At 48.1% G+C, this 99,061-nt stretch carries 87 protein-coding genes, 1 tRNA gene and 1 riboswitch; of the genes, 51 read left to right on the forward strand and 37 right to left on the reverse strand.

Features of this window, described 5'->3' with window-relative positions; genetic code table 11:
• Window positions 1-208 precede the first annotated feature (208 nt).
• The 3 genes from ADIS_RS02225 (at window position 209) to ADIS_RS23315 (ending at window position 6,025) form a co-directional block, all read left to right on the forward strand.
• Window positions 209-2,899 carry a hypothetical protein gene (locus tag ADIS_RS02225; RefSeq protein WP_010852650.1) on the forward strand — a complete coding sequence of 897 codons (2,691 nt, stop codon included), beginning with the start codon at window positions 209-211 and terminating at the stop codon, window positions 2,897-2,899.
• Between the two features lie 231 nt (window positions 2,900-3,130).
• Window positions 3,131-4,882, forward strand: coding sequence for a hypothetical protein (locus tag ADIS_RS02235; RefSeq protein WP_010852652.1), 1,752 nt, complete (start codon window positions 3,131-3,133; stop codon window positions 4,880-4,882).
• A 366-nt stretch (window positions 4,883-5,248) separates the two neighbouring features.
• Window positions 5,249-6,025 (forward strand): LuxR C-terminal-related transcriptional regulator, encoded by a 777-nt coding sequence (locus ADIS_RS23315; RefSeq protein ID WP_010852654.1) that lies wholly within the window; start codon window positions 5,249-5,251, stop codon window positions 6,023-6,025.
• A gap of 109 nt (window positions 6,026-6,134) precedes the next feature.
• Here the strand turns inward: ADIS_RS23315 and ADIS_RS22870 are convergent, their stop codons facing one another.
• Window positions 6,135-6,293 carry a hypothetical protein gene (locus tag ADIS_RS22870; protein ID WP_010852655.1) on the reverse strand — a complete coding sequence of 53 codons (159 nt, stop codon included), beginning with the start codon at window positions 6,291-6,293 and terminating at the stop codon, window positions 6,135-6,137.
• A gap of 342 nt (window positions 6,294-6,635) precedes the next feature.
• Here ADIS_RS22870 and ADIS_RS02250 point away from each other — a divergent pair, with 342 nt between their 5' ends.
• The 4 genes from ADIS_RS02250 to ADIS_RS02270 all read left to right on the forward strand — a co-directional run bounded on the left by ADIS_RS02250 (window position 6,636) and on the right by ADIS_RS02270 (window position 13,596).
• A complete protein-coding gene (locus ADIS_RS02250; RefSeq protein ID WP_010852658.1) occupies window positions 6,636-7,508 on the forward strand; it encodes an AraC family transcriptional regulator in 873 nt (290 codons plus the stop codon).
• 142 nt (window positions 7,509-7,650) lie between these two features.
• A complete protein-coding gene (locus ADIS_RS02255; protein ID WP_010852660.1) occupies window positions 7,651-8,310 on the forward strand; it encodes a response regulator in 660 nt (219 codons plus the stop codon).
• Window positions 8,311-8,579: 269 nt separating this feature from the next.
• The gene (locus ADIS_RS02260; protein ID WP_155907068.1) at window positions 8,580-9,605 is read left to right on the forward strand and encodes a right-handed parallel beta-helix repeat-containing protein; all 1,026 of its coding nucleotides are present in this window, start codon (window positions 8,580-8,582) and stop codon (window positions 9,603-9,605) included.
• A 10-nt stretch (window positions 9,606-9,615) separates the two neighbouring features.
• Complete coding sequence (locus tag ADIS_RS02270) at window positions 9,616-13,596, forward strand: HYR domain-containing protein (RefSeq protein ID WP_010852662.1); 3,981 nt, start codon at window positions 9,616-9,618, stop codon at window positions 13,594-13,596.
• A 95-nt stretch (window positions 13,597-13,691) separates the two neighbouring features.
• On the opposite strand, the gene ADIS_RS02275 is transcribed toward ADIS_RS02270, so the two are convergent.
• The gene (locus ADIS_RS02275) at window positions 13,692-14,114 is read right to left on the reverse strand and encodes a c-type cytochrome (protein WP_010852663.1); all 423 of its coding nucleotides are present in this window, start codon (window positions 14,112-14,114) and stop codon (window positions 13,692-13,694) included.
• Window positions 14,115-14,389: 275 nt separating this feature from the next.
• On the opposite strand from ADIS_RS02275, the gene ADIS_RS02280 reads away from it, so the two are divergent.
• Window positions 14,390-15,709 carry an amidohydrolase gene (locus ADIS_RS02280; RefSeq protein WP_010852664.1) on the forward strand — a complete coding sequence of 440 codons (1,320 nt, stop codon included), beginning with the start codon at window positions 14,390-14,392 and terminating at the stop codon, window positions 15,707-15,709.
• 210 nt (window positions 15,710-15,919) lie between these two features.
• On the opposite strand, the gene mtaB is transcribed toward ADIS_RS02280, so the two are convergent.
• Entirely contained in the window at window positions 15,920-17,233 is a 1,314-nt protein-coding gene (gene mtaB, locus ADIS_RS02285) for a tRNA (N(6)-L-threonylcarbamoyladenosine(37)-C(2))-methylthiotransferase MtaB (protein WP_010852665.1), read from the reverse strand.
• 232 nt (window positions 17,234-17,465) lie between these two features.
• On the opposite strand from mtaB, the gene ADIS_RS02295 reads away from it, so the two are divergent.
• From ADIS_RS02295 to ADIS_RS02340, 9 genes are all read left to right on the forward strand, one after another.
• Window positions 17,466-19,628, forward strand: coding sequence for a glutamine synthetase III family protein (locus tag ADIS_RS02295; protein WP_202900545.1), 2,163 nt, complete (start codon window positions 17,466-17,468; stop codon window positions 19,626-19,628).
• A gap of 187 nt (window positions 19,629-19,815) precedes the next feature.
• Window positions 19,816-20,685, forward strand: coding sequence for an alpha/beta hydrolase (locus tag ADIS_RS02300; protein WP_010852668.1), 870 nt, complete (start codon window positions 19,816-19,818; stop codon window positions 20,683-20,685).
• Between the two features lie 26 nt (window positions 20,686-20,711).
• Complete coding sequence (locus tag ADIS_RS02305) at window positions 20,712-21,179, forward strand: YciI family protein (RefSeq protein WP_010852669.1); 468 nt, start codon at window positions 20,712-20,714, stop codon at window positions 21,177-21,179.
• A gap of 27 nt (window positions 21,180-21,206) precedes the next feature.
• The gene (corA, locus tag ADIS_RS02310; RefSeq protein ID WP_010852670.1) at window positions 21,207-22,274 is read left to right on the forward strand and encodes a magnesium/cobalt transporter CorA; all 1,068 of its coding nucleotides are present in this window, start codon (window positions 21,207-21,209) and stop codon (window positions 22,272-22,274) included.
• Between the two features lie 315 nt (window positions 22,275-22,589).
• On the forward strand, window positions 22,590-23,318 hold the full coding sequence (locus tag ADIS_RS02315; RefSeq protein WP_155907070.1) for a hypothetical protein: 729 nt from the start codon (window positions 22,590-22,592) through the stop codon (window positions 23,316-23,318).
• 215 nt (window positions 23,319-23,533) lie between these two features.
• Window positions 23,534-23,914 (forward strand): hypothetical protein, encoded by a 381-nt coding sequence (locus tag ADIS_RS02320; RefSeq protein WP_035804411.1) that lies wholly within the window; start codon window positions 23,534-23,536, stop codon window positions 23,912-23,914.
• On the forward strand, window positions 23,899-24,282 hold the full coding sequence (locus ADIS_RS02325) for a DoxX family protein (protein ID WP_010852673.1): 384 nt from the start codon (window positions 23,899-23,901) through the stop codon (window positions 24,280-24,282). The genes ADIS_RS02320 and ADIS_RS02325 overlap by 16 nt, the downstream gene beginning before the upstream one ends.
• Before the next feature lie 6 nt (window positions 24,283-24,288).
• Window positions 24,289-24,654: a DUF2237 family protein gene (locus ADIS_RS02330; protein ID WP_010852674.1), complete on the forward strand. Its 366-nt coding sequence runs from the start codon at window positions 24,289-24,291 to the stop codon at window positions 24,652-24,654.
• A 267-nt stretch (window positions 24,655-24,921) separates the two neighbouring features.
• A riboswitch (SAM riboswitch) is annotated at window positions 24,922-25,021 on the forward strand.
• Between the two features lie 122 nt (window positions 25,022-25,143).
• Window positions 25,144-26,319: a trans-sulfuration enzyme family protein gene (locus ADIS_RS02340; RefSeq protein ID WP_010852676.1), complete on the forward strand. Its 1,176-nt coding sequence runs from the start codon at window positions 25,144-25,146 to the stop codon at window positions 26,317-26,319.
• A 51-nt stretch (window positions 26,320-26,370) separates the two neighbouring features.
• Here the strand turns inward: ADIS_RS02340 and ADIS_RS02345 are convergent, their stop codons facing one another.
• From ADIS_RS02345 to ADIS_RS02355, 3 genes are all read right to left on the reverse strand, one after another.
• Window positions 26,371-27,570, reverse strand: a complete 1,200-nt coding sequence (locus tag ADIS_RS02345) for a hypothetical protein (protein ID WP_010852677.1) — start codon at window positions 27,568-27,570, stop codon at window positions 26,371-26,373.
• Window positions 27,571-27,680: 110 nt separating this feature from the next.
• A complete protein-coding gene (locus tag ADIS_RS02350) occupies window positions 27,681-29,318 on the reverse strand; it encodes an amidase (RefSeq protein ID WP_010852678.1) in 1,638 nt (545 codons plus the stop codon).
• 155 nt (window positions 29,319-29,473) lie between these two features.
• Window positions 29,474-30,310, reverse strand: coding sequence for a sugar phosphate isomerase/epimerase family protein (locus tag ADIS_RS02355; protein ID WP_010852679.1), 837 nt, complete (start codon window positions 30,308-30,310; stop codon window positions 29,474-29,476).
• A 74-nt stretch (window positions 30,311-30,384) separates the two neighbouring features.
• Between ADIS_RS02355 and ADIS_RS02360 the strand changes: the two genes are divergently transcribed.
• The 4 genes from ADIS_RS02360 to ADIS_RS02375 all read left to right on the forward strand — a co-directional run bounded on the left by ADIS_RS02360 (window position 30,385) and on the right by ADIS_RS02375 (window position 35,015).
• Window positions 30,385-30,921 carry a DinB family protein gene (locus tag ADIS_RS02360; protein ID WP_010852680.1) on the forward strand — a complete coding sequence of 179 codons (537 nt, stop codon included), beginning with the start codon at window positions 30,385-30,387 and terminating at the stop codon, window positions 30,919-30,921.
• Entirely contained in the window at window positions 30,918-32,258 is a 1,341-nt protein-coding gene (locus ADIS_RS02365) for a serine hydrolase domain-containing protein (protein WP_081634851.1), read from the forward strand. Before ADIS_RS02360 ends, ADIS_RS02365 begins: the two co-directional genes overlap by 4 nt.
• A 60-nt stretch (window positions 32,259-32,318) precedes the next feature.
• Window positions 32,319-34,379 (forward strand): methionine--tRNA ligase, encoded by a 2,061-nt coding sequence (gene metG / locus ADIS_RS02370; RefSeq protein WP_010852682.1) that lies wholly within the window; start codon window positions 32,319-32,321, stop codon window positions 34,377-34,379.
• Between the two features lie 213 nt (window positions 34,380-34,592).
• Entirely contained in the window at window positions 34,593-35,015 is a 423-nt protein-coding gene (locus tag ADIS_RS02375) for a DUF4174 domain-containing protein (RefSeq protein WP_010852683.1), read from the forward strand.
• Here the strand turns inward: ADIS_RS02375 and ADIS_RS02380 are convergent.
• Both ADIS_RS02380 and ADIS_RS02385 read right to left on the reverse strand, forming a co-directional pair.
• Window positions 35,012-35,950: a tetratricopeptide repeat protein gene (locus tag ADIS_RS02380; RefSeq protein ID WP_010852684.1), complete on the reverse strand. Its 939-nt coding sequence runs from the start codon at window positions 35,948-35,950 to the stop codon at window positions 35,012-35,014. The genes ADIS_RS02375 and ADIS_RS02380 overlap by 4 nt on opposite strands.
• Before the next feature lies 1 nt (window position 35,951).
• Entirely contained in the window at window positions 35,952-37,013 is a 1,062-nt protein-coding gene (locus ADIS_RS02385) for an AI-2E family transporter (protein WP_010852685.1), read from the reverse strand.
• Window positions 37,014-37,273: 260 nt separating this feature from the next.
• Here ADIS_RS02385 and ADIS_RS02390 point away from each other — a divergent pair, with 260 nt between their 5' ends.
• On the forward strand, window positions 37,274-38,290 hold the full coding sequence (locus tag ADIS_RS02390; protein ID WP_035804421.1) for a cation diffusion facilitator family transporter: 1,017 nt from the start codon (window positions 37,274-37,276) through the stop codon (window positions 38,288-38,290).
• Window positions 38,291-38,898: 608 nt separating this feature from the next.
• On the opposite strand, the gene ADIS_RS02395 is transcribed toward ADIS_RS02390, so the two are convergent.
• Window positions 38,899-40,938 (reverse strand): M3 family metallopeptidase, encoded by a 2,040-nt coding sequence (locus ADIS_RS02395; protein WP_010852687.1) that lies wholly within the window; start codon window positions 40,936-40,938, stop codon window positions 38,899-38,901.
• A gap of 52 nt (window positions 40,939-40,990) precedes the next feature.
• Here ADIS_RS02395 and ADIS_RS02400 point away from each other — a divergent pair, with 52 nt between their 5' ends.
• The gene (locus ADIS_RS02400; protein ID WP_081634852.1) at window positions 40,991-41,515 is read left to right on the forward strand and encodes a DinB family protein; all 525 of its coding nucleotides are present in this window, start codon (window positions 40,991-40,993) and stop codon (window positions 41,513-41,515) included.
• Window positions 41,516-41,585: 70 nt separating this feature from the next.
• Window positions 41,586-41,903, forward strand: coding sequence for a thioredoxin (trxA, locus tag ADIS_RS02405; protein WP_010852689.1), 318 nt, complete (start codon window positions 41,586-41,588; stop codon window positions 41,901-41,903).
• Between the two features lie 10 nt (window positions 41,904-41,913).
• Here the strand turns inward: trxA and ADIS_RS02410 are convergent, their stop codons facing one another.
• Window positions 41,914-42,396: a DUF4442 domain-containing protein gene (locus ADIS_RS02410; protein ID WP_035804390.1), complete on the reverse strand. Its 483-nt coding sequence runs from the start codon at window positions 42,394-42,396 to the stop codon at window positions 41,914-41,916.
• Between the two features lie 202 nt (window positions 42,397-42,598).
• On the opposite strand from ADIS_RS02410, the gene ADIS_RS02420 reads away from it, so the two are divergent.
• Window positions 42,599-43,402 carry a M48 family metallopeptidase gene (locus ADIS_RS02420; protein ID WP_035804424.1) on the forward strand — a complete coding sequence of 268 codons (804 nt, stop codon included), beginning with the start codon at window positions 42,599-42,601 and terminating at the stop codon, window positions 43,400-43,402.
• Window positions 43,403-43,569: 167 nt separating this feature from the next.
• On the opposite strand, the gene ADIS_RS02425 is transcribed toward ADIS_RS02420, so the two are convergent.
• Window positions 43,570-44,379, reverse strand: coding sequence for a 3'-5' exonuclease (locus ADIS_RS02425; protein ID WP_010852692.1), 810 nt, complete (start codon window positions 44,377-44,379; stop codon window positions 43,570-43,572).
• A gap of 339 nt (window positions 44,380-44,718) precedes the next feature.
• On the opposite strand from ADIS_RS02425, the gene dnaB reads away from it, so the two are divergent.
• Window positions 44,719-46,326 carry a replicative DNA helicase gene (gene dnaB / locus ADIS_RS02430; RefSeq protein ID WP_010852694.1) on the forward strand — a complete coding sequence of 536 codons (1,608 nt, stop codon included), beginning with the start codon at window positions 44,719-44,721 and terminating at the stop codon, window positions 46,324-46,326.
• Between the two features lie 76 nt (window positions 46,327-46,402).
• Here dnaB and ADIS_RS02435 read toward each other — a convergent pair whose 3' ends face one another.
• The gene (locus ADIS_RS02435; protein WP_010852695.1) at window positions 46,403-46,732 is read right to left on the reverse strand and encodes a hypothetical protein; all 330 of its coding nucleotides are present in this window, start codon (window positions 46,730-46,732) and stop codon (window positions 46,403-46,405) included.
• Window positions 46,733-46,803: 71 nt separating this feature from the next.
• Here ADIS_RS02435 and ADIS_RS02440 point away from each other — a divergent pair, with 71 nt between their 5' ends.
• The 4 genes from ADIS_RS02440 (at window position 46,804) to ADIS_RS02455 (ending at window position 50,510) form a co-directional block, all read left to right on the forward strand.
• Window positions 46,804-47,541 (forward strand): electron transfer flavoprotein subunit beta/FixA family protein, encoded by a 738-nt coding sequence (locus ADIS_RS02440; RefSeq protein WP_010852696.1) that lies wholly within the window; start codon window positions 46,804-46,806, stop codon window positions 47,539-47,541.
• Window positions 47,542-47,554: 13 nt separating this feature from the next.
• On the forward strand, window positions 47,555-48,520 hold the full coding sequence (locus ADIS_RS02445) for an electron transfer flavoprotein subunit alpha/FixB family protein (protein WP_010852697.1): 966 nt from the start codon (window positions 47,555-47,557) through the stop codon (window positions 48,518-48,520).
• A 5-nt stretch (window positions 48,521-48,525) separates the two neighbouring features.
• The gene (locus tag ADIS_RS02450) at window positions 48,526-49,116 is read left to right on the forward strand and encodes a bifunctional nuclease family protein (protein WP_010852698.1); all 591 of its coding nucleotides are present in this window, start codon (window positions 48,526-48,528) and stop codon (window positions 49,114-49,116) included.
• Between the two features lie 110 nt (window positions 49,117-49,226).
• The gene (locus ADIS_RS02455; RefSeq protein ID WP_010852699.1) at window positions 49,227-50,510 is read left to right on the forward strand and encodes a NupC/NupG family nucleoside CNT transporter; all 1,284 of its coding nucleotides are present in this window, start codon (window positions 49,227-49,229) and stop codon (window positions 50,508-50,510) included.
• Between the two features lie 54 nt (window positions 50,511-50,564).
• On the opposite strand, the gene ADIS_RS02460 is transcribed toward ADIS_RS02455, so the two are convergent.
• Window positions 50,565-50,999: a peptidylprolyl isomerase gene (locus ADIS_RS02460; RefSeq protein WP_010852700.1), complete on the reverse strand. Its 435-nt coding sequence runs from the start codon at window positions 50,997-50,999 to the stop codon at window positions 50,565-50,567.
• A 470-nt stretch (window positions 51,000-51,469) separates the two neighbouring features.
• Between ADIS_RS02460 and ADIS_RS02465 the strand changes: the two genes are divergently transcribed.
• The gene (locus ADIS_RS02465) at window positions 51,470-53,065 is read left to right on the forward strand and encodes a peptide MFS transporter (RefSeq protein ID WP_010852702.1); all 1,596 of its coding nucleotides are present in this window, start codon (window positions 51,470-51,472) and stop codon (window positions 53,063-53,065) included.
• Between the two features lie 57 nt (window positions 53,066-53,122).
• Here ADIS_RS02465 and ADIS_RS23230 read toward each other — a convergent pair whose 3' ends face one another.
• From ADIS_RS23230 to ADIS_RS02480, 4 genes are all read right to left on the reverse strand, one after another.
• A complete protein-coding gene (locus tag ADIS_RS23230; RefSeq protein ID WP_202900546.1) occupies window positions 53,123-53,263 on the reverse strand; it encodes a hypothetical protein in 141 nt (46 codons plus the stop codon).
• A gap of 143 nt (window positions 53,264-53,406) precedes the next feature.
• Window positions 53,407-53,619 carry a hypothetical protein gene (locus ADIS_RS02470; RefSeq protein WP_010852703.1) on the reverse strand — a complete coding sequence of 71 codons (213 nt, stop codon included), beginning with the start codon at window positions 53,617-53,619 and terminating at the stop codon, window positions 53,407-53,409.
• 64 nt (window positions 53,620-53,683) lie between these two features.
• Window positions 53,684-54,169: a hypothetical protein gene (locus ADIS_RS02475; protein WP_010852704.1), complete on the reverse strand. Its 486-nt coding sequence runs from the start codon at window positions 54,167-54,169 to the stop codon at window positions 53,684-53,686.
• 74 nt (window positions 54,170-54,243) lie between these two features.
• Window positions 54,244-54,618, reverse strand: coding sequence for a response regulator (locus ADIS_RS02480; RefSeq protein WP_010852705.1), 375 nt, complete (start codon window positions 54,616-54,618; stop codon window positions 54,244-54,246).
• A 245-nt stretch (window positions 54,619-54,863) separates the two neighbouring features.
• Between ADIS_RS02480 and ADIS_RS02485 the strand changes: the two genes are divergently transcribed.
• Complete coding sequence (locus tag ADIS_RS02485; protein ID WP_010852706.1) at window positions 54,864-55,349, forward strand: deoxycytidylate deaminase; 486 nt, start codon at window positions 54,864-54,866, stop codon at window positions 55,347-55,349.
• On the opposite strand, the gene murB is transcribed toward ADIS_RS02485, so the two are convergent.
• Entirely contained in the window at window positions 55,350-56,393 is a 1,044-nt protein-coding gene (gene murB, locus ADIS_RS02490) for a UDP-N-acetylmuramate dehydrogenase (protein ID WP_262493028.1), read from the reverse strand.
• 190 nt (window positions 56,394-56,583) lie between these two features.
• Between murB and ADIS_RS02495 the strand changes: the two genes are divergently transcribed.
• Window positions 56,584-57,522: a succinylglutamate desuccinylase/aspartoacylase family protein gene (locus ADIS_RS02495; protein WP_010852708.1), complete on the forward strand. Its 939-nt coding sequence runs from the start codon at window positions 56,584-56,586 to the stop codon at window positions 57,520-57,522.
• A gap of 2 nt (window positions 57,523-57,524) precedes the next feature.
• Here the strand turns inward: ADIS_RS02495 and ADIS_RS02500 are convergent, their stop codons facing one another.
• The 7 genes from ADIS_RS02500 to ADIS_RS02530 all read right to left on the reverse strand — a co-directional run bounded on the left by ADIS_RS02500 (window position 57,525) and on the right by ADIS_RS02530 (window position 61,386).
• Complete coding sequence (locus ADIS_RS02500; protein WP_010852709.1) at window positions 57,525-57,815, reverse strand: thiamine-binding protein; 291 nt, start codon at window positions 57,813-57,815, stop codon at window positions 57,525-57,527.
• A gap of 6 nt (window positions 57,816-57,821) precedes the next feature.
• Window positions 57,822-58,382 (reverse strand): aminoacyl-tRNA hydrolase, encoded by a 561-nt coding sequence (gene pth / locus ADIS_RS02505; protein ID WP_035804428.1) that lies wholly within the window; start codon window positions 58,380-58,382, stop codon window positions 57,822-57,824.
• A gap of 80 nt (window positions 58,383-58,462) precedes the next feature.
• The gene (locus ADIS_RS02510) at window positions 58,463-59,044 is read right to left on the reverse strand and encodes a 50S ribosomal protein L25/general stress protein Ctc (RefSeq protein ID WP_010852711.1); all 582 of its coding nucleotides are present in this window, start codon (window positions 59,042-59,044) and stop codon (window positions 58,463-58,465) included.
• 141 nt (window positions 59,045-59,185) lie between these two features.
• Window positions 59,186-60,115, reverse strand: a complete 930-nt coding sequence (locus tag ADIS_RS02515) for a ribose-phosphate pyrophosphokinase (RefSeq protein WP_010852712.1) — start codon at window positions 60,113-60,115, stop codon at window positions 59,186-59,188.
• A gap of 89 nt (window positions 60,116-60,204) precedes the next feature.
• Window positions 60,205-60,286 (reverse strand) — tRNA-Leu (locus ADIS_RS02520).
• 68 nt (window positions 60,287-60,354) lie between these two features.
• On the reverse strand, window positions 60,355-60,816 hold the full coding sequence (locus tag ADIS_RS02525; protein ID WP_010852713.1) for a GNAT family N-acetyltransferase: 462 nt from the start codon (window positions 60,814-60,816) through the stop codon (window positions 60,355-60,357).
• 84 nt (window positions 60,817-60,900) lie between these two features.
• Complete coding sequence (locus ADIS_RS02530) at window positions 60,901-61,386, reverse strand: methylated-DNA--[protein]-cysteine S-methyltransferase (RefSeq protein ID WP_010852714.1); 486 nt, start codon at window positions 61,384-61,386, stop codon at window positions 60,901-60,903.
• 352 nt (window positions 61,387-61,738) lie between these two features.
• Between ADIS_RS02530 and ADIS_RS02535 the strand changes: the two genes are divergently transcribed.
• The 14 genes from ADIS_RS02535 to ADIS_RS23320 all read left to right on the forward strand — a co-directional run bounded on the left by ADIS_RS02535 (window position 61,739) and on the right by ADIS_RS23320 (window position 81,884).
• Complete coding sequence (locus ADIS_RS02535) at window positions 61,739-62,584, forward strand: hypothetical protein (RefSeq protein ID WP_155907072.1); 846 nt, start codon at window positions 61,739-61,741, stop codon at window positions 62,582-62,584.
• Entirely contained in the window at window positions 62,574-63,488 is a 915-nt protein-coding gene (locus ADIS_RS02540; RefSeq protein WP_010852716.1) for a sulfotransferase domain-containing protein, read from the forward strand. Before ADIS_RS02535 ends, ADIS_RS02540 begins: the two co-directional genes overlap by 11 nt.
• 4 nt (window positions 63,489-63,492) lie before the next feature.
• Entirely contained in the window at window positions 63,493-63,780 is a 288-nt protein-coding gene (locus ADIS_RS02545) for a PqqD family protein (RefSeq protein WP_010852717.1), read from the forward strand.
• Entirely contained in the window at window positions 63,755-64,201 is a 447-nt protein-coding gene (locus ADIS_RS22150) for a lasso peptide biosynthesis B2 protein (protein ID WP_010852718.1), read from the forward strand. Before ADIS_RS02545 ends, ADIS_RS22150 begins: the two co-directional genes overlap by 26 nt.
• Before the next feature lie 14 nt (window positions 64,202-64,215).
• Complete coding sequence (locus tag ADIS_RS02555; protein WP_010852719.1) at window positions 64,216-66,051, forward strand: asparagine synthase-related protein; 1,836 nt, start codon at window positions 64,216-64,218, stop codon at window positions 66,049-66,051.
• A 294-nt stretch (window positions 66,052-66,345) separates the two neighbouring features.
• Window positions 66,346-67,080, forward strand: coding sequence for a YdcF family protein (locus ADIS_RS02560; protein ID WP_010852721.1), 735 nt, complete (start codon window positions 66,346-66,348; stop codon window positions 67,078-67,080).
• An 86-nt stretch (window positions 67,081-67,166) separates the two neighbouring features.
• Window positions 67,167-68,078 carry a phosphoenolpyruvate carboxykinase (ATP) gene (locus tag ADIS_RS02565; protein WP_010852722.1) on the forward strand — a complete coding sequence of 304 codons (912 nt, stop codon included), beginning with the start codon at window positions 67,167-67,169 and terminating at the stop codon, window positions 68,076-68,078.
• Window positions 68,079-68,458: 380 nt separating this feature from the next.
• Window positions 68,459-70,399 (forward strand): nucleoside-diphosphate sugar epimerase/dehydratase, encoded by a 1,941-nt coding sequence (locus ADIS_RS02570; RefSeq protein WP_010852723.1) that lies wholly within the window; start codon window positions 68,459-68,461, stop codon window positions 70,397-70,399.
• Between the two features lie 202 nt (window positions 70,400-70,601).
• A complete protein-coding gene (locus ADIS_RS02580; protein WP_035804399.1) occupies window positions 70,602-72,743 on the forward strand; it encodes a hypothetical protein in 2,142 nt (713 codons plus the stop codon).
• A gap of 10 nt (window positions 72,744-72,753) precedes the next feature.
• Window positions 72,754-74,478 carry an FAD-dependent oxidoreductase gene (locus ADIS_RS02585; protein WP_010852725.1) on the forward strand — a complete coding sequence of 575 codons (1,725 nt, stop codon included), beginning with the start codon at window positions 72,754-72,756 and terminating at the stop codon, window positions 74,476-74,478.
• A gap of 284 nt (window positions 74,479-74,762) precedes the next feature.
• Window positions 74,763-76,013 (forward strand): serpin family protein, encoded by a 1,251-nt coding sequence (locus tag ADIS_RS02590; protein WP_035804401.1) that lies wholly within the window; start codon window positions 74,763-74,765, stop codon window positions 76,011-76,013.
• Between the two features lie 86 nt (window positions 76,014-76,099).
• The gene (locus ADIS_RS22875) at window positions 76,100-76,324 is read left to right on the forward strand and encodes a hypothetical protein (protein WP_010852727.1); all 225 of its coding nucleotides are present in this window, start codon (window positions 76,100-76,102) and stop codon (window positions 76,322-76,324) included.
• Between the two features lie 765 nt (window positions 76,325-77,089).
• Entirely contained in the window at window positions 77,090-78,355 is a 1,266-nt protein-coding gene (locus tag ADIS_RS02600; RefSeq protein WP_010852729.1) for a Gfo/Idh/MocA family oxidoreductase, read from the forward strand.
• A gap of 127 nt (window positions 78,356-78,482) precedes the next feature.
• The gene (locus ADIS_RS23320; protein ID WP_010852730.1) at window positions 78,483-81,884 is read left to right on the forward strand and encodes a DUF1080 domain-containing protein; all 3,402 of its coding nucleotides are present in this window, start codon (window positions 78,483-78,485) and stop codon (window positions 81,882-81,884) included.
• 162 nt (window positions 81,885-82,046) lie between these two features.
• Here ADIS_RS23320 and ADIS_RS02610 read toward each other — a convergent pair whose 3' ends face one another.
• Complete coding sequence (locus ADIS_RS02610) at window positions 82,047-82,970, reverse strand: DUF3078 domain-containing protein (protein WP_081634853.1); 924 nt, start codon at window positions 82,968-82,970, stop codon at window positions 82,047-82,049.
• Between the two features lie 147 nt (window positions 82,971-83,117).
• Between ADIS_RS02610 and ADIS_RS02615 the strand changes: the two genes are divergently transcribed.
• From ADIS_RS02615 to ADIS_RS02625, 3 genes are all read left to right on the forward strand, one after another.
• On the forward strand, window positions 83,118-83,393 hold the full coding sequence (locus tag ADIS_RS02615) for a YidH family protein (protein WP_010852733.1): 276 nt from the start codon (window positions 83,118-83,120) through the stop codon (window positions 83,391-83,393).
• 69 nt (window positions 83,394-83,462) lie between these two features.
• The gene (locus ADIS_RS02620) at window positions 83,463-83,672 is read left to right on the forward strand and encodes a hypothetical protein (RefSeq protein ID WP_010852734.1); all 210 of its coding nucleotides are present in this window, start codon (window positions 83,463-83,465) and stop codon (window positions 83,670-83,672) included.
• Between the two features lie 97 nt (window positions 83,673-83,769).
• On the forward strand, window positions 83,770-84,669 hold the full coding sequence (locus tag ADIS_RS02625; protein ID WP_010852735.1) for a Ppx/GppA phosphatase family protein: 900 nt from the start codon (window positions 83,770-83,772) through the stop codon (window positions 84,667-84,669).
• Here the strand turns inward: ADIS_RS02625 and ppk1 are convergent.
• From ppk1 to ADIS_RS02670, 9 genes are all read right to left on the reverse strand, one after another.
• Window positions 84,659-86,776, reverse strand: a complete 2,118-nt coding sequence (ppk1, locus tag ADIS_RS02630; RefSeq protein WP_010852736.1) for a polyphosphate kinase 1 — start codon at window positions 86,774-86,776, stop codon at window positions 84,659-84,661. The genes ADIS_RS02625 and ppk1 overlap by 11 nt on opposite strands.
• A 159-nt stretch (window positions 86,777-86,935) precedes the next feature.
• Window positions 86,936-88,894 (reverse strand): DNA topoisomerase (ATP-hydrolyzing) subunit B, encoded by a 1,959-nt coding sequence (gene gyrB / locus ADIS_RS02635; protein ID WP_035804405.1) that lies wholly within the window; start codon window positions 88,892-88,894, stop codon window positions 86,936-86,938.
• 177 nt (window positions 88,895-89,071) lie between these two features.
• Window positions 89,072-89,443, reverse strand: a complete 372-nt coding sequence (locus ADIS_RS02640; RefSeq protein ID WP_010852738.1) for a CoA-binding protein — start codon at window positions 89,441-89,443, stop codon at window positions 89,072-89,074.
• Window positions 89,433-91,037: an NAD(P)/FAD-dependent oxidoreductase gene (locus ADIS_RS02645; protein WP_010852739.1), complete on the reverse strand. Its 1,605-nt coding sequence runs from the start codon at window positions 91,035-91,037 to the stop codon at window positions 89,433-89,435. Before ADIS_RS02645 ends, ADIS_RS02640 begins: the two co-directional genes overlap by 11 nt.
• Before the next feature lie 118 nt (window positions 91,038-91,155).
• Window positions 91,156-92,118: a tryptophan 2,3-dioxygenase family protein gene (locus ADIS_RS02650; protein WP_010852740.1), complete on the reverse strand. Its 963-nt coding sequence runs from the start codon at window positions 92,116-92,118 to the stop codon at window positions 91,156-91,158.
• A 161-nt stretch (window positions 92,119-92,279) separates the two neighbouring features.
• Window positions 92,280-93,629 carry a Gfo/Idh/MocA family protein gene (locus tag ADIS_RS02655; RefSeq protein WP_010852741.1) on the reverse strand — a complete coding sequence of 450 codons (1,350 nt, stop codon included), beginning with the start codon at window positions 93,627-93,629 and terminating at the stop codon, window positions 92,280-92,282.
• A 24-nt stretch (window positions 93,630-93,653) separates the two neighbouring features.
• The gene (locus ADIS_RS02660) at window positions 93,654-94,322 is read right to left on the reverse strand and encodes a 3-keto-disaccharide hydrolase (protein ID WP_155907078.1); all 669 of its coding nucleotides are present in this window, start codon (window positions 94,320-94,322) and stop codon (window positions 93,654-93,656) included.
• 290 nt (window positions 94,323-94,612) lie between these two features.
• Window positions 94,613-95,140: a YfiT family bacillithiol transferase gene (locus tag ADIS_RS02665; RefSeq protein WP_010852743.1), complete on the reverse strand. Its 528-nt coding sequence runs from the start codon at window positions 95,138-95,140 to the stop codon at window positions 94,613-94,615.
• A gap of 76 nt (window positions 95,141-95,216) precedes the next feature.
• The gene (locus ADIS_RS02670) at window positions 95,217-96,362 is read right to left on the reverse strand and encodes an FAD-dependent monooxygenase (RefSeq protein WP_010852744.1); all 1,146 of its coding nucleotides are present in this window, start codon (window positions 96,360-96,362) and stop codon (window positions 95,217-95,219) included.
• A gap of 210 nt (window positions 96,363-96,572) precedes the next feature.
• On the opposite strand from ADIS_RS02670, the gene ADIS_RS02675 reads away from it, so the two are divergent.
• Window positions 96,573-97,169, forward strand: a complete 597-nt coding sequence (locus ADIS_RS02675) for a TetR/AcrR family transcriptional regulator (protein WP_010852745.1) — start codon at window positions 96,573-96,575, stop codon at window positions 97,167-97,169.
• Window position 97,170: 1 nt separating this feature from the next.
• Here the strand turns inward: ADIS_RS02675 and ADIS_RS02680 are convergent, their stop codons facing one another.
• The gene (locus ADIS_RS02680; protein WP_035804407.1) at window positions 97,171-97,587 is read right to left on the reverse strand and encodes a hypothetical protein; all 417 of its coding nucleotides are present in this window, start codon (window positions 97,585-97,587) and stop codon (window positions 97,171-97,173) included.
• 102 nt (window positions 97,588-97,689) lie between these two features.
• Window positions 97,690-98,604, reverse strand: a complete 915-nt coding sequence (locus tag ADIS_RS02685) for an NAD-dependent epimerase/dehydratase family protein (protein ID WP_010852747.1) — start codon at window positions 98,602-98,604, stop codon at window positions 97,690-97,692.
• Between the last annotated feature and the right edge of the window lie 457 nt (window positions 98,605-99,061).

The following is a 99,061-nucleotide window of genomic DNA, read 5'->3' on the forward strand; positions in this document are numbered from 1 at the left end:
AGACTGGCGGCATTCTGGAAAATGTTTTCCCATTTTCAGAGGCCAAATGAGGAGCTAAAAAGAGTTTGTGAAATTAATTATTAGACTTTATATAAATGGCGGCATCTACCAACGTGCCCGCGGCACGAGAATGTTTTTTGCAGCCGACAGGCGCATGAATCGCCTTTAGGTATGGAATTTGTTCATGCTGTGAAAATTTCACGTTTACATGCAATCAGGATTTTCGTTTAGCCTTCTCTCGTTGGTGCTTTGGATAGGGGCAGTGGTGTCCATCCACGCGGGGTGGAACTATTACACGGCGAACCATTCGCTGCTTGGGCAACTAGAGGATCAGGATCCGGAGTTGATAGGTCCTACCACCGCCTGCCTGACCAGTTCGGTGGTTTTCGGGACATTTTTTGGTGCCGGAGACCCTTCGGTAGATCGTTATGTATGGACGATTACCGATGCGGCAGGAGAGGAGCTGTATTATCAGACAGGTGGCTCGGATGCCCAGGAAATAGAGTTTCCCTTTACCTCGGCCGGTACCTATACGGTGTCCCTTCAGGTAATCCGAAATGGGAACCAGAATTTTTTCCGGGCTTCCCAGCAGGTGGTGGTGGAGCGGGGCCCCCGTTTTGTGATGCCCCCTGATATTGTTTTCTGTGGGAACGATCCGGTACAGATTACCGCCATTGATCCCAACGACCCCACCATTGGAAATTTCAGTTTTGAGTGGTATCGCGTAGCCGGACAGGTACTGGGCACGGAAAACACCTTTACCGCCACCCAGCCGGGCAGGCACTATGTACGGGTCATTTCAGCTGCCTGTGAAGTCGTGGCAAGTACCTTTGTAGGTCCGGCGATCGAAGTAGAGGTACGCGCCTCGGCTAACCGCGTATGTGAGGGTCAGCATGTAACCTATACCCCGGATACCCCGGTACTGGCCCGCTGGGCCTATCAACGGCAGGGGTCAAACGAACTCCGATCCCTGGGAAGTTCCTTTGCGTTGGATTTGCACACCAGTGAGCTGGATGGGGTGGGACAGTATACCGTCTTTTTTTACGTGGATGATCCCGATCGGCCCGGATGTGCGTTGGAAAGGCGCATTAATCTGGAGGTCGTAGCCGGTGCCGGCGAATTTACGCTGGCCAAACTACAGGACGCAGATGGATGCGAGCTCCCTACCGGTGCTTTTGAAATTCGAACCCAGGATGGTTTTGATGCCATCACTGTGTCGGATGGGGCGGGAAACTTCGCCAACCTGGCCGCAGGAAGCGTCCGCACCGTCAATGGGTTGGTGCCTGGAATTTACACGGTAACCGGGAGGTCTGGTACCTGTACGGTGTCTCGAACCATCCGCATAGAAAATGAAAATCCAAACGAAGCCATTCCATTTACAGTAGAAGCCATAGACCAAAGCTGTTCGGAAACCGGCGTAAGGGTGGGGGCACTGCGGATAGATTTTGGAGGGGTTTCCCAATCGGGTAGTTATCGCGTGGTACGCTCCAATGGAGCAGTGGTTGCGGGTACCTTTGACAACGAGACAGAAGTGGCAGTAAACGTGCCGCCGGGCAGTTATGAGGTGGAGATCAGGGATGCGGCCAACTGTGCACAGCCGGGATCGGTGATGTATGAGGTAGAGGGAAACAGGCAGGTAAACTTCTCGGTTCCGGCATCGCTTCAGGTCTGCGAATCCTTTGAGCTATTTCCGTCCAGTACGGAAGAGTTAACCTATACCGTTGTTCGTCCGGATGGCAGTTCCGTAGCAGGTTCCTCGGGAGTTGGTTTCGTGGTAGACCAAACGGGCACCTATCAGTTTACCGCCATTTCCACTGACCCAAATCTTTGTCCCCGCACCCGGGAAGTGGAGGTGGTGGTGAATGAGCCGGTTCGTTTTGAGCCGGTTTTCCAACAGATTGATTGTTCGGGAAGGCAAATGTACACCACAGAGTTGTTTGGACGGGATCCGAATTCGGTGATTATACGTTGGTATTCTGAAAATGGAACCATTGTAGGCAGGAATCCCCAGTTTTTTCCGCCGCTTACCGGCAATTACCTCCTGGAAGTTCAGCCTAGGGCCAGCAGTGCCTGTGAAGTATCGCCAATCCCCTTTGAGGTAGTGGTGCCCCTGAGATCCACGGAGGTGGAGATTCAAGGCAGCCCCTTTTGCAATGAGGATGCGTTCACCACGCTGACCCTTGACGTCGGAAACCCGGAGGCAGTCCGGGCCATAGAATGGTTTCAGCGAAACGAGGAGGGGGAATGGGTTTGGCTACTGGAATTTAACGACCAGCAATCGATCGATGTGGTCGACGAGGGCGAGTACCAGGTGGTGGTTCGAAACCAAATCGGTTGTAGGCTGGGCACAGCGACCTTGGAAGTAGGACGTACGGAAGTCGAACCGCTTGGCTTGGAGGATTCGTACGAGATTTGCAGCGAGGAGGGGATTTTCCCCACCCTCCAAGCGGCAGGATATGCGGAGGTAGTATGGTTCCTGGACGGACAGCCCATTTCCGATCAACCCAGTTACCGGGTAATGTCTCCTGGAAATTATGAGGTAAGGGTGGTTTCAGAGGAAGGCTGTGAGATGGTTTCCGCCTTTGAGGTGCTGGAAGGTTGTGCATTGATGATCCGGATGCCGGATGCGATGGTGGTGGGCGACCCACAGCGGGATTTCCGGATATATGCCCACCCCGACATAGACGAGGTGGAGGTATTTATCTATCAGCGGACCGGAGAGCTGATTTTCCATGCTACGAGTAGGGTGGGAAGCGGTACGGAGCCTGTTTGCAGCTGGGATGGGCAGATGAATGGAAGACCCATCACGGTGGGAACCTATCCGGTGGTCGTTCGGTACCGAAGCGGAAGGTTGGGTCTTGATGAGGTAATGAGGCGGTTCTTGGTGGTGGTTCAGTGATTTTTTCTATTGGCTCCTGATATAGGGGCTTTTTTTATGTTCTGTGGCAATCGTAAAATCCCCCAATTGGGGGATTGATACAATGAACGGTCGCCCATACTTTTGGGAGGTGATTTTCAGAGGGGCAAGGCGTATCGTTTTTGTACGGTTATTTGCCGGAAGTTTTTTCACTTTTCGTCCATATTCTCTGGGTTTCACAGGTGTCATTTGGGTAAACAGATCAAATTTCCAATGAAAGTAGTTTGTTATGTGTTGATTCTTGGGATGGCTTTAGGTTGTATTAAAGGAGAAGAGGAGCTGATGCCGGACCCTCCTTTGCAGCGGGTGGATTTGTACGCCGAAACGACCACGGTAAAGCCCTTTGAGTTTGTGCCGGTTACCACTTCGGAGTTGGTTTTTTCCGAGGAGTCTTATAAGGCTACTTTCAAGGGAATGGAGGTTGATCTCATAAATATCATGGAAGATAACCAGTTGCTGTTTGTTGTTCCCGATGTCGCTCCGGGTGCGGGCGAATTGGAAATGGTCGTTGGAAATAAACGAGCGTTACTCTCTTTCGTGGTCGTTGAAAATAGCGTTTCCAATCCCTCCGAGGTGATTGACAAAGAGCTCATGGCTCCATTATTGGGATTGCAAAGTATGATCACTGCAATGGTGTCCGATCCCTCCCTACCCCCCTCGATGAAAATGCAGGCTTTGTCATCGGTGGAAATGATTTCTGGTTTGCTCGAAGAATTCGAATCCTTGTCCAGTGTTGAGCTAGCGGAGGTAGCCAAGATTTTTCAAGCCAATCCATTGGGTTTGTCCGGGGTTTTCGCACCCTCTGCTAGGATCAGCATGGATCAGGAACAGGATTGTTTTCAGATGAATGTGGGTATTATCACTGCTTCGGTCGGTGTGGTTTCCATGTTGGTAGCTGCGCTTCCAAAGATATTGGCGTCCGGTGCGAAAGCTGGTGTACTAGCGGCTTTCAGGGTTAAATCTATGCTGGCTGCCTTGGGGGCCATGATTGTGGTTTCCTATACTACAAAGGCACTGGTCGGAGAGGCTCAACGCAAACTGTTGAATGAATGTTTCTTTCCTTTTGAAACCATGATTCAGGGTGCAAATGGATCCAGAAACGACTTTTCTTTCCAAAACCAATCCGAGCAGCGATTTACCGTTATCAATCGTGTCAAATTGCTTAGCCTAGCGGATATCGATAGCCCCAATCCCTATCTATCCAATGCAGCAAACAACTTTCGATTGATCGGAATAAAACTCAAGTCGATTATTGTCGGGGTCAATTCCGTACTCAATCGTACCACCAGTTGGTTTTACAGTTGGTTTTCAAAGCCAAAATCGGAGTTTGATCTATTGACCGACGATTTCGAAGATTTGCCATCTTCCCCCACCGTAAAAGAAGATGTTGGGAAGAGCGAATATATTTCATTCGTGGATTTCCCCGCCGATGTGGAGGTGGTGGCGGTCGTTGAGTCAGACCATACGGTCAAGCTGCAAGTCCGTGCGGAGGAAGAAACACTTCCAAGGAAGGTCACCGGAAAAGTAAGGTACGATGATGGAGTTTTTTTCCATGAGAGGGAAGTGTCAATTGATATCGAAGCGGCAACGGACATACCACTCCTTGAGGGGTATTATCTGGTCGATTATGCGTGGGGAGAGCAAATTATTTTGCGTATCAATGTACCTTATTTTAACTATTCGCTTGGGGATGTGCTATATTTTGACCCTGGGAAAAACGAATGGAATGACCCCGTAGGTTTTAGGGCGACCGTTTTTGCATCGTACATGGACGGGGAGGACGGTGCAACTGAAATCAATGTTTCAATATCAACCGGTGGATGCTTGTCGGAGAGTTTCCGAATTTATCGGTTAGATCCTAGCAAGAAGTCGTTTACCGGTAAATATGAACATGGTAGATGCAACCATGACGCTTATTTGGGTTCGGAGGTTAGTTTGATATATCTTGGGGAAAGTTTTCCTTAATATTGAGCGGTGCAGTAGTATATCCAAGTCGTAAATGCCTTGGAGGGGAGAAAATTGCCAAGGCATTTTTTTGAACATAGGTCATGCGATAGATTTCTGAATAAATTGGTTTTATTTTTGACGGTTCATGTGTCAAAAAAAAGCACTTTTTTTAGACTCATGAATTTGTTTTTTGAACGTCATATTTAGTTTTTAACGAATGATTTTCCTTTTTTTTGCTTTTTTGTGTATCAGTTTCAGTAGGAGCAAGTTTTGGTAAATAGCCTGGATTCTATTTTTTTGTCCTTTGGTTCATTGAAAGACGCCTGAAACAGTGCCTTTCCTGGATTTGGCGGAGACGTTGCGCGCTGGGAAAATAATTAACACATGAGAGATGGAATTGAGAAAATGCACCAGGTTTGGGAAAGCTTGGTGTTAGAGGAGCAGGTTCAGACGGAGTTGCCGGAAATTGACTTTAATCAGATAGTAAGTGCGGTATTTGCGACTGGACCGTTTTATTATTACCTAATCGATTTTTTTGATTTCAGCGTTTCCCACATAAGCAGTGGTTTTGCCCAAGCACATGGTGTCAATCCCCAGGAAATCTATACGGTAAACGATATCTTGGCATTGGTGCACCCGGACGATTTGCCCTTGGTGGCCAAGGCCGAGGAGGGAGCATTTGGATACATGCAAAATCACGTCGGTATTTCCAGCATCAAGTCCTATAAATTCTCCTACAATTTTCGGTTTAGAAATGCAACTGGAGCCTACGACATGTACAATCACCAGTCGTTGGTGTTGACTACCGATGAGCACAATAATTTTGTCAAGGCACTGAATATCCATACCAATATCTCCCACTTGACCAGCAAAAACAGTTATACCTTTTCAATTATTGGGCTTAACGGGCTGCCTTCTTTTTTGAATTTGCCAATTTTTGAAGCAGGCGAAAATGAATCATTAGGGGTCAATAATTTTTCCCGACGGGAGATAGAGATCATCAAATTGATTGCGGCGGGAACCAGCTCGAAGCATATAGCGGACCGGCTTTTTATCAGTCCCGAAACCGTCAAGTCACACCGAAAGAACATATTTCGGAAAGCAGGCTGCACCACAGCCGCCGAATTGGTTGCCAGAAGTATCAGCGAGGGGTGGATATAACCTTCATCATCGGATAGATTCCCCGTCGTTCCCCTTTGGTTTTTGGATTAACCGAAGCGGTGGTTTGAGAGGCTAGAAGGTGTAGCCGATATGGATCACCATGCCATAATCAAAGTTTTCGCCCTTGAAATGGAGGGTTCCGTACCGGATTCTTTTTAGCTTCCCGACAATAGGGGCCTGCCCGGCCAAAAAAAACCGTATCCATGGTCTGTGCCAGTCCATCTCCGAGCAGCAGGGCAAACAACAAGGTTCCAAGCCATCCCTTCATGGTAAGTATAAATAATTTTTATAAAGCATAGGGGCTTAAATACTAAAATGACGAAAGGCCGGATTTGCACCCATTTGCGGCAATGGGTTAGATAGGTCCCGATTTACAATAATCAATAGGTTTGTCATTGTTTTTGGGTGGATGGTTATCAATATTTAGGCCAGTTGTTTTGGCGGGAATGGCTAACGGCTCGTTTAGTGATCAGGGTAAACTCAGTTTTTATAGGCTGTTGGATTTGCAAAAACCGGATCAGTTAAAGGTATCTGTTATTTTTTTGATTGGATTTGTTTCGTTGTTTCTTTATTTTCATTTAATCGATAATCTATTTAATGCCTACTGACGATGCATAACCTAACCTTTTTTCCCGTACACCCCTCCCTTCGCCCCTATGTGAGCGGTTACATGCTCTTCGAACACGATTTCCTTGTTCCTGATCGTCCGATTTTTTCTCCAAAGGGTACGGCAGCCCTGACGATCCCCATCGATGTATCCGAAGGTAACTTCCTTGCCTACCCCACACCCTTGGACAGGCATTATTTTGAAGCGGGCGTTCCGCTCCTTTTTGGCCAGATGAGCCGGGTGGGCTATGCTTCCACCTTGGGTCGGTTTAAGTTATTTATTATCGTGTTAACCCCCACGGGTCTTTTTCATTTCTTAGGAAGGCCGGTCGACAAGCTGACGGACAAAATCGTGGATTTGGAACAGCTTGGGTTGTCCGGGGTGAAGGAGCAACTTCGGACCCTGTTTGCCTCTTCCCAGTGCCCTAAGGGTTGGGCAATGGGACTGGATGCCCTGTTGTCAGATTGGTTTTTGCGGAGAGGTGCACAAAAGCAGCACTTGGATGTATCTTCGATATGCGATGAAATAATCCGCCTTAAAGGGAATCTATCCCTCGATGGGCAGCTTTGTGGAGGTCGTGTGTCAAAGCGTACCTTTCAGATTCATTTCAAACAGCAAGTGGGCATCTCGCCAAAACTTTTTTGCCGCATCGTACGCTTCAATGCGCTGATAGACGCCATGCATGCCGCAGAAAAGTTTGACCTGCTCGAATTGGTGGTTGCCCACGGCTATACGGACAGGTCCCACCTGCACAAGGATTTTAAGGATTTCTCCGCCCTAACTCCCAGGCAGTACCTGAGAACCCATTTCGAGATTAACCAACGGGTGGAGCGGGTTTTGGTAAAAAACCGAGGTCGGTTCAGCAATGATAGCTAGCTATTCCATCTTGTAGGCGTTAGGAGAATTTTTTTGAATATAATGCCGGATGCTGCGCTTTTTTACAATTTTTTGGGTAGGTGATTGTGTATTTTACCAGCGTATTGTTTAACAAGCCGTTTTTTCCCAAAATTAAATTGGTATGGGTGTATCCGTCTTGCTGGCCGATGATCATAAATTGACGGCTTTTGGTATTCGAAAACTAATGGAGCAATTGCCCGGACACGACTTGGTAGGGCATGTGGAAAACGGGCAGGAGGCCATCATTTACTTAGAGCGAAACCAAGCTGTCGATGTGCTGGTGCTGGACTTGCATATGCCCGTAATGGATGGGATGCAGCTGCTTCCCCACCTTAACCGGAAATTCCCCGCGCTTAAAAAAATGGTGCTGACCGGTTACCACGACCGAGGAACCATGCAGATCTGCCGAAATCTTGGGGTGAATGGTTTTGTGGGAAAGGGTGCCTGCCTGGACACTTTTAAGGAAGCCCTTCAGGTGGTGGCTGCGGGAGGGGAGTATTTTCAGCCGGTAAATTTGATGGAAAGTAATGGGAATGCCCGGCAGTATAGCCTGTGTCGTAGTCTTCGGGATACCTACGGGCTGTCGGATCGGGAAACGGAGGTTCTGCAGATGATACTGCACCAATCCCCCACCTGTGAGATCGCCGAAGCACTGAGGCTTAGCCCCCTTACGGTAAAGACCCACAGAAGGAATATATTCTACAAGCTGAAAGTACACAATCTCTCCGGGCTATTGGCGCTGATTCGGACGTCTCCCGTTCCAAGGGCCTCATCGTGGTAGCATTCGTATACCCTATCGGTACATTTGAGGCGTATAGCAGTGCACCTTCTCCGCCTGTTGGACGAGGGTCCTGTTCTTAGATCGTTTTGGAGGGCTGTTTTGGATCATTCGGTTCCAGGGCTACGTTTCGAGTGGGTGGATTTAGTTGATAATACTACTTTTGGGGTATTTTTTTATTGCCGCAGGTAGGGGAAATTTAGCAGCTGACTTTTGGGTTCAGCCATGTGCTCGTCGCAGTTTATGATTTTAGGATACCTACTAGATGTTTTATGAAGAATATGTACAGATTTTTGGTTTTAGGATGCCTGCTGGCCGTCTGGCAGGTTGAGGCCAAGGTGATCACCGTAAATAATCGGGAGGGCGCCACCGCCGACCACAGCACCATGGCAGGAGCCCTTGATGCGGCAGAAAATGGGGATGTCATCTACGTGAGTGGATCGCCGATCCTATACGATGATTTTACAATAAGAAAAAAAGTTGTCTTGATTGGAACGGGGCATAACCCCTCGGGTGCAGGGGGGCTTGTCAGCCAGTTGAATAAGGTTGTTTTGGACATGGGGTCATCGGGAACGGAGATCATCGGGTTCAGCATCAATTTGATCGATATCGGGATAGTTTCCGAAATAGAGGACGTTAAAATATCTCGTAATTATTTGATTAATAACACACTATATCTTTCTAGTCTTGCGAAACGCTGGTTTATCGAGGAAAATATTATTGGCAATATATTTAAGTTTATCGACCCAACCGATCTCTCTCTTGAACAAAAGCACGTAATCCGAAACAACATCATCACAGGTGTTGTAAACAATATCTTTTTTTCGGATTTTATAAACAATGTTTTCACCTATCCTGTAGTCGGCGCGTTCGAAAGCGTTCGTAACTGTCAGTTTTTAAACAATATCTTTTTCCAAAATGATTTGAGCGCAGATTTTGACCTCCCGCGGATTACCTTTAGCAGTTTTCTCAACAATATCTTTTATGGCCCGAGTAACCCCAATTCCCTGCCGATGGAACACGGCATTGAAGGAGAGGGGAATATTTTTGCAAATCCCCAATTTGTAAATGTGCAGGAAAATTCATTTAGGTATACCTTCGATTACAGCTTACAGCCAAGCTCTCCGGGGGTCAATGCGGGTACCGACGGTACGGATATAGGAATATTCGGGGGCATTGGGTTTTCGATTACCGGAGAACCGGACGATTTGCCTGTGGTGACCCGTTTTGATATACTCAATCCCATGGTGCCCCAAAACGGCAGCCTGAGAGTCCGGATTGAAGGGCGTGCCAACTAGCGGATCGGATATGAGGACAGTTCGATTTTTGGGAAGTATTCTTCTGATGCTTTTTTGGCTGGCAGGGGAAGCCCGTGCGCAGCAGTCGCCCTTGGTTGCGGCAGAGTATTTTATCAATACGGATCCGGGTTTTGGGAACGGAACGGCCCTACCGGTTACCCCCGGTCTTCGGCCCCGTATAGAAGCCGATATCAGTGTGGAGGGTCTGCCGAGAGGATTTCACCTGCTGTTTGTCCGCTTCCGCAATCAGGAGGGTATTTGGGGATTGGCTTCAGCCAGGGTTTTTTTGGTGGAAGGCGAACGCCGCGGACAGCCCCTGATGGTCGAGTACCTGGAGTACTTCTTTGATGACCAGGATCCCGGGCAGGGGCGGGCGCTGGAGATACCCCTGGAGGAGGCCGCCGCGATCGATCTCGAAGCGCTGATCGCCGTGTCCGGGCTTGAACTAGGCGCGCATACCCTTTCGGTGCGGATCCGGGATACGGGCGGGAAGTGGAGCGTGGTAGAGACCCGGGAGTTTACCGTCACCGCCCCCGAATCGGAGGATCCTCCCCTTCCCGATCTGGAAGCCCTTCCTGATCTGGTTGCCGAGTGTGCCGTAGAATTCGAGTCCCTGACTCCGCCGACCGCGACGGCAAGTGATGGCAGTAGCCTAACCGGAACCCTAGACGAGAGCCTATTTCCCATCACGCAGCAGGGCGCCACGGTACTGGTATGGACCTACACGGATGCCAACGGCCTGGAGATTACCCAAGAGCAGCGGGTGGTTCTAGAAGACCTTACCCCACCGGTGCTGACTGCACCCGCTGACCTGTCGCTGACCATACAGTTAGGAAGCGCCGGTGCAGAAAACGTGGATTTGGGCATACCGGAGGTGTCCGACAACTGTCTCCTCGGGGAAGTCTCCAACAACGCACCGGAGGTTTTTGCCCCCGGACTGACGGTGGTGCTTTGGACGGCCGAGGACGCTGCGGGCAACCGGTCTACGGCGGAGCAGCGGATCACGGTGACGGAGGAGCAGGCACCCGTTCTCCCCACCATTCAGGCACCCGCCACCATCCTGGCAACAACAGATCCGGGAAGCTGCGGAGCGTCGGGCCTTGATCTGGGGATGCCGGAGGTGACCGGCGACCTTGGTGCCGATGCCGTCACGAACGACGCACCGGAAGCCTTTCCCCAGGGAACGACGACCGTTACCTGGACACTTCGGGACAGGGCGGGCAATACGGTCACCGCACAGCAGGAGGTGGTAGTGCAGGACACGGAAAAGCCGTTTTTTCTGCCAACCGAGAACCTACAGGTAGAAACCCCCATGGGGGTATGTACTACGACCGTTCAGATCGTACCGCCACAGGCTGTGGATAATTGCGCCATTGGTGAGGTAAGGGGCACCCGTGCCGATGGGTTGGGGATGGAGGATCCCTTCCCGGTAGGTACTACCTCGGTCACCTGGGTTGCCGTCGACGCCGCGGGCAACGAATCGGATCCACTGGTGCAGGAAGTGGACGTGGTGGAGGATTATGGCATAGATGCCAGTCCGGGTAAATTGGATTTGAGTTTTGACACGAACCATTTGGGTTTTGGTTCCGGTAGTTTCTTTAGCTTCGGTAGAGAGATCTTCCCAAATGACTATCAGGTAAATACTATGGTTGTTCAGCCTGATGGAAAAATATTGATTGGAGGAGACTTTACAATCTCAGATGTAGGACGAACGTGGAGACGTATCGCAAGGTTTAATTCAGATGGGAGCTTGGATCAGGGGTTCGATATTGGTTTAGGTATAAACGGGGTAGTTAATACCATTGCCTTGCAACCCGACGGAAAAATCGTAGTAGGTGGCGATTTTACACATTTTAACGGTTTAAGAGCCACTTCGATAGTTAGATTAGAATCATCGGGTAGTCGTGACAGAACTTTTAATTTAGAGAACGATATCATTGGTTTTTTTGGTAGTAGAGCTCAGATTAACTCGATTATTCTCTTAAGAAGTGGTAAGATTATGCTGGGCGGGTATTATTCAACCAATAGGGATTTGACTGGAAGATTGTCTCTTTTGAATGCGGATGGTTCGACTGATGCACTATTTAAAGTACGTATCTTATCGGGTACAATACACACAATCGAACAGGATTTTAAAGGAAATATCTATGTTGGCGGCTCTTTTGAATACGAAGGAATCAGAAACTTGGTAAGAATTCAAGAAGACGGAACATTGGATATCGAATTTTTACAGAGAATCTCAGCGCAAAGAATACAGGATTTTACATCGCATGCGATTACAAATATTTCTGTCCTACCAAATGATGAAATTTTTGTTTCAGGGATAAGACAAGGAAGTGTATTTGGGAACGTGCCAGCTTCAAATTTCGCTTTAAAATTCAATGCTGAATCTGGCTTGATTGTTCCAACATTCAAAGTTGAGGTTTTGGAAGGAGGCGGGATACATTCAGTTGCCGCCCAAAGTGATGGAAGAATTATAGTTGGAGGTAGTTTTCAAAGTATCAATGGAGTGCCATTAGAAGGGATTGCTCGATTAAACGCAAATGGCACGGTGGACGGAAGCTTCATCTCACCGGTGGGTAGAACAGTAAGGGCACTATCGCTTCAGCCAGATAGGAAAATTCTGGTTGGAGGGTTTAGCTTTTCACAGTATGGCCTTTCAAAGAAAGCAATCGCCAGACTTTATTCAGATCCCTGCATTCAAAAGGAATGTAGCGTTGACCTTAGTCCGGAGGATAGGGTACTCAGGCTGGGCGACAACGGTCGGGCCACCCTGCGGATTGAGGATGTGGTGTCGGCTGCGGCCGCCCATTGCCAAAACGATCAGATGGAGTTTGACCTAAGCCAAACGCTGTTTACCTGTAGTGAACTGGGCGACAACCTGGTGACCCTGCGGGTGGTGGATGCGGACGGCCGCGAGCACAAGGCCACCTTCAACGTCCGGGTGATCGACGATATACCCCCCGTCATCGAGGGGATGCGGCCCATGGTGACCCTACTCCGGGAAGACAGGGGCTACCTGGTTCCTGATTTTACGCCCCTATTCGCCGTCTCGGACAACTGCGGGGTGCATAGCTATGAGCAGCATCCCGCACCCGGCACCCTAATCAAAGAGCAGGGAGACTACCGCATAGCCCTGGTGGCGACCGACGCAAGTGACAACAAAGTAAGCGAAACGGTGATGCTGCACCTGCGTACCAAGCAAGGGGGACTCTGGAAGGAGATAGAACGCCTGGCGGATAGGCCGTCCATCGTTGTCCCCTGGGATACGTCTTTTGCCGATCTGGAGGATTATGACCTGCAGTTGCGTTCGGCGGGCGAAGTGTTTGGCAAGCTCGATGTGGCCTGGGACGCGACGGGGTACACGCCCTGGATTCCGGGTGCCTACACCCTGCGGGGCTCGCTGCGGGACGGTTCAGCCCCTCCGGGGCCCGATCCGCTCCTGCTACAGGTACTGGTGGAAAACAAGCCACCGGCGCAGGACATCCTGTTGAGCAATGACCGCTTGCCCCAGGCCATTAAGGCAGGAGCCGTCATCGGACAGCTGAGTACGGTAGATCCCGTGGATGCAGTCCATAGGTACTCCATGGATGAGCACCCACAGGTGTATCTTCAGGAGGGTGAATTGCGCTGGCGGGGAACCGCTGCGGTTCCTGAACAGACGCAGGTCAGGGTACATAGTACCGACCGGGCCGGACAGACCATCAGCCGGGTGCTTTCCCTGTACCGGGATCGGGATCTGCCGGTAGACCTGAGGGTTTATCCGAATCCCGCCAGGATGGAGACCAACCTCTTTGTGCAGTTTGTCGACCCCGCAGAGGTATCGATCCGGGTGTTTGACGCAGGCGGCAGGCTGCTCTACGAAGAGCACAGCAGACAGGAGGGAAGCTTTACCCGCGTGCTGGACCTTCGTGGCTACAGTCAGGGCATGTACCAAGTGCTGGTGCAGGTAGACAGCCGCCTGCTGGTACGCAAGTTTGTCAAGCAGTAGTCCGGGTAGTCTGCACACGCATCCTAGCGACAGTCAGTGCCCTTATTCCAAACCACCCACCGGATCAACAGGCTAAGGATCCGATGGGTGGTTTTTTAGTGTTTATCGGTGGATAGTACATAGGTGGCCATGGCCTGTGCATCCTCAAAGGAGACCTGGGGGTGGGGCAGCATCACCGGGTAGCCCCAGGAACCGGTACCGCCCGAGATGATTTTACGCGCCAGTAAGTCGATATATACCTGCCTGCGGGGGTATCTTTTGGCAATATCCGCAAAGGCCGGCCCCTTCGCCCGACTGTCCCTTCTGTGGCACTCGTAGCAGTTGGTATACGCTACCAATACCTCCCCCCGATGGATAATCTCTTCGGGCACATCCTCGTCCTCACCGGGAATGGCCCGGATATAGTCTTTCACCGGCGCGTCCACTATTTTCCCATCGGCTTCCCTTTGCCCCCCACATCCAGAGGCCACGGTAACGAAAAACAGAAAAAAACAGAAGGGAATGCGAAAAGGGGTCATGCGGTTTTAAGGAATCTGCGTAGTTACAACCGCTAATCTACTTATAAAAAGATTAAAACATCCTTTAATTTGGAAAAAAAGTTGGAGGAATTTTTGGGATCAATGCGTACCTTTCCTATTCGCGCATGAAGGGTCGGCTTAACGCGAACCTGTCGGATGCTTATTGGTTAGGATAGGCGATTGGAAATCTGATAATCAACTGCCCTGTTCAGTCATATGCGGCACATTCCCGATCCGGAAGCGGTTGTGACCATTGAAAAAACAAGTATAGACATATGCAAACTAGGACTAAATCATTTGCCTTTTTATTGCTTCTACTGGTAGTGGTGGGTATGGATTGGATCCGGCCGGCTGCAGCACAGCAGGCCCTGAAGACCGCCATCGACCAAAAGGCGGAGGCTTTGGAAGCCCAGGTAATTGCCTGGCGCAGGGATTTCCACCAGCACCCGGAGTTGGGGAATCAGGAGACCCGTACGGCGGCCATTGTGGCGGGGCATTTGCGGTCTCTCGGCATGGAGGTTACCGAACAGGTGGCTGTCACCGGTGTGGTTGGCGTATTGAAGGGCGGAAAGCCCGGGCCTACCGTTGCCCTGCGGGCGGATATGGATGCCCTTCCCGTGACCGAGCGGGCGGATGTGCCCTTCAGATCCACCCAGACGGCGATCTACAACGGACAGGAAGTGGGGGTATCCCATGCCTGCGGCCACGATTCCCATGTGGCCATATTGATGGGTGTGGCGGAAACACTTGCTTCCCTGCGGGCTGAACTGCCCGGCACGGTCAAGTTTATTTTTCAGCCTGCCGAGGAAGGAATGGATGGCCTCGACACCTGGGGTGCAAAACAGATGGTAGAGGAGGGTGTCATGAACGACGTGGACGCGATCTTTGGCCTGCATATCAACTCCCAGACGCCGGTAGGTACCATCAAGTACCGTTCGGGTCCGGCCATGGCGGCCGTGGACAACCTTGAGATAAAGGTAATCGGCAAGCAGGCCCATGGGGCCTATCCCTGGTCTTCGGTAGACCCCATCGTTACCGCGTCGCAGGTGGTGCTTGCTCTTCAGACGGTGGTCAGCCGCAGCGTTAATGTCACCGAAATCCCAGCGATAGTGACCGTGGGTTCCATCCATGGGGGCGTACGGCACAACATCATTCCCGAGGAGGTGGAGATGATCGGTACCATCCGCACGTACAGCGCGGCGCAACAGGACTTGGTTCACCGAAGGATTTTTGAGATAGCCGCGGGCATAGCGCAAAGCGCAGGGGCGCAGGCAGAAGTCAACATCCGAAAAATGTATCCGGTCACGTTCAACGACCCTGGTCTCACGGCAAAGATGTTGCCCACCTTGGAGCGCGTTACCGGGCCGGGAAAGCTGGTCGAGCATGAACTGATCACCGGGGCAGAGGATTTCAGCTTTTACCAGCAGGCCAAGCCGGGGCTGTTTGTGTTTTTGGGCGGCATGCCGGCAGCGGGAGATCCGCTAAAAGCACCCGCTCACCACACGCCGGATTTTTACCTGGATGAAAGTGGGTTTGTGCTGGGTGTGCGTGCATTGAGCCACCTTGCCGTTGATTTCCTGAATAGCGCAATTTGATCCCAGATCGATTGGTGTGGAGTGTCTTTGTTTTGCTGACTTGTCCCCCCTAAATCAATTCGCTCCTGAATATGTCCGCTGCGCGGTACCGCAAGGATCCCTGTATACAATGAACATACAGGTTGATAATTTGGGGAATTGAACATCACTAGCCTTGGGCAACGCCCAAGGAAGAAAGCGAATTGCCACCCAAGCGCCAAGGGTGCGAAATCATTCGAACACGACTTCGGGTTCCGCCACTTCCACCACGCCCCGTTCGTTGATGCCGGTAAGGGTCACCGTTTTCATCTCGTTGATCAGCAGGGGATCGTATTTGGCCGCGACGCGTACGTAGTTTTCGGTAAATCCGTGCATCATGCCTTCTTCGATGTCTTCCTCAAAAAGCACCTGCCAGGTTTTACCCAGGTTTTCTTCGTAAAACTGCCGCCGCTTCTTTTCGGAAAGTATCCGAAGCATTTTCGAACGCTCGTTTCGTTTTTTCATGGGCACCACGCCCTCCATTTCTACTGCGCGGGTATTTGCCCGCTCCGAGTAGGTAAACACATGCAGGTAAGACACCGGTAGTTCGTTCAGGAACCGGTAGGTTTCCAGAAACAGCTCGTCCGTCTCGCCGGGGAAGCCTACGATCACATCCACGCCGATGCAGCAGTGGGGCATTAGGGTCTTGATTTTGGACACCCGGTCTTCGTACAGTTCCCGGAGGTAGCGCCGTCCCATGGCACGCAGGATCGTATTGCTGCCGGATTGCAGCGGAATATGGAAATGGGGTACAAAATTTTTGGAACCGGCCACAAACCCGATGATCTCGTTGGTGAGCAGGTTGGGTTCGATGGAGGATATCCGAAAGCGCGGAATCCCGTTGATTTCGTCCAGCGCTTTCAGCAGGTCTAGCAGGCGTTCTTTTCGTTTCCCGTCCTGAATGCCGAAATCACCGATGTTCACGCCGGTTAGGACTACCTCTTTTACCGGGGATTCGGCGATCCGGAGCGCGGCTGCCACGATGTGTTCTATGCTGTCGCTGCGACTTTTGCCACGTGCCAAGGGGATGGTGCAGAATGCGCAGCCGTAGTTGCAGCCGTCCTGCACCTTTAAGAAGGTACGGGTACGGTCATGCATGCTGTGGGAGGCATGGAACACGTTGGCCTCCTGGATTTCGGAAGCAAGCACTTTGGTTTCCTGCACACTGGCAAAGTCGTCGAGCAACTCGATCAGCCGGAATTTCTCGGCAGCACCCAGTACAGCGTCCACGCCTTCGATTTCGGCGATTTCCTTAGGCTTGAGCTGGGCATAGCAGCCTATAATGGTCACAAAGGAGTGTGGGGAAATCTTTTTAGCTTCCCGCACGATTTTCTTACACTTTTTGTCGGCATTTTCGGTAACCGAGCAGGTGTTGATGATAAAAATGTCGGGATTTTCCTCAAACCCCACCTTTAAATAGCCCTTTTGTTCAAACATCCGACTGATGGTGGAGGTCTCCGCGTAGTTAAGCTTACAGCCCAGGGTGTAGAAGGCGACTTTTTTCAAAACAAATGGATGGATAGAACGGGTGCAAAGGTACGCATAATATGGAAGTTTTCAATTTTCGGGCATTTTTCAGAAAAACCACTTGAACAGGGTCTTTCGCTGCTAATTTTGCGCTATTTTCCGTCATATGGTGCGTATTTTGCGAAAAATAGATCGATTTTTCACCAAAAATGTTGTTTTGTGAGATAATTTTCTAATTTTGTGTATCAAATTTAAACCACAAAAATCTACGATGGCAACATTAAGACAATTAGCGTTAATGAAGGTGCAGGAAAGATCCTACGTGACTTCCGAGGCTCCCTCTCTTAAGGTTTCTGATTACTTTGGGTCTCAGGTATTTGGTCTGAAGGAAATGCAGGAAGCGTTAGCTCCCTCCGTTTACCAGCGAGTTGCCGGTGCCATAGAAAAGGGATCTAAAATAGACATGTCCACTGCGGAGGAGGTAGCGACTGCGGTAAAGAGCTGGGCGTTGGCCAAAGGTGCCACCCACTACACCCACTGGTTTCAGCCGCTGACCGGTTCCACGGCCGAAAAGCACGACACCTTCTTTGATGCACTATCCAAGATGGAGAAGTTCAAAGGTTCCGCCCTGGTGCAACAGGAACCAGATGCCTCCTCTTTCCCAAGTGGGGGTATCCGTACCACGTTTGAGGCAAGAGGGTATACCGCTTGGGATCCAAGTTCGCCCATCTTTATCTACGACAAAACACTTTGCATTCCTACCATTTTCGTCTCCTACACCGGCGAGGCGCTTGACTTCAAAACCCCGTTGATCCGTTCCACGGAAGCCGTAAACCAAGCCGCAGTGGATATATGCCAGTACTTTGACCGCAATGTGCGCAAGGTATACCCTTCTTTGGGTGTGGAACAGGAGTATTTCCTTATCGACAAAGCTCTTTACTCTACCAGACCTGATTTGGTCATGTCGGGACGTTCGGTTTTTGGACATAACCCTGCCCGTGGTCAGCAGTTGGATGACCACTACTTCGGATCCATTGCACAGCGTGTGAAGGAATACATGAAGGACTTCGAGATCGAAGCCTGGAAATTGGGCATTCCGGTTTCTACCCGTCACAATGAAGTAGCTCCAGGTCAGTACGAAGTAGCGCCACTGTTTGAAGAAATCAACAAGGCCTGCGATCACAACCTGCTCCTTATGGACCTGATGGAAAAGGTGGCCGACCGACACGGCTTCAAGGTGCTTTTCCACGAGAAGCCATTTGCCGGACTGAACGGTAGCGGTAAGCACAACAACTGGTCATTGATCACCGACACAGGGGTCAACCTGTTCCAGCCAAGCAACTCTGCCAGGGAAAACCTTCAGTTTCTATGTTTCTTGGTCGGCACCATCAAGGCGGTATATGTGTATGCAGACCTGCTGAGGGCCAGCATTGCATCCGCCAGCAACGACTACCGATTGGGTGCCAACGAAGCACCGCCCGCGATCATCTCCGTATTCCTCGGTTCTACGCTGAGCTCTGTGCTTGACGAGTTGGAGCACAATGGAAACGTGAAGATCGAAAAAGGCGACAACATGTATATGAAGCTGGGTCTTACCAAAATCCCGGAAATCATACTGGACAACACCGACCGTAACCGTACCTCTCCCTTTGCCTTCACCGGCAACAAGTTTGAGTTCCGTGCGGTAGGATCAAGTGCCAACTCTGCCGGCCCAATGACCGCGCTGAACGTGATCGTTGCAGACGTCTTGAAGGAGATGAAAGTGGACATCGACAAGGAGATGGAAGCAGGCAAGGAAAAGAAAATCGCCATCGTTGACGTTTTGCGCAGATACATCACAGAGAGCAAGGATATTCGCTTCGAGGCCGACGGTTACTCTGATGAGTGGGCGGAGGAAGCAGCGCGAAGAGGCCTTTCCAACCTGAAGAGCACGCCATTTGCCTTGGATACCTTGGTGACCAAGAAGACGGCAGACCTTTACAAGCGCCACAAAGTACTTAGCGAAAAGGAGCTACATGCTAGGCATGAGATCCGCTTGGAAAACTACATCATGCGGGTGCAGATCGAGTCCAGGGTAATGGGTGACTTGGCATTGAACCATATCATTCCTACCGCGATCCAGTATCAGAACAAGCTTATCGAAAACGCAAACGGACTGAAAGGCCTGGGATTGGATCACCGTGCGGCCATCGAAACCATCGAGCAGGTGAGCAAGCACATTGAATCCTTGAAGCTGAACGTAGGGGAGATGATCGAAGCCAGAAAGCGAATCAACAAAGAAGAGGATATCGCGAAGAAGGCAAAACTTTACAGCACCGATGTGAAGGATGCCTACTTTGATAAAATCCGCTATGCAGTTGACAAGCTCGAGTTATTGGTGGACAACGAATCTTGGCCACTGGTGAAATACAGAGAGATGTTATTTATCAAATAGAACCATTCGAAAACCGGCTGCTAACCCAGCCGGTTTTTTTTTTGCCAATTCTGATCCTTAGGTGTGCCAACACGGGCAGGTGGGTTTGTTGTCATTTTCTGAACAAGGGGCTTTCTTAACAGGGTATTTTTGTATCTTGTTGGCGTAAATTTAAACCGTATGTTATCCAAACCCAGCCAATACCCCTATGAAATCGAGCCATTACGTAGCCTTAGGTTTTTTTCTTTTTTCCGCCACGATAGCCCATGCCCAAGATAGCCGGGTATTTGACAACCTAACGCTGAAGAGCGAGCTGTTGGACATGGAGCGTCACTACGCCATCTATCTACCTCCGGGTTATGACCATTCCGAACGAAGCTACCCTGTGCTGTATCTCCTGCACGGCGGCGGGGATGACCATACCGGATGGGTACAGTTTGGCGAGGTGCAGCACATAGCGGACAAAGCGATCAAAGAGGGCACGGCAACCCCGATGATTATCGTGATGCCTGACGCCAATACGGGTAGACGGGGCTATTTCAACGATATAAACGGCGTGTGGCGGTACGAGGATTTTTTCTTCGAAGAATTCATCCCATTTATTGAAGGTAAGTACCGGATCAAGGCGGAGAAGCGATACCGCGCCGTAGCCGGATTGTCCATGGGTGGGGGAGGTTCTTTTTTTTATGCCATGCACCGGCCGGACATGTTCTCGTCTGCTGCACCACTGAGTGCTGCGCTGCGTAGTCAGACAAAAGAAGAATTCCGGCAGGCCCTGGAAAACAGCGGTACCAAGGTGAAGAATTCGACCTCGCTGGATGCTTACTACGATAGGCACCAAGCGCTGCGGCAGATCGAGGTAAGTTCCTTGGAAGACATGAAGTCCGTCCGCTGGTATTTTGACTGTGGAGACGACGATTTCCTCTACGAAGGCAACAGCCTCGTACACATAGCCCTGCGGAAAAAAGAGGTTCCCCATGAGTTCCGTATCCGGGATGGTGGCCATACTTGGGGGTATTGGCGTACCTCCTTGCCCGATGTACTGGGGTTTGTGTCGGAGGCTTTTCACCAACGATAAGGAAATGCTTTGAAAGTCCATTATATATGAAAAACACGGTCCATTTACTGTTATTTCTGGTGGTAGCACTGTTTCCCCTTTTTGGAAAGGCACAGCAGCAGAACAGCGTCTACGATGAGTCCCTTGCCAACGCCCTCGGCGCGGACGATTATGGCATGAAGATGTACACCTTTGTGCTGTTGACCTCCGGTGAGCATACTCCGGAGGATCAGGCGGTGGTAGCAGCTGCCTTTGCCGGCCACATGGCCAACATTAACCGGCTGGCTAAGGAAGGGAAGCTGTTGCTGGCCGGCCCCTTTGGGCCAAATAGCGATGCGATGCGGGGCCTGTTTGTTTTTGACAGTGCGGATGTGGAGCAGGTAAAGGGCTGGCTGGCCGGCGATCCTGCCATTGAAGAGGGTTTTTTGAAAGCCTCGCTGTATCCTTGGTACGGCTCAGCGGCGCTGCCCCTGTATCTGGAGGCATCCGAAAAGATCTGGAAAGTTAAGCCCTGAGAGATCGTTGGTGTAAGCGAGGACTGAATGGCAAGGAAACGACAAAAGCGAAAACTGAAGGCAGGGCTGGCTCCGGGCACGGCACTCTTCACCGGGGAGCAGAAGATGGAGCGCTTGGAAATGTCCGTACTGAGGTACGACGCGGATTTGTACGAAGAATCGTTTCCCGGCAGCCTCGAGGAGGTGCTATCGGAGCTGCGACCGGGCGGGCCGGTGACCTGGGTCAATCTGGACGGGCTGCACGAAGAGCATGCCGTGGAGCGGATCTGTCAACGGTTGGATATCCACAAGCTCACCATGGAGGATATCTTGAGCGTGGGGCAGCGACCCAAGGTGGAAGAACATGCCGACTACCTGCATGTGGTGTTGCGCATGTTTATGATGGATGGGACAATCCGGGAAACCACAGACGAACAGCTCAGCTTTATTCTGAAGGGCAATCTGTTGCTTACCTTTCAGGAGCGCAAGGGTGACGTGTTTGATGGGGTGCGGAAGCGCTTGCGGGAAAGCAAGGGGCAGATACGCCGGCGCCCCGCCGACTACCTCCTATATGCGCTTATGGATGCGGTGGTGGATAACTATTACCCTATACTGGAAACCCTCGGGGAGCAGTACGAGGAGTTGGAAATGGAGCTGCTGGACAATCCCACGCGGGCCGCGCTGGGCCGACTCCATATCCTGCGCAGGGAGACCATTCTGCTGCGCAGGTCGGTGTATCCGCTGCGGGAAGTAGTGGGACGCTTCGAGAAAATGGAAGAACCCGTTGTGAGCGAGGGCACGCGGGTTTTTATCCGGGACCTGTATGACCATACCATACAGGTCATAGAAAACATCGAGGTGCTACGGGATATCGCCACGAGCCTGCTGGACCTCTATATGAACAGCGTATCGAACAAGATGAACGAGGTGATGAAAGTGCTTACGATCATCGCGACGCTGTTTATTCCGCTCACCTTTATTGTAGGGGTCTATGGGATGAACTTCGACTATATGCCGGAGCTGAAGTGGCGTTACGGATACTTTGTGGTATTGGGGCTGATGTTTGTGGCGGTGCTGGGCATGATGTACTTTTTTAGGCGTAGGAGGTGGCTGTAGCCTGATTTAATGTGCACAAGCCGTCGAAATAGGTAAGAAATACCCGGAACAGGGTGTTTTTTGCGTGGTAGTTTAGGGCTATCTTTAGCAGTAAATCGTGGCCCAAAGCCCATAAGCTGAAAAAGTGGGCGAGCAAGCTGGTTATGGCTTGTGGCGAAGCGGGAAGGAATCTGCCTAGTCGCAAGCTATAAGCAATCGCGGGTTAAATCGTAAATTCAAGGTCTGTGCAGAGTTAATAGACATTTGTGGTGGAGGTCAGGAAATCGCCTCGAATAGCCCCACATCTCTTAGCAGCCGATTTTTGCCACCGTTGGAATGAAACAGTTCATACTTATGGTTACTTTAATTCTGTCGGTACTCTGCTCCTGCTCTCAAACAGATAGTAGTGGAGTAACTGCGGAAGAGAAAATGGAAGTTTCATGCAACTGTGTAGATGGCGTATTTTCTTCCAGAAATGCCTTACCAATAGCCCATTCTCGAATTGGGAAAATTCTCGTCATATTTTGCGGCTACAAAGGTGATTATTATGAGCTTGACAGTATAGATAACACTCAAAATAACTTCGGTTTCAAACGCACAGCGTTTGAAATTATTCAATGCTCGAATGACAGTGTTTTGGTTGTCGTGGAAGAATACTACACTGATTCGATTCGTGTTTCGGACGAAGGATTCAAACATTTTCGACTTTCTCATTTTCCCAAAGCGGAAAATTTAGAATACGAACCAACTACATTACTCGAATACCAATACAAAGAAACACAGGACGGAATCGGGATTGACACCTTAATAGCTTTACCACCCAAATTTTTTCAACAAAAATACCTTAATGAACTTGTTGGTTTGGTAGAGTTCTATAAGAATGATACTACTGACACCTCAAAATATTACGACTTGAAGCTACACTATCTTTTTTTGAGAGCTTTATCAGACGAAAAATTTATGGGGGAATTTATATCATCCGGGCCATATGACGGCTACATGGGGCCAGTATTTAGAGATTTTAAATCGTATCTTGGACATGAAAGAAGGAAGAACGGTAGCTAGTATACCTATGAAATCGAGCATGACGTTGCCGTCGCACACTGGGTTGCCCCGATAGCTATCCGGGGCAACCATGCGACCTGCCACGAATATCGGGATATAGTGCGTCCGCCCTTTAAAACATGAGCTCATTGGGTAATGTATTTTTAGGTGTTCTACAACAAAACGGAGCGAACCGAAAAACAGCAGCGAGGGTTTCCTTGTTACTTGTTCAAAAAATGCTAACACTACGACTTGCAGCGGTATACAATGTACTATGGGGTGCGTGGGTGGTTTTGTTCCCCCAGCAGTTCTTCCACCTAACTGGCATGGAACCCATCAACCATCCGATGGTATGGCAGGGCATGGGTATGGTGATAGGGGTGTACGGACTTGGCTATTGGTGGGCAAGCTATAACCCCTACAGGCATTGGCCTATCGTTGCGGTAGGCTTTTTGGGTAAGCTATTTGGGCCAATTGGCTTTTTGGTTAACTACCTTACCGGGGAGGCACCAGCCAGCTTTGGCTATACGTTGATAACCAATGATTTGATATGGTGGATTCCGTTTTTTCTTATTTTGAAAAAGGTACATACAGAGTATAGATGGGCCCTACATTGATGCGAAAGGCCACCATATGGCTTTTGGGATTGTTCTACATGGTGGCTGGTGCTAACCACTTTGTCAATCCCGGTTTCTACCTGCCGTTAATCCCGGACTATTTTCCATTCCCCGGCCTCATCAACTATGTTTCCGGTGTGCTGGAAGTTTTGGTCGGGCTTGGCGTATTGTTTCGTAAAACCCGCAAACGGGCAGCGTTGGGCATCGTCTTTCTTCTGGTATTGTTCATTCCTTCCCACGTGTACCTTATTCAGCTTGGGGGCTGTGTTGCCGATGGACTGTGCGTTCCCCTGTGGGTAGCGTGGGTTCGTTTGATAATTATTCATCCCCTGTTGATGTATTGGGCGTATTATGTCTCAAAAAAATAGTATCTCATGGCTAAGAATGTATTTGGAGAACCCCTGAAGACCTGTTGCAAGGATCCGTTGACCGGGTTTTATCGAGATGGTTTTTGCAGAACCGATCAATTTGACCAGGGCAGTCATACAGTCTGCGCGATACTCACCGAGGAGTTTTTGCAATTTTCGCGTAGCCGTGGCAATGATTTGATTACGCCCAGGCCCGAGTACCTTTTCCCCGGGCTAAAGCCAGGAGATAAATGGTGTCTTTGTGCCCTACGTTGGAAGGAAGCCTTCGAAGCAGGTGTTGCACCATTTGTGGTTTTGGAAGCTACTAATGAAAGGACGTTGGATTACATCGATATCAGCGAGTTGATTTCCCATGCGTATAAGCAGGAATAGTTTTTGGCTGTGCACTGATGGAATCCAATGCCTGCTCGCTTCGGTACTACCTTATGGGCATCCTACTTCCCGCATTGAGCAGACCTAGGAATGCGATAGGGCCGCGACGATTGACTGTCAGTCTATGATTCGAAAAGTCCAGCGAATCAGTTGGCTTCCGGTTTTGGCATTCCAACCGAAAACCTGGCCTAATTGCGCGCTATTTAACCCTTAATATTTGGATATGCAGTCCGGCTGCATTTATTTTGCGGTACACTTCAGGCAACTGATTTATTTAGAAGAGGGGAGAGAACAGGCTCTGAGAACCTCTGGCAACCTTCCTCCGGCGGAAAGGTGCCAATACCTGCCCGAGAGGGAACGATAAATTGGCAAGTATGACTCCTTCCATTCCGTATAATCTTCTTTTGTGCAGCACCACGTCCGGGATTTATCCAGCGTTTGGGTGTGTCTGCATGTATCCATTTTCCACCGTATCTAATCAGAGTATTCATGTCCTATAAAAATTTCGAGACACAGGCCGTTCGAATCGCCGAATCTGCTTCAGATCAGCGTGAGCATTCTTCGCCCATCTACCTAAGTTCCAGTTTTGTGTTTGACTCGGCTGAACAGGCCAGACAAATGTTTGCGGATGAAATCCCTGGAAATATCTATTCCCGCTATGCCAACCCGAATACCAGTGACTTGATCGCCAAGGTATGCGCCGCTGAGGGTACCGAAGCGGGGCTCACAACCGCCTCCGGAATGGCAGCGATGTTTGGCAGCATGGCATCCCTTTTGTCGCAGGGCGATCATATTCTGGCATCTCGGTCCCTGTTTGGGTCTACCCACCAATTACTGACCCGGGTTTTTCCCAAGTGGGGGATTTCGCATACCTATGGCGACATCAAGGATATAGACCGGTGGGAGGAGTTGATACAGCCCACTACCAAGATGATTTTTATCGAAACCCCCTCCAATCCGGGCCTGGAGATCATTGACCTCGAGTACATTGCTGCCCTGGCGAATGCGCACAACCTACTATTGGTGGTCGACAACTGCTTTGCTACGCCTTACCTACAGCAGCCGGCAAAGTGGGGTGCACACTTGGTGAGCCACAGTGCGACGAAGTTTATTGATGGACAGGGGCGCGTTTTGGGGGGCTTGATCCTGGGGCAAAAGAAGTACGTTGATGAGGTGCAGTTTTTTATGCGCCACACCGGCCCATCCCTGTCCCCCTTCAACGCTTGGGTACTGGCAAAGAGCATGGAAACCTTGGCGGTTCGCATGGACAGGCATTGCAGCAACGCACTGAAGATCGCCGAGTATTTTCAGGAAAGTAGGGACATCGAGTTTGTCAAATATCCGTTTTTGCCCTCCCATCCCCAGTACCACTTGGCCAAAAAGCAAATGAAGCAGGGCGGTGGTATTATAACCCTTACCCTAAAGGGAGGATTGGAGCGGGCCAAGCGCTTTATTGATCAGCTCCAGATGATTACCGTCACGGCCAACCTCGGGGATAGCCGCAGCATCGTCACACATCCGGCCTCCACGACCCATAGCAAGCTAACCGAAGAAGAGCGTGAGCGGGTAGGAATACTAAATGGTCTGGTACGCCTTTCTGTGGGCCTGGAACATGTGGACGACATTATTGCAGATATCGAGCGGGCACTGGAGAAGTCGAGGTAGCGGAGATTGGCCCCGTTCTCTCCAAGCACCATTTTCGTTACTGGAGAGAGGTCAGTAGACTTTTTTTACCCGTCGGCCTGTGCCGCCTACACCTACCGTAAGGTTGTGCAGGGATCCGGCATACGCATTGTATTTGCGTTCGTACTGCGGGGTTTGGTAGGCATAGCGAAGGCGGATAAACCAGAAACTTTGCTCCTGCCCGGGCGATACCAGACCATTTACGCTGCCCATCTTAATGTCAAGGTTTAGGCCGACGGTTGGTGTTCGCCTGAAGGTCAGGGCAGCCTCTTGCAAGTATTGGTTTTGCTGCATGTCGTGTATGGTGGGGCCCAAGTCCATCCAGGCAAATCCTGCAAAGGGAGTGACCCCAAATGTAGGCGTGTCTGCGACCCGATACCCAATGCTGAGCTCAGGAAGAAACATTCTGGCCTGAGAACGGGCCGGCCATACCCCTCCGGTAATGGGCACGTCGTTCTTGTTGCGGGTGATGCCTATATAATTGCGGAGAAACAAGACCCAATTGGAATAGATGACGTCGAATGCTATGCCGAAGGGGATGCTGTTTTTGAATTCGCTCTCCAGCTGCCCTGTGTACACACCATATCCTGTAAAGAACTCCGCGCTCAACCCCCACTTGGAGGCCTCAAATCGCTGCCGGATATATTCCCGGGTATAGGCTTCGTAGTCGTTTGCAGGGTAAGAGGCGAGAAATTTATCGGCCAAGAAATTCAGCTCTTCCTGGCTGATTTCGGGATAGTCGGGCCCTTCCAGCAAATACAATAAGTTTAGGGCTAGGAATTCCTTCTCCAAGCTGCTCAGATCTGGCGTGTTTTTCAGTTTGTTGGTCAGTACAGGCTGCTCTCTTCGCGATTCCGTGATCAAGGTTTTGGCTAGGAAATCACCTGTGGGTTTTATTTTTTGTGCTATCCGAATGTAATCTTCCGTTTCCATGACGTGGGAGTGGCTAAGTACATCGGTATAATCGCCGATCCAATAGCTGACCAGTATCCGTTCGATGAGAAACAGGACCAGGTGGTTTTGGTCTTCTACTTCGTTGACCAAAAAGGATTTCACTTCGGCCATTTTCGCTAGATCCCGGCTTTCGAATCGCTCCAATAGGAGGCGTCTTCCCCGGCTGATCAACTCGGGTTTGGATTCTTCCATTTCCAATAGTTCTCGTTTGAGGTCGGACTGCTGGGCAAAGAGTGGCATAGCGGCCAACAGCAGTAAAAGTGTAAAATAAAGTCGCATATGTATAAAGTTGTTTCTAACTGGTTAAAAGCATTTTAAAGTGTCAGATCCGCCTCATCAGTTGGTCGAAAAAGGAGTAGTAAAAATTGGTTTTCTGCGTGGCTGGTTTGTCAATAGTGTTGGTTGAGGAATTTAGGGGCTCGCCTGGCTTTGGTGCCCTGCTCGAAGGCATAGGCCAGCTCAATGAGTGTGGGCTCTGACCATGCGGTGCCAAAAAAGGAGATCCCCACTGGAAGGTCATCGATCATGCCCATGGGCACGGAGATACTTGGGTATCCGGCGTGTGCCGCAGGGGATGAACTGCCCAAATGATAATAGTCCCCATTGGTCCAGTCTGTCTTCCAGGCAGGACTGCCGGTAGGGGCAATGATCGCATCTAGCTTATGCTCCTTCAGTACACGGTCTATTCCCTTATCCTGGCTGTTGATTCGGAGATTCTCCAATGCATCGAGGTATTCGGGACTGTTCAGGTCACCCTTTTTAGCAGCCAGTTCCAGGTAGTGCTGGTTGTAGTGGGCGAGTTCTATAGGATCCTGTTCGTTGAACGCGATCAGCTCCTCTATATCTTTTATCTTGGCGTTGGGCCCGAGGGACTGGAAATACTGGTTTAACCCCTCCTTGTATTCATAAAGCATAACTTCAAAAGAATAAGCACCGGTGCCTGCGGGGGACACTTCCTGCACTGGGATAATCTCTGCGCCTTGGGACTCCATATAGGCGATGGCTTCTTCCATGAGTTTGTCTACTTTGTAGTTGACGCCCGCAGTGGATTTCATCCAACCGATCTTTTTGCCTTTCAAACCATCTTTGTTCAGGAATGGGGTATAGTCGGTGAGGTAGTGGCCCTCACTTCCGGAGGTTTTGTTATCCCTGGCATCCACGCCCACCATTGTTCCGAGACTGATGGCGGCGTCCCGCACGGTTCTGGTCATGGGTCCCGGCGTGTCTTGGGTATAGGAAATGGGGATGATTCCGGAACGGGATATAAGTCCTACTGTTGGTTTGATCCCGACGATGCCGTTTGCGGTGGAGGGACAAACGATGGAACCGTTTGTTTCTGTGCCGATCGCCATTACGGCCAAGTTGGCTGAGATGGAGGCACCGGATCCGGAACTGCTTCCACAGGGGTTTCTGTCCAGGATGTAAGGGTTTTTTGTCTGACCGCCCATGCCACTCCAGCCACTGCTGGAAAGTTGTCCCCTGAAATTTGCCCACTCACTCAGATTGGCTTTGCCGATGATAACGGCCCCTGCCTCCCGTAGTTTTTTCGCGACGAAACTGTCCTGAAGCGGTTTGGATCCTTCCAGCGCCCTTGACCCGGCAGTGGTATGCATGGCGTCGTGGGTGTCGATATTGTCTTTAAGCAGTACGGGAATACCGTGCAATGCCCCTTTTTTTCCACCGTTTTTGCCCAATTGGTCCAATTCTCTGGCGATAGCAAGTGCATCTGGATTGATTTCTAGGACAGAGCGCAGGGTCGGTCCATTTTGATCGATTTGCACTATGCGTTGTAGGTAGGCGCTCACTACTTCTTCCACCGTCAGCGAGCCGTCTTCGTAGCTTTTTTGGAAGTCCTCGATCTCCCATTCCAAAAATCGGAACGAATCCTGTTCGCCTCCCGGGGACTCATGGGTTGCCGTTGGGCCACAGGCGAAGAGGAACGTAAGGGCAGTGAAAAAAAACAGGCCATATCTTTCGGCAACAGCTGCCTTATTGACCTGAAAAAGATGGTTGTAGCGGCAATTCATTTTTTAGTTTATTTGCTCGTAAAAGTCCGAATAACTTTCTAAAAAATTGGTGCTTTGCGCAAAATATTTTATTCAGACTTTGTAATGGAACGAAGGGTATCCCGCTTTCCATCACAAAGTCTGATAACCATGGGGGTGATCCTCCAAGGGGTGGGCTAAAATTGCGCCGAAACCCGCTTGAAGTAGTCCATACTTTCCTTTACCTCGGGCAGGCTGTTTTCCCAGTTATGCTCATATTCCGCAGAAAATACCCCTTTAAAACCTTGTCGGTTTAGTTCATGCAACACACCTGCCACGTTACAGGTGCCCGTGCCCCAGGGCACATCGTGGGCCGACCGGATTCCTCGCCCGTTTAGGTCTTTCATGTGCAGGCTATGGATGCGTCCTTCCAAACGCTGCAGTGCTTCAATGGGATCTACACCGGAACGGACCCAGTGGCCTATGTCGGCACATACCCCCATCCACTCAGATCTACCCTCCAAAAGTCTGGCGGGCACCTCAGGATGCCAATAGAATGACGGCACGGGATGATTGTGCAATGCAATTTTTATTTTGTGCTCTTGACAAAGCTTTTCGATCAGGTCAAATTGGTTGGCACGAGGTTCGGTGGTGATCACCTCAATCCCCAATGCTTTGGCAAAGGCAAAGACCTTCGGCCAGTCCTCGTCATTGGGGCTGACCACGCCGTAAGCCACCGCCTGAATGTCGTATTTGCTCAAAAGGGACTTTATTTGGTTCAGTTCCTGGGGGCTGGCGGTAAATGCGGTGGTAGCTTCACCCGACTTGGAGATTTTCTGTCCGGGGTAGAGTTCCACGTACTTTACCCCAATGCTGTTTAGTTTTTCAAGAGCCTCTTCCAGACTGAACAGCCGGAAGGTATAGGCCTGACTGCCAAGTTTCCAGTCGGCGGGTACACCGCTTTGTGCGGTTGCATACAAGGCCGACAGGCAAAATAATGCCGAAAATAACGTTCTGAAAATGGGTTGCTTCATAATAAATGTTTATTTTAACCGGATTTTACGCGTAAAATTTGCTAAAAATACCCAATTTTCACAAACAATTGGACATGAACAGGAATTCCCTTGCGTTTTTTATGACCGCTTTTTGTTTGATGGCCCTGTCCGTCCACGCTCAAAGCGATCCCTTCGTCGAGGAGTTTTTGGAGAGATGGGACGGATCCAAGCGCTATCTGGTGGCAATGGCCGATGCTATGCCCGCCGAGCGGTATGATTTTAGACCCTCCGAGGAGGAAATGACTTTCGCGGAGCAGTTGATGCACATAGCTGTTACCGTGGAATGGCATATCGCCAGCCGGTTTGAGGGCCTGAATACACCCTACCGGGTGAAGGAGTACCAAGCGGCAGGCCTGGATAAGGAGGCAATTAAGGCTGTTTTGGTTCGCGAAATGGATAAAGCCGCCGAGCGAATACGAAACGCAGATCCAGCCCGGCTTTCCGAGACAAACAGCTACGGTGAACTGCAGCGCACCGGTAGGCAGTTCCTGTTGCTTGCAGCAGACCATATTGCCCACCACAGGGGACAGCTCGTCGTGTACCTAAGAATGAACGCCATAAAACCACCCAATTATATCCTATACCAATGAACGTACCCCAATTACTTCTGACGCGGCCGATTGCCAAGACCATCTATAGGTCTAGCTTGATCCTTTTACTGTTCTCTTGGCCGTATCATTTCTCCCAGGCCCAGACGGCTACGGCCAAAAAATCTCCCCCACTCACAGAAGCCAGCCCGGCAAGTGTGGGCATGTCGCCGGAGCGCATTCAGCGGATAGATGCCATGCTGGCCCAGTCGGTACAGGACGGAGACATTCCGGGTGTAGTTGCCCTCATAGCCCGTGACGGAAAAATCGTGTATCACAAGGCGTTTGGCACCGCGGATGCCAGTTCCTCCCGACCGCTGAAAAGGGACGACATCTTCCGGATTGCGTCGCAGTCCAAAGCGATTACCGCTACCGCGGTCATGATGCTGTGGGAGGAGGGAAAGTTCCGCTTAGATGACCCTATTTCGAAATTTATTCCCGAATTCAAGAATCCTCAGGTACTTCAGAATTTTCGCTTCGTCGATACCAGTTTTGTGGGCCGTCCTGCCATCCGCGAAATCACCATAAGGCACCTGCTAACCCATACCTCCGGACTAGGCTACGGCGTGATAGACGGGGACGAGCGGATGAAGATGCTGTACGCAAAGGCTGGCACCACTGATTTGTTTACGACAGAGCCTGTCACAATAAAGGACGTAGTGATGAAGCTGGCCAAGCTTCCCCTGCACCATGATCCCGGAGAAAAGTATACCTATAGCATGGGATTGGATGTGTTGGGATATCTTGTAGAGGTAGTCTCCGGAATGTCGTTTGACCAGTTCCTCCGAGAGCGGCTATTTGACCCACTTGGAATGAATGATACACGGTTTTACCTCCCTGATTCAAAGGCAGATAGACTGGTATCCATCCAACAGCGCGTGGACGGGAACTGGAGAAATTATCCCGATACGTTTTACGAAGTCGATTATCCCATAAAAGGAGCCAAGCAGTTTTATTCAGGAGGTGCGGGCCTGTCTAGTACTGCCAAGGATTACGCGACCTTCCTTCAAATGTACCTAAACGGAGGAGAATTGAACGGAAAGCGGATCCTCAGCCGGACGACGGTAGACATCATCATGGCCAACCACGTCGGAGACCTATATGGTGGAGGCAATGCACATTATGGCTTGGCCTTTGGTGTTTTGACCGAAAAAGGGCAGGGCCGGGGAGGAGACCTCAGCGAAGGTACTTTCAACTGGGGCGGCTATTTCAATACCCAATACTTCGCCGATCCCAAAGAGCGGCTGATTGGCGTGATCCTAAAACAAACCCAAGGAGGCACCGGGGATCAGACTGGATGGAAATTCAAGCTGATGATGGGTGCAGCAATAGACGACTAGCCGCCATAAATCTATTTCGCCGGGGGTACGAAAAAGCAATTTTGCCTATCTTTGTGCCCTATGAGCGAAAAGAACTTCAAGCGTTACACGGTTACTTCAGCACTTCCCTACGCGAATGGCCCTCTTCATATCGGCCATTTGGCGGGATGCTATATTCCTTCCGATATCTACGTCCGTTACCTGCGTTCGAGGGGAAGGGATGTGGCGTATGTATGTGGTTCGGACGAACACGGTGTGGCCATTACCATAAAGGCAAAGAACGAGGGCATCAGTCCTCAGGAGGTGGTAGATCGTTACCATGAACAGATGAAAGCCAGCTTTCGGGATTTTGGCATCAGCTTCGACCATTATTCCCGAACCACTGCACCTATCCACCACGAGACAGCCGCTCAGCTTTTCAAGGATCTGTACGACAAGGGAGAATTTGTAGAACAGGTTACAGAACAGTACTATGACGAGGAGGCGGGGCAGTTTCTTGCAGACCGCTACATCGAGGGGACCTGTCCCAAGTGTGGCTTTGAGCGGGCCTATGGAGATCAGTGTGAAAAGTGCGGTTCCTCCCTAAGCCCTACTGAATTGATCCAACCCAAGTCAAAATTGAGTGGAAATACACCTGTGCTAAAAGAAACCAAGCACTGGTTTTTGGATTTGGGGAGGTATAGCGAATTTCTGAAAAAATGGATACTCGAAGACCATAAAGACGACTGGAAGAATAACGTGCTGGGTCAATGCCGCAGCTGGTTGGAAGCAGGAGATGGCCTGCTGCCAAGATCCATGACACGTGATATGGATTGGGGCATTCCTGTTCCCCTGCCCGATGCGGCTGGAAAGGTGCTTTATGTTTGGTTTGATGCGCCGATCGGCTACATCTCGTCTACGAAAGAGTGGGCCAATGAGAAAGGAATAGACTGGGAGCCTTATTGGAAGGATAAGGAAACCAAACTTGTGCACTTTATCGGTAAGGACAATATCGTTTTCCACTGCATCACTTTCCCGGCTATTCTGAAAACCCATGGTGATTTTATTATCCCCGAAAATGTACCGGCCAATGAGTTCTTGAATCTGGAGGGGGATAAAATATCCACGTCCAGGAATTGGGCTGTTTGGCTACACGAATATTTGGAGGAATTTCCCGGTAAGCAGGATGTGCTCCGCTATGTGCTTACTGCAAACGCGCCTGAGACGAAAGACAATGATTTTACTTGGAAGGATTTTCAGGCGAGAAATAATTCGGAGCTAGTGGCGGTATACGGTAATTTCGTCAATAGGGCAGTGGTCCTTACCCAAAAGTATTTTGAAGGGAGTATACCGGCTCCTAGCGGTTACTTTGGCTACGATGAAGAGGTTTTAAAGGAGTTGGAGGCATTTCCGGATCGGATAGCCCAGTCAATGGAGCGGTTCCGGTTTAGGGAGGCACTTAGTTTGGTGATGGACTTGGCCCGTCTTGGCAATAAATACCTGGCGGATACGGAGCCCTGGAAGGAGATCAAAAAGGATCCTGTCAGAACTGGTACGTTATTAAACGTGGCCCTTCAGATTGCAGCTTCCCTTGCCATCGTATCAGAGCCATTTTTACCTTTTACGGCTGCCAAGCTTAAGCAGGCCCTTGGCTTGAAACCTGTAGGATGGGAAGAAGCCGGACGGCGCGACTTACTGGACAGCGGTAGTCCATTGAATGATCCGGGGCTTTTGTTTGAAAAGATAGAAGATGTCGTAGTGGAAAAACAGGTTGAAAAGCTGTTGGAATCCAAAAAGCAAAATGAAGTAAACAATGCCGCAGCGGTGCCGATGAAAGATATTATTACTTACGATGATTTTGCGAAACTGGATATCCGCATTGTAAAGGTTTTGGAGGCAGAGCCCGTAAAAAAATCAAAAAAACTACTTAAGCTGACAGTGGATACAGGTCTTGATAGACGAACGGTGTTGAGTGGTGTGGCAGAGCATTTTATGCCTGAGGAACTGGTGGGCCGTCAAGTAGTGATGCTGATCAATCTGGCACCTCGAAAGATGGTAGGCATCGAATCTGAAGGAATGATTCTGATGGCAGAGGATGCCGATGGAAGTCTCAAGCTGCTTCAGCCCCATCAATCGGTAAAGCCGGGATCCACGGTGAGCTGAAACTCCTGCTATTTAGTAGCTGCTCCCCATAGCGCATGGAAAGACCTGCGAAGGCCATTTAAGGAAAGTTTAGTTATTATATTATTAAATAGTAATAATTAGGTTAATTTATATAAAATTTTACTAAGATACCCATTAAATAGTTTAATTTAGGAAACCAAAATAGCTTGTTTTTGGTTTTAGCTTCGTTAAGATGCACTAGATACATGTATTATGAAGGGTTTCGGTTTGGTTGTGTTCCTCCTCGTGCTGTATGCTGACACGATTACTCTGGAGGATCTCAGGTGGAAGCACAGGGTGTTGTTTGTATTCCCTCCAGAGGAGCAGCCCGATTCCTTTTTTTGGGAGGTATCCGATAGCCTGCTAGTTTCCTTTTCTGAGCGCGATTTGTTGTATTTTGTGTTTGAAGACAGTGTGCTATCCAATTCCGATTATACCTTCGAGCCATTGTATCGGGAATTCTTAAGAAAGAAATATGTGTTGGGTTCCAAGGATCTTTGCTGGGTGCTGATTGGAAAAGATGGCGGATCCAAAATGCGCAGGGAAGGGTCACTCCCGGATTGGGATGAACTTTTTGGTGTAATCGATGCGATGCCGATGAGGGTTCGGGAAATGGGAAGAATGGTTGGTTCTTAGTTTAACTTCTCCAAGTATTCCATTACCATGGGGATTTTGTTGTTTTTTGCAGCGACTTCCCGCAGGTATTGGCTTGCTAACTCTTTCTCGCCTTTTAGGTAGTAGTAGATCCCTTTGTTTCGTAGTGCATGCAAATTTGCTGGATCTACACTTAGACTGTAGTTGATGTCTGCAAGGCCCTCTTCCAATTGATCGTCAAACAACCTAAAGAGCCCTCTGTTGTTGTAGTAATAGGGCTGGTTTGGGTTCAGTCGGATGGCGAGCTCTACATTTTCCAGTGCTTCTTGGTATTTACCTGCTTCAAAATCTATCAGGCCCAATAAATTGTAGATGTTTGGTTCCCTGTCAGTCAGTTGCTTTGCCTGTGCGAGATCCGAAAGGGCTTTACCATAGTCACCTTGATAGTACCTGATAGTGGCTCGGTTTACCCACAGATCCACATTTTCCGGAGTCCGTTCGATGGCCATCTCAAACGCGTTTAGGGCCTGCCCGTATTCGGAAAGCTCAGCGTAGGTCAGCCCAAGTATAAAGTATCCCTTTGCCGCATACTCCTCCGTTTGGGTTAGTTTCTTCGCCTCTTCTAACGCCCGGTAATTTTCCCCAAAGTCGAGATGCGCAACGGCTTTTTGGTAGCGGGCGTCTTCGTAGTTCGGATTTGCCTCTAGGGCTTTTTCAAAGTCGCCGATAGCTCTTTGGAAATTGGCAAGCCGCTGATAGGCAATTCCCCGGTTGTAGAACGCATCTGCGTACGAATTGTCCAGACGAATAGCTTCCTCGTAAAACCGAATGGCCCCCTGCAGGTCTCCTTCTTGGAGTTTCCCGTTTCCCTTGAGTAGAAATCTACCTTTTTTGTTCTCCACTGTGTCGCAGCTGCTTCCAAACAGTGCTAGTAGCAGGAAGGAAAGGAAAAGAAGTGACTTTGGCTTTTGCGTCATGCTATTTTTTCACTTGGTCTTCTTCTCCAAACAAAAAGGAAAAGGGTTTGGTGCTTTCACTTAGTTCAAAAATTCGCTTCATGATGGCAAGGGAGGGAATGATCAGGATCATTCCGGCCACTCCCCAGATTGCACCGCCTACCAGCAGCCCCACAAACGTCACGAGCGCGTTCAGGTTTACGTTTCTGCCGACTATATTGGGGGTCAGGAAGTTGCTTTCAACCAGCTGAATCACCGTAAAGGAGGCGACCACTGCAAACGGATAGATAAGTCCATCCATCGTTAGAAATGCAAAAAGGAAGGGCAGAATGGCGCCCAGAAAAGGCCCAAGATATGGGATGATGTTCAACAGTGCGGCAAACAAGCCAAAGAACAGGGCATGCTTTACGCCGATGGCATACAAGGCAGCCGTATTTAGGACCGCCAGAATTGCCATCACCTTAAGGACCCCTAGGATATAATACTGTACTACCTTCCTTAGGGAACGGATTTTTGATTTGACGTCTTCATTCTCATGTTTTGAAAATATTTTGGCGATAAATTCGGCCAGGTGGTCACGGTAGATAAGCATAAAAAAGATAAAAACCGGAACCAGAACAACCCCGGAAAGGGAACCAATGGTGCCCAGTAGGAAGTTGGATACCGTTTCGCTGTTTGATTCCAGCAGGTCAAACAACTGGGATTTGTCCACGCCTTCTTTTACCCCTAAATCTGCGCCAAAGGTATCCGTGGCAATCCGGTCTATGTCTGCGAGGTAGTTATTGAGGCGATCGGTGACGTCTTCAAAGTCTTTGGCGAAGCTCTTAACCTGTAGAATCACCAAAAGAACGATTCCCACAATGACGGTAATGGATCCTAATAAGGCGATTACGGCACTAAGCGTCCTAGGAAGTTTTTTCGATTCCATCCAGTTGCATACCGGAATCATAAGCATGGCGATGTACCCACCCAAAAAAAGTGGAATAAGCAAGCTTCTACCCAGGATCATGATAAACACAACCACGATGATCAATAATAACACAGAAAGTACTTTAAGATAACCCGGGATAGTTGACTGGTTCATGGCTGAATCGTTTTCAAATAGAAAGGTTGTTAAAAATGCCGCACAGAGATAATCATCAATGTAAAGCTAACCATTCTTTTTCACATGTACTTGCACCATTTCTATTGCTGAGGGCTGACAGGTTGGGGATTTAGGTGTTTTTTGGGTTCGCATTTTTTGACTTTGCCGGGGTGTGGGCCGCCTTGCCCCTTTTTTATGGGTTTTCGAAAGTGCCGTATATTTCTTACTTTTGGGCTTTTCCAAAAATAACTGCACGCGGGGTGGATAAAGAAAAATGGAGGCTAATCAGGCTGTCACTTGCGGTGAGTGTAGTGCTGATGGGCCTTAAATTTTATGCTTACTACATAACGGGTTCCACGGCTATATTGACCGATGCACTCGAAAGTATCGTCAATGTCGTTGCTTCCTGTGTGGCCATGTACAGCATTTATCTGAGTTCACAGCCGAAGGACAGTAACCATCCCTATGGCCATGGAAAGATCGAATTCTTTAGTGCTGGTATCGAGGGCATCCTTATAATTATTGCGGGAATTTTTATCGTGTACCAGTCAATTTATACTTTTTTCTTTCCCGAGCCTCTGAATGAATTGCCAGTGGGTATGATACTGGTCGGTTTTTCAGGTCTGGCAAACGGTGCTCTCGGTTATCTGCTGCAGAAACGGGGAAAGGTGCTTAACAGTCTGACGCTGGTCGCCGACGGCAAGCATTTATCGACCGATGCAATCAGCAGCTTTGTGCTGATTCTGGGCATAGCTATTATTTACTTTACCGATCTGTTTTTTCTGGACAGCGTATTTTCCATGGGGTTTGCCGCATATATTATCTATAACGGGTATACCCTGGTGAGGCATTCCGTCGGGGGCTTGATGGATGAGATCAACCCATTGGCTATGGGCATGGTCGTTCGGATTCTCAACAAACACCGAAAGGAAAACTGGATTGATATCCACAATATGCGTGTTCAGCAATATGGCGGTGATAGTCACATCGATTTGCACCTGACGTTACCTTACTATTTCGATCTGGTAAAGGTTCACGATGAAGTCCACCGCGTGGAGGAAGTACTGGAAGAAAACCTTCCAGGATATGTGGAGGTTTTCGTTCACGCCGATCCCTGCATCCCGGAATCATGCTGCCATTACTGTCAATTAAAGGCCTGTCCGGTCAGGAAGTTTCCCAAATCAAAGAAGATCAAATGGGACGAACAAAACATGGCCAAAAACCAAAAACACTACCATGAATTGAGTTCCGCGAATCCATTGGAGCCAACCTCTTGATCTATTTTTGGGCTGGTAGCCACACAGCTCCAAAGAAAATTAATAGCTCAATCATCTCATTTTCAAGGTAAATCAAGGTAATGGTGCCCATTTCTGTCGGTTCATAAATTCACCGAATTGGTTGAATTTTTTTAAATAATTTAGGGAATGGTTATCATTTTCACAATTAAACCACCATTTTTCTAATGGTCTTTGAAAAATTATATTCTGTAAAATTTAATCATTCGAAATTTTATTAACCATATAATTGCTTTTTACATATAAATTTTTTACCTTAGAGGTAGTTAAATGGTAAGAATGAAAGGAGGAACACCATGAAAGACAAACAGTTTACCCTGCTTATCGCGGTTTCAGCGATCTTATGGTTGGTGATAATAGGTTTTATCATCATTTAGCGCACGAGGAGAATTTCCCATTTGTTTACCTGACCTTTTAAGGCCTGAAAGTCGTGATTTTGAACAAGTATTTTTAGGGGCACCGAAATGCCCCTTTTTTTTTGGTGTGCCTTGTATTTTTTTCACGTTGTGACGAGAGTCGTTCGCTACAGCAAGGACTATTTGGTCTTCGTTTATGCTGGGATATTATCCCCGCCAAGTTAGGTTCGATAATTATACAGATGCCAGCAGGCCGGCCCTTTTTAGCAGTGCCTCGGGTTTTGGGTCTCTACCCCTAAACCTTCGATAGAGTATCGACGGATGTACTTTCCCCCCAGCCGACAGAATATGTTTCTTGAAGGAAGAAGCGGTTTCGTGATCGAAGATTCCTTTTTCTTGGAATAGTTCGAAGGCATCTGCGTCCAAAACCTCGGCCCACTTGTAGCTATAATATCCGGCCGCATACCCACCCTGGAAAATATGGGAAAAGGAGGTGCTCATCAGCGCTTCAGGAACAGGAGGGAGCAACTCCGTCTTTTTCATGAGCTTTTGTTCGAACTTGGCAATATCCTGAAGCTCATCCGGAGTTGAACTATGAAAAGCCATATCCAGTAGGCCAAAGCTAACCTGGCGCACCGTTTGATAGCCTTGGTGAAAATTGGATGCTTTTTTGATCTTTTCGATCAGCTCGGCAGGAATTTTTTCGTCAGTTTCGTAATGCTTGGCAAACAGATCCAAGCATTCCTTTTCATAACACCAATTTTCGAAAATTTGGGAGGGCAGTTCGACGAAGTCCCAGAAGACACTTGTACCTGATAGAGATTCATAGTTTCCGTCGGCCAATATGCCATGCAGTGCATGTCCGAATTCGTGGAACAGCGTAGTCACCTCGTTGAATGTTAACAGAGAGGGTTTGGTCTTTGTGGGGCGCGAGAAGTTGCAAACGATGGAAACAAAGGGGCGTTGATCGGAAGAGGCCGTCTTGTACTGCCCCCGGTAGGAGGTCATCCAGGCCCCGTTTCGTTTTCCGGGTCTGGGAAAGAAATCGGTGTAAAACACGGCTATGTGATTGCCCTCAGGGCTTTGGACTTCGTAGGCGGATACCTCGGGATGATAAACCGGAATGGAAGGGTTTTTCACAAACACGATACCGAAAAGTTTTTTGGCGGTTTCAAAGACGCCATTTACCGTGTTTTCAAGCTCGAAGTAGGGTTTAAGCAGTTCATCGTCCACTTCAAATTTTTCCTTTTTGAGTTTTTCGGCATAATAGCTGACATCCCATTTTTCCAATCGCTCCAAGCCATCCCGTTGCCTGGCAAATTCAGCCAGTTCCCGCATTTCGTCCTCTGCCTTTGGCTTTGATTTATCCAGCAGCTCTTGGAGGAAGGAAAGAACATGCTCAGGTTTGGTCGCCATCCGCTCTTCCAACACAAAGGTGGCATAGTCTTGGTAGCCAAGAAGCTCGGCCCGTTCATTTTTGAGCTGTACGATCGATTGGATCAACTCCCGGTTGTCCAATTCGTCGCCTTTGCTGCATTTGGTGTTATAGGCCATAAACAGCTCCTTTCTTAGGGAACGGTTTTCTGCATAGGTCATAAACGGCACATAGCTTGGAAGGGCCAGGGAAAACGCCCATTTGCCCTCCTTGCCTTTTTCCTGTGCTGTCTGTGCCGCTGATTCGATCACGTTGGCGGGCAGTCCGGCAAGATCTTCCTCGTTTTCTACAATCAATTCATACCGGTTGGTTTCTTTCAGCACGTTTTCTCCGAACTGCAACCCCTTTTTGGAGAGCTCTTGGTCGATTTCACGGAGTCTGGTTTTTTGCTCCGGAGTTAGCTTGGCCCCATTTCGGATAAATGACTTGTAGGATTTTTCCAGTAGGGTCGCCTGTTCTTCATCCAATTCCAATGACTCTTTTTGGTTGTAAATAGCCTCGATGCGGGAAAAAAGCTGCTCATCCAAGAGAATATCGTTGCCATACTCGGATAACAGCGGAGAAATTTCTTTGGCTATTTGCTGAATTTGGTCACTGGTTTCAGCCGCATTCAGGTTGAAAAAAATCGAGGAGATTTGGGACAGCCGTTTCCCTGCAAATTCGAAAGCTTCCACTGTATTGGAAAAATCCGGGCTTTCATGGGTTTTGATCTGTTCGATTTCAGCCTTAGCCTCTTCGATGGCTGCTTTGATTGCGGGTAAAAAATCTTCGTCTTTTATTTTGTCAAAAGGGGGAGTTTGGAAAGGTGTTTGAAACGGGCCTAGCAATGGATTTGTCATATCTTTCTTTAGCTTTGTTCTTGTCATCACAAAAATAGTAAATATTGTAAGCATGGCTGAATTAATAATGCCGGATACAACGGAGTATCATGCGTTCTACCAAGGGTACATAGAACAGATGAAAGGCTACTCGATCCCGGAGCGATTGTCCATTCAGGGGTTTTTGCTGGAAGAGTTGTTGAAAGCCTTGAAAGAAGACCAATTGGATCAGCCGATGGCGCCGGGGAAGTGGACCTTGAATCAGGTTTTGGGCCATATTTTGGACACCGAAAAGATCATGCATTACCGAATACTGGCGATTTGCAGAGATCCGGGCGTTGCCCTGACCGGCTTTGACCAAGACGCCTATGTGGAGCGGGGGCGTTTTCGGGGGGTCGAGACGTTTCAATCAAACATGAACGGGATTTTGCTTAACAGAAACCTGTTGCGTTTTTTCCTAGATGGCCTGGATGAAGACCAAACGCTGCTTAAGGGAACCATAGATGGGCACCCGATCTCTGTAAGGGCGCTATACTTCATCATTTGTGGACACATGCAGCACCATCTGTATTTGTTAGAACGGTATCTTTCCGACTGATCTGTGATATATATTACTGATTTCCGGGGCGGCATTTAGCTATTTTTGTGCCAGATTAACAGATACTACGATGTCAACAACAAAAAGCTTCTCGGAATTGATCAAAGGGGATACCCCTGTTTTGGTAGACTTTTACGCCGTGTGGTGTGGGCCTTGCCAAATGATGCAGCCCATCCTTCAGGAAACCTCCCAAAAATTGGGTAGCCGGGTAAAAATTGTAAAAGTCGATGTGGACAAGAATCCGATGGCTGCCAACAAATATCAGGTTAGGGGTGTGCCTACCCTGATTCTTTTTCACAAAGGTAAAATCCTTTGGAGGCAATCCGGCGTTGTCCCCGCCCAGCAATTGGTGAGGGTGGTGGATCAGTTTGTGGCGGAGCGGGTTTAGCCCAATTACGCTACCCCTTTTTCTTAAAAGACCAGGTAAGCTTGAAGGCCCCAATGGAGTTCCCTTCTGCGTTGAGCCCTACCACTTCCATGATGAAGGTAGCTGTTTGTCCAGGCTCTTTGAGGGTGTTCAGCATGGCACGAAGTTTATCCCCGTCTTTACAAATAAAACGAGTGGTTCCGGTGGCTTTCTTGTAGAAATTAGCCTCAAAACCCGTCACTAACATGGAAAATGATCCCGTTCCGGTGAGGTGTAGCATGCACAGTATTCCAGATGCCAGCTCTGCGGTGCCGGACAGGGCCGCAAAATAGATGGATCGAAAAGGATTTTTTGTACTCCATCGATAGGGGAGCGAGAGTTCGCAGTAGGATTGATCCAGCCTGTTGACCTTGACGCCCCAAAACAATACCGATGGGAGTTTGGTCAAAAGAAACCAGCGGAATTTCAGCGGGTTCATCATGTTGCGTGCGAATTTTTCTTGGATTGGGTTCATCAGCTTGGATTTTGTCGTCAATATCCGATTTGTTTGCCGAAAACCCAAGAGTCTGTTTTTGTGGGGTTGGGGTCTGGCCCTTTATGTATTTTGGGTCGATTTCGCGAAGCGATGGGTGGTCTCAATTTCCATAAATGTTATTGGCATGAAATTTTTCTGGCATTTTTTTTGGTAATTTGTCATTCGAACAATGAGTATGGATATGTACCGAAAAATTATCGTCCTTTTCTGCCTTGGCTTGTTTGCTTACGGCTGTGCAACGGTGCCATTGACCGGGCGGAGGCAATTGAGTATAGTTGGAAACAGTGAAATTCTTCCGCTGTCCTATGACCAGTATTCCACGGTGATCAGGGACAGCCGCATCGTCACCAATACGCCAGATGGACAGAAGGTAGTGAGGGTGGGCAGGCGAATTGCATCTGCAGTAGAGCTGTACCTGAAAGAAAACAATTTGAAAAATGTAACAGAAGGCTTTTCGTGGGAATTTAACCTGATCGAAAGTGACCAGGTGAATGCATGGTGTATGCCCGGGGGAAAGGTCGCTTTTTATACAGGAATAATGCCCATTTGCAGGGATGAAGCAGGCGTTGCGGTAGTAATGGGGCACGAAGTGGCCCATGCGATTGCCAATCACGCCAGAGAGCGTATGTCCCAAGGGCTCGTTGCCAACGGCCTGCTGGGAGGTCTCCAGGTTGCGATGGGCGAGAACCCGTCCCTGACAAGGACCATTTTCCTTCAGGCGGTCGGTTTTGGCGGGCAGGTAGGAATGCTTCGGTTCTCTAGGGACCAGGAACTGGAGGCAGACAAGCTGGGGCTGTTGTTTATGGCTATGGCCGGCTATGATCCCCGAGAGGCCCCTGGGTTTTGGGAGCGAATGAACGCTGGTGCTGGCGGCGCGGGGGTTCCCGAGTTTTTGTCTACCCACCCTGGTCCTGACCGAAGAATTGATCGACTAAACCAACAAATGGCGGATGCGATGGTTCATTACGAAAAGAGTAAACAATAGGATGCTGATATAAAAATGATAGCATTTAAAAAAAGAGCGTTATCGATTCGATAACGCTCTTTTTTTTGAGGGTTGATAAGGATCTTCCAAAGCGAGAGCCCGTGCAATTAATTTATAACATCCGGAAGTAAATACCTGAGAAGAAATGGGCTACCCAACGCTTGGATTTATCGCTTCTTGTTGAAACTCCGAAGCCTAACTTGAGTGAATTTCCGTTTGGTATCTAAGGGGAAGTCCCCTTTCATCATCCAATCGTAATAGCCAGGCTCTTCCACCAGTACTTGTTCGATGGTTTTGCCTTTTAGCTTCCCAAAATTGAAGACTTCCTCCCCCTTGTCATTGAAGACAAAGCGACCCGCCAAGTCTACCATCTTCTCGTTAAGCAGGTTATGTAATTTTCGCATGTCGTTTTCAATGGTGCCCATTACGTTGCCCTGAAGATCCTCAACCTGCTCGCCAAGATAGCGCTCCATCTGTGCCACAAACACCTCGTATGCTGCGATGGTATCAGCCTCCGCGCTATGGGCATTTTCCAACGGTTTGCCGCAATAGAATTTGTAGGCAGCGGAGAGATTTCTTTTTTCCATCAAGTGGAAAATCTTTTGTGAGTCCAGTAGGTTTCTTTTTTCGATGTCAAAGTCCAGTCCCGCCCGAAGGAACTCTTCCACCAAAAGAGGGATGTCGTACTTCAGTACGTTGAAACCTGCCAAATCTGCTCCTTCGAAAAATTTATAAAGACTGGGGGCCAGTTCCTTGAAGGTAGGGGCGGTCTTTACGTCTTCATCATAAATGCCGTGAATCAATGAAGATTCCCTTGGAATTGGAATGGTGGGATTGATTTTGGAGGTTTTGATTTCCTGCTTTCCGTCTGGATGTAACTTCAGTACAGAGATTTCCACGATTCGATCGGTAGAAATGTTGATTCCTGTTGCTTCCAGGTCAAAAAATGCCAAGGGTGATCTTAGGCTGAGTTTCATCTAGGTTGATTTATTTTTATACAAATATAGGATTTTTGCGTGAGTTCCGGTCATCTTGGCCAACTTTAACATGCAAATCCTAAATCCGAACCCTAGGGAATGAATACAGCGCGGAATCCGTTGTACCAGTAAGTGGTAAGTGAAGGGGTTGAAATCAAGACAGAACCTGATTTTACTCCCATTCCATGTGGTAACTTGGAATACGTATGCGGGTTCCGATCGGAATAAGCGGTGCAACATCCTCTAGCACAAATGTTTTTGGGGTTGCTTTTCTGGTGTGGATAAGTGGGTGCATAAAATGTTCAAAACCTTTGTCCCAAACAGGGTACATTTGTATATATGGCAGAAAGTAACGTAAGTAAAGGAGAGCGATCGTTGGGAAGGAGACGGCTACCCGAGCCTGCCGCCTTATTGGGAAAACTCCCTCCTCAGGCGGTAGATTTGGAGGAAGCGGTGCTGGGAGCACTGATGTTGGAAAAGGATGCGCTTACCGCTGTGGTGGATATCCTGTCGCCCGATAGTTTTTATAAGGACGCCCACAAGGTCATCTATGACGCCATTTTGGATCTTTTCAATGCGGGAGAGCCCATTGATATCCTTACCGTTACCAATCAATTGCGCAAGAATGGCAGTTTGGAACTGGCGGGAGGGGCGTTTTATGTAACCGATCTGACTACGCGGGTCTCCTCCGCAGCGAACATAGAATACCATGCCCGTATCGTGACCGAACAGGCCATGAAACGCAACATGATCAAAATAGCTTCGGATATACAGCGGGAGGCTTTTGAGGATACCACAGACGTTTTCGAGTTGTTGGACAAGATGGAGCAATCTCTGTTTGAGTTGTCCGAGACGAATATAAAAAAGAATTACGCTGACATGCGTTCCATCATGCGAGAGGCAATCGGGGAGTTGGAGAGCAAAAAGGGTCAAAAAGATGGGCTCACCGGGGTACCAAGTGGATTTTCGGCATTGGATCGGGTCACCTCAGGTTGGCAAAAATCGGATCTCGTAATCATCGCTGCCCGTCCGGCGATGGGAAAGACGGCTTTTGTGCTCTCCGTTTTGCGAAACGCAGCCGTAGACCATAGCCGCCCCGTCGCCATTTTTTCGCTGGAGATGTCCTCTCTACAATTGGTGAACCGTCTCATATCGTCAGAAGCAGAGCTGGATTCCGAAAAAATCAAAAAGGGAAATCTGGCGGATTACGAATGGCAACAGCTGATCCATAAGACCAGCAAACTTTCTACCGCCCCCCTCTTCGTAGATGATACCCCTGCGCTTTCCATTTTGGAATTGCGGGCGAAGTGCCGCCGCCTTAAAGCGCAGAACGATATACAGTTGATCGTGATCGACTATTTGCAGCTGATGTCGGGCGACAGTAAGGGTGGGAACAGTGGCCCCGGCAACCGTGAGCAGGAGATCTCAAGTATTTCCCGAGCCTTGAAAAAGATCGCCAAGGAGCTGAATGTGCCGGTGATTGCCCTGTCGCAGCTTTCCCGGGCAGTGGAAACGCGTGGCGGGGATAAAAGACCGCAGCTTTCCGATTTGAGGGAGTCCGGTGCCATCGAGCAGGATGCCGACATTGTTATGTTTTTGTACCGCCCGGAGTATTACGGAATCACCGAGGACGAAGATGGCAACAGTACCTCGGGCGTGGGAGAGGTGATCATAGCAAAGCATCGTAATGGTGCACTTGAAAATGTAAAGCTCCGCTTTATCGGCAAATACACCAAATTCACGGATTTGGAGCTGAATACACCGTACATGGCCCAGGACGCACTCTATGGAAGCCGGTTTCCTAGTAGGGCAGGAGGTAGTGACTTTGATCAGGGGAATATGATACGTATGGCCAGTAAAGCCAACGGCCCGGATGTTGGCCCTTCCACCGCAGGGGACGATGATTTCACATCCGGATTTGGAGGTAGCGATCCGGCACCTTTTTAACACCTGTCCGAGGTGTGCCCTGATCGAATGCTAGGTGTTGGGACAGGCGGTTCCGCACAAATTCGCCACTGACCTATCAGTCCTCGTATTCGAGCTGAAAGTTCAGGTAGGCATTTCTCAGCTCCCGTTCGGCGTGTTGATTGCCCTGCTGTTGGGCTAGGGTGATTCCTTTTTTATATATTTGCCCAGCTTTAGCGAATTCTTGCCATTCAATAAAACACACAGCTGCGTGAAAATAGGTGGGTAGGTACAACGGAAACCGTTCCAAAAGCAACTCAAAATATTCTTTTGCACGGTTTTTGTCCTGTTGCTGGTATTCTATCGCTAACGCGTAGAAATTAAAAGGGTCGTCTGGATCTTCGTTTATATAGTCGAGCAGTTGGCTGATACGGTTCAAATTGGCCATGATTCTTTTTTTGAATTAGCATCTGATTCGCTAAATTCACGAAAATTTAAAGAAAGTAACAAATTTTAAATATGAAAATTCTCGTATGCATTACCCATGTTCCGGATACCACTTCGCGGATAGCGTTCACTGACAACCATACCGCATTGGACAAATCCGGTGTTCAGTTTGTGATTGGACCATATGATGACTATGCGTTGGCGCGTGCCGTGGAGTTGCGTGATCAAACAGGGGGTAAGCTTACAGTGCTGAACGTGGGGGAGGCGGAGACAGATCCAACCCTTCGGAAAGCACTCGCAATTGGCGCAGATGAAGCGATCCGGGTCAATGCATTCCCTACCGATTCCTATTTTGTGGCGCGGCAAATTGCCCACGTGGCACAATCCGGCAATTATGACCTGATCCTTATGGGACGTGAATCCATTGATTTCAATGGAGGTATGGTGCATGGCATGGTCGGGGAGTTGTTGGGAATCCCGTCGGTTTCTCCGGTAATGAAGTTGGATATACAGGGAAGTCAGGCAACGGTCGTTAGGGAGATAGAGGGAGGCAAAGAAACCTTGGAATTGGCACTTCCTTTTGTGGCCGGCTGTCAGGAACCCATTGCCGAATGGAAGATTCCCAACATGCGCGGTATTATGTCTGCACGTACGAAGCCGTTACAGGTCGTAGAGGCCACGCCGGAGGACAGTCTTACCAAGGCCGTTTCTTTTTCGTTGCCTCCGGCCAAAGGAGCCGTCAAACTTATCGACAAAGACAACGTAGGAGAATTGGTGAACTTATTGAAAAACGAAGCAAAAGTATTTTAATCTATCTGAATTAATGGCTGTACTTGTATATATAGAGCATGAAGGAGGGGTGGTCAAGAAGTCATCCTTGGAAGCAGTATCCTATGGGAAGAAGCTGGCAGAATCTCTGAAGACTGACGTCAAAGCAGTGGGTTTGGGTTCCATATCCATGGAAGAATGGAATAGGGTAGCCCAAGCGGGAGCCGCTGATGCACTTCACGTTGTCGATGAGCGCCTCGATGTAGGCATAATCCAAGCTCACGCATCTGCGGTTGGACAGGCCTTTGAATCCTGTGGAGCGAAGATTTTGGTTCTAGCCAAATCTTCTTTAGGAGACGCAGTGGCTGCCAGGTTGTCTGTCAGGCTGAAAGCTGGGATGGTCACCAATGTGATTTCCTTGCCATCCGTGGAAAATGGATTTAGCGTTAAACGAAGTATCTATACGGGGAAGGCATTTGCGGTCAGTGAGATTTCGACCGAGAATAAAATATTAGCGATTCGCAAAAGCACGGTGGAGCCCATGATGGAGGATAGGCAAATCCAAGTGGAGGTTTTTTCTGCCGTGTTGGAAGATTCACTGTTTCAGGTGAAGATTACCGGTACCGATAAGGCTGCCGGCCAAATATCCCTGCCTGAGGCCGATATCGTGGTTTCTGGAGGAAGGGGGCTGAAGGGTCCGGAAAACTGGGGTATTATCGAGGATTTGGCAGGCGTGCTAGGAGCTGCTACCGGATGCTCCAAACCAGTTTCCGATATGGATTGGAGGCCCCACCATGAGCACGTGGGACAGACAGGTGTAAAGGTGTCTCCAAGTTTGTACATAGCAGTAGGGATTTCGGGGGCCATACAGCATTTAGCAGGGGTTAACTCCTCCAAGAATATTTTGGTGATCAACAAGGATCCCGAGGCGCCGTTTTTTAAGGCAGCTGACTATGGAATAGTAGGCGATGCATTCGAAGTGCTTCCAAAGCTTACTGAAGCTATCAAAGCGATAAAATAAAGGCTGTGGAAAACGCAATTGAGTTGGAGATTATCGGGCTAACAGCCAGCCATTCGCAGTCCGGATCATTCACGTTGGTACTGGGAGAGACGGAAGGACGTAGACGCCTTCCCATCATCATCGGTATGTTTGAAGCGCAGGCGATTGCCATTGAGTTGGAAAAGATCACACCAAATAGACCGATGACCCACGATCTGTTTAGGTCTTTTTCAAAGGAATTTGACTTTACCGTGGAGCATGTGTTGATATCCGACATGCGGGAGGGTGTTTTTTATGCAAAAATTGTATGCCAAGGAGCCTACAAACGGGTGGAAATCGACGCTAGACCTTCCGATGCGGTAGCCATAGCGGTACGTTTTGAAGCACCTGTCTATTGTTCTATTCCCGTGATGGAGGAAGCAGGGATCGAAGAAGCGGAGGATGCAGATGGAGGTGAGGTGAGATCGGCAAGGGAAAAGAGCCCTGCTAAGAAAAAGGAACCCAGCCTGAAGGATTTTTCCCTCGAAAAGCTGAATCAATTGTTGGAGAAAGCCATCCAAAATGAAGACTACGAAAAGGCTGCCCGGCTGCGGGACGAAATTAATAGGCGTAATTGATCGCTTTGGAGAAAGCTCCGGTTCATTGGGGTTTCCGGGTGGTTGATCCTGCTGCTACGATAAATTAGAACGAAATGAAGGTGTCACCCAGTGTTTTTCCGCGCTAGCTTATGGAATATCTCAGGGGATTGCTGGGGATAGTCGTATTGCTTGCTGTTGCGGCACTGTTTTCAGCCAAGCGGAATTCGGTCGATTGGCGGTTAGTGATGATCGGTGTTTCGCTGCAACTGCTATTTGGGGTGTTGATTACCAAAGTGGCGTTTGTAGCTACAGGGTTTTCTGCGGTCAGTGGCGTGTTCGTACGTTTTTTGAGTTTTTCTGAAGACGGAGCGACCTTTCTTTTTGGGGATTTAGCTACGGATAGTTTTGGTTTTATTTTCGCGTTCAAGGTACTACCTACGATCATCTTTTTTTCTACGGTCTCTGCTGGATTGTATTATCTGGGGGTGTTGCAAAAAGTGGTATATGGCATCGCCTGGATCATGGCACGAACCATGAGGTTGTCGGGAGCGGAGAGTCTGTCTGCCGCCGGCAATATATTTTTGGGGCAAACGGAGGCACCCCTGTTGGTTAGACCATTTATTCCTACCATGACCCGATCCGAATTGATGTGTTTGATGACGGGAGGGATGGCGACGATAGCCGGAGGCGTGCTCGCGGGTTACGTGGCGTTTTTGGGAGGTGACAGTTTGGAGGAACAACGCCGCTTTGCCACCTACCTCCTGGGAGCATCTATCATGAATGCACCCGCTGCCATTGTCATGGCCAAGATCATCATTCCAGAGGCCAATCGCGAGGAGGTCAACGACAAGCTGGTAATCAATGCAGAGAATACCGACGTTAACCTGATAGATGCCATGTCTAGAGGGGCTTCGGAGGGCTTAAAACTGGCATTGAATGTCGGTGCTATGCTGTTGGCTTTTATTGCGGTGATTGCGGCCATCAATTACCTCCTCTTGGATGTAGCGGGAGAAGTCTTCGGATTAAACAGATTGATCATCGAATCAACCCAAGGACAGTTTTCCGGCCTTTCATTGGAGTATTTGCTTGGGCAGGTATTTCGGATCTTTGCGTGGGTGATCGGGGTAGACTGGAGCGAAACGTTGCCTGTTGGATCGTTGCTGGGGCAAAAAACGGTCATTAATGAGTTCGTGGCTTATCTAGGCCTGGCAGAAATGAAGGCCGCTAGCCTATTGTCCGATAGATCGGTTACGATAGCCACGTATGCACTATGCGGATTTTCAAACTTTTCCTCGATTGCGATTCAGGTCGGTGGAATAGGGAGCATTGCCCCCAATCAGCAGGGCAACCTTTCGAAACTCGGAATGCGGGCATTGTTGGCAGCCACGTTGGCCTGTTTAATGACGGCTACCATTGCCGGGGCATTATTTTAAAAAAAGCCCCTTCACGCTTCCAAGGCAAGTTGGAAAAGTGAAAGGGTTTGATGCTTATTCGTTGATGACGATTTTTTCTATTTTGTCTCCTTGCCGTATCGCATCGATTACTTCCAGGCCCTCTGTCACTTTCCCAAAGCATGTATGGTTTCTATCCAAATGGCTGGTATTGTCCCTGCTGTGGCAGATAAAGAATTGGGAACCTCCCGTGTTGCGACCGGCATGGGCCATAGAAAGTACACCCCGGTCATGGTATTGAAGCTCTCCTGTAAGCTCACATTTGATCGTGTATCCGGGACCGCCTGCACCATTTCCAATGGGGCATCCACCTTGTATCACGAAATTCGGGATCACCCGGTGAAAGGTAAGGCCATCATAGAATCCTTCTTTGGATAGCTTGACAAAGTTGGCAACGGTAGCCGGGGCGTCTTCGTCATAGAATGTTACTTTCATCACACCTTTTACGGTGTGGATTTCTCCTGTTTTCATCGGCTGTATAATTGATTTTTAATGGTCATAACTTGCCTCGAATTATCTGGACAGCATTTTCTGTTCCCTCGGAGGAATATTGCAGGGTTGATTGTCATCCAAAACGTGAAAGCTTCGTAACGCCTGTCATCCTTTGGAGGGCTCGATATATTTCTCGGGTTTTTTTCTCTGCCAACGCCTGTCCAGTTGAGGACGATTTATTGGTTAGATGTAGAACTCCGGTAGTTGGTAATCATCTTTTTTTCGCAGGCGAAATTAACCAAATAAACGGAGAAAGTCGTGAATAACTTTGGGAACTGAAATAGGAAATAAAAAAATGGTGTATACTTGTAAAACCAACCTTTACGGCTGGATTCTATATGAAAGGAGGTGAATAGCCCCCTTCAAAAATAGGCTTTCTGTAATTTTTTTTGCCCATTTTGGGTGAGGTTGGTTTTATAAATCGTGGTTTTCTGAAAAATCTTAGTTCCTTGGAAAAGAAAGACGCAGCAGTTGGCAAACATGCCATCCCCAATCAAACCCTCGAAATAGAGGGCCCTCAGTTATTCGGACATCCCCGCGGGCTGATGACATTGTTTTTCACAGAGATGTGGGAGCGCTTCAGCTATTACGGGATGAGGGCCCTTTTGATTCTTTTCATGACCGCTCCTCTGGTAAACGGTGGCCTTGGATTTGATGACGTTACCTCTGGGGCCATTTACGGACTCTATACCATGGGGGTGTACTTGTTTGCATTACCAGGAGGTTGGTTTGCCGATCGGCTTTTCGGTCTCAAGAAGGCTGTGTGGTATGGGGGTATTATCATTACGATCGGTCACTTCACAATGGCACTCCCTGGTCTTCTTCATTTGTTTGGGGATCAAAGTATGCCAAAAGGTGAACTGACCGGGTTGGATCTTTACTCGTTTTTTGCCGGGTTGGTGCTGATTGTGGTGGGTACTGGGCTTCTGAAGCCAAACATCAGCTCGATCGTAGGACAATTGTATCCGGAGGGTAGTTCCAAACGGGACGCGGGCTTTTCGATATTCTATATGGGAATCAATCTTGGGGCCTTCATTGCGCCCATTGCCTGCAGCACTATGGCGGTTTACGATTGGCACCTAGGATTTGGGCTGGCAGGTTTGGGCATGTTGCTGGGGTTGGTACAGTATCGCGTCACCGGTCATCATTTAGATGGGGTAGGAGAGCCTCCGAATGCAGTGACCGCGGAGGAAATTGGTCAGAAGAAAATACTGGCCCGTTGGGCGACAGGCCTGACGGGAGTTGCTGCCTTTATCGTTCTACTCTTTTTTCTTGGGGTGTTTACCGTGGATGCACCGAGGGTTGCGGCAGCCTCCAACAATATTATCTTGTTGGTTGCATTGCTTTATTTCGGGTATCTGGTATTGTTTGGGGGGCTTTCGGTGGTCGATCGGAAGAAAGTTGGCGTGATTGCGATTTTGTTTGTATTCACCGCACTGTTTTGGTCCGGTTTCGAACAGGCAGGTTCGTCTCTAAACCTGTTTGCCGAGCGCTTTACCGACCGAACTGCCTTTGGCTGGGAGATTCCAACCGGATATTTTCAGTCGGTCAACTCGCTGTTTATCATTGTTTTCGCTCCACTATTTGGGTCTCTTTGGGTATTGCTGGGCAGAAGGAATTTAGAGCCAAGCTCGCCCTTAAAGTTCGCTTTGGGCCTGTTTTGCCTCGCGATCGGGTTCCTAATTATGTATTTTGCTGCCAAGGTTGCGGCATCTGGTCAGCTAGCCGCTCCAACCTGGTTGGTATTGACCTATCTTTTCCATACGTTTGGCGAGTTGAGCCTAAGTCCTGTAGGTCTTAGTCTAACCACCAAGCTGGCACCTAAAAAGTATGCGGGGCAGTTGATGGGCATGTGGTTTTTGTCCATAGCAATGGGCAATCTGATCGCAGGCAGAATTGCGGGCGTTGCTGGAGGGGGGTCAGCCGAGGCATTGCAGGATATGCCAAGCCAGTACTTGCTGATTGTTTGGGTAACCGCAGGTGCTGGCTTACTCCTTTTCTTCCTGAGTTTTCCGATCCGGAAACTCATGGGAGAGGTGAAATAAAAAAAAGGTCTTGGTTCATGCCGAACCAAGACCTTTGTATACCCCTGTGCGACGAAGTCAGTCTTCGTTTTTCTTGAAATGCGTACTTCGGAAGTCAATAGCGGACAGGCCTGCTCCAAGGCCGACGAGTATGCAAACGATAGTCCAAAACAACTGAGCTCCAGATGCAATCGGAGCACTGAAAATTTCTAACAGCATATTTAAAGGTTTTTTGATTTCCTAAATTTTTACGCAATATACTATAGTCTGGTTTTATAACAAAAAAAGCAGGATGCTTTGGCACCCTGCTTGTCTATTTTTTGATAAGCTGTCTATAGACCCAACCAATTGGTTTTTTGGGCTTAAAAATCATCGTCATCGTCATCCTCTTCGTCGTCTTCGAATTCATCGTCGTCTAGATCATCAAGATCGTCGAAATCATCGTCGAAATCCGTAAAGACGTCGTCTTCCAATCCATGCTCTTCGTCTTCATCAAAAACTTCGTCCCCAAACTCTTCGGAGAACTCATCCTCCTGATCATCAAAGTCGTCAAAATCATCGTCGAATTCTTCCATATTTCTTTCCGTTAATGTTTGCGCAGATTGTCCTTTTGGATGCTAATTAATGAAAAATTACTTATTAACTCAATACGCCAGTGTGATTTATTTTTTCTGAATGCATCTTGTCGAATCGCGTATTTAATTCAATCCACTGGTTCTCTATTTGCTTTACCCATACTTCCATATAACGGATCACATCAAGCCGATTGTTTTTCGAAAGCTGCTTGACGTGGGCCTCTGGGATACCTGCGAGTACCTTAGGGTCACTAAGACGTTCTAAATGGGTGAGATCATCGAGGGTGAGGCCGGATTCCAAAAGCTTTGTGATCATGCTATCCATCGGATACCCGCTGGTAGGACAGTAGTCGCGAAGTTGTTCGCTCCAATCCCCCACTCCTTGCATGGCGAGTTGGTGGATCTCTCCTTTGTTTAGATTAGTAAGTTCTTGTGCCAGGTTTCCGCAGTTGCAAGCCCCCATATGGCCCCATTGATAAGGGCTTCCGTTTTTTAGTTTTTGGATGGTTTTCCGAATACTACTGATCAGATGTGGATTTGGTGTTGCCATAGCTGTGTTTTTGCTTCATGATTAAAACAAGAATTTCCACAAGTAGTTTAGGCTAACCGGCGAATTTTTGGCGATCAACTCGGCTTTTCATCTCCACCAAAGATGGATTTGATGTACTGTTTAATCAGTGGCTTGGAGAGGTATCTTTTTACCTGTTTGTACTGATTGGCTTTCTTAATATCCCGTTCGTCTACCGAACTGCTAAGGATATAGATTTCTGGATTTTGATTCTTGGGATTAAACTCCTCCAGAAAATCCCATCCCGTCATTTCCGGCATGTTTAAATCTAAAAAAAGGTAATTGGGGCGAATCTTGTCAACATTACTGAGCGCATCCCTGGCATTGTCGAACGTAAAAATTTCGCAAGGAATTTTTATGTTTTTATGAATAAGCTTTTCGGTGACGAAGGTACTTATTGGGTCATCGTCAATGAGTATTATTTTGACCATTGAATTGCAAAAAGGTGTTTTTGAAAAGCATTAAACTTGGTACAAAAATACAATTTAACTTTGTATTTGCTATAAAAACACAAGTTTTTTTCTTCAGCGACGGGTTGATACCGTGTTCATGGCGGACTTTTTCTGCGGAACTAGGAGCATAAATGCATGGATAGTCCCTATTTCGGTTTTACATTCGTGCAAATTACCCTTATTTTTACCACCTAAGTGATCGAATGGTGCGCAGTAACGTAACTATGGAAAGGCCGGATTTTGAGGATATTTTTATGGAGTTAGCCGTTAATTTGGCTAAGCGCTCCCATTGTATAAAGCGACACGTAGGGGCCGTTTTGGTAAAGGATACACGCATTATCTCAATCGGCTACAATGGACCGCCGTCCGGAACGCATAATTGTGACGAGGAGTTTCCGGAAGAAGGATGTAGCCGGGATAGCAAGGGTAGCTGTTCCCTCGCGCTACACGCCGAGCAAAATGCCATTCTTTACGCTGTGAAAAACAAGGCAACTGTGGAAGGGTCTACACTATTTGTTACCTTGGCGCCTTGTTTGCCCTGTGCCCGTATTATTTACTCCATGGGAATAGAAAAGGTGATCTATCTTTATTCCTATGCTGAATACAAGGGACTCCCCTCGGATGAAGGCCTTGATTTTTTGAGAAAATTTGGTATCGGCGTGCAGAAATACCCGAAGCAGCTTATGAAAGATGATCCATTAATAGGTTGATCACCATAGGTTAACCTCTGGTTCAAGGCTGATTTGGAATTTCTCAAAAACGGATTTCTGAATGGATTGGCTTAGGTAAAGAAGATCCCTGCCTTTTCCACTTCCATAGTTTACCAGTACAAGTGGCTGCCTCTCGTGTACTCCCACGGTACCCCAACGCTTACCTTTCCAGCCACTTTGTTCTATAAGCCAAGCGGCAGGGATTTTTATTCCATCTCCTACGGGAAAACCGTGCAGCGTAGGGTGTTCATTTTTGATTTTCTCATAGTGTGTTTTCTCGATCACCGGGTTTTTAAAAAAGCTTCCCGCATTCCCGATTTTCGATGGATCTGGGAGCTTTTGCTGTCGGATAAAGCATATAGTCTCGCCCACTGCCTTTAGGGTGGGTTCAACGTATCCCAACTCGTGCATGGTTTCCTCTACAGTTCCATAGGAAAGCTGGAAAGCGGGGGTTTTGGAAAGCCGAAAGGTTACGGCGCAAATAACAAACCGGTCTCGTCCGTCTTGTTTGAAAAAACTGTCCCGGTAGCCAAAGCGGCACGAGTGGCCATCAAAAACAACTTGCCGACCCGTGCTTCGGTCAACTGCCTCCAGGCTTTGAAATACATCCTTTATCTCCACCCCGTATGCACCAATGTTCTGTATCGGGGCTGCCCCCACAGTTCCGGGTATCAGCGAGAGGTTTTCTATGCCTCCCCAGCCTTTTGAAATAGCGAACTGAACGAAGTCATGCCAGTTTTCTCCTGCCGCTACTTTTACCAATACATTGGTGTCGGTTTCTTCGATAGGGGTTATGCCTTTTATGTTGACTTTGATGACAAGTCCCCGGATGTCGCCCGTGATCAGAATATTACTCCCACCGCCGAGGATTTTTACCGGTAGGTTGTTTTCATCTGCCCACGTGAGGGTCTCGATCAATTCAGCGGCGGAGGAAACCTCTGTGAAAAACTCGGCGTGTTGGTCTAGGCCGAAGGTGTTGAACGATTTAAGGGAAACATTTTTTTCTAGCTGCATGGGTTCGAAATAAGCCTGTTTTTGGCGAATAGTAAAGAATTACCCAGAAAACTTTGTATGAATGCAGGACAATCCTTTACATTTATTACGTGTCTGTACATTGGTACTTCGATAAGAGGGAGCAGTATTTTCAGAAATTGAATTATCCGATGGGTATTCGGCTGACTTCAACGTTTCGATTTATTAACTGATGCGGTGTATTAACCTCAATTGATCTGGTATGAAGGAGATGATTATCAATGGTGTGCGGGTTCGGCCCGGTCAGTCTATCAATATAGATATTGCGATTGCCCGTTTGCCTACCCATACCTTGATAGATTTGCCAGTGTTCATACGCAGGTCAAAAGTGGATGGCCCGGTGGTTCTGGTAAGCGGGGGACTGCATGGCGATGAGATTAACGGCGTGGTTACCGTGAAAAGGATGCTGGAAGAAAACCTTTTCCAGCTTAAAATGGGAACGCTGATTTTTATCCCGTTGGTGAATGTGTATGGTTTTTTGAGTAACTCCCGTACGTTTCCGGATGGTCGGGATCTAAACAGGAGTTTCCCCGGAAGTAGTAGAGGATCACTTGCGTCCCAGATTGCGCATATGTTGACTACCGAGATCATACCTCTTATCGATCTGGGTGTTGATTTCCATACTGGGGGGCGGATGTTGAGTAATCACCCACAGGTCAGGGTAGATTTTAAAGATCTGCGTGGGTTGGAGTTGGCCACGGCATTTGGAGCACCCTTTATTCTCAATTCTCCGCATATCGATAAATCCTTTCGTAAGGAAGCTTACAAAAATCGAAAACACATACTGGTATTTGAAGGAGGCGAGTCTATGCGGTTGGATAATCCGTCTGTAGAGGAGGGAATTAAGGGGACTAGAAGACTGCTCCGGTATTTGGATATGATCGAAGACGAAATTGTGCCTGCAAGCCCGTTACGCCTTGGAGAGAGTTCATGGCTTAGGGCACGTGTATCAGGGATCTTTATGCCAACGGTCGGAATTGGTGACCAGGTAAAGAAGGGACAGATATTGGCAAAGATTTCGGATCCCTATGGCCAGGTAAAGGTACCTGTCAAAAGTATGGCCAACGGATACGTAATCGGGTTGAACAATCAGCCGGTCATCAATGCCGGAGATGCCTTGGTTCATATAGGCAGGCCTTGAATTTAGGCGTATTTAGCCGTTTTCTCGGCCATAGTTACGTCGTCATCTTTTCGTATCTGCATCCGGTAGTAGACCAACACTTCTTCGGCCCCCGCTTCCAGAACGGCTTCTTGGGCTTTTCTTGCGATTTCCATCAACAAATCCTGAGGGCCTTCCATGACGGTTTCGAAGGGAGTGACGGTGTGATTTACACCAGACTGGCGGATTACAGCAATGGCCCTGTCCACGAGTGAATAACTGTCTGCCGTTTTGCTTTTTGGTACGATTTGTATACCAAGGTTGATTGTGTTCATTGTTATCTATTGGTTGTATTGGTTCATGGTTTGTTGAATACCTATCGTGCAGAAGGACTCTGTCATGCTGATGGCGCGATCCATGATAAGGGGAAGTTCGGCCAGTTCGGGTTCACTTAGTCGACCCAGTACATATTCCACTTGCTTTCCCTTTGGGAAGTCGTCTCCGATCCCAAACCGAAGCCTAGCGTACACCTGGGTGCCGAGGGTCTCCTCAATATTTTTAAGGCCATTGTGACCGGCGGCAGATCCTTTGGGGCGCATGCGAAGGCTGCCAAAAGGCAGGGCAAAGTCGTCCACAATAACCAATAGGTTTAGTGGTTCAATTTTGAGTTCTTTCAGCCAGTAATTGATAGCTTTACCACTTAGGTTCATGTAGGTGGTAGGCTTGATCAGATGAATCTGCCGGCCTTTATGTTTGTAATAGCTGGTAAAGGCGAGGCGGTCAGACTCCCAAGGCAGTCCTTTCACATCGGCCAAGCGATCGAGTGTGAGGAAACCTACGTTATGACGGGTAAGCTCGTACTGAGGGCCAATATTTCCGAGGCCGGCTATCAGGTATTTCATGTTTTCCGTTGCTTGGTTAACAAAAAATCCTGTCCCTACGGATGGGGACAGGATTGTCATGATTTGGTTGAATCCGGTAATTAGGATTCATCACCGCCTTTTTTGCCTCGCAATGCCCGTGGTATTCCGATGGTCACGATGGTCACATTGGGACTGGTTAAGATGTCAAAATTCTCAGCCTTAACGTCGGCCACTTTGGCTGATTTTCCCAGGTCAAGTTTGGAGATATCTACCGGGATGTTGTCCGGAAGGTCTTTGGCAAAACCTTTTACTGTCAATGTTCTGGTTTTCATTTCCAGTTTACCACCTTTCATGATACCTGGGGACGAACCGGTAATCTTCACGGGGATTTCCATCTTAATGGGCTTATCTTCACTGTAAGCCAGGAAATCTGCGTGCAGGATCATTTCACTCACGGGATGGTACTGTGCTTCTTTTAGGACAGCTTTGATCTCTTTTCCCTCGATGTTGAGGTTGACCATGTGGACTTCAGGAGTGTAGATAAGGTCTCTAAACAAGATGATCGGAGAATAGAAGTGGATTTGTTCGCTTAAGCCGGGGCCGTAAACCACACAAGGTACATTTCCTTCTTCCCTAATTTGGGTAAGTTCTCTGCTGTCGAGATTTGCTCTTTTAAACCCTATAATCTCAATTGATTTCATAAATAAATATAGTTATTAGAATGTAAAATTTAATCCTGGGGACGCTTGTTTTCTAGCGGATTCCTGCCCGAACATTCGGAAAACAATCGCTAATCAAACACGGTCGTCGCACCGTGTCAGTGTTTCCTTCCTCTAGATCTTTCAAGATATAAAGAGCGCACTGATAGAACTATTGCCGGAAACCGCATGAATGGCCTTGGCAAACAAGTCGGCTACTGTCAGTACCTTGATTTTGGACGAAACCTGGGTAGATGGTATTGTGTCCGTGATCACCAGTTCCGAAAGTACCGAGTTTTCTATGTTTTCGTGGGCTTTGCCCGAAAGTACGCCGTGGGTTGAGATAGCTCTTACCGAAGTGGCCCCTTTGTCCAAGACAATTTGGGCGGCTTTGCATATCGTACCTGCCGTATCTACCAAGTCATCGACCAGTACTACATCCATACCCTCCACATCCCCAATAACCTGCATCGATGCCACCTCATTGGCTCGTTTTCTGTGCTTATCACAGACCACCATTTCCGAATGAAAGTATTTGGCGTAGGACCTGGCTCTACCCACCCCGCCAACGTCGGGAGAAGCGAAAATCAGGTTGCCCAAATCCAGGCTTCGCAAATAGGGCACAAAGATAGCTGAACCATTTAGATGATCCAAAGGAATATCGAAAAATCCTTGGATCTGCCCTGCGTGAAGATCACAGGTCATGATTCGGTCGGCACCGGCTGAGGTGAGGATATTGGCGATCAGCTTGGCTGCAATAGAAACCCTTGGACGATCCTTTCGATCCTGCCGGGCATATCCGAAGTAGGGGATGACCGCGCAGACTTTGTAGGCACTCGCCCTTTTGGCGGCATCGATCATCAGGCAAAGTTCGATGAGATTGTCGGCGGAAGGGTTTGTGGATTGGATCAGGAACACATTGCAGCCACGTACCGATTCATCAAAACTTGGAGATAGCTCCCCATCGCTGAACTTGCTTATCGTTAGTTTCCCCAATTCCTGTCCATAGGCTTTGGCGATCTTTTCTGCTAAAAGCTGGGAATTTGTGCCGGCGAATATTTTTACCTCAGGCATGATGTATTGGTTGAATGTTGGTGGATTCGTTCTAGGAGACGGTAGGGCAAAGGTAACAAAAAAACCTTGCTTTGGGAAGCAAGGCAATGTGCGCACGAGAAGATTCGAACTTCCACACCCGAAGGCACCACCCCCTCAAAGTGGCGTGTCTACCAGTTTCACCACGTGCGCGGCTGGTTGAATGAGTTGGCAAAAGTAGAAAGTAAAATGCGCTCCTGCAAGTGCATGAAACCAAATTTCTAAAATTCCATTTCCATTTTGATGTCACATCGGGCATACTTGCCTGCTTCTATGGGTGTTTCCCGAAATCCTATCTTGAGGTACAATCCAATGGCTGGAGCAAGTTTCGTATTGCTGTAGAGTACGATTTTTTGTGCACCCTGGGACTTCGTCCATGTGATGGCGGATTCAGCGAGCAACCTGCCGATTTTTTTTCCCTGAGCTTCTGGAAGAACGCCCATTTTGATGAGTTCGTATGCGCCGTCTTCTATCGGCTTTACAGCTACGGTTCCAACTATTTTGCCCTGCCATGCTGCAAACCATACCTGACCGCCTTTTTCTACAATGTTTTCGTACGGGTTTTTCAGCTGTTCCCAATCAAACGGTTCCATGCAGAAATGGGCTTCGATCCATTGTTGGTTGATCGCCAAAAAATGCGGGGCGAGTTCCTTACTAAAGGTGTATAGTATCGGCTGTTCCATGGATTCAAAGTTAAACGGCCTGTAGGATTGTCTTACAAGGTTGGCGATGTTATTATGATGTGGGCCACTGATTTTTGCCGCTTCTCAGAAGCCTAGGCTGTAGGGATTACCTGGTTTGTCACGGGACTCATGTTGGAGCAGTTTAAGTTTTCGCCAGAGTCCTCCAGCATAGCCCCTGAGTTCGCCCGATTGGGCGATTATCCGATGGCAGGGGATCACAATCAACAGCGGGTTACTGCGATTTGCCATGCCTACAGCACGCACCGATTTGGGTTTGCCGAGTGCTTTGGCAATTTCCTGATACGTAGCGGTCGAACCGAAGGGGATTTTGTTGATTTCCATCCATACGGCTTTTTGAAAATCCGTGCCACCAATACCCACCTGAATGTCGAATATGCGCAGATCTCCCCGAAAATAGGCATCTAGTTGGTCCTTGACCTCCAAGAGAAACGATGAGCTGCTGTCATTGGACTCATGGTCTTCGGTAAATAAGCAGGCCAGTAGATAATCATCCTCTGAGACAAGGCGGATATTGCCCAAAGGGGAAGAGATAACCATGGATTTTTTCATACGCTTAGGGAACTGTTTGAACGCCTGTACATGGAGGAATCAGCTGGATGTCAATGCCCTTGGGTATAGGTGTTTCGCATGTATAGATGAAAAGTACATGTGAAACTTGCCCGAAAGGTACTCCTTTTTTTCCAGTAGACCTTATACCTGTAGGTTTCATGGCTGGTTTTATTTTGATTTTTTGTCCGAGCTATCTACCTAACTAGCATTAAATATCCCCGGGTTTTTGCTTTTCACTTGCTTTTACCTCTATCTTTGAAAAGGCAATAAAACAGCATATTTTCTTCTATTCATGTACTATTACCAAGTATTTGGCCTTAAATGTGCCTCAGATGTTGAGTTACCCGCGTTTATGAGTTGTACCCCCGGCGACACCGATTTTTTGGTTCGACGTGTACATGAAGTTCCCGACTTTGAAGCTCCACCTAAATTCATAAAGCCTCTTTCTTCATTCAATGAGCGGGAATTCAGGTACCACATTGAGGATGTGGCCACTTATTTCGTTCGAGAGGGGTCTACGATCTTTATAAGCCCTCAATGCGAAGATTGGAGCAGCATACTGTTGTTCTTTTATTCCAACGCAATCGCAGCTATGCTATACCAGCGTGGCCTTATACCTTTTCACGTCTCCGGTGTGGTGGATGGAGACGGTGTTTGGTTGCTTTCGGCACCCTCCCGTACCGGAAAATCCACCACTGCCTTAAAATTGCAGGAGCGTGGATACCATGTGTTTACCGATGATACGGCACTACTATTCGTCGAAAATGGTGCGTGCATGGCGGTGCCTTCCTATCCCATGATAAGGGCTTGGCGGGGTACGCTGGAAAGCCAACAATCGTACTCAAAGGAATCTGCGTTTCAGATTCGGGCTGAAGTGGAAAAGTTCGGGATTCACTTTCATGAGCATTTTCAGGATGCACCTCAAAAAGTAAAAGGAATTATATACCTCAAAGAGGAAGGGGATGAGATCGGAATTAAACCCCTAAAGCCCAGTGAAGGCATGCAACACTTGGGAAACAATATTTACCGTAGGCAACTGGTCATTGGCATGAATCTTCAACTTGAGCAGTTTAAGCTTCTTAGCGCGGTAGCGAAGACGGTACCTTTTTGGATGGCTTCCCGGCCCAAATCCAAGCAGACATTTTCGGAGTTTTCGGAAGCGATAGACCACCAGATCTTTTCAAATCATGGAAAGTAAGTTTGTCTGGTTGGCATCCTATCCCAAGTCAGGCAATACCTGGTTCCGATCGTTCCTGACGGCTTTGGAAAAGGGAGAGGTTAATATCAATGAGCTGTCTACTGGGGGGATCTTTTCCTCCAAACAGCTTTGGGAGGAGATATTGGATACCGAGTTCGATGACCTAGGGGTTCGCGAATACCAGCGATTGCGAAAATTGGCAGTACTCCACATGGCGAAGGAAAGGAAAAGCAACGTATTTTTGAAGATACACGATGCCTACAGTTACGGCACGTGGGACGGTATACCACTTGTACCCGAAGTTCCCGGCGGGCAGGCTCTTTACCTTGTGCGCAATCCGCTTGACGTAGTGCTTTCACTTGCTAACCATAACCACCAAAGTATAGACAAAACCATCGATAACTTTATCTGTAAAGAAGAGGCTGGTTTTGTGAAGACCAATAAAGCCGGCAGCCAGAGTCATCAGCTACTGGGGACTTGGTCCTTGCACGCCCAGAGCTGGATCTACCAAGACCGAATTCCAGTGACAGTCGTTCGTTACGAAGACATGAAGAGTAGGCCTACTGAGACTTTTGCGGAAGCACTTCGGTCGGTAGGATTGAACTATTCGGTCGGACAAGTTCAGAAGGCACTATCAATGGTTGAATTTGAAAAGCTCAGAGAACAGGAAGAACGTGCTGGATTTAGAGAAAAGCCCTATGCAAGTATGCGGTTCTTCAATCAGGGCAAATCAGGCCGTTGGAAGGAGGAACTGTCGGTGGGGCAGGTTCGAAAAATCATGCGGAGTAATGAGCGTATGATGAAGTACTTTGGCTATTGGAGTGAAGCCAGCATATTTCTCACTTCGAATAAGGGAAAGCAGGATTCTGTAGAGAATGAACCCACAACCAATCAACCAATATAAAAACATGGAAAATAAGGTATACAAAGTGAATGAAGAGCGGGTATTATTTACCCAACTGGACGATGAAGGTGTTCTCTTCGATATAGAAAACAACCAATACCTCAACTTGAACCCTACGTTTTGTAGTATTTTCAACTATCTGCAGGAGGGCATGGATTTATCCGGCGTAAAGGAGAAACTGATGCAGGAGTATGAGGTAGATGAACAGACATGCGAAAGTCAACTTACCAAGACCGTAGCCATGCTCCTAGAGAAGGGATATATCCATGAGGGGGATACTGAACAAGGTTAGGAGTTTTTTCAGGCTGAATGCAAGACGTAGGTCACTGTTTTTTCAGGTAGTGTTTTTGTCGTTATACCGAGGCGTCCTGGTTTTCTTCAACAGTCCTCTTGCCTCTTCTGAACGGATGTATCAGCAAGACGCTGTTGGGTTGAATGGACCGATCAGTGAGGATCAAATGGCCCTGATTGCTGATATCGCGGCAGCGGTACGTCTCGGGGTAAAATACATACCTTGGCTTAATGTGTGCAGGCATCAGGCTTGGCAGGCTATCAAGCTGTTGCGTAGGTATAAAATCCCCTACTCCTATCACGTTGGGTTAAAAAAAATACCAACCAACGGTAAACGGGAAGCCCACGCCTGGGTGATAGCTGGAGGGTATTTTATCAGTGGCCGTTGCCGATTGGACGAATACCTTGAGATCAAATTTTAATCGACGTCTGCAGGATGAATGTGTATGTAGGATGTTTTTCCCCCAATCAATATGCCGTAACTGATCGTTACCGGGAGATTTCAAAGGGAGAATATCGGGAATTTAAGGAGTTCGGTCAGGATCTACAGGGTGGTGGTTTTGGGTTGCTGGTTCATGACCAAGCGGATGGAAAAATACCATTTAAGCTAATATCCACACTGTACCGAGGGGGTCTTTTTATTTTGACGGAATCAAGGTTAGATAACCGGGATTTTTTGATCAAGAAGCTAGGGGAAAGAGAGTTATGGGAACCTGGGGTGGAAAATGCGGTGATCGTCTACCATGCGTTTCGGAAGTGGGGTGCATCATTCGTCGACCATTTGGACGGGGATTGGTCGGTGATGATTTTCAATACCGAGAAGAAGGAGCTGGTGATAGCCGTGGACCATCTAGCCACAAGGTCTGTTTTCTTTTCTAAACAATCCGATGGTTTCTTGTTTTCAAATTCAAAAAAGGTGCTCCTGGATGCCATTGGAGATAAGGTGCCCCTGAATCGGCAATTCATTCTTAGACGGCTTCTTATCAGTCGTATTTCCAGCCCCGAAACCTGTCATCAAGGGATCTTTCCGGTTCCCCCGGGGCATGTGCTACGGGTTTCTGAGAGTGGAACGGTGGACAAAAGGAGGTATTGGTTCTTCGATAGGGTAAAGCCAGTCGAATTCCAAAAGGAGGAGGATTATTTAGAAGCCTTTTTGGAGGTCTACAGGCAGGCCGTTAGAGAGCGCATTATTCCCGGTGTGACCTTGGGATCTCATTTGAGTGGCGGTCTTGACTCCGGATCCGTCTCTGCACTGGCTGCCGAGCATCTTCGAGTGAGAGGTAGGTCTCTCCTTTCGTTTACCGGAACGACAAGTGCAGTGCCCAAAGAGAGTATGTATAAATTTGAAGACGAAGCGTATTACGCCGGGTTGACTGCGCAGCATGCAGGCAATATTGAGCAGCATGTATGTACCGGCACCAGTTATCCTCTTTTGGAGAGCATTGGCTACAGTGTGGACACTTTTCAGGAACTTTCTCATGGTATCGGAAATCTACATTGGATTTACGAAATCAGTGATCGTGCCAAACAGGCGGGCGTGAACTTGATGCTTGTGGGCCAACAGGGAAATGCCACGGTTTCTTGGCAGGGTGAAAAGGCCGCTACATGGAAATCATCCCTGAAGGAAGTGGCAAAAGAGGTCTATTGGGATAAAATTCAGGGTGGTAAGAGCTTGGTAGATTTTCGGAAAATCCCGCGCTGCTACGTGAATAACCCTAACGACACGGTGATCAACCGCGAGTTTTTGTCTTCCTTTTCGTTTAGAGACCTACTTAGAGAGGAGTCTGACGAGTTGGATAATAGTCTCCCGCCGGGGGTGGGTAGAACACGATATGATTTAATGGGCCTTCGGAACAACCAAATCAGTGTTTTTTGGCAGACGTTATCTCAGAAAAAGGGATTGATCCATTGGGATCCGACCAATGATGCCGGCTTGATGGAGTTTTGTCTGGGCATACCTGAAGAGTTTTATCGTCGGGGCATGCGGAGGCATCTTATTCGTCAGTCAATGAAAAACCTCCTTCCGGACGAAGTGGCGTTTAATTCTAAAAAGGGTCTTCAAAGTGCCGATTGGCAGGAGCGGTTCCAGAAGGAACAAGTGGCATTTCGGGAGCTTTTGTCAGCTTTGGGTCCTTCACACCCGGTTCGGAATTATATTGACATTCCATCACTCATCCGAAAAATGGATCGTTTCCTTGAAACCCCCGGCATGCTCTCTGGAGAAATTTCAAGGGCTTTCGGACTTATTTTTTTGACTGAGAAATGGGAGTGAATTGGTGGATGTTTGCGTCGGAATCGATACTTTTAGGAACTATTTTTGGCATTTAAAGAAAACAGCGATATGAAAAGAAAGCGTGAGTGGGTTGATCCGACAATACGGATTATCGATGTGTCTAATGGGTCGGGTTCTGATGTGGACGGAGAGGGAGATGAAGTGGACAGCTAGTAGGGACTAACTCGAACCATTCTGCTATTAGGCACCTCATAGCCCCATTGGGTTCAAGGTGATTACTACCTGTAGGCTTTGCGGGTAATCAAGCGTTTATTGACACTAGACTGAAAAATCATGAGGGTATTTGCCCACTATGTTTTGATCAATCCGGCATTTTGGTTGGTTGCGTATCTCCTTATCGTAGCGGTATTTAACTGGAGGCGACGCAAGTGGCTGAGTTTGCTAGCGGTTATCCTGCTTCCTCTTTTTTATGGCGCCCTTCCCAAGTGGATAATCAGTAATTGGGAAAGGGAGTTTACACCGGTAAAAGCGTTACATGAATCGGAAGTTGGGCTGCCTATCTTGGTTTTGGGTGCAGGCTCGACACCGGACGAGCGGGTCTCTCCGGTTCAGCAATTGCATATCGCGGCTCGTATGAGGTTGTTGGAAGGGATACGTCTGTGGATGCAAAGTCCGAACTCGCAGCTGATCGTATCGGGTGCCGGACGCCCCGGCTTTGTGTCGCAGGCGGAGGTATATGCACAAGCGGCATCCGAGTTGGGTGTTCCGCTCCACAAAGTCGATACGGTATCTTCACCTCGGACCACGTTTGAAGAAGCTGTAAGGTACCGTGAGAAGTTTCCAGACCGTCGGAAGCTGGTTTTGGTTACTTCCTCTTTGCATATGAGGAGGGCGGTAAAAATATTCGAAAGCCAAGGAATTGAGGTGGTGCCTTCCCCTTATCATTTTATAAGCTTAGCCCATCCTGACGGTCCAAAACACCCATTCGTTATTCCTTCGATCGAAGGACTCAATCTATGGACGATGGTGTTTCATGAATGGATGGGTATGCTGACCCTAGGTTGGTAACAACATGGTTTTTAGATTCCGAATGTTGATTTGTCTTTGGACGCCTAGCCTCCAGGTCGAGTTGTTTAGTTGAAAGAGAGTATTTTATGACTTATTTATACACGGCATTTGGATTAGTGATCGAGTCCGATATTTTCCTTATGGGGATGCTCATCTACGATGGGGCAAAGCCCGTGGACACTGTTTCTATTCGGTTGGTTTCCCCAACTGATGGGTTTACATTGAAATCTGAAAAAAAGGGAGATTTTCTAGATGCCGAAATAGGTGAAGGGGAAGTGCTTTATAAGGTTGAAGGTACGGCCCATTACTTAATACGGGAGGGGAGGGAAATACTTGTTCGTCCTTTTACTGGTGATCAACGCTTGTTGGGAGGATATATCTATGGGCGTTGCATGACGGTTATTTTGTTCCAGCGTAATTTATTTCCGTTTCATTCATCCGCCGTGGTGGATAGCAGGGATAAGCTTTGGATGATCGTCGGACGGTCCCATGCAGGGAAGTCATCCACTGCGTTGATGCTTTCAGAACGTGGTTTAAAGTTTTTTTCGGATGACATGGTACTCCTTCGGCCGGAGGACGGTATGGTCATGGCATCTCCGACCTATCCGGTGGCGGGCATCCGTCGACGTACCATGGAGTACCAGCATACATTTACGGAAAGCGACGGGATGCCCGCTATTACCGAAGAGGGCAGAACCAATGTTTTTTTTCACAATCGGTTTGTGAATCAATCGAAACAGTTGGCGGGCGTTTTGCATATCAGGAAATTTGGAGAAGAAATACGCTTTGAAAAGATTTCGTCGGTTCAAGGAATGGCGGTTCTTAAGGCTAACATCAACATGCATAATTGGCTTCTATACCTAGACAAGGAAAGGGAATTGTTCAGATTACTTTCCATTGTTTGTAGGCAAGTGCCTTTTTGGTCGGTCGTCCGTCCCGTATCTACGGCTACCTATGAATCGCTGGCCGGAAGAATTCATAAGGAGATTATCCGGTAGGAGCAAAGTCATAACCGATTAAAGGCAAAGGTGCCGCCCTGTAGATGCTTACAACGCCGATTTTACTCGTATAGAAAATGGTGTTATTGAATTATTAGTTATTGCTAAATCAATGAATGTTTGAAACAAATGGATTTAGGGGTAGGGGGTAAAAAAAAATATCTTTTTTTTAACTCTAAAAAATTCTTAATTTCAACATGTTTGAGTTACTTTGTGATTGTAACAGCCAAATAACCAAAACGTATCTGATTAAATGTTTGCGCCGTCGCGTCGCATGTGTTGTTGAGAGACATCGGGTGTTTTCGGTTGTAATGTACAGAGCGGATTGGTATTCGAAATAGCAATTATTAGGAAAACGGTCAGTACTTAAATTTATTTTTATGGTTCAGGTAGCAGCGAAAGTTTTGAGGTCAGTCAACATTGTCCCCCGTTTTGCCATTGTGTTTATCGACGCCTTTGTGCTATTGATGGCGGCAATGGCGGCGTTTTTCGTGCGGTCCAACTTCGAAAGTAACCAGTTGTTGGATATGCAGTTTCTGAGAGGATCCCTGTTTTATTGTTTTGTGGGCGTTGCTGTAATGTATTTCACAAAGATATATAACGTAATCGTTCGTTTTTCGGGGATTAGAGACGGTATCCGGTTGTTCCAGACGCTGGCCATACAGTTTTTGTTGATAGCCATTGCCAACGTAGCGATTGATCACTATACTGGCCTTGGGTATATGGTTCCGGTATCTGTATTGGTTATCGCGACCATGATTTCCTTCATCACACTCTTCTCGTATAAACTGGCCGTAAAGGATTTTTTGTATCGGCTTAAGGATAGTCAGCAAGAAAAGCCGGTTCGCAGGGTGTTGATTTTTGGGGCAGGGGATGCAGGTGTGCTTACCCACGAGGCCATTCGAAAGGACAACCTGTATAAATACATCAACTGCGGCTTTTTGGATGACGATCCCCGGAAGAAAGGAAAATATGTACAGAGCATCAAGATCCTTGGCGGCATGGAGGTGTTGGATGAGGTGATCGAAAAATATCAGCCTGATGAATTGATTGTGGCTGCGCTTGATATCGGGTACGATCGGAAAAAGGAAATCATGGAGGAAGCCCTGGACAAGGGTCTCAAGGTATACACTATTCCTCCGGTAAATCAATGGGTCAGTGGGGAACTGGAAACCAACTCCATCCGAAAGATCAATATCGAGGATCTTTTGGGCAGAAAGAGTATTAAGCTGAAAAATGAATTGGTCAGTGAGGAACTACGAGGAAAAGTAGTACTTGTGAGTGGAGCAGCCGGCTCAATAGGGAAAGAGTTGACCAAGCAGATTTCTAGGGCAGAGCCCAAGAAGTTGTTGATTCTCGATATGGCTGAATCCGCTCTGTATGACGTTGAAAATATGTTGAAGCGTTGCGCTCCAGAGGTGGATGTAGAGGTGCTTTTGGCCGATGTCAGGCGACGTCCTATGGTGGAAGAGATTTTTGATCAGTTTAGGCCTGAATACGTTTTTCACGCGGCAGCATACAAGCATGTACCCATGATGGAAAAGTATCCTAAGGAAGCTTTTATGGCAAATGTTTGGGGCACCAAAAACATGGCCGATGCTGCGCTGAAATACAAGACAAGGAAGTTTGTGATGGTCTCAACGGATAAGGCGGTGAACCCCACCAATGTAATGGGGGCTTCGAAGCGTATGGCTGAGATGTATATCCAGTCACTTAACCAACGCCTGTGCCTTGAACAGCCTGGAGAGCACCCCCTGTACATTACCACGCGGTTTGGAAATGTGCTGGGATCTAATGGTTCGGTAATACCACTCTTTACCCAACAGATCGAAGAAGGAGGGCCTGTTACGGTTACCGATCCGGAAATGACGCGCTACTTCATGACCATTCCGGAAGCATGCGAACTGGTGTTGGAAGCAGGTGTGATGGGCGATGGCGGAGAAATCTACGTTTTTGACATGGGCAAGCCGGTAAAGATTGTTGATTTAGCCAAGAAGTTGATCCACCTTAGTGGTAAGAAGCTTGGGGTAGACATAGATATCAAATACGTTGGGTTAAGAGAAGGTGAAAAGATGTATGAGGAGCTGCTCAACAACGGAGAATCCACCCACAATTTTAAAAAGCATGAAAAGATTTTTATTGCCAATGTGCTGCCCGGCAACTTTGATGAAATAGACACTTGTATTTCTCGGTGCAAAGAGTTGACAGAAGCGAATACTGATTGGAACCTTGTGCAGGAAATGAAACGAATGGTGCCTGAATACATCAGCGCCAGCTCTCGATTTGAAGCACTTGATAAAAAGTTTGTAGATGAAAAGTAGGCCATTGCCGCTCTTACTGCATTGAATTAAGTACTTTTCGTTCCATAGATTTTTGCTTTAATGGTATCCCTTTTGCCAGTAAGTCGATTCCAATCTTTTTGACGAAGGTAGTTTTGCCTGGATCGAGCAGCCCTTCAGGAAATTGTGATTTTACGATCAAATCCGTATTTTGTCGTCTTATTACTATATCCAAGTTCCTGTTATGCCTCATATTTTCAACCGTTTGAGCAGATTGTGTATTCTTGTTTTTTCTCTTCTCAATTGGCAATGTGTCGAAAAAGGCAAAATCATTCACTATGTAGGCTCTGGCTCTTCCGATTTGGTGGTTTGGTTAGCCGGAGAGGACTTTCAGATGGTCTCCCATGAGAATCCCATCACCGCTGCCGAAAGAGCAATCACTGGTGCAGTGCTTTTCGTGTTGGCGTCTGCCTATCCAGAAAGCCCAACTGTCGTCACTCCTGAGTTTTACGACCTAGTTCGTGAGAAAAAACTAAAACTGTACGTAGAGTATCCGGATTTTGTACCAGGGATCAAGTTGGAGGCTAAGCCTATGCAGACACGCCTTGAAAGGGGTGTTATCTCCTCGTCCTTTTTTCGACCGGCGTTGGATTCCCTTCGGATACTGGGGTTGAACGATTGCCACTTGATACCTTCTGACGCTAGTGACCCATTGATTGTTTTGGCCAAAGTCGCAGGTTTTGATCGAGCCTCCTATGGGCTTGGGGGCGTGCCAAATTATCCGTTATTGGCAAAGACAGAGTTTGGGTTTGTTTCGTTTACCAAATTATCCGATTTTGGGAAGGGGCGTTTTGGCCCCGAGGATCATATGAGGGCCTTGTTTTCCGGTTTGATGAAGGAGTTGACCGGTAGGGACAGCTATCGATTTGTTACTTGGCCACGGTTTTTACAGCCTACCTTGAAAGAGACCGATGAAGTCTCCCTCGAAGCCAAACGTAAGAGTGTTAAGGAAGGGGTTGAGTGGTTTTACAGAGGAAGGTTTTTTATTCATTCAGATTGGAGGGAAAGGTGGCTTGATTATCAAAGCGACGGGTTGAATCCGGTGGGCCCTCCTGTGCCGCAATCAGCCCCCGTTGGTGATGGTACCCTTGGTCTACTGGAGGGGCACTCCTCTAATATATACTTCGACGGATCCCAGCAATATAGGTATTGGATACGGGCAGATGTGCAAGGAGAAGCAGCTTTTGCTCTGGCGTCGGCTGCCAGTTTGGATGAATCAGACCGATACAAGGTTCATGCGGTAAATTTAGTTGACTACCTGTTTCGGGAGAATCTGAGATCAGGGCCGAGAAGTCACCCCGATTCAGCCGCCTATGGGCTAATCGGCTGGTCTCATACACACCCTCATGTGTATTACGGAGATGACAATGCGCGGGCCATTCTAGGAATTTTGGGAGCTTCGGCTTATTTGAGTTTATCGAAATGGGATAAGGAGATGGTAGAGGCGATTTTGGCGAATTTCCGGACCACGGGCCGTTCTGGGTTTCGTTCAAACCGATTGGAAAACAAGGATCTACACCGAAACGGCTGGAGATATTACTGGGAGCGTGACCTTGTAAACCCCGCACCACATTTTGAATCATGGATGTGGGCCTTGTACCTCTGGCTTTACGATAAAACGGGGTTCAAGCCGCTGCTCGAAACGTCCAAAATTGCGATAAGGACCACGATGGAGGGATACCCGGATGAATGGCGTTGGACGAATGGTATACAGCAAGAAAGGGCCCGCATGATCTTGCCTCTTGCTTGGCTGGTGCGTGTGGAGGATACCCCGGAGCACCGTGAATGGCTTGACCAGATTGTGGGTAAGTTGCTAGAGAATCAGGTGGCATCCGGTGCCATCAGGGAGGAACTGGGAGGAGAAGGAAAGGGAAGGTATGGTCGAACCAAATCAAACGAAGAGTATGGTCTTCACGAGGCACCTTTGATTTTCGAAAATGGTGACCCTGTTGCCGATATGCTTTATACGAGCAACTTTGCGTTTTTCAGCCTTAATGAAGCCGCCCACGCCACTGGGAATCCGCGGTATTTTGAGGCAGTGGGCAAACTTTCCGATTTTCTCACCCGTATTCAGGTGAAGAGTGATCGTTTTCCAGATCTTGACGGCGCGTGGTTTCGTGCGTTTGATTATCAGCGTTGGGACTTTTGGGCGTCCAATGCCGATGTGGGCTGGGGTGCGTGGGGTACCCTGACGGGTTGGACGCAAAGTTGGATTGTTGCAACCCAAGTTATGGTAGTGCAGAACCAAAGCTATTGGGAACTGACGTCGGAGTCTGGCGTTGCAGCTCCCTTCGATGACGTTTCGCAAACGATGTTCACGAAATAATTAAATATAGATGAATAGAAGAAATTTTATCGGAAACCTTGCCCTTGGGGGGGGTATGTTGGGGTCTTCGTCCCTAGTTGCATTTGGCTCATCATCCTATTTGGTGCCACAGGTAGCCAAAAAGGTTCAGGTGGGTTCGGAAGCTCTGACGGCTGATTTGGTTATCGCCGGAGGGGGCTTGGGGGGATGTGCAGCCGCTTTTGCAGCATTAAGAAACGGACTGACGGTAATTTTGACGGAGGAAACCGATTGGGTAGGGGGGCAGATCACCCAACAGGGTGTGCCGCCAGACGAACACCAATGGATCGAAACACACGGTGCGCCTCAGCTTTATCGCGACTTTAGAAAACAGGTTCGGGAATATTATCGAAGGCTGTATCCGCTGACCAAGTTTGCCGGTATGAAAGAGTTTTTGAATCCGGGAGATGGATCGGTGTCCAGGCTTTGTCATGAACCTAGGGTAGCATTGGCCGTGCTTCAGGATATGATGGCTCCCTACCTTAGCAGCAGGCAGCTCGTTTTGATGCTGGAACATAAGGCTACTGGGGCCCATATGAACGGAAAAAAGGTAAAAGCCCTTCAGGTCAGGAATTTGCGATCCGGCAAGGTATATTCGCTGGAAGCGCCCTATTTTGTAGATGCGACCGAACTGGGTGATTTATTGCCCATGACCAATACTGTGTACGTGACGGGATCTGAGTCCAAATCGCAGACAAGGGAATTGCACGCCGCTGATAAGGCAGATCCTACCAATAACCAGGCATTTACCGTTTGCTTTGCCATGGATTACGTTCCGGGTGAAAACCATGTAATTCAAAAACCCAGAGAATATGATTTTTGGAAGAACCACACCCCACCCTTAAATCCACCCTGGTCCGGAAAAATTCTTGATCTGAGTTATTCCAATCCAAGGGATTTAAGCCCGAAGGCCTTGGGCTTTCACCCCGAGGGCTTGCCCACTGGCGATAGTCTGAACCTTTGGCTCTACAGAAGGATCATCAATAAGACAAATTTCGTGGAAGGGCACTATCCGGGGGATATTACCATAGTCAACTGGCCCCAAAACGACTATATGCTTGGCAACATCGTGGATGTGGATGAGGCTACTTTTGATCACCATGTAGAAAAAGGCAAACAGCTTAGCCTTTCGCTCCTATATTGGCTACAGACCGAAGCACCAAGGCCCGACGGGGGATTGGGTTGGCAGGGGCTGCGATTACGAGGTGATGTGATGGGGACTGAAGATGGGTTGGCCAAATATCCCTATGTTCGCGAGGCCCGCCGGATCAACGCGCTGTTCACCGTGCTGGAGGAGCATGTTGGCGCAGAAAACAGAAAGATGGTGATGAAGGGAGAGGGACCTGTTAAGGCACCGGATTTCTTCGATAGTGTTGGAGTAGGCTATTATCACATTGACCTGCACCCTAGTAGCGGAGGAGATAATTACATCGATTTTGGATCCCTGCCTTTTCAGATTCCCTTGGGTGCACTGATTCCCCAGGAAACCGAAAACCTCCTGCCCGCAAATAAAAATATAGGTACCACACATATCACCAATGGCTGTTACCGACTGCATCCGGTGGAGTGGAGTATAGGTGAGGCAGTGGGCATGTTGGGAGCGTTTTGTTTGGCAACAGGTGAACGGCCGCTAGCTGTGCGGGAAAACCGATCCAAGCTTGCCGATTTTCAGCAGTTTATCAGAACTCAGGGCATTGAAACCCATTGGCCGGGATAGCGGCATCGCCAGTAAAGCTATAGCCCTTTGGAGTTTCGATACGCCAAAGGGCTTTTTTGTTTTTCTAGCGTAATGTCATGGTTTCTTTAGGGTCAGTACCGGCTAGGCACGTGCTTTCAGTATTTTGTACAGTAGTCCCTAGGTGAGGGGCATATTTCATCGAATGCTGTGGGAGGGGGGGATTTGGCATTCAATCTTTTTTTAAAAAAAAGTGGAGGTAAGTGTAGCAATCAACGTCCGATTTCCGTCTATGAGGTAGTCAATAACCCTTAATTTATCTATAGATGAAGCGATTTGTTTATGTTATCACCGGACTACTGGGAGGCCTCCTTTTGGGCTGCACGGATGGCAGCGAGCCGGAATCACCTCTGATGCCAAATATCCGTACCCTTCAGGCCTATGAGCGGCAAATGGTGGATGCTAGTTCCCTATTTGCCTTGGACCTGTTCAGAGAATTGCAGGAGGATGATCTTTCCAACCAATTTTTTAGCCCCTACAGCATTCATCAAGCACTAAGTATGGCGATGAATGGAAACCGGGATGAAATATTGAGGGAATACTTGGATGTGCTCCGTTTTGGCGATATGAGTCTGGCGAATGCCAATAGGGCGGCAAAGGAGCTTACCGAGTTTCTGCTACAGGTCGATCCAAAAGTGAGGATGTCCATTGCAAACGCCATCTGGTTCAGGGAGGGGTTACGTCTGAATACTTCTTTTAGGGATCAGCTAGCAACCTACTATGCGGCAGAGATCGCCTCTCTTAATATGGGAAGTCCGCAGGCCAAAGATATTATCAATCAGTGGATAGAAAACAAAACCAACGGGATAATAAAGGGCATGTTGGATTATGTTCCGGCGGATGCGGTTATGTACTTGGTAAACGCCATTTATTTTAAAGGAGACTGGAAGTATCAGTTTCCTGCCAGAAATACGACGAAAGCCTCCTTCCAACTGAATCAAACTAGCCAAGTAGAGGTGGACATGATGTCCTTGGATACAGGAGCAGAAATTCTCTTTTTTCAGGACGGTGATGTGACCTACCTGGAGATCCCTTACAGTACGGGGCAGTATTCGATGGGGGTGCTGGTTAGTGAGGATTTTTCGTTGGGAAATTTGGCATCCAACCTGACACTTGAACAACTAGAAAGTTTTAGGTCAAGTGCATTTCCGCGTGCTATCCAGCTCTCTTTTCCAAAATTCAAAATGCGGCAGAAACAAGAAGAGCTTGTAAATGCGCTGTCTGGAATGGGGCTGACGACGCCTTTCACCTCCCATCCAGACAATTTTTCTGAGCTATTTGAAGGTCTTTCCGGAAACCTACAGCTTAGTCGAGTGATCCATGATGCATTTATAGAAGTGGATGAAAAGGGGACGGAGGCCGCTGCTGCAACAATCGCTGAGGTAGTGCTGACCTCCCTTCCGACAGGCCCCGTAACTTATCGAGTAGATAAGCCCTTTATGTTTTTTATTCAGGAAGCGCACAGTGGTGCCATTCTATTTATGGGCAAAATCGCTGACCCTTCCAAAGACAGCTAACTGAGTTTAGTTTTTTGGGTGAATGGCCTGTTGTTTGTTGGGTTTACCTACAAACAATAGGCTTTTTTACGTAAAGCGATACTGCCATGATACACTGTACCCGATCAGCGATTGCACTTGTGGTCATTTGTTTGACGATAGTAGGGAATGTTTTTGCCCAGATGCAGCCAGATATTCCCCAACCTAGGGGGCCTGTTAATCTTCGTGAGACCTCCAATTTGGTGCTGTTCATTATTTTGCCTGCTTTGGTGCTTATCGGTTACTTTTTTTGGAGGAGGGCCATGAAAAGGCGTGAAAATAAGGGTGAGTAAAGTGGATTAGAATCGCTAGTACAGTGGAAACTAAGCAATGCTTTCCCAAATTGGAAAGAGCTGGTGGATGCCTCAAAGACAGAGTGAGCTGCTGGTACGGCGGCAAGCTTCTCCGAGCTTTGGACGGTGCGTTCAGCTTGGATTCCCGTTTCCCCGGTAATAAAGATTTCAGGACTATCGCCCTCACTGTCCCCCCCCCTCTCCGGATACTGATTTCGTTTTCCATATTTACTGCCAGCGTCCTTTTGGTTATTGAAAGCAAAAACCGACAAGATTCCCTATAGTTTTCCCCTCAGCATTTTCCACATTGCCTACAATCGTCCCGTACGACTATCCAGAAGCTGTTTCACAGCGATCTGTAGAACCTGTATTCCTTCCGGAAAATAGCCAAGATACATACCCGAAACCATCCACTCTATGAATGGTTGGATACTAAGTCTTTTCCTGGATGCCTGGAAGACTGGCAGTATAAAAAGGACTGCCCTTCTAGGAGAGCCTCCTTTTTTTGATAAAAATACCAAGTTAACCCATGTCCTCTTTTTTAAAAAAATCGCCAAAGGCAGTTGGGTACTGACCAGTTGAATAAAAAGTTTTTAGAACCCGCCCCATAATTTGGTAATCCTTTATCAGGGAGATATATTCACACAATTAACGTGGTTTGGATCTTGGTAGTCTACCTATAGTTCGAAACCGAAGTTTAGAGCCATCCTTATGCCGCCCCAGCGGTCTAGGTTGGTTTTTTGTGCTTATTATAACCCTTAGAAAATGAATAAAAAAGCAAATGAATCCAGAAGGCGCTTTGTCAAAGGCTCACTTTTGGCGTTGGGAGGGATTTCGATTGTTCCTCGACACGTGCTGGGTAGGGGCTACCTGGCACCCAGCGACCACCTTACGAAAGGCATCATAGGGGTTGGAGGAATGGGTAGAGGGCATTTTAATTATGCGGGGACCAAAGTAGTTGCCATCTGTGATGTGGATACCCGGCATATCCAACGGTCTTTGGAAACGTTGGGCACGGGTGTCAAAACTTTTGAGGATTACCGGGAACTTATTCGCCTACCGGAGGTCGACATCGTTCATATCGCAACTCCCCCTCATTGGCATGGTATCATGGCCATAGATGCGGCTCGACAAGGTAAGGATATATGGTGCGAGAAGCCAATGACCAGGACGATTGGAGAGGGAAAGCGGGTTGTGGAAGCGGTCACGACGCATGGAAATGTATTTAGGCTTAACACCTGGTTTCGGTTCGATGCCAATTTTTACGGCATGAATACCGAAGTAAAGAATATTAAGAAGCTGGTGGATTCCGGGATGCTTGGATGGCCGCTTAAGGTGACGGTGGGAAGGCTTACCGGATTTGATTGGAAGTTTTACTGGGTAGGACGAACCAATCTTCAACCGGAAACACCGCCGAAAGAGTTAAATTATGATAAGTGGCTGGGACCGGCTCCCTATAAGCCCTACCATGCTCACCGTACTCACGGAACGTTCCGAGGGTACTGGGATTACGATGGCGGAGGGCTGGGTGATATGGGCCAGCATTACCTGGATCCAATCCAATATTTTTTAGGAAAAGACGAAACGAGCCCTGTAAAGGTGGAGATTGATGCCCCTCAGCAGCACCCGGATGCAGTGGGTACTTGGCGCAAGATCACCTATACCTATGAAGATGGATGCCAGATTATTCTCGACGGCGAGGGAACGATCGAATCTCCTTATATTTCTGGCCCCAAGGGAAATTTGTACCGGGGTTTTGAGTGCGATATCCCTGACTTTAAGCGAAAGCTTGCCCAGTTTCCGGATCCGGCCCCACAGGTGACGGATTTTTTGGAGGCTGTAAAGACCCGCAAAAAATTTGCGCTGAACGAAGAAAACGGACATCGCTCCTGTACGATGGTCAATATGGGATTGATAGCGTTGCGTTTGGGACGAAATCTTCAGTTCAATCCGGTAAAGCAGGAGTTCATCAACGACCCTGCTGCCAACCGGCTGATTGATCAGCCCATGAGAGCACCTTACACTGTATAAGTTTTCACCATTCATGCCAGTCAAGAGTAAAACATGGATATTGGAAGTCCCAATGGGAAAAGAACCTACGCAGTAGGGTTAATTACGCGGGGCATGCCAGGTATCCAATGAAAAATACATACAACAGATGAATATAACGAAAAAAACCGTACTGCTTAGCTGCCTGTTTTTATTGAACAGTGTGGTATCAATGGCGCAGACAGGCAGACAGGACGCCAGGACACTAGATACCAAAATCGCCGATTTATTGAATCGATTCCCCTCCCAAAATGCGTCGGCCCATGAAGGTCTAATGGAGCAAATGGGGGGGCTGGGGCAGGAAGGGCTTTTACAAATGGCACTCATGCTGTCGCCCACAGCCAATAACGAAAATTTAGCCTATGCATTGGCGGGCTTTGCATCCTATGCGAGCCACCCATCGAAGCATGATTATGCCAGAATAGCTATCCAGGCTTATGGAAAGGCCTTGGATAGGCTGGATTATCCAGAGGGAAAAGATTTTCTTCTCACACAGTTGAAGTGGATGGGCAAGGAAGACGCGGCTCCCTTTGTCGAGCCATTGCTGCATGATCCCTATCATTCCGCCAAAGCCTCCCAGGTGCTGGAAAGCATAGGTTCAAGCTCCTCCGAACAGGCACTATTGTTGGCATTGCGCACATCGACCGATGAAGCCCAAAAAGTCAACTTTATCCAAGCACTTGGTGGAATTGGTAGTGGTTTGGCATTGGCGGATCTCAATCCCTATGCTGCTTCCACTAACCAAGATCTTAAAAAAGTGTCGCTTTACGCATTGGGGGAGATCGCTGACCCAAAGAGTGCAAAGGTTTTGGCCCGTGCGGCAAAATCAGCGGATTGGGGTTATGAACCCACAAATGCTACCGCCACTTACCTTCGGTATGTTTCCAGATTGGCAGACAAAGGGTACTCGAAAACAGCGTTAAAGCTGGCAAAGGGTCTTCATAAATCCGCAGCAAAAGCTGGCCAACCCCATACGCAGGGCGGAGCGCTCGCTTTATTGGCCATGCTGGAGCCTTCCAAAGCACCTAAGTTATTGGCCGCTGCTGTTCTATCGAACAACGCGCAGTACCGCGGTATTGCCTTAAGCCAAGTACTAAAATCCGGGTTGAGCACTGATATGGCTTTTTGGAGGCAGCTGCTTTCAGGCGCGTCTCCTGATGCCCAAGTCGCCATTATTGGTGCCTTGGGGCGGGTAAGGGGAGCGGAAACCGTTGCCTTAATCAAGCCTTTCCTTGGCGTCGATAATCCCAGTGTGCGCGCTGCGGCAATTGATGCGGCAGTGTTAGCAGGCGGAGATCTTGTGTTGGATGATTTGCTTGCCCAGGTGAATCAGGCCGATGAACCGACGTTGATCCGTATTCAGGAAGCATTGAAAACCATGCCTGGAACCCGCGTTACACCCGAAATTGCGAAAGCAATCCCAAATGCGAATGCACCGGCAAAAGTGGTATTGATAGAGGTACTTTCGGCGCGTTCAGCGGAGGATCATATGGAAGTCGTTTTGAATGAGGTACGGGACAGCGATCCAGCAGTCAAAAACGCCGCTTTTAGATCCCTGAGTTCCTTGGCGAATGCCGGTCATGCGGATCAATTGCTTGGACTATTGCGCTCCTATCAAGATGCGCGGCAGCTGGATTGGATTCAGCAGGCACTGGTGTCCTCCGTAACCCGAATGAACAACCAACGTGAACAAACGAGCTGGGTAGTACAAAGCCTTCGGGGGCTAGATGAAAGCAAACAGCTGTACTTATACGAAGTTTTGGGACAAACGGGTGGTGATGCGGCCATGACCCAACTTGGATTCATCTACCGCGATGGTGGGGCAGCGCAAAAGCTGGCAGTCATTAGGGCATTGAATAATTCAAAAGATAGCCAAGCACCCACAATGCTGTTGGAAATAGCCAGAGCTGCCTCCGGTGAATTGAAAGAGGAAGCACTTGTAGGCTTTGTGCGTTTGATTCCTAACCAGTCTTGGAGCCCTGAAAATAAAGTGATCCACCTCCGGAATGCCCTGGAACTCACCGGTGCCGACCAGACCAAGTCCCAGGCAATTAGAGCGTTGGGACAGTATCCGACGTTCCAATCCCTCGTTACTGTTGGTAATTTCCTGGATACCCCGGCGCAGCAGCAGGATGCAGCCAGGGCGGTGATGAATATTGTTGGCCAAACTGATTCGTTTTATGGAGAGTTAGTGAGGAAATTAGTGGAAAAAACCAGGGATGTAATCAGCGGACAGGATAGCCAATATTATAAAACCTCCCTACAGAAGTTTCTGGATGAAATGCCTTCTGGCGTGGGGTACTACCCACTTTTTAACGGAGTAGACCTGGAGGGATGGCAAGGGGTTTTTTCCAATCCCATCAAGCGGTTCCAACTCGACAAAAGAACCTACGACCGGGAACAGGCAAAGGCCAACGAGCAAATGCGTCAGGGTTGGGAAGCAAAGGATGGCCTGTTGGTATTCAAGGGCAAGGGTGAGAACATAGGCACGATCAAGCACTATGGCGATTTTGAAATGTTGGTGGATTGGAAGATCACGCCTGATGGAGATGCGGGTATTTACCTCCGCGGTACCCCTCAAGTTCAGATTTGGGATATTGCCAGGACGAACGTAGGTGCTGAGGTGGGCTCAGGTGGCCTATATAATAATACAAAGCACGAGAGCAAGCCCAAAAAAGTCGCTGATAACCCGGTTGGGGAATGGAATACCTTTTACATTAAGATGGTAGGGGAAAACGTGACCGTCCTCCTGAACGGTGAACTGGTAGTGGATAACGTCACCTTGGAAAACTATTGGGATCGAACCCAGTCATTGTTCCCAAAAGAGATGATCGAACTACAGGCGCATGGTACCTATGTGGCCTATAGGGATCTCTATATCCGTGAATTGGACGGATCGGAGCCCTTTGTTCTTAGCGAAGAAGAAGCTTCGGCGGGTTTTGAGGTGCTCTTTGACGGAACAAATTTGGATAAATGGACGGGTAACAAAACCGACTACGTAGTAGAAAATGGTTACATTGCCATCTATCCAGACCGCGGTGGAAGCGGAAATCTTTTTACCGAGAGAGAGTATGGTGATTTTGAGTTTCGGTTTGAATTCAAGCTTACTCCAGGGGCAAATAATGGCTTGGGAATACGTGCCCCATTGACAGGCGACGCTGCCTACCAAGGGATGGAGCTTCAAATTTTGGACAACACGGCAGATATTTATCGAAACCTCAAGGATTACCAGTTTCACGGATCACTTTATGGAATCGCTGCGGCCAAAAAGGGCGCATTGAAGCTGGTTGGAGAATGGAACTATCAGGAAGTGGTGGTCAAGGGTAACAAAATTCAGGTGACGCTAAATGGTACGGTCATTCTGGATGTGGATATTTCCGACGCCAAAGAAAATGGAACCATCGACGGAAGGGAGCATCCAGGATTGTTTAGGGAGCGGGGGCATATTGGATTTCTCGGCCATGGAGATGTGGTCTATTTCCGAAATATCCGCGTTTTGGATTTGGAATGATAGAGCAAATAAAATAGTTGATTTAAATAAAAAAGCAGGAGAACATCTCCTGCTTTTTATTTTTGAAAACTAAACCAACTATTATTTAACTACCATAATATTGGCAAATTTAATCATAAAATGGAATTTTCAAAATCAAATCGAAAAAAGGTGAGCGAATGGCTATTTTTTGTTATTCACCTTGTACAAAATGCCAAGTGCCAAGGCCTGGCTGACTTGAATGCCCGGATCTTGGTCAAAATCATATAGGCTGATTGCCGTAAGGGTTACGTTGATGAATTGGGTGATTTTGGCTGTCAGGGTGACGTCGAGCCGGTGGTCTATGGTTTTCATGCTCAGGGTTTCGTAGTTCGCAAACATCATGTAGCGGGTCTTTAGGTTGAAGTTTTCGCTGATGTCCTTGTTATAATTAGCGAAGATTTGCATGGCGAGCCACTCGATCCGGGTCGTTTCACCTGCCGGAACGCCATAGTTGCTTGGTACCGCCAGAATGATGTCGGGATTATTGACAAAGGTAAACCTGGGCGAAAAAGGGCCGATCCGTAGGTTGAACTCGTTGTTTGGTCTGTATTCAAAACCAAGGGAGGACGTCAAAAAGCCAGGAGCCATGAAGTCGGAAATCAGTGTTTGGGATTCGTTGGGTCCATACTCAAACCCCTCCGTGAATTGGCTAAGAAAGTTGAGTGAGAAAAAAGCACCCCAGTTTGACGACATTCTGTACCCCACTTTAGAGTCAAAGAACATTCGGTCGTTTGATTTTCGGGTTGACTGTCCCTCATTTTTCACAATGCCGTAAAGAAATTCGATTTCATTATCCCAAGAAAGCCGGTCTTTTTTGTACATGGCTTTTGCGGCAATGATACTTCCCAACGCTACGGAGTTGATACCCCCCGCTTTCCAGTTGTCGCTGAAACTTGCTTGATTAAAGTTAATGCCCCCGCTAAATTCCGACACCCAATAGGTGGTGTCTTTTTTCGCTTCCTCTGATAGCACATCTACCGCATCGGCCAAGTCGTTAATTTGAGCGAGCAGAGGGGTTAGCAGGTTAAGGAAAAGGAGATTTGAGAGTAATAGCAATGTTCTCATGGTATTAAAATTAGGGTTAGACTATGGTTTATTCCGAATGAATGCTTTTCCCAAAAAGGAAACGCGAACAAAATGAAGCAGCGAATTTACCGTATTTATATGGAATGATTTTTTTTAGGTGGTTGTTAAATGAAAAAAACGCAATTTGTGGAAGGAAACAAAGAAGAACCATTGATTGTTCGGGATTTTTTGGCCCGACAAAGGACCAAGCTTGCAAATGACCGGACGCTGTTAGCCTATATTCGTACCAGCCTATATTTTTTGGTGTCTGGAGTTGCATTGATAAAGGTCGAAGACCTTGAAAACGTCCGTGAATTTGGTTATCTGTCCTTTTTAATCAGTGTTCTATTGGTGGCCCTTGGGTTCCTAAATTATTTCCGTCTCCGTAGAAAACTACGAGATGGACAGTATAATTCCATGTAATTATATTTCCATTGTTTTTGGCTTGGTAAGCTTTTTGATCTAAGTAGGTAGAACCAATTAGAATTTACCATGAAGATTTTTGGAATTATCTTAATTGCCATTGGCGTGATTATGTTTGTAGTCACCGGTATTTCGTATACTACCGAAGAAACCATCATTGATGCGGGCCCCATAGAGGTAAGCGCAGATAAGGAAAACGAGGTCAATTGGCCTCCTTATGCCGGGGGTGTTGCCGTTTTGGCCGGACTCCTGGTAGTGGCAATGGCACGGAAAAAATAGCGGTTATGCCGCTATTTTTTGCTTCAACTTTCGTTGCGGGGCGATTCTTTCTTAATTTTGATAGCTCCAATAGTTGTTTCATCACAATCGATTGTCCTTGAAGTTAGCAGCTGTAGATATCGGATCAAATGCCATTCGGCTTCAAATCACAACCGTAACCAGTTTTCAGGGGACTTACGGTCTTAAGAAATTGGAGTACCTGCGTTTTCCCTTGCGTTTGGGAAAGGACGTATTTCTTCATCAGGCAATCAGCGAAGCGAGCAGGCGGAAGTTTGTTCGCCTTATGGGGGTTTTTAAAGAACTTATGGAGCTTTATGAGGTAGATCACTACATGGTCTGCGCTACCTCCGCGATGCGGGAGTCGGTCAATGGGGTGGAAATAGCGAAAGAAGTAGCCGAAACCGTTGGCCTTCACATTGAAATAATCGACGGGGAGCGGGAGGCGGAATTGATTGACAAAGCGCTTTGGTCCAGCATAGATGCAAAGACCTACCTTCACATCGACGTGGGAGGTGGTAGTACCGAGCTTAATATTTATAAAAGATCCAAAAAGATCGGAAGTAGGTCGTTTAAGATCGGTTCTGTGAGGACCTTGGACGAAGAGCATGTTCCATTGTCGATATGGCGGGAAATGGAGGAATTCATTGCGTCCAACCTAAACCGGGAATCTTCCGTCACTTGTATTGGTACCGGTGGCAATATCAACAAGATTATGGAGCTGTCGAATCCGAGAAAAAACAAGCGGTACTTGGATAAACATACCATAAAGCTCGTTCAGGAGCGGTTGATCAGCTACAGCTATGAGGAGCGCATGCATATTCTAAACCTCAACGCCGATCGGGCAGATGTCATCGTTCCCGCTTCCAAAATATATTTGGCGGCGATGGATGCAGCCCGCTCTTCCCGGATGATTGTTCCCGATGTAGGCTTGAAAGACGGGCTCATGAACTTGCTGTTTGAGAAAGTACTCCAAGAAAGGGGTTTGGCTAACCAATAAGTTTCACATCCTTAATTTGCTCGGGTGAAAGCTTGAAGAATTCTTGGTGAATGTTGAATTCTTCACCCTCTTCTCCGGGCTGTTTGCTTACATAATTGCCATCTTCCTGCATGACATAGGAGTTTACATTGTCCTTTAGGTTAAATCGAATAATATTCATCAATTGTTTCTCCAAAAATGGCGTCTCAACCCGGAAAAGGGACTCCAGTCTTTTGTCAAAACTGCGTACCATAGCATCGGCACTGCCCACGTAGGTGCGGTGTTTTCCGTTATGGTGGAAATGATAAATACGGGAATGCTCCAGAAAATCCCCGACAATGGATATCACCTCAATATTTTCGCTCAGACCAGGCCTACCAGGCCGGAGGCAGCAGATGCCGCGGATGATCAATTTGATCGGCACACCCGCCTGTGATGCCCTGTAGAGTGCATAGATAAATTCTGAATCCTCCAGCGAGTTGAGTTTGATGAAGATTCCTGAGCATAGCCCTTGGCGGGCGTTTTCGGCTTCATCCTCGATGAACTCGATCAGTTTTTTTCTCATCTCCCTGGGGGAGGTAAGTAAGTTTTGGTAGGTAGAAGGTACCGAGTGCCCTGTTATTACATTGAAAAATTCGGAAACGTCGTTTGCTAGCACCTCGTTGGTGGTCAGTAAACCTATGTCGGTGTATATGCGCGAAGTTTCCTCGTTGTAATTTCCCGATCCCAAGTGAACATACCGCGTGACCCGATCCTCATCCTTCCGGACAATTAGCATCAACTTGGTGTGTGTTTTGAAATTGCTGACTCCATAGATTACGAAGCATCCCGCTTTTTGGAGCTTTTTTGCCTCACGGATGTTGTTTTCCTCGTCAAACCTTGCCTTCACTTCAAAGAGAACCGATACGTGCTTGCCATTTTCAGCCGCCCGGAGCAATGCATTTACAATCCTGGAATTTTTGGCCAGCCGGTATATGGTCATCTTGATGGCCATTACACTGGGGTCATCCACCGCTTTTTCTAGCAGATTAAGGATCGGCTCCATGTTATTGTAGGGATGATGCAGGATGATATCCTTGTGCTTCAAAACCTGGAATATGTCTTCGGTGGCCGCATCTGGATAGGAAAGAGGAGGCACCGGATCCGGAGTGGGAGGTATTTTATCTTTAAACCTTTTGTCGCCTATGACCTGCCACAGCCCTGTAAAATCCATCAGGCTTTTTCGTGGGATCTTGAATATGCTGTCATCGCTGATCGTCCAGCGTTCTTTCAGCAGGTTAATCATCCATTTGCTGTACCCTTCTTCTATTTCGATACGGACTACCCGTCCGGTCTTTCGTTCGTTGAGTTTACGTTTTACTTCCTCCAGGAAATTTGTGTCCATATCATCGCTTTCTTCCAGCGTAAAATCCCCGTTTCGGGTAATCCGAAACAGGTTGATGTGCTCAATGGTGACGTTTCTGAAGAGTGAGGATATATGCTCCCGGATGATTTCGTCGATAGGAACGAAAATAGTCTCCTTCTCACGCTCCACCTCAAAAAAGCGGGGTATGTTTGAAGGTATCTGCACAAAAGACAACTTCCGGTTGTCTTTTTTGTCGCCGTCACTGATGGTTATTACCCCGAATATCAGTAGTTTGTTCATCAAAATCGGGAAAGTATGGTAGCTGTCAAAGACCATGGGCGTAAGCATGGGATAGACTGCTTTGAAAAAGTAGTCCTTAATGATTGCTTGCTCTTCATCGCTGAGGTTTTTGACGTTACTCAATATCAAACCAGCTTCCTCCGTTTTTGGCAGTAGGTCGTTGATGAAGATATCTTGCTGACGACGGTGAAAATTCTGGCACTCGATCATCAATTTCCGTTTGAAGGCATCTTCGCGCAGCCCGGAATAGTCGACCCTTACTTTGTCGTAGTCTAGGTAATTGTAAAGGGATCCTACGCGGATCATAAAGAACTCATCCAAATTGGATGCGGTGATTGCCAGAAACTTGAATTTTTCGAAAATATTCCTTCGCTCTTTTAAGATTTGATCAAATACCCGTTCATTGAATTTGAGCCAACTCAGGTCCCTGCTTATCAGGTCACTGTTGTTGATGATTTCCTCTATCTTATCGCTCTGAATCATTTTCCTGTCATTAAGCCTTTCGTGTACCCTGTAATTTTAACGAATAATCTAAACATAAAAAAAGGAGCGTTGGCTCCTTTCCTGCTATGGACGGACGGTCCTTCGCTGTGATAACGCTATCTGTAGGCAGATGGTTACTTTGATTGTATCTTTCCTGCCTTAGGTATCAATTTTGGCGTATTTGGCATTGCGCTCAATAAACTCTCTGCGGGGTGCCACCTCGTCTCCCATCAGCATACTGAAGAGATGGTCTGCCTCAGCCGCTGAGTCAATGGTGACTTGCTTCAGCGTACGGGTGTTAGGATCCATGGTGGTCGTCCAAAGCTGTTCCGGGTTCATTTCACCAAGACCTTTATACCGTTGCACGCCCACGCTGTCTACTTTGCCGTCCGCCGCCATTTCCTCGGTGATACGTTTACGTTCCTCCTCAGACCAACAATAACGCTCGTCTTTGCCTCGTTTCAACAAATAGAGCGGTGGAAGGGCGATGTATACATACCCTCGTTCGATTAGGGTGCGCATGTAGCGGAAGAAAAGGGTTAGGATCAGTGTTCGGATATGTGAACCGTCGATATCCGCATCCGTCATAATAATGATCTTGTGGTACCTAAGGTTGGCGAGATCCAGTTCCTTTTCATCGTTCATGGTACCGATCTTTACGCCGAGTGCGGTCAGGATATTCTTTATCTCGTCGTTGTCGTATATCTTATGCTCAAGTGCTTTTTCCACGTTCAGGATTTTACCTTTTAGTGGCAAGATGGCCTGATAGTCCCTGTCTCGGCCCTGCTTGGCAGATCCACCGGCAGAATCCCCTTCCACCAGGTACAGTTCACAGACCGCAGGATCGGAGTTTGCACAGTCGGCGAGCTTGCCGGGCAGCCCGCCGCCTCCCAGTACGTTTTTCCGCTGAACCATCTCTCGGGCCTTTTTGGCCGCATGTCTCGCTTGAGCTGCAAGGATGACTTTTCCTACGATTATCTTAGCCTCCCGAGGATGTTCTTCCAACCAGGTTTGCAGTGTTTCAGACACGGCTCCGTCAACGGCTCCTATTACTTCAGAATTGCCAAGCTTGGTTTTGGTTTGTCCCTCAAACTGAGGCTCCGCGACCTTTACCGAGATCACAGCGGTAAGGCCTTCCCTGAAATCATCTCCGGAAATCTCAAGTTTCACCTTGTCAAGCATACCGGATTTATCCGCATAGGCTTTCAGCGTTCTGGTGAGTGCCCGTCGGAATCCGGATACGTGGGTACCTCCTTCATAGGTATTGATGGTGTTTACATAGGAAACCACGTTTTCGTTATACGAGCTGTTATAGCCCATGGCTACCTGTACCGGAACCCCATTTTTTTCGGATTCGATGTAGATGGGGGTCTCTATGATCTTTTGCTTGTTTTCGTCCAGGTATTCCACAAATTCCACCAGGCCTCCTTCGGAGAAAAATTCGTCACTACGTGGTTTGCCCTCGTCGTCTTTATCCCGATAGTCCTCCAAAAAGATTCGAATGCCAGCGTTAAGGAATGCCATCTCCCGAAGCCGGTTCGCAATGGTTTCATACTTGTAATCGGTTACCTGAAAAATCTCGTGGTCAGGCTTGAAGTGGATGATGGTACCTCTTTTTTCGGTTACACCGATTTCTCTAACGGGGTACTGGGGCACGCCCCGGGAATATTCCTGTTCAAACATTTTGCCTTGCCGGTGTACGGTGGCTAACAGCATGGTGGACAGGGCGTTCACGCAGGATACCCCCACGCCATGCAGCCCCCCGGATACTTTGTAGGTGTCTTTGTCGAATTTCCCTCCGGCATGCAGTACGGTCATTACAACCTCCAACGCAGAGCGGTTTTCCTTTTCGTGAAAATCAGTAGGGATACCCCTGCCATTATCTTCCACCCGGACGGAATTGTCTTCGAGCACCGAAACCTTTATTGTGTCACAATGTCCTGCCAACGCCTCATCGATGGAATTGTCCACTACCTCCCAAATCAGATGGTGAAGGCCTTTGACGCCGATGTCTCCGATGTACATGGCCGGTCGTTTCCTTACTGCCTCCAATCCTTCTAAAACCTGTATGTTCTGGGCTGAATAATCGCTACGGTTAGACTCTTTTTCTTTGCTCATGGATGTTAAATAACATGCGTCCCCAATGGTCATCAAGGGGATTCTTAAAAACTTGTATGATTCACAAAAATACACAAAAATACCGGAAGTACATACCCTGAATGAGGGGTATTGTTGATCCGATATAACGTTGCGGCCAAAAGCTGAATAGGGTACCAGTCAGTGTCGTATAGAGGCTCAAAACTGGCCGGAACTTAGCATGACCAGATTGCAGGCATAGAGTGTTTCGATGCCTTTTTCATTTGCAAGGGTGGCCAATTCGGGGTTCTCGGTGCCCGGGTTGAAGATTATCCGCCGTGGCGATAGCGAGAGCAGATAGTCGTACCATTCTGGCTGATTTTGGGGGCCGATGTATAGCGTTACGGTATGCACTTCACTAATCGGCGGTTTTTCCTTCAGGTTTAGAATTGCTTCGCCCAAAACTTCGCCATTCTTTATACCCACAGGCACAAAGTGGATTTTTCTCTCCTTTAGCATTTTGGCTGCCAAGTAGGCATACCTGGCGGGGTTGGGCGATGCCCCGATTATGACGGTTTTTTTATAGTCCATGTACCTGTTTCTCTTGGGTAGATTTATACTTGGCAATCAGCTTTTCTGCGCAGCGCTCTCCGTCCATCGCAGCACTTACAATACCACCCGCATATCCAGCCCCTTCTCCACAAGGGTAGAGACGCTTGATTTGCGGGTGTTCCAACGTTTCTCTGTCTCTTGGGATTTTAACGGGCGAAGAGGTCCGGCTTTCGACGCCTATGATTTGTGCATCGTTGGTGAAGTAGCCCCGCATTTTCCGGTCAAACGAAACAAATGCCATTCTGAGCCGCTCAGTGATAAAGGGAGGAAGTACCGTGTCCATATCTACCGAGCGAAGCCCGGGTTGGTAAGAGGTAGGAAGTAGGTCTGTACTTACTTTTCTGTTTACAAAATCCACCATACGCTGTGCCGGAGCCGTCTGACTTCGCCCACCCATTTCCCAAGCTTTTCGCTCTATTTCCTGTTGGAATCTCAAACTGGCCAAAGGCCCAAACGAGGCAAAGGCCGGAAGATCCTCTAGTTCCACCGCTACAACCATGCCGGAGTTGGCAAATCGGCCGTCTCTTCTGCTTGGACTCATTCCGTTGACCACTACCTCGCCCGGCGCGGTAGCAGAAGGGACGATAAACCCTCCAGGACACATGCAAAAGGAAAAGACGCCCCGTTGGATACCTTGGTAGGTCGACTGTTCCACCAAGGAGTAGGAGGATGCTGGCAGGTAGGGCCCTCTGTCCGCGCCGCAGTGGTATTGAATTTGATCGATCAATTGCTGGCTGTGTTCGATTCGGACGCCCACCGCAAAGGGCTTCGCTTCGATCTGAATTTCCCGTCGATGCAGTAATTGGAAAATGTCCCTCGCCGAATGTCCTGTGGCCAGCACTACACCGATCCCTTTTATCTTTTCGCCTCCCTCACAGATAACCCCTTTGATTTCCTGACCTTCCAAAAGGAAATCTACTACTTTGGTTTCAAAAAGGACTTCTCCTCCTGAATCCAAAATTCGCTGACGGAGTGCCGCCACTACTGGCGGCAGCTTGTTGGTGCCGATATGCGGGTGGGCTTCGATCAGGATATCTTCTTTGGCACCATGCGCAACAAATATCTCCAAAATGCGACGGATATCCCCCCGCTTTTTTGACCGGGTGTAGAGTTTGCCGTCGGAGTAGGTTCCTGCCCCTCCCTCACCAAAACAATAATTGGATTCCGGGTTTACAATGTGCTCCTTGTTGATTGCCGCAAGGTCTCTACGTCGGCTGCGTACGTCCTTGCCTCTTTCTATTACGATGGGCTTAACTCCGAGCTCAATAGCCCTCAAGGCTGCGAAAAGGCCTGCTGGCCCGGCGCCGATGATAATAAGGGGATCTTCGTTGCCCACAAATGGGTAGTCAAAGTGAAGGTTTCGTATCGGAGCTGCTGGTTCGTTTTCGAATACTTGCGCGGTTACATTTACCTTCACCTGACGGCTTCTGGCATCTATCGAGCGCCTGATTTGCCGGATCAAGGTGCTGGCATCGGATGTCGGCAGGCCCAATCGGCTTCGGACGGTCTCTTGAAATGCCTCCTCGTCAAATGCTTCTCGAGGGGTGAGCGTGAGTTGTATTTCCTTTTTCATGCGTGGTAAGGTAGTTATCCTTAAATCCAATGATAAGCCTACCAAAATTACCTAAGAAAAGTTCAGAAGTGCTTTCAATTGCGATCCCAGGGTCAGCAGATTGGACGGTTTTAACAGCTTAGGAGCCAAAAACCTCTTTGACCACCCAGCTTTTCCCCCACTCGGCCATTTCCATCTCGGTCCAGAGTTCGGGGTAGAATATCACCTTTTGAAACCGAGGCGGCAGGTATTTTTGCCAGTTGGTACCTCCGGTAGCGGCTACATCCATGGGATCCCGCTGCAAGTAGCGAACGGCCGACTTATAATGGGCCAGCGGCCAATGTACGTTTGCTTTTACATCCAAGTCACGCATCAGATCGGCAAGCTCATCATCTTTTTCCGAAAAATACAAGTAGATACGCCATAGGTTCTTTTTGCGGAAGTCAGAGATTAGCTCTTTAAGCTGATCTCCATACTTTTTTTCAAACGTTTGTAACGTCAACGTTTTTTCACCTGTTGACAACTCCATGGCACCAAACTGCCAATAAAGGATTTCGAAAAGGGAATCTATACTCGTTATATTGATGTCTCTGTAGTCTTCTCTCTCCCGTAGGTGGATCAGGTTTTGGATATCCGTACACATGATCTCAATCATTCGGTATTGGGCACTTTGAAAGCCGCTCGAAGGGAGCAACGACATCCTAAATTTCATAAACTGATCCCGTTCCATTCCCTTTGCCATCACGTCAAACGATGAAATCAAGAGGTCAAAGTACATGTTGATCCGCTTTAGGCGTTCCTTGAAAAACGTAAGCGATAGATCTCGGTGCCCCGATATCTGTTCGATTTCCCAAATAATCAGGTTAAAATACAGTTCTGTTATCTGGTGGTAAATGATAAAGATTTTTTCGTCTTTAAACGAAGTCCGTGGCTGTTGCAGGGTAAGTAAGGTGTCGAGATTGATGTAATCCCAATAATTCAGGTAATCCGCGTGCAGCAGGCCTTCAAGGTACGAGCTCAGATCTTGTCCCGATGCTCTAAACTTTGCCTCCAACTGCTTGATTTTTTCAATAATTTCCGAGTTCGGAATTCTTTGGTTCATAGTTCCTGGGTAGGATAATGCTATACAGTCCGTAAAATTAGGAAAAATATCATGGAATCAGCGGACTATAGCACAAAAGCCCCCGGTAATATCACCGAGGGCTTATTTTGCACATCTACTATATTGTTCTGACGACTGTTTCCAGTGACTAATACATCGCGTTAAAACTTCCGGTATTTGCCATCCAAAAATTGGTTGGCTTCTTTTTCAGAAAACCTGGCCTTTTTGCTATCCCAATGTAGGGTTTGATTAGGGAACCTTCCGGCTATTACGCCCAACAAAATGGTTTCGGTCAACCTCGCAGAGTAGGAAAACGGTGCGGAACATTCGTCTTTGCCCAAGCAAGCGTCTACGAACTGATGGTAGTGCTTCTTGCTTTCTGAATCATAGTCCTTTACAGGCGCGCCTAAATTGAACTTCTCGATGTCCATCTCTTTGTACTTGCCATCCACGATCAATCTGGGCAATTGCTGAAAGTGCGGGAGCAACAAACGACCGGTTTCACCCATAAACATGGCACCTTGATCGGGTAATTCTTCGTTATTGGGCAGTTTAAGGTCTTCGTGGGCAGCAGGGGCTCCGATGCCGTCGTACCATACCCATTTTAGGGTCTCGGCAGTGTAGTTGGTTTGCGGAAACTCATAGGTGACGGTGTTGTGCTCGGGGAATCCAAACCCGGTCGGCTGCCTGCATTCGTTCACAATCGTTCTGGGCACATCCAACTCCAGCGCATTGTATGGGGTGTCAAAGATATGGACGCCCATGTCGCCCAATGTTCCGCAACCATAGTCGAGAATTTTCCGCCAATTGCCTGGGTGGTAGTATCCGTCTTTGTAGGGGCGTTCCGGTGCGGTACCTTGCCATAGGTTCCAGTTTAGGTTAGCCGGTACGGGATCACTCCCGCTAGGAGCCGGCCCGTCATATCCCCAGTTTTTTGGCGACCAGGCGCGCACGGTATGCACCTTGCCGATGATGCCCGATTGGATAAGGAGCGTCGCCAGCTTGTAGTCATAGAATGAGTGAACCTGTATGCCCATTTGGGTTACCAAATTCTTCTTTTCGGCCAGTTTCTTCATAGCTCTGGCTTCGCTCACATGGTGGGTGAGTGGTTTTTGGCAATAGACAGGCTTGTCCATTTTCATCGCCATCATGGATGCCGGAGCGTGGGTGTGGTCTGGGGTGGATACAATTACTGCGTCTATCCCACTTTTCATTTCCTTCAGCATTTCCCGGTAATCCGCAAAGGTTTTTGCATTCGGATGTAGGGCCTTCGCCTTCGCGAGGGCATCGCTATCGACGTCACAAAGGGCAACCACATCCACGAGTTGATGGGAGGAAATGGCATCCAGATCGGCCATGCCCATAGACCCAAGCCCAATGTGCGCGGTACGAAGGCGACCATTGGCACGGGCTTCGGCAAAAAGGGAGGGAGCCATACTCAGGCCCAAGATGCCCAAGCTGCTTTTTTTGATAAAATCTCTCCTTGCTGTTTTTGCTAAGGTATCTTTCATATTAGATTGTTGAGGTGATGGGTTTTAATTTAGTTCTTTGATACGCAGGTTACGGAATCGAACCACGTCTCCATGGCCCAGAAAGCCGATGTGTCCCCGACTACGTTGCAATCCCGGATGGTCTTCGCCGTCGATGGTGCCATTTTTTGCCGCTTCCAGGTAATCTCCTTCCAGAATTACCGTTCCGTTAAGCACTATTTTGATGGTTGGATGCACCACTGTAACCTCTTGCTGATTCCATTCACCCACAGGCTTGAGGTGCCCCTTCTTTGCCGGCATGACGCCATAGACGGATCCGTGGGCTTGATAGTCCTTTAAGTTCGCGTATTTTTCAGCGGTATCGTCCAGGATTTGAAGCTCTTTACCTAGGTAGGCAGCGTTTCCTTCCAGGGGAGCATGGATTCCCAACCCGTTGTTGGCACCCGGCGTAAGCTGGAACTCAAAACGCAGGATAAAATCTCCGTACTCCTTTTCGGTATATAGATTGCCGCCACTTCCCTTTACGGGCTCAATAACGATCATGCCGTCTTTTGCTTGGTAGGATTCCGTGTTTCCCACCCAACCTTTGAGGTTTTTTCCGTTGAATATTCTTTTAAACCCTTTTTCGCCCTCCTGCCAAAGGGCAGCTGAAGTTAGGAGCAAACTCCCAAATACAAACCCCGCCGCGGCAAGGTAGCTCATGTGTTGTTTCATGTGTTTATATTAATTTTTAAGTGGTCACGATGTGTTTCGAAGCGAAGGTCTGAAAGGGATTTCCCGATTTTCCAGCCCATCCTGAAAACTCAATAGTCACTTAACCTGCCTATCCCTTATTCCAAGGGTTGCAGAAAACGACTGTCGGTTCCAATCTTTTTTCACACCAACTTCACAAATCTAACCTAAGATTTTACATAAATCACCTGAAATGCATGAATTTGAAAGGGTATTTAAGCTCAACATATCAGGGGCGGGTTTTGCGTGGTGCTGTAGGCCCACTCGAATCCCTACCATCCAGCACTCCTTTTTAACATAAGAATGTGTGCAAGATGGTGTTTACAGTGCCATGCATACATGCCAGTGGCCTCGTCCAGACGTACCGCTACCCCCATTTCAGGATGTTGGTACGTTTTGGAAAAATCCGAGGCAGACATACCTTTAAGTAGGCTCGACCACCTCGCATGCAGGCCGGTCAACAGGGAGAGAGAGGGTGCTATATCCATTTCGCTATCTGGCAACAGTGCCCACAAAGCTTCCTCGTAGGGCTTAATCACCGGATTTTGTTCAGTCAAAGCCAATTTGAACCGAATGTAAGCATTCATGTGGCTGTCTGCGCAATGATGTACTACCTGTCTGACTGTCCAGCCCTTTTCCCTGTACGGTGTGTTCAATTGGGAAGCAGATAGGTTTATCACCTCTTGGGTTAGTGCTGCCGGAAATACAGACAGGCTATCTATCCAATCTGCTAACAGTTGGGAGGTTATCAGGTCTGGTTTTTCAAATTTCCCTATGGGGTACCTTGGATCTATTTTCATTTTCGATCGTGGTTTTAGGGTTCAATCTAGTGTTTACCGTGCAGATAAAAAAGATCGGACTTTGATTTATGGGAAATCAGACAGGTATTTTTGTTACACGATAGGAAAAAAACTTATCTACTAATTTCATGGCAAGGGTTGACGGGATTACCTGAAACATGAAATCTCTGAGCGTGGTAGAGAAGGGATCGGAAAGCTGCCCAATTTTGCCGAGTTGCAGGCTTTCAGTTACGACGGATTTTGCTCGGGGAAACTGAAGTTGTTCGTAACGGTGAAATGCTGCGGGGCCCAATCCATGGGTTTTGGTGCATTTTGCAAGCAGGTAGGCTCCTTCTATCGCAATGCAGCCACCCTGTCCCAGGTTTGGTGTGGTAGGGTGCGCGGCATCCCCCAATAGCGTTGCGTTCCCCAAGCTCCATCCTCGGGTAGGAATCCAGTCCAAAGCACCATTTTTAAGTATAGTTGCTGTGTTTCGGATCAGCTCGGGTATGGGATCATGCCAATCTCCAAATAGGCGTAGCAGTTTGTCCTTGGTGCCTTCTGGGTCGTCCTTTTGTAGAAAGGATTCGTTGCAGGTAGCCCACCAGCCGTATTTTCCATCCTTAATGGGGACTATTCCCACGCGTTGGCCAATTCCCATGGTTTCGCTGGCATAACCCGTGGCAAAGGTTGTGTCGACTACCCCACGCCAGATATTATATCCCCTGTAGATGGGAGCTCCGTCGTTGATAATGTGTCGGCGCACTTGGGAGTGAAGTCCATCCGCGCCTACCAGCCCATCTACCAGCCGCGATTCTCCATTGGTGAACTGAACTTCTATTTGGCCATTTTTGGTTTCCCGAAAGTCCTGCAATTCAAAGCCAGGGGATAGTGTTGCCGGTATTCCTGTGAGCAAGATCCCATGCAAATCAGCGCGGTGAATACAGATGACGGGATAGTCACTTTTTGGGGTCGAATGACTGAGCTTTTTGCCTTTGCTGTTTCGAATATAGACCTGCTGGAAATGACCGCCGGCGCTCAAAATTTGATCCAATAACCCAATCTCCTCCATGACACATAGGGCGTTTGGAAATACACTGATCGCCGCCCCCGCCTCGCCAAAAGACGGTTTCTGCTCAAATATTTCGATGTCGTAGCCGTCTGACCCGAGACAATGGGCAAAGGTGAGTCCAGCAATTCCTCCCCCGATTACGGCAATTTTCTTTTTTGTCTTTATTCGCATGGAATTATATCATTATGGGTATAGCGTGGTTCAAACCCCAAACCCCTGTCATTTTCGATCTGCATTCCCTGGAAATCCTGTCTGCACGATAAACAGATCGCTTGAGCCTTCTAAATCTACGCCCCAAACATAATCGGAGTAACACCGGTTTGATTGATTAGCTCAACTGAGCAAAACAAATATAGGTGTTTTTTTTGTAAATTTGCTCCAATGAGCAATAGTTCGATTGATAAAAAAATAATCTCGGCAGCGGTTACCTTGTTTAACGAAAAGGGCTTGATACAGACAAGCTTTCGGGATATTGGGGAGGCATTGGGGATAAGCGATGGGCATGTGCGGTACTATTTCCGAACCAAGGAGGCCTTGCTGTTGGCTGTATTCAACCAAATGGACGAGGAGATACTCTCCAAGGTAACTTTGGTGGAGGAACACTTGGGGGATCTCCATGCACGCTTGAAAGGTCAGATCGAGCATGTATTTGGCGTCATGGCAAGCTACCGCTTTTTTTTCATGGAGTCTCCCAAGACCTTGGGGCAGTATCCGGAGCTGATCCATGCCTATGCCCGATTGATGGAAAGCCGCAGACAGCTATTCCTGATGCTCTTTTCTGAGTTGGGGAAGCGGGGTGTGTTTCACGTTGGATTTGATGGACCGACACAGGAGCGGGTTTTTCAAACCGTCTTTTTGGTGTCAGAGGGTTGGATCAGGACCCATTATCTTTCCAAAGGTACTGCTCCCGACCGGGCGGCCATCGATTCCGTCACGACCCTGCTGATCGGGTTGATTGCTCCGTACATAGAGGAGTAAGCTAGGTCAAGGCTTTCTCGATATTCTCGAAAAGCTGTCTATGCTGCTTTTTAAAAAATGATGCCATAAAATTCGTGATGGGGAGCACCGATTCAATTTTCAGTTCCTCGGTGACCTGCGTCGAACCTGAGGCAGTCTCAAAACGGAACAACATGTTGATGTGGGTTAGGCCCATCACGCTGGCGCTTATGTGTATTTCGTCTGTGGTCGGGCTTATCGAAGCCGTATAAGAAAAGCGGTACGGGAAAGGGCCAAGAGGTATCTTTTCACGTACCAGGTAGTCGCCTTCAGGAAGGGCCGTCATTTGATAAATGAGGGGGTGGACAGAAACAAATTTAACTGGATCCGTTAGGTAGTTCATCACCGCGACCCTGTCTGCATGCACGATAAATTGCAGCTTAGTTACTTTTTCTGCCATCTTGTTCTTATGTTGGTAAACAGGTTTGAGTCACCGAATCAAACGATTTATTTGTGGTAGTAACCGAAAACGTCCAGCATATAGATCCGCAATGGGTCGGGTTTAGGCAATTTTGGAACCGTCCGATACGTACTTCTGCCAGTTATGCTGCTCTTTGAATCCCAGCACTTCCTTTATTTTCCTGTTGGAAAACAAGGCCTCGTGCTCTCCTAATTCCCTGGAAAGGGGCACTTCAGGGAAAAAGCGCTCTGCCAGTTCGTTGCTGGGAATAATTGCACCGTTGTGGTCGTTTCCGGCATTGAAAATCTGAAAGCCTAGTCCGTTTTTTTGAATGCACAGATCCACAATTTGCCCTAGGTCACGCGCGTCGATGTAGGAGAAAGCGTTGCGTCGCCGAACCTCCGGATGTTTGAAATAGTAGGGGAAAAGCGTTTCGTATTCGTGTGGCTCAATCACATTTCCTATGCGCAGCGCGTAGATGTCAAAGCCGGAGCGCCGCTGAAAAGTCCGTGCAGTCTGCTCGTTTACGACCTTTGACAGTCCGTAGCTATCCATGGGATCCACGTCGTAGTCTTCTTCCAGCGGAAGAACCTTGGGGTCGGTGTTTCCATCGGAAAAGCATATTCCATAGGTAGTCTCGGAGGAGGCAATGATGATCTTTTTGATGCCGAGTTTTACCGCCGCCTCGATTACGTTGTAGGTTCCTACGGTGTTTACACGGAAGGTTTCGTTGTCTGGTTTGATCAGAATTCTGGGAACGGCGGCAAAGTGGACCACTGCATCGAATGGGGGCACACCAGCCCCTCCCTCCAACTCATCCAATCCGGCGTATGAGCTCATGGCATTAAACATCTGGCCCGAGTCGGTGATGTCAGCTTGGAGGTTATCTACTCCAGGGTGGTTCAAGGGGGTAAGGTCTACGTTCAATACGCGATAGCCCCTTTCCAGCAGGTAGGGGATTACATGTTTTCCGGCCTTTCCGGATCCTCCTGTAAATAGGATACGTTTTTTGGTCATGTTAAGATTTAAGTTTAAAACTACTTGATGGTTTATTTGTAATCGTTGCCCAGATTCAACGGCCTTGGAATTTCTTCTTTCGTTTGCCGTCTCTTTCTTATCGGAGTACGATAGCATCATCAAGCGGTGGGGAAGTTATCCAAAAATCAGCAAGGTTCCAAAATCGGGTTTTTATGGAGCGATATACCATGGAGTAATCCATTGAGTAGTTACCTATTTGTATCTATTGGGATTCCTTTCTCCGGTTTTGCAGGGAACAAGCGGTGAATATCAAAAAAAATGCTAGTATGGGTAAAATTTGACTTGATATGCTTCCTTTTCGTCGGTTAACCCGCAGGTACCTATTTATTTTATTAGTGATGTTTACATTCTCTGCGACATCCTTTGCGCAGGGGGATCGCCGGCCAAACATTGTCTACATTCTAGCCGATGACATGGGCATTGGGGATGTGTCCAG

It is taken from the genome of Lunatimonas lonarensis (assembly GCF_000390185.1).
Classification (GTDB): domain Bacteria; phylum Bacteroidota; class Bacteroidia; order Cytophagales; family Cyclobacteriaceae; genus Lunatimonas; species Lunatimonas lonarensis.

Coding starts and splice junctions, on each gene's coding strand:
- ADIS_RS02365 (WP_081634851.1), top strand. CDS start 30,918: ATGAACGTACCCCAATTACTTCTGACGCGGCCGATTGCCAAGACCATC.
- ADIS_RS02330 (WP_010852674.1), top strand. CDS start 24,289: ATGGCTAAGAATGTATTTGGAGAACCCCTGAAGACCTGTTGCAAGGAT.
- ADIS_RS02470 (WP_010852703.1), bottom strand. CDS start 53,619: ATGGAAGAATTCGACGATGATTTTGACGACTTTGATGATCAGGAGGAT.
- ADIS_RS02530 (WP_010852714.1), bottom strand. CDS start 61,386: ATGAAAAAATCCATGGTTATCTCTTCCCCTTTGGGCAATATCCGCCTT.
- ADIS_RS02495 (WP_010852708.1), top strand. CDS start 56,584: ATGAAGGAGATGATTATCAATGGTGTGCGGGTTCGGCCCGGTCAGTCT.
- ADIS_RS23320 (WP_010852730.1), top strand. CDS start 78,483: ATGAATATAACGAAAAAAACCGTACTGCTTAGCTGCCTGTTTTTATTG.
- ADIS_RS02260 (WP_155907068.1), top strand. CDS start 8,580: ATGAAGAATATGTACAGATTTTTGGTTTTAGGATGCCTGCTGGCCGTC.
- ADIS_RS22870 (WP_010852655.1), bottom strand. CDS start 6,293: ATGAAGGGATGGCTTGGAACCTTGTTGTTTGCCCTGCTGCTCGGAGAT.
- ADIS_RS02460 (WP_010852700.1), bottom strand. CDS start 50,999: ATGAAAACAGGAGAAATCCACACCGTAAAAGGTGTGATGAAAGTAACA.
- ADIS_RS02670 (WP_010852744.1), bottom strand. CDS start 96,362: ATGCGAATAAAGACAAAAAAGAAAATTGCCGTAATCGGGGGAGGAATT.
- ADIS_RS22150 (WP_010852718.1), top strand. CDS start 63,755: ATGAGGGGGATACTGAACAAGGTTAGGAGTTTTTTCAGGCTGAATGCA.
- ADIS_RS02315 (WP_155907070.1), top strand. CDS start 22,590: ATGAAACAGTTCATACTTATGGTTACTTTAATTCTGTCGGTACTCTGC.
- ADIS_RS02455 (WP_010852699.1), top strand. CDS start 49,227: ATGGAATATCTCAGGGGATTGCTGGGGATAGTCGTATTGCTTGCTGTT.
- ADIS_RS02475 (WP_010852704.1), bottom strand. CDS start 54,169: ATGGCAACACCAAATCCACATCTGATCAGTAGTATTCGGAAAACCATC.
- ADIS_RS02655 (WP_010852741.1), bottom strand. CDS start 93,629: ATGAAAGATACCTTAGCAAAAACAGCAAGGAGAGATTTTATCAAAAAA.
- ADIS_RS02580 (WP_035804399.1), top strand. CDS start 70,602: ATGCCTCATATTTTCAACCGTTTGAGCAGATTGTGTATTCTTGTTTTT.
- ADIS_RS02480 (WP_010852705.1), bottom strand. CDS start 54,618: ATGGTCAAAATAATACTCATTGACGATGACCCAATAAGTACCTTCGTC.
- ADIS_RS02420 (WP_035804424.1), top strand. CDS start 42,599: ATGTACCGAAAAATTATCGTCCTTTTCTGCCTTGGCTTGTTTGCTTAC.
- ADIS_RS02345 (WP_010852677.1), bottom strand. CDS start 27,570: ATGCGACTTTATTTTACACTTTTACTGCTGTTGGCCGCTATGCCACTC.
- ADIS_RS02685 (WP_010852747.1), bottom strand. CDS start 98,604: ATGACCAAAAAACGTATCCTATTTACAGGAGGATCCGGAAAGGCCGGA.
- ADIS_RS02500 (WP_010852709.1), bottom strand. CDS start 57,815: ATGAACACAATCAACCTTGGTATACAAATCGTACCAAAAAGCAAAACG.
- ADIS_RS02235 (WP_010852652.1), top strand. CDS start 3,131: ATGAAAGTAGTTTGTTATGTGTTGATTCTTGGGATGGCTTTAGGTTGT.
- ADIS_RS23230 (WP_202900546.1), bottom strand. CDS start 53,263: ATGCTGTTAGAAATTTTCAGTGCTCCGATTGCATCTGGAGCTCAGTTG.
- trxA (WP_010852689.1), top strand. CDS start 41,586: ATGTCAACAACAAAAAGCTTCTCGGAATTGATCAAAGGGGATACCCCT.
- ADIS_RS02570 (WP_010852723.1), top strand. CDS start 68,459: ATGGTTCAGGTAGCAGCGAAAGTTTTGAGGTCAGTCAACATTGTCCCC.
- ADIS_RS02320 (WP_035804411.1), top strand. CDS start 23,534: ATGCTAACACTACGACTTGCAGCGGTATACAATGTACTATGGGGTGCG.
- ADIS_RS02665 (WP_010852743.1), bottom strand. CDS start 95,140: ATGAAAATAGATCCAAGGTACCCCATAGGGAAATTTGAAAAACCAGAC.
- ADIS_RS02510 (WP_010852711.1), bottom strand. CDS start 59,044: ATGAAATCAATTGAGATTATAGGGTTTAAAAGAGCAAATCTCGACAGC.
- ADIS_RS02660 (WP_155907078.1), bottom strand. CDS start 94,322: ATGAAACAACACATGAGCTACCTTGCCGCGGCGGGGTTTGTATTTGGG.
- ADIS_RS02645 (WP_010852739.1), bottom strand. CDS start 91,037: ATGAAAAAGGAAATACAACTCACGCTCACCCCTCGAGAAGCATTTGAC.
- ADIS_RS02300 (WP_010852668.1), top strand. CDS start 19,816: ATGAAATCGAGCCATTACGTAGCCTTAGGTTTTTTTCTTTTTTCCGCC.
- ADIS_RS02565 (WP_010852722.1), top strand. CDS start 67,167: ATGACTTATTTATACACGGCATTTGGATTAGTGATCGAGTCCGATATT.
- ADIS_RS02555 (WP_010852719.1), top strand. CDS start 64,216: ATGAATGTGTATGTAGGATGTTTTTCCCCCAATCAATATGCCGTAACT.
- ADIS_RS02525 (WP_010852713.1), bottom strand. CDS start 60,816: ATGGAACAGCCGATACTATACACCTTTAGTAAGGAACTCGCCCCGCAT.
- ADIS_RS02445 (WP_010852697.1), top strand. CDS start 47,555: ATGGCTGTACTTGTATATATAGAGCATGAAGGAGGGGTGGTCAAGAAG.
- ADIS_RS02515 (WP_010852712.1), bottom strand. CDS start 60,115: ATGCCTGAGGTAAAAATATTCGCCGGCACAAATTCCCAGCTTTTAGCA.
- ADIS_RS02400 (WP_081634852.1), top strand. CDS start 40,991: ATGGCTGAATTAATAATGCCGGATACAACGGAGTATCATGCGTTCTAC.
- ADIS_RS02585 (WP_010852725.1), top strand. CDS start 72,754: ATGAATAGAAGAAATTTTATCGGAAACCTTGCCCTTGGGGGGGGTATG.
- ADIS_RS02600 (WP_010852729.1), top strand. CDS start 77,090: ATGAATAAAAAAGCAAATGAATCCAGAAGGCGCTTTGTCAAAGGCTCA.
- ADIS_RS02385 (WP_010852685.1), bottom strand. CDS start 37,013: ATGAACCAGTCAACTATCCCGGGTTATCTTAAAGTACTTTCTGTGTTA.
- ADIS_RS02355 (WP_010852679.1), bottom strand. CDS start 30,310: ATGAAGCAACCCATTTTCAGAACGTTATTTTCGGCATTATTTTGCCTG.
- ADIS_RS02650 (WP_010852740.1), bottom strand. CDS start 92,118: ATGAACCAAAGAATTCCGAACTCGGAAATTATTGAAAAAATCAAGCAG.
- ADIS_RS02250 (WP_010852658.1), top strand. CDS start 6,636: ATGCATAACCTAACCTTTTTTCCCGTACACCCCTCCCTTCGCCCCTAT.
- ADIS_RS02270 (WP_010852662.1), top strand. CDS start 9,616: ATGAGGACAGTTCGATTTTTGGGAAGTATTCTTCTGATGCTTTTTTGG.
- ADIS_RS02540 (WP_010852716.1), top strand. CDS start 62,574: ATGGAAAGTAAGTTTGTCTGGTTGGCATCCTATCCCAAGTCAGGCAAT.
- ADIS_RS02485 (WP_010852706.1), top strand. CDS start 54,864: ATGGAAAGGCCGGATTTTGAGGATATTTTTATGGAGTTAGCCGTTAAT.
- ADIS_RS02440 (WP_010852696.1), top strand. CDS start 46,804: ATGAAAATTCTCGTATGCATTACCCATGTTCCGGATACCACTTCGCGG.
- ADIS_RS02350 (WP_010852678.1), bottom strand. CDS start 29,318: ATGAATTGCCGCTACAACCATCTTTTTCAGGTCAATAAGGCAGCTGTT.
- ADIS_RS02610 (WP_081634853.1), bottom strand. CDS start 82,970: ATGAGAACATTGCTATTACTCTCAAATCTCCTTTTCCTTAACCTGCTA.
- ADIS_RS02425 (WP_010852692.1), bottom strand. CDS start 44,379: ATGAAACTCAGCCTAAGATCACCCTTGGCATTTTTTGACCTGGAAGCA.
- pth (WP_035804428.1), bottom strand. CDS start 58,382: ATGAAATACCTGATAGCCGGCCTCGGAAATATTGGCCCTCAGTACGAG.
- ADIS_RS02435 (WP_010852695.1), bottom strand. CDS start 46,732: ATGGCCAATTTGAACCGTATCAGCCAACTGCTCGACTATATAAACGAA.
- ADIS_RS02305 (WP_010852669.1), top strand. CDS start 20,712: ATGAAAAACACGGTCCATTTACTGTTATTTCTGGTGGTAGCACTGTTT.
- ADIS_RS23315 (WP_010852654.1), top strand. CDS start 5,249: ATGAGAGATGGAATTGAGAAAATGCACCAGGTTTGGGAAAGCTTGGTG.
- ADIS_RS22875 (WP_010852727.1), top strand. CDS start 76,100: ATGATACACTGTACCCGATCAGCGATTGCACTTGTGGTCATTTGTTTG.
- ADIS_RS02275 (WP_010852663.1), bottom strand. CDS start 14,114: ATGACCCCTTTTCGCATTCCCTTCTGTTTTTTTCTGTTTTTCGTTACC.
- gyrB (WP_035804405.1), bottom strand. CDS start 88,894: ATGAGCAAAGAAAAAGAGTCTAACCGTAGCGATTATTCAGCCCAGAAC.
- ADIS_RS02280 (WP_010852664.1), top strand. CDS start 14,390: ATGCAAACTAGGACTAAATCATTTGCCTTTTTATTGCTTCTACTGGTA.
- dnaB (WP_010852694.1), top strand. CDS start 44,719: ATGGCAGAAAGTAACGTAAGTAAAGGAGAGCGATCGTTGGGAAGGAGA.
- ADIS_RS02295 (WP_202900545.1), top strand. CDS start 17,466: ATGGCAACATTAAGACAATTAGCGTTAATGAAGGTGCAGGAAAGATCC.
- corA (WP_010852670.1), top strand. CDS start 21,207: ATGGCAAGGAAACGACAAAAGCGAAAACTGAAGGCAGGGCTGGCTCCG.
- ADIS_RS02360 (WP_010852680.1), top strand. CDS start 30,385: ATGAACAGGAATTCCCTTGCGTTTTTTATGACCGCTTTTTGTTTGATG.
- ADIS_RS02590 (WP_035804401.1), top strand. CDS start 74,763: ATGAAGCGATTTGTTTATGTTATCACCGGACTACTGGGAGGCCTCCTT.
- ADIS_RS02410 (WP_035804390.1), bottom strand. CDS start 42,396: ATGAACCCAATCCAAGAAAAATTCGCACGCAACATGATGAACCCGCTG.
- ADIS_RS02225 (WP_010852650.1), top strand. CDS start 209: ATGCAATCAGGATTTTCGTTTAGCCTTCTCTCGTTGGTGCTTTGGATA.
- ADIS_RS02340 (WP_010852676.1), top strand. CDS start 25,144: ATGTCCTATAAAAATTTCGAGACACAGGCCGTTCGAATCGCCGAATCT.
- ADIS_RS02675 (WP_010852745.1), top strand. CDS start 96,573: ATGAGCAATAGTTCGATTGATAAAAAAATAATCTCGGCAGCGGTTACC.
- ADIS_RS02545 (WP_010852717.1), top strand. CDS start 63,493: ATGGAAAATAAGGTATACAAAGTGAATGAAGAGCGGGTATTATTTACC.
- ppk1 (WP_010852736.1), bottom strand. CDS start 86,776: ATGATTCAGAGCGATAAGATAGAGGAAATCATCAACAACAGTGACCTG.
- ADIS_RS02560 (WP_010852721.1), top strand. CDS start 66,346: ATGAGGGTATTTGCCCACTATGTTTTGATCAATCCGGCATTTTGGTTG.
- ADIS_RS02640 (WP_010852738.1), bottom strand. CDS start 89,443: ATGGACTATAAAAAAACCGTCATAATCGGGGCATCGCCCAACCCCGCC.
- ADIS_RS02255 (WP_010852660.1), top strand. CDS start 7,651: ATGGGTGTATCCGTCTTGCTGGCCGATGATCATAAATTGACGGCTTTT.
- metG (WP_010852682.1), top strand. CDS start 32,319: ATGAGCGAAAAGAACTTCAAGCGTTACACGGTTACTTCAGCACTTCCC.
- ADIS_RS02535 (WP_155907072.1), top strand. CDS start 61,739: ATGAGTTGTACCCCCGGCGACACCGATTTTTTGGTTCGACGTGTACAT.
- ADIS_RS02325 (WP_010852673.1), top strand. CDS start 23,899: ATGGGCCCTACATTGATGCGAAAGGCCACCATATGGCTTTTGGGATTG.
- ADIS_RS02375 (WP_010852683.1), top strand. CDS start 34,593: ATGAAGGGTTTCGGTTTGGTTGTGTTCCTCCTCGTGCTGTATGCTGAC.
- ADIS_RS02620 (WP_010852734.1), top strand. CDS start 83,463: ATGAAGATTTTTGGAATTATCTTAATTGCCATTGGCGTGATTATGTTT.
- ADIS_RS02680 (WP_035804407.1), bottom strand. CDS start 97,587: ATGGCAGAAAAAGTAACTAAGCTGCAATTTATCGTGCATGCAGACAGG.
- ADIS_RS02395 (WP_010852687.1), bottom strand. CDS start 40,938: ATGACAAATCCATTGCTAGGCCCGTTTCAAACACCTTTCCAAACTCCC.
- ADIS_RS02380 (WP_010852684.1), bottom strand. CDS start 35,950: ATGACGCAAAAGCCAAAGTCACTTCTTTTCCTTTCCTTCCTGCTACTA.